This is a genomic window from Streptomyces sp. NPDC046349, from assembly GCF_055587885.1.
This window is the reverse complement of record NZ_JBVJFK010000001.1, coordinates 459571-572631: the sequence shown is the minus strand read 5'-3', so window position 1 is coordinate 572631 and position 113061 is coordinate 459571. Positions and strand designations below refer to the sequence as shown.

The window sequence follows — 113061 nt, the reverse complement described above, 5'->3', positions numbered from 1 at the left end:
CGAGGTCGAAGGACGGGCAGTCCAGCTCGACGATCTCGGCGCCGAGCTCCTTGAGGAGCTCCACCGACTCGTTGAAGCGCTGGACCACGCCTGCCTGGTAGCCCTCCCCTGCGAACTGCTTGACGACACCGACGCGCATCCCGGCGACCGAGCCGTTGCGGGCGGCTTCGACGACCGGCGGGACCGGGGCGTCGATGGAGGTGGAGTCGAGCGGGTCGTGCCCGGCGATCACCTCGTGCAGGAGGGCCGCGTCCAGGACCGTACGGGCGCAGGGACCGCCCTGGTCGAGGGAGGAGGAGAAGGCGACCATGCCGTAGCGCGAGACGCCGCCGTACGTGGGCTTCACGCCGACCGTGCCGGTGACGGCGGCGGGCTGGCGGATGGAGCCGCCGGTGTCCGTGCCGATGGCGAGGGGGGCCTGGAAGGCGGCGAGGGCCGCCGCGGAGCCGCCGCCGGAGCCGCCGGGGATGCGGGTGAGGTCCCAGGGGTTGCCGGTGGGGCCGTAGGCGCTGTTCTCGGTGGACGACCCCATGGCGAACTCGTCCATGTTGGTCTTGCCGAGGATGACGACGTCGGCTTCCTTCAGCTTGCGCGTCAGAGTGGCGTCGTAGGGCGGGATCCAGCCTTCGAGGATCTTCGAGCCGACGGTGGTCGGGACCCCGACGGTGGTGAAGATGTCCTTGAGGGCGAGGGGCACGCCGGCCAGCGGGCCGAGCTTCTCGCCGGCCGCGCGCTTGGCGTCGACGGCGCGGGCCTGGGCGAGGGCGCCCTCGCGGTCCACGTGCAGGAAGGCGTGGACCTTCTCGTCGGTGGCGTCGATGCGGGCAAGGTGGGCCTCGGTCACCTCGACGGCCGTGAGCTCGCCGGAGGCGATCTTCTCGGCGGTCTCGGCGGCCGTGAGCTTGATGATGTCGACCATGGCTGTTAGTCCTCCCCCAGGATCTGCGGCACCTTGAAACGCTGCTGCTCCTGGGCGGGAGCACCGGAGAGCGCCTGCTCGGGGGTGAGCGACGGACGGACCTCGTCCGCGCGCATGACGTTGGTCAGCGGCAGCGGGTGGGAGGTCGGCGGGACGTCTTGGTCGGCGACCTCGGAGACACGGGCGACCGCGCCGATGATGTCGTCGAGCTGTCCGGCGAAGTGATCCAGCTCGTTGCTGGACAGCTCAAGGCGCGCCAGCCGTGCGAGGTGGACGACCTCCTCGCGCGTAATGCCAGGCATGCAGCGATCCTCTGGGGGTGGGTGGATGTGTAGGTTCGGGCTCAATCCTATGGGGCCCGGTGCCCGGCCTGCGAAACGGTTTGGCCGGGGCCGCCGCCGGGCCGCCGCGCAGAGCGGGGGCGGGCGCACCCGGACGGGGCCCCGATCGACGGCGCGGCCGGGAGAACGGGGCTCCGCCCCGGTCCCGCGCCTCGAACGCCGGCGGAACCGGGAGGCGGGCCCGGCGGCCTTCACCGGGCGAGCCCGGGGGTGGATCGCGGCCGGCGTCCGGACGCGGGCCCGGCGGCCTTCACCGGGCGAGCCCGGGGGTGGATCGCGGCCGGCGTCCGGACGGGGTCAGACCGCGTCGGCCTCGGCCGCGGCCAGTTCCGCCGTGATGTCCGCCGGGCGGCGCCAGCCGCGCTCTCCACGGGCCAGCAGCCAGGCGGTGGCCTCCTGCGGCGGCATCGCGGCGGCCACCAGCCATCCCTGTACGGCGTCGCAGCCCAGGTCCCGCAGCCGCTCCCAGGTCTCGTCGTCCTCGACGCCCTCCGCCACGACGAGCAGGCCGAGCGAGTGCGCGAGGTCCACGGTGCAGCGGACGATCTCCGCGTCCTGCGTGTCGACGGCGAGCCGGCCCACGAACGAGCGGTCGATCTTCAGCTCGCTGACCGGCAGACGGCGCAGGTGGACGAGCGAGGAGTAGCCGGTGCCGAAGTCGTCCAGGGACATCTTCACGCCGTGCCCGGTGAGGCCGGCCATGGTGTCCGCGGCCCGCTGCGGGTCCTCCAGCAGGACGTGTTCCGTTATCTCCAGCTGCAGGCCGCTGGCCGGAACCCCGTGGCGGGCCAGCCGCGCGGCCACCGCGCCGGCGAACCCGGGCGTGTGGACGTCGCGCGGTGAGACGTTGACGGCGACCGGGACCTTCAGGCCCTGCGCCCGCCAGCGGGCCACCTGGGCCAGGGCCGTCTCCAGCACGTACTCCGTCAGGTGGGGCATCAGCCCGGAGGTCTCGGCGATCGCGATGAACTCGTCCGGGGGGACCCTGCCGCGTTCCGGGTGGACCCATCGGACCAGTGCTTCGAGCCCGGCGACCTGGCCGTCGAAGCGGACCTTCGGCTGGTAGTGGAGTTCCACCTCACCCGCGTCGAGGGCCCTGCGGAGGTCGCCGAGGAGGCCCAGGCGGTCGGGGGTGTTGCTGTCGCGCTTGGACTCGTACACCTCCACGCCCGTGCGGTCACGCTTGGCCTGGTACATCGCCACGTCCGCGCGCCGCAGCAGCCCCTCCGCGTCGAGGGCGTGGTCGGGGAAGACGGCGAGGCCGGCGCTGGCCTCCAGGACGAGCGTGAGGCCGTCGAGGTCGAGCGGGGAGCTGAGCTCCGCGACCAGGTGGCGGGCGATGCGCTGGGCGCTGGTGGTGGAGTCGGCGACCGGGAGCAGGACGGCGAACTCGTCGCCGCCCAGGCGCGCGGCCTCGGCCTCCTCGGGCAGCGCCTGGCGCAGCCGGTCGGCGATCTGGAGGAGCAGCCGGTCGCCCGCCAGATGGCCCAGGGTGTCGTTGACCGCCCGGAAGCGGTCCAGGTCGATCAGCACCAGGGCCGCCCGGGTGCCCAAACGTTCAGCCTCATCCAGGGCGGACCAGGCCCGCTCCAGCAGCCACTGCCGGTTCGGCAGCCCCGTCAGGGGGTCCCGCAGCTGCTCCTCGGCGCGCGCCCGGGCGATCCAGAGGGTGGAGTCCAACGCGATCAGCGGTACGGCGAACAGCGGCAGCAGGACCGGCTGGCTGACCGCCACCACGCAGATCAGGGGCGCGATGCCGAGCAGCGCGACCGCCACTAACGCCTGTCGGAGCAGGGCCGTCCGGGCGACGGTGGGCAGCCCGCCGCCGCGCGGGGTCAGTGCGATCCAGAGCAGGAGCCGCGTGGCGAGCAGGTAGGCGACGGCGACGAGGACGATCTCGGGTACGGCGTCCAGCCCCCAGGCGGTGGGCAGCCAGGGGGTTTCGACGGTGGGCGTCTCGCCGAAGGCGGCGAGCACGAGGGCGCCGGCCCCGATCCCGAGGATGTCGACGGAGCCGTGGATCAGCCCCTGGCGCCAGCGGTGCCGGCGGGCGGCCCCGACCAGGGAGACCACCGCCAGCGAGACCAGTCCGGCGGGCACCCAGCCGTAGAGGACGAGCACGCCGAGGGTGAGTGCGGCGCCCGATCCGGTGCCGCCCCACCAGCGGTCGCGCCCGAGGGCGACCAGGTGGCCGACGATGATGCCGGTGAGGAGGGCCAGCGCCCAGCCGACCGGGCCCCCGGGGAACAGCGCGTGACGGCCGCTCAGGGCGGACGCGACGCCGGTGGTGAGCACCGCGACCGCGAGGCCCACGACGATGAAGGGCAGCACGCCGCGCCGCCCCTGCCCGCCCTTACCTGTGTCGACCGGTCCGGTCTCCGGCGTCCTGGCACGCAGGACGCCGAGCCTGCCCGCCCGCATGGACGGGATTTCCCCGCCGAATTCAGGTGACGGGTCGGCGCTTTCGGTGGGTTTCATGCCCGTACCTCTCACAGCCGGCGATGCCGATGTCACGCGATGGCCCCGATGTCATGCCACCACGGCCGGAATCGCATCCCGCAGCCGTGCACGACAGGCGCACCCCTCAACAGTAGGACGCGGGAGGCTTCCAGGGGCAGCGGTCGGCAGTGGTTGCCCGAATGCGACCCAGCCATCCTCATCAGTACGGTATCCGCCGAACGGGTGAGTTTGGACCGGGGCCCCCGGTCACCCCTCCGATGATCCGACAGGTCACCGCCCTGCGACCAGCCTTGTACCGGCCGTTTACCACCGTCCGTCGCGCCTGGCGTGCGCCCGTCCGTACGGCCGCACGCCACGCATCCGTTCGCCTTCGCTACTCCCCCTCGGGGATTGCCCGGCCGGACCTACTCCCCTCCGGGTGCGCCGTCCACCGGGAGCGCGGCTTCGCGTGCCGCGTCCGGGCCCTGCTCCAGCAGCACGGCGAAACCGCCGTCGTCGAGGATGGGCAGCTTCAACTGGACGGCCTTGTCGTACTTCGAGCCGGGGTTGTCGCCGACCACGACGAAGGAGGTCTTCTTCGAGACGGATCCGGTCACCTTGGCGCCGCGGCTCTGCAGGGCCTCCTTGGCCCCGTCCCTCGTGTGGTTCTGCAAAGTGCCGGTGACGACCACGGTCAGCCCCTCGAGGGGCCGCGGCCCCTCCTCCTCGGCGGAACCTTCCTCCTCCATCCGCACGCCGGCCTCCCGCCACTTGCGCAGGATCTCCTGGTGCCAGTCGACCGCGAACCATTCCTTGAGGGAGGCCGCGATGATCGCGCCGACGCCGTCGGTGGCGGTCAGCTGCTCCTCGGTCGCCGCCTCGATGGCCGCGATGGACCGGAACTCGCGGGCGAGGGCCTCGGCCGCGACCGGCCCGACGTGGCGGATGGACAGGCCGTTGATGATGCGGGCGAGCGGGCGCTCCTTGGCGGCGGCGATGTTCTCCAGCATCGCCAGGGCGTTCTTCTTCGGCTCGCCCTTCTGGTTGGCGAAGACCCTGACGATCTTCTCCTCGCCGGTCTTCGGGTCCCGCTTGGGCAGGCCGCTGTCCTGGTCCAGGACGTACGCCTTGATGGGCAGCAGCTGCTCGATGGTCAGGTCGAAGAGGTCGCCCTCGTCGAGCAGGGGCGGCTGCGCCGGCTCCAGCGGGCCGGTCAGGGCGGCGGCCGCGACCATGCCGAAGTTCTCGATGTCCAGGGACTGCCGGCCGGCCAGGTAGAAGAGCCGCTCACGCAACTGGGCGGGGCAGGTCTGGGCGTTGGGGCACCGGACATCGATGTCCCCCTCCTTCATGGGCCGCAGCGCCGTCCCGCAGGCGGGGCACTCGGCCGGCATCTCGAACTCCCGCTCGGTGCCGTCGCGCAGATCCACCACCGGTCCGAGGATCTCGGGGATGACGTCACCGGCCTTGCGCAGGACCACGGTGTCCCCGATGAGCACGCCCTTGGCCTTGACGACCTCCTGGTTGTGCAGGGTCGCGAACTCGACCTCGGAGCCCGCCACCGTCACCGGTTCCACCTGCGCGTACGGGGTCACGCGCCCGGTGCGCCCGACGCCGACCTTGATGTCGATCAGCTTCGTGTTGACCTCTTCGGGCGCGTACTTCCAGGCGATGGCCCAGCGCGGGGCGCGGGCGGTGGAGCCGAGGCGGCCCTGGAGTGCGATCTCGTCGAGCTTGACGACCACGCCGTCGATCTCGTGCTCCACCGAGTGGCGGTTCTCGCCGAATTCCGCGATGAACTCCCGGACCTCGGCGAGCGAGGAGACCACCTTGTTGTGCCGGGCGGTGGGCAGGCCCCACTCGCGCAGCAGCTCGTACGCCTGCGACTGGCGCTCGATCTCGAAGCCCTCGCGGGCGCCGATGCCGTGGACGACCATGTGCAGCGGGCGGCTCGCGGTGACCTTGGGGTCCTTCTGCCGCAGCGAACCGGCTGCGGCGTTGCGCGGGTTGGCGAAGGGCTTGCCCTCGGCCGCGACGAGTCTCGCGTTGAGTTCCTCGAACTTCTCCATCGGGAAGTAGACCTCGCCGCGGATCTCGACGAGCGCGGGGATCCGGTCGCCCTTCAGCCGGTCCGGGATCTCGGCGATGGTGCGGACGTTGGGCGTGATGTCCTCACCGGTGCGGCCGTCGCCGCGGGTGGCCGCCCGGGTGAGGCGGCCGTTCTCGTAGGTGAGGTTGACGGCGAGGCCGTCCACTTTCAGCTCGCACAGGTAGTGGTAGGCGGGAGTACCCGTGTCCCGGGCCACCCGCTCGGCCCAGGCGGCCAGTTCCTCGTCGTCGAAGGCGTTGTCGAGGGAGAGCATGCGCTCGCGGTGCTCGACGGAGGCGAAGTCCGTCGCGTACGCACCGGCCACTTTCTGGGTGGGCGAGTCGGGCGTGCGCAGCTCCGGGTACTGCTCCTCCAGCGCCTCCAGCGAACGCAGCAGCGTGTCGAACTCGGCGTCGCTGACGACCGGCTGGTCGTTCACGTAGTACCGGAAGCGGTGCTCCTCGACCTGCTCGGCCAGCAGCTGGTGCTGTTCACGCACCGCTGCCGGTACTGCCGTGTCCTGCTGTTCGGCTGCCATGCCGTGTCCTCCCGTGGCCCGTCTCGACCGTCACTCAGGGTTGTCGGCGAGCGACCTCGCCGCCCTGACGCAATGTGCCTGCACCGCGCGGGCGTAGGCGGGCGACGCACCCGCCAGACCGCACGAGGGGGTGACCACGACGGACTCGGCCAGAGTCCCCGGGGCCAGCCCCAGCCTGCGCCAGAGCTTCCTGACACCCATGACGCTACCGCCCGGGTCCGACAACGGGCCGTCGGTGCCCGGCACCACTCCGGCGAACAGCTTGGTACCGCCCTCGACGGCCTCTCCGACGGCGTCGTCCTCGCGCTCCGTGAGCAGGGAGAAATCGAACGACACGCCCGTGGCGCCGGCCCGCCGCAGCAGGGCGAATGGGACCTCGGGCGCGCAGGAGTGGACGATCACCTCGCCGTCGTGGACGGCGAACAGGTCGCGCAGGGCGCCCTCGACGACCTGCCGGTCGACGGCGCGGTAGGTGCGGTAGCCGCTCGCGGAGCGGACCCGGCCGAGCAGCACGGCCGTCAGGGACGGCTCGTCGAGCTGGAGCACGACGTCGGCGCCGGGGATCCGCCGCCGCACGTCGGCCAGGTGTTCGCGCAGGCCCTCGGCGAGGGATCCGGTCAGGTCCCGGCAGGCGCCGGCGTCCTGCAGCATCGCCTCGCCGCCGTGCAGCTCCAGGGCGGCGGCAAGCGTCCACGGCCCGACCGCCTGGATCTTGAGCTTGCCGGTGTAGCCCTGCGTGAACTCCTCCAGGGCGTCCAGGTCCTCGGCCAGCCAGGACCGCGCCCGGCGCGTGTCGCGCCCGGGCCGGTCGCTGAGCCGCCAGCCGCTGGGCTCCACGTGCGCGTACATGTCGACGAGCAGCCCGGTCGAGCGGCCGATCATGTCGGCGCCGGGGCCGCGGGCCGGCAGTTCGGGCAGGTACGGGAAGTCCTCGAAGGAGCCGGTGGCGGTCTTGGCGGCCTCGCGGGCGTCGCCGCCCGGCAGCGAGCCGACGCCGGTCGCACCCGCGCTCATCGGCCCGGCCTGACGGTCAGGTCGTTGACCTCGGCGTCGCGGGGCAGGTCGACGGCCATGACGATGGTGGTCGCCACCGACTCGGGGTCGATCCAGGCGGCGGGGTCGTACTCCTTGCCCTCCTGCGAGTGCACCTTGGCCTGCATGGGGCTGGCGGTGCGGCCCGGATAGACGGAGGTGACGCGGACGCCGTTGGCCCGCTCCTCGGCGCGCAGGGAGTCGGCGAGGGCCTTCAGGCCGTGCTTGGAGGCGGCGTACGCGCTCCAGTCGGCGTGGGCGTTCAGGCCGGCACCGGAGTTGACGAAGACGACGGTGGCCTTGGAGGCGCGCAGGGTGGGCAGCAGCAGCCGGGTCACCTCGGCGGGGGCGATCAGGTTCACGTTGAGCTGCTGGTGCCAGGTCTTGGGCCGCAGCTCGCCCACCGGCCCGAGGTCGACGATCCCGGCGATGTGCAGGAGCGAGTCGATGCGCTCGGGGATCGCCTGCTTGGAGAACGCCCAGGAGAGCCGGTCGGGATCGGCGAGGTCGCCCACGAGGGCCCGCGAGCCGGGGTAGCGCTCGACGAGCTGCTTGCCGCGGGCGGCGTCGCGGGCCAGGAGGACGAGGTCCTCGCCGCGGGCGTGCAGACGGTTCGCGACGGCGGCGCCGATGCCGGAACCGGCACCGGTGATCAGGTGAGTAGCCATGACGCCCATGCTCGCAGGTCGCGGGCGGCGGGGAGGGGGAAGCCCCGGGGTCCCGGCCCCGGGGCGGGGCCCCGGGGACTCGGCCCGCCTCGGCCGCCCGCCGTACCGGGCGGCCGGCGCGGGGGCGACGGGCCCGGAGACCGGGGTCAGGTGCCGACGGCCGCCGCGTACGCCCGCTCCACGGCCCGGGGGCGGCGGCCGCCCGCCCCGCGGTGACGGAAGGGGCGAATCCGTGGCCGATCGTGGCGTGCGGGGGCGCGGCGACGAGCCGTGCCCGCACGGCGGCCCGCGGCCCGGCCCACCGCCGGAGCGCCTGCGCCCGTACCGTCGGCCGGCGCGGCGGCGCGGTCCGGCGCGGGCGGGGCGAAGCGGCCGCCGGAGGACCGTTCAGGCTCCTCCCGGCGGTCCTCCCAGAACTCCACCGTCCAGCCGGGCCACCGCTGCCCGACGGGGCGGGCGTGGGCCCGGGCCGTGTTCAGCCACCAGCCGACGCGGCGCCGGGCCGGGTCGACGTGGATCCCCGGGATCGGCCCGCAGCCGGTGTCGGCCGTTGTCGGGGGCGTCCCGAAGCCGGTTCCGGCAGGGCGGGGCATCGGCCACGTTCCTCGTCGTCCGGCTCCAGCGCCGGGTCGGGACACACGCCGTCATCCGGCTCCTGCGGGGCGAGGCCCAGGTGGGCGCGCAGCCCGCTCTGGCCCCCGTAGAGCCGGCGCACCTCCCCGTCGGGCCGGCGAACCGCAGCAGCTCCGGGCCGGCGGCCCGGGTGCGCAGGGAGGCGGACGGTCCCTCCCTCGCGAAGACCAGCAGGAGCTGCGGGAGGGGTCGGGGAGGACACCCGCCTCGACCATGTCGTCCGGGCACCAGCTGTCCTCGGGCGTACGGGCGCGCAGGTACGGGATCACCACCTCGGGCCCGGCCGGCAGGGCGAGGTCCAGCGCCACCGCGCCGTAGGAGGAGCGGTGGCGGGTGCACCCGTCGGCGCCCGCGAGGACGTGAGGGGCCCGGTTGCCCGTCAGAGGCCGGATTCGGCCCGCAGGCGGGCGGCCGTTTTCGATGCGTCGTAGTCGGCCGGGACGCCCTCGACCAGGACGGCCTCCCCCGCTATGTGGTTCGTGCGCAGCGGGAGGATGGCCTGGTAGGCGTCGGAGGCGTACCAGGCGCGGGCCCGCTCGACGTCGGGGAAGCCGATGACGACGACGGTGCCGGAGAAGGGGCCCTCGAGGATCTCGACGTCCTTGCCGTGCACGAGGAAGCGGCCGCCGAAGGGGTCCATCGTCGACTGGACGGCCTCGATGTAGGTGAGGATGTCCTCGTTCATCGTCTCGGGGCGGAGGTGGGCGATGGCGTACGCGGTCATGGTCTGCTCTCCTGTCGGTTCCAACCCGGCTGCCCGTGCGGGCCGTTGGTCCGAGCCTGTCAGCGTGCGCCCGCGGTGGCGATTACCTCGGAGGTCATGCCGGGGCGGCGGGCCGGAAGGTGCGGCGGTAGGCGATCGGGGAGACGCCGAGGGACGCGCGCATGTGTTGGCGCAGGGAGCCCGCGGAGCCGAAGCCGGACCGGTGGGCGACGAGGTCGACGGGGAGGTCGCTGGATTCGAGCAGGTGCCGGGCCGTCTCGAGGCGTTGCGCGGTGAGCCACTGCACGGGGGTCATGCCGACCTCGTCGCGGAAGCGCCGGGTGAAGGTGCGCAGGCTCATCCGGGCGTGGGCGGCGAGCTCCGCGAGGCTGACCGGTTCGGCGAGGCGCTCCAGGGCCCAGGCGCGGGTGGCGGTGGTGGTGGCGACGGTGGGCTCGGGGACGGGCCGGTCGATGAACTGGGCCTGCCCGCCGTCGCGCCAGGGCGGTACGACGCACATGCGGGCGGCGCGGTTGGTGACGGCGACGCCGTGGTCGCGGCGGACCAGGTGCAGGCACAGGTCGACTCCGGCGGAGACCCCGGCCGAGGTCAGGACGTCGCCGTCGTCGACGAACAGGACGTCCTCGTCGATGCGGACGCGGGGGTAGGCACGGCGGAATTCGTCGGCGAGGTTCCAGTGCGTGGTCGCGGGGCGGTCGTCGAGGAGGCCGGCGGCCGCGAGCACGTAGGAGCCGGAGCAGATGGACACCAGGCGGGTGCCGGGGCGGATGCCGGCGATGGCCTCGGCCACGGCGGGCGGCAGCGGCCCGCCGTGGGCGAGCTGGGGCATGGCATGGGTGGGCGGGACGATCACCGTGTCGGCGGCGGCGAGGGCTTCCGGGCCGGCGGCGGGCCGGAGGGAGAATCCGCAGTCGCTGGGCACGGGGGCGCCGTCGGCGGTGCAGACGACAACCTCGTAGAGGGCGTCGCCGTCGTCGTCGACGGCACTGCCGAAGACGCGGGAGGGGATGCCCAGCTCGAACGGGGGGAAGCCGGGCAGGGCCAGTACCGCAACCAGGTGCCGGCCGTCCGCGCCGCTCCCGCTGCGGCTGGTGTCCTCGATGTGCTCCTGCGTCTCACCCATGGCCAGATCCTGTCACATAGTGGCCAAACGGCCAACACCATGAGGCCGCGCGATGGCCGAGTCTGGGACACGTCGCCGGGAATCGGCCCGGTATCGGACGCAAACGAACGGAATGAGGCGGACTGAGATGCGCGCGATCGTCGTCAATGAGTGGGGCGGCCCGGAGAACCTGGTCGAGCGCGAGATCGAGCGGCCGGAGCCGGGGCTGGGCGAGGTCCTCGTACGGGTCCACGCGGCGGGCGTCAACCCGGTCGACTGGAAGACCCGCGCCAGCGGCGCCCTGATCACCTGGGGCGAGACGCCGATCGTGGGCTGGGACGTCTCCGGCACCGTCGAGGCGGTCGGACCCGGCGTGACCCTCTACGCCCCCGGCGACGAGGTGTACGGCATGCCGCACTTCCCGCGCCAGGCGGGCGGCTACGCGGAGTACGTGGCGGCCCCGGCGCGGCACTTCGCCCGCAAGCCCGCCTCCCTCGACCACGTTCAGGCGGCGGCGCTGCCGCTGGCCGCGCTGACCGCCTGGCAGGCGCTGGTGGACACGGCCGGTGTCACGGCCGGGCAGCGGGTGCTCGTGCACGCGGCGGCCGGCGGCGTCGGGCACCTGGCGGTGCAGATCGCCAAGGCCCGCGGCGCGTACGTGATCGGCACCGCCAGCGCCGCCAAGCACGACGTGCTGCGCGGACTGGGCGCCGACGAGCTGATCGACTACCGCTCGGTGGACTTCGCCGAGGCCGTCTCGGACGTCGACGTCGTGCTGGACGCCCTGGGCGGCGACACCGCCGAGCGCAGCCTGAAGGTGCTGAGGCCCGGCGGCCACCTGGTCTCGCTGCCCGGCCCGGACTCCGTTCCGGCGGATGCCGGCGGGGTGAACGCGTCCTGGGTGCTGGTCGACCCGGACCTGGCAGGCCTGGTGGCGATCGCGGACCTGGCGGACCGGGGCCTGCTGAAGCCGCTGGTCGAGACGGTGCTGCCGCTGGCGGACGCCGCCCGGGCCCACGAGATCGGCGAGCAGGGCCGGACCACCGGCAAGATCGTGCTGACGGTGGTCTGACCTGGGCCCGTCAGACGGCTGCGGCGGCCCGCGTCGTGGTCGCGATGGTGGCGGAGCCGACCACGCGGGTGCCGTCGTAGAGCACGATCGCCTGGCCGGGGGCCACGCCGCGGACGGGCTCGGTGAAGGACACGCGCAGCTCGCCGTCCACGACCTCGGCGAAGACCTCGGTCTCGCCGCCGTGGGCGCGCAGCTGAGCGGTGTAGGTGCCCGGGGCGGCCGCCTCGCCGCCGCACCAGCGGGGGCGGATCGCGGTGAGGGCGCGGACGTCGAGGGCCTCGACGGGGCCGACGGTGACGGTGTTGTTCACGGGGGAGATGTCGAGGACGTAGCGCGGCTTGCCGTCGGGGGCCGGGTGGCCGATGCGCAGGCCCTTGCGCTGGCCGATGGTGAAGCCGAAGGCGCCCTCGTGGGTGCCGATCTTCTCGCCGGACTCGTCGACGATGTCGCCCTCGGCCTTGCCGAGGCGGTGCGCGAGGAAGCCCTGGGTGTCGCCGTCGGCGATGAAGCAGATGTCGTGGCTGTCGGGCTTCTTCGCGACGGCCAGGCCGCGGGCCTCCGCCTCGGCGCGGATCTCTTCCTTGGTGGTGAGGGTGTCGCCGAGCGGGAAGAGCGCGTGGGCGAGCTGCTTCTCGTCGAGGACGCCGAGGACGTACGACTGGTCCTTGGCCATGTCGGAGGCGCGGTGCAGCTCGCGGGAGCCGTCCTCCTTGAGCACGACGGTGGCGTAGTGGCCGGTGCAGACGGCGTCGAAGCCCAGGGCGAGGGCCTTGTCGAGCAGCGCCGCGAACTTGATCTTCTCGTTGCAGCGCAGGCAGGGGTTCGGGGTGCGCCCGGCCTCGTACTCGGAGATGAAGTCCTCGACGACGTCCTCGCGGAAGCGCTCGGCGAGGTCCCAGACGTAGAAGGGGATCCCGATGACGTCGGCGGCGCGGCGGGCGTCGCGGGAGTCCTCGATGGTGCAGCAGCCGCGGGCGCCGGTCCGGAAGGACTGCGGGTTCGCGGAGAGGGCGAGGTGGACGCCGGTCACGTCGTGCCCGGCTTCGACGGCGCGGGCGGCGGCGACGGCGGAGTCCACTCCGCCGGACATGGCGGCCAGGACGCGAAGGGGGCGGTCGGTGCGCGGCAGGTTCTCAGTCATAGCACCGTCCAGGGTACGGGGGAACCGAACGGGGTCACAGCGCGTTGTCGGGTCAGGGGGGTGGATCACATGACCGAGCAGGGGAACGCCGGACCGAAGCCGAAGAGCCGCACGCGCCGTGCGGTGCTGTTCGGTGGCCTCGGCATCGTCGCAGCGGGGGCGGTCGCCGGGCGGGACGAGATCAGCCGCGCGTGGTGGCTGCTGCCGGGGGTGGCCAAGCCGCGCAAGGAGGGCGAGATCGACCACACGGGTGCGGGATGGACCGCGGCCTCGCCGGCGAACTGGCGGTTGGCGGACCGGCCCGACGACTACCGGGTGGACCGGATCGTCGTGCATGTCACACAGGGCGGCTTCAAGTCCTCGGTGGACGCCTTCAAGAACCCCTGGCACAAGGCCTCGGCGCACTACATAGTCCGCGGTGACGGGCACGTGGAGCAGATGGTGCGCGAGCTGGACGTGGCCTTCCACGCGGGCAACCGCTCGATGAACGAGCGCAGCGTCGGCATCGAGCACGTCGGCTTCGTGGACCGTCCGAAGGACTTCACGGACGCCATGTACGCGGCGTCGGCGCGGCTGGCGGCCGACATCTGCCGCCGCTACGACTTCCCGGCGGACCGCAAGCACATCGTGGGGCATTCCGAGGTGCCGGGCGCCGACCACACGGATCCGGGCGACCACTGGGACTGGGGCCGCTACATACGCATGGTCCGGGAGGCCCTGGCCGCTTCGGCCTGAGCCTCCCGGACGCTCAGCTGAGACCTGCCGTCCGGGCGCGCTCCACCGCGGGGCCGATGGCCGCCGCCAGGGCGGCGACGTCCTCCTTGGTGGAGGTGTGGCCGAGGGAGAAGCGCAGGGTGCCGCGGGCCAGCCTCGGGTCGGTGCCAGCCGCCAGCAGGACGTGGCTCGGCTGGGCGACGCCTGCGGTGCAGGCCGAGCCGGTGGAGCACTCGATGCCCTGGGCGTCGAGCAGAAGCAGCAGGGAGTCGCCCTCGCAGCCGGGGAAGCTGAAGTGGGCGTTGGCCGGAAGCCGCTCCTCGGGATCCCCTCCGAGGACGGCGTCGGGCACGGCCGCGAGCACCGCGGCGATGAGCTCGTCGCGCAGCGCGCCGACCTCGGCGGCGAACTGCTCGCGCCGCTCGGCGGCGAGGACGGCGGCCACCGCGAAGGCGGCGATGGCGGGCACGTCGAGGGTGCCGGAGCGGACGTGCCGTTCCTGCCCGCCGCCGTGCAGGACGGGTACGGGGCTCTGGTCGCGGCCGAGGAGCAGCGCTCCGATGCCGTACGGGCCGCCGACCTTGTGGCCGCTGACGGTCATGGCGGCGAGGCCGCTGTCACCGAAGTGGACGTCGAGCTGTCCGAACGCCTGGACGGCGTCGGAGTGCAGCGGGATCCCGGCCTCGCGGGCGGTGTCGGCCAGTTCACCGACCGGCATGACGGTGCCGATCTCGTTGTTCGCCCACATGACGGTGGCCAAAGCGACGTCGTCGGGGTTGCGCTCGACGGCTTCGCGGAAGGCATCGGGGTGCACGCGTCCGTAGCGGTCCACGGGCAGGTAGTCGACCTGGGCGCCCTCGTGCTCGGCGAGCCAGTGCACGGCGTCGAGCACGGCGTGGTGCTCGACGGGGCTGGCGATGACCCGGGTCCGGGCGGGGTCGGCGTCGCGCCGGGCCCAGTAGAGGCCCTTGACGGCGAGGTTGTCGGCCTCCGTGCCGCCGGCGGTGAAGACCACCTCGCTGGGGCGGGCGCCGATCGCCTCGGCGAAGGCCTCGCGGGCCTCCTCGACGGTACGGCGGGCCCGGCGGCCGGCGGCGTGCAGGGAGGAGGCGTTCCCCGTGGCGGCGAACTGCGCGGTCATCGCCGCGGCGGCCTCCGGCAGCATGGGGGTGGTGGCGGCGTGGTCGAGGTAGGCCATGATCCCCCGATTCTAGGGGCCCACCCGTGCCCGTCCGCCCGGCGGGACCCGATCCGGCCGGGCCGCGGGGGGCTCGTACCCGCCCCGCCGCCTCCCGGCCGGGTGCCGCGCCGCGCGCGCGGGGGGTCACATGCGCAGGGCGCGCGCGAGCTGGCGGGACTGTGCGACCAGGTGGTCGGTGGAGTCCCAGACCTCGGCGTCCTCCTCCAGGAAGCCGCCGGCCAGGTTCCGGGTGGTAATGGAGATCCGCAGCGGGCCCGGGGCCGGGCGGCGCCGGATGTGCGTGGTGAGCTCCACGGTCGGGGTCCAGGCCACCAGGCCGAGGTCGAAGGCGGTCGGCGGCAGCGCGTCCACCGCGAGGAGCAGGGAGAGCGGGTCGGCGTCGCGGCCGTCGGCCAGCTCGAACCAGGCCCGCATCTCGCCCTTGCCGGAGGGCGCGCCGACGGCCCAGCCCGCGGTCGCCGGGTCCAGTCGGAGCCGGAGCCGGTCCACGATGGCGGAGCTGCCGGGGATCGGCGCGGGGCCCGCCTCGGGGCCGACGCAGTTCTCGTAGGAGGGCATGAGCGGCGGCTCGGCGGCCGTCCGTACGTCGTCCGGCAGGGAGGCGAGGTCGCCGTAGGAGGCGAGGACGCGGATGCGCTCGACCTCGTTGCCGTGCTCGTCGTACTGGAAGAGCGAGGCCTGGCCGGTGGAGAGGGTGCGGCCGACCCGGACGATCTCGGTGCGGATCACGGCGGGGCCGGGCACGGAGGAGGTCAGGTAGTGCGCGGACACCGTGAAGGGGTCCGGGTGCGGGAGGGTCGCCGACAGGGCCCGGCCGACCAGGGCCAGCAGGTAGCCGCCGTTGACAGCGGCGATGATCGTCCAGCCGGCGGAGAGCTCCGCGTCGTACACGCCGGGCTCACCCGCGCGTTCGGTGATGGCGGTGTCGCGGTCGAACTCGCTGTCGCCGATGGATGCCTGGGCAGCTGCAAATGACATGGAACGACGGTACACCCGCTTGCTACTAAGCGGTAGCTTTCTCTGGTTACGGCTCTTCGGCCACCGAGGAGCGCCGGTTCCAGGCCAGCGGTGCCCGCCAGTGGTACCGCATGGCGAGGAGCCTCAGGACGAAGGTCGTCACGATCGCCAGGCCGGTGGTGACGGCGTTGAGGGAGTCCAGGGCGATGGAGACGGCGACCATCGCGGCCCCGACGGTGGCGGGCACGGCGTACATCTCGCGGTCGCGCAGCAGCGAGGGCACCTCGTTGACCAGGACGTCGCGCAGTACGCCGCCGCCGACGGCCGTGGCCAGGCCCAGTGCGGCGGACGCGGTCAGGCCGAGGCCGTACTCGTAGGCCTTGGTCGTGCCGGTCACGCAGAACAGCGCGAGGCCGGCGGCGTCGAAGACGTTGATGGCCCGGTTGATCCGCTGGACCTCGGGGTGCAGGAAGAAGACGATCGCGGCGGCCACCAGCGGGGTGACGAAGAAGCTGAGTTCGCCGAAGGCGGCCGGCGGGACGGCCCCGATGACCAGATCGCGGAAGAGGCCGCCGCCGAGGGCGGTGACGAGGGCGAGCACGGCGATGCCGAAGACGTCGAAGTTCTTGCGGACGGCGAGCAGGGCGCCCGCGGTGGCGAAGACGAAGATGCCGGCGAGGTCCAGGGCATGTTGGACCCCCGGCGGGAAGAGATCGTGGAGCACGGGGCCATTGTCGCCTGCCGCGCCGCCTGCGGCGGGCTCTGCGGAATGCGAGGCTCCGCCGCCGTGGCCGGGTGCGGGTCAAGGACTCGGGGCTCCGCCCCGGACCCCGCGGCCCGCCGCCGCGGCCGGGCGCGGGTCAAGGACTCGGGGCTCCGCCCCGGACCCCGCGGCCCGCCGCCGCGGCCGGGTGCGGGTCAAGGACTCGGGGCTCCGCCCCGGACCCCGCGGCCCGCCGCCGCGGCCCGGACGCGGGTCAACGATCCGGGCTCCGCTCCGGACCCCCGCGCCTCAATCGCCGGCGGGGCTGGATTGGCGCCGGGCGGGCCGGTACGGCCCACCCGGCGCCCGGCCTCACTCCGTCGCCGTGGCCACCGCGTCCGACGCGCCAGGCAGGGGTTTGTCGCCCGGGGCCTGGTCGGGGGCGTTCTCCGGGTGGTGGCAGGCCACCTGGTGGCCCGTCTTCAGCGCGAGCAGCGGCGGCTCCTGCGTCGCGCAGATCTGCGTCGCCTTCCAGCACCGCGTGTGGAAGCGGCAGCCGCTCGGCGGCGAGATCGGGGAGGGGACGTCGCCCTTGAGCAGGATGCGGCCGCTCTTGACGCCCCGGCGCCTCGGGTCCGGCACCGGCACGGCCGACATCAGGGCCGCGGTGTAGGGGTGCATCGGCTCCCCGTACAGGGACTTGTTGTCGGCGAGCTCGACGATCTTGCCGAGGTACATCACCGCGATCCGGTCCGACACGTGACGGATGACCGACAGGTCGTGCGCGATGATCACGTAGGTGAGGCCGAGTTCCTCCTGGAGGTCGTCCAGCAGGTTCACCACCTGGGCCTGGATCGAGACGTCCAGCGCCGAGACGGGCTCGTCCGCGACGACCAGCTTCGGCTTCAGCGCCAGGGCCCGCGCGATGCCGATCCGCTGGCGCTGGCCGCCCGAGAACTCGTGCGGATAGCGGTTGTAGTGCTCGGGGTTGAGGCCGACGAGCGACAGCAGCCGCTGGACCTCCGCCTTGAGCCCGCCCTCCGGGGTCACGTTCTGGAGCTTGAACGGGGCGCTGACGATGGTGCCCACCGTGTGGCGGGGGTTCAGCGAGCCATAGGGATCCTGGAAGATCATCTGCACGTCGCGGCGCAGCGGCCGCATGCCCGCCACCCCCAGGTGCGTGATGTCCTTGCCCTCGAACTCGATGGTGCCGCCGGTCGGTTCGAGCAGCCGCGTGATCAGCCGGCCCATGGTCGACTTGCCGCAGCCGGACTCGCCGACGATGCCGAGGGTCTCACCGCGCCGGACGTCGAAGTCGAGGCCGTCGACGGCCTTGACCGCGCCGGACTGCCTGCGCAGCAGCCCCTTGGTGATGGGGAAGTGCTTGGTCAGGCCGGTGACCTTGAGCAGCGGCTCGGGAGAGTCCGTGGCCTGCGCCGGAAGGGTGACGGCCGGATCCGTCTTCTTGGTGTCGGTCACAGCTTCGGCGCAATCTCTTCGGTCCAGATCCGGGTCCGCTCCTCCTGCGACATGTGGCAGGCGGACCAGTGGCGGGTGCCGTCCTGCCCGGTGTCGTCCTGCGCCGTGAGCTCGGGGCGCACGGTGCGGGTGACGTTGCCCTTGGGCACGTCGGCGTAGGGGCAGCGCGGGTTGAAGGCACAGCCGCTCGGGATGTTGATGAGGCTGGGCGGCGAGCCCTTGACCGGGATGAGGCGCTCGGTCTGCTCGCGGTCGATGCGCGGCATCGAGCCCAGCAGGCCCCAGGTGTAGGGGTGCCGGGGCTCGTAGAAGACCTTCTCGGCGGTGCCCCGCTCGACGCAGCGGCCGCCGTACATCACGAGGAGTTCGTCGGCCATCTCGGCGACCACGCCGAGGTCGTGCGTGATCATGATGACCGCTGAGCCGAACTCCTTCTGCAGGTCCCGGATCAGGTCGAGGATCTGGGCCTGGACGGTGACGTCCAGGGCGGTCGTCGGCTCGTCCGCGATGAGCAGTTCGGGATTGTTGACGAGGGCCATCGCGATCATCGCGCGCTGGCGCATGCCGCCGGAGAACTCGTGCGGGTAGCTGTCGAACCGCTTGTGCGGCTCGGGAATGCCGACGCGGTCGAGGAGCTCGACGGCCCGCTTGCGGGCGGCCTTCTTGTCGACCTTGTGGTGGACCCGGTACGCCTCGGAGATCTGCTTGCCGACCGTGAAGTACGGGTGCATCGCGGACAGCGGGTCCTGGAAGATCATCGCGATCTCCCGGCCGCGCAGCCTGCGCACCTCGTCCTCGTCGGCGGAGAGCAGTTCCTTCCCGTCGAGCCAGATCTCGCCGGAGATCCGGGCCCGCTGGCGGCCGTACTGGCCCACCCGGTGCAGGCCCATGATGCCCAGCGAGGTGACCGACTTGCCGGATCCGGACTCGCCCACGATACCGAGGGTCTTGCCCTTCTCCAGGGTGAAGGAGAGACCGTCGACCGACTTGACCAGCCCGTCCTCGGTGGGGAAGTGCACCTTGAGGTCGCGGACCTCGAGGAAGGCGGTGGACGGCGAAGCGCCGTCGTAGGGCTGGTTGAGCGCTCCGGTCTCTCCGGTCTTGGTCGTCGGGTCGGTCATGACAGCCTCACTCGGGGGTCGATCACCGCGTACAGGAGGTCAACGATGAGGTTCGCGGCGACGACGAAGAACGCGGAGATCAGGGTGATGCCCAGGATGACCGGGAGGTCGTGCTCGCTGATGGCGCGCACCGCGCTGTAGCCCAGGCCGTGCAGCGAGAACGTGTACTCGGTCAGGACCGCGCCGCCCATCAGGGCGCCGAGGTCGAGGCCCAGGACGGTCAGGATCGGCGTCATCGTGGAGCGCATGGCGTGCTTGCCGATGACGACGGGTTCCGTCAGGCCCTTGGCGCGGGCGGTGCGGATGTAGTCCTCGTTCAGGACTTCGAGCATCGTCGCGCGGGTGAGCCGCGCGTACATCGCCGCGTAGAGGAAGGCGAGGGAGACCCACGGCAGGACCATGCCGTTGAACCACTTGCCCGGATCCTCGGCGAAGCTCGCCTCCGGTCGTCCGAACCAGCCGAGCTGGTCGGAGAAGAGGGCGATGACGAGCATGCCCGTGAAGTAGATGGGGAGGGACACGCCGGCGAGGGCGACGCCCATGGCCGAGCGGTCCAGGACGCTGCCGCGCTTGAGGGCGGAGATGACGCCGGTGGCGACACCGCCTGCGACCCAGAGCACGACGGCGCCCATGGCGAGGGAGAGGGTGACCGGCAGCCAGTCCAGCAGCAGCGGCCAGACCTCCTGCTCGGTCTTGAAGGAGTATCCGAAGCAGGGCGCGGCGCATTGCGTGACGTCGGAGCCGTTGGCGTACGTGCGACCCGCCACCAGCCCGACGACGAACTTGCCGAACTGGACGAGGATCGGGTCGTCGAGACCCATCTTCTGCCGGATGCCCTCGATGGCGGCGGGGTCGGACTGCTTGCCCACGAAGTACAGGGCAGGGTCCGTCCCGATCAGCTTCGGGAAGAGGAAGAAGATTCCGAAGGTCACCAGCGTGATGACCAGCAGCATGACGAGGACGGCGAAGATCCGTCGGATGAGGTATGCAAGCACTGCGCTCGGCCTGGCCGCGGCCCGGGGGCGCCCTCTTCTGGAGAGCGCCCCCAGGCCGCAACCGCGGCCATCACCTGCCCTTCGTGCCTAGCGGGTGTGGCACTGGAACACTGGAACTGGACTGATGGACCGTTACTTCACGACACCGAGGGACGCGTAGTCGTAGCGGCCGTTGTAGGCGTCGGTGGTGTAGGCGTTCGTCAGCCGGGTGCTGCGCCAGGTGATCGTCTTGTCGTAGACGAAGGGCAGGTAGACCGCGGCCTCGGAGACCTTCTGGTTCATCTGCTTGTAGATGTCGCCGGCCTTGGCCGGGTCGGTCTCCGCGATGGCCTGGTCGAAGAGGCTGTTGATCGCCGGGTCGTTCAGCTCGGAGAAGTTGTTGTTGCCGCTCTGCAGGATGAAGCGACCGTCGACCAGCGGCTGCGAGAAGCCCTGTCCGGTCGGGAAGTCGGCGCCCCAGCCCATGATGATGATGCCGTAGCCCTTCTCCTTGACGACCTTCGGCGAACCGATGATGCCGGAGGTCTGGGCGCCGTCGAACTGGTCGACGTCGGCCTCGATGCCGACCTGCTTGAGGGCGTTCTGGAGCGAGACGGCCGTGGCGACCTCGACCGGCTTGTTGTTGCGGACGGCGATGGTGGTCTTGAAGCCGGTCTCCTTGCCGCAGGCCTTGAGGGCCTCCTTGGCCTTCTCGAGGTTCGGCTTGCCGTCGTTCTTCAGGACCTCGTACGGGTCGTACTTGGCGTCCGAGCCCTTGATGCCCAGGGGGAGCATGTTGGGGGCGATGTCGCCGCCGGCCTGCGGGCCGCCGCGGGCGGTCTGCAGGGACTTCTTGTCGGCCGCGTAGATGACGGCCTTGCGGCACTCGATGTTGTCGAACGGCGCGACGGTCTGCGGCATGACCGCGTACCGGATGAAGCCGGTCTGGCCGTTGTCGAGGTTGCCCTTGTGGTCCTTCAGCGCGGTGGCGCGGGCCGCCTGGCCGATGCCGGTCGCGTTGATGTCGAGGTCGAACTCGCCGTTCATCAGGCGCTTGTCCATGTCGTCCGCGTTCGCCATGAACGTGACCGAGATGGTGTCCGGGAGCGCCTTGCGGATGGTGTCCGACTCGGGCTTGTAGTTCTCGTTGCGCGAGAGCTTCATGCTCTTGTTCGGCTCGTAAGAGTCGATCTTGTACGGGCCGTTCGAGAAGGGCTTGAGGCCGTACTTGGCGGCCGTGTCCTTGTCCTGCTTGACCGGGCTCGCCGCGGGCATCGCCAGCATCTGCTCGAAGTCGCCGTTGGGCACCGGGAGCCTGAAGATGATGGTCTTCGCGTCCGGGGTCTCGATCGCCTTCAGGCCGAGCTTGTCCGGAGCGGTGTCCTTGTACGGGCCGGGGTACTCGGCCTTCGGGTCGAGGACCTGCTGGAGGTAGACCGGACCGCCGGAGATGACGTCCTGCGCCCAGGTGCGCTGGATGCCGTACTTGATGTCCTGGGCGGTGACAGGCGAACCGTCCTCCCAGGTCACGTTGTCCTTGAGGGTGTACTTGTAGGTCTTGCCGCCGTCGCTGATCTCGGCCTTGGCGGTGGCGAGGTCCGGGACGAGCTCGGTGCTCTCCTTGCCGGGTCCGGGCTTGAAGCTGATCAGCTGTCGCGTGTAGTAGCGGGAGAAGTCCCACATGAAGCCGTAGTAGCCGCGCTGCGGGTCCCACGAGTCGGCGTCCTGGGTGCCGACGAACTTCAGCTCGCCGCCCTTCTTGTCCGACGGGTTGGCGACCTTCTCGATGCCCGCGTTGAAGCCGCTGCCGGAGGCGGCGGCCTTGTCGTCCTTCTTGTCGGCCCCGCCACAGGCGGTCGCGGTGAGCATGGCCGCGAGCACGACGGCCGTGCCGGCGGCAAGTCTGCGCTTCGACGTGCGATGGGTAGTCACGATGCTCGCAACCCTCCGTTGTAGTTCCGGTGTACGTACGGCACGAGGCCGGTTCCTGGTTTGCCCTGCGGTGGCTAGCGGGAGCCCTTCGGGTCGAGGGCGTCGCGGACGCCGTCGCCGAAGAGGTTGAAGGCCAGCACGGTGATGAAGATCGCTACGCCGGGGAAGATCATGAAGAGCGGATCGTCCTCGTAGGTCCGCACGGCCGTGGCGAGGGTCTCCCCCCAGGACGGCGTGGGCGGCTTGACGCCGACTCCGAGGAAGCTCAGCGCCGCCTCGGTCAGCACGTTGGTGGGGATCATCAGCGTCGCGTAGACGGTGATGGGCGCCACCAGGTTCGGGAGCAGTTCGCGGAAGAGGATGTAGAAGCGGCCGGCCCCGAGGCTGCGGGCGGCCTCGACGTACTCCCGCTCACGCAGCGAGAGGGTCTGGCCGCGGACGATGCGGCCGATGTACGGCCAGCCGAAGAAGCCGATCACCAGCACCAGTACGGCGATGCGCAGGCCCGAACCCTCGAAGCCCCAGAGCTTGTTCGGGATGACCGAGATCAGCGCGATGATGAAGAGCAGCTGCGGGAAGGCCAGCAGCAGGTCCATGACCCGGCTGATGGTTGCGTCGACCCAGCCGCCGAAGTAGCCGGCGACGATGCCGAAGAAGGTGCCCAGCGAGACCGCCACGAAGGCGGACAGGAAGGCCACCAGCAGCGAGATCCGGGCGCCGTAGACGATGCGGCTGAAGACGTCGCGGCCGTTGACCGGCTCGACGCCGAGCAGGAAGTCGCTGCTCATGCCGCCCCAGTCGCCGAGCGGGAGGCCCAGCAGCGGGTCGAGCAGGTCCTCGTGCAGTTCCTCCGGCGGATGTCCGAAGGCCTTGACGATCAGCGGCGCGAAGATCGCGACGAGGATCAGCAGGATCACGATGATGCCGCCGGCCAGCGCGACCTTGTCCCGCTTCAGGCGCAGCCAGGCGATCTGCCACGGCGAGCGCCCCTCGATCGCCTTCTGCGGGACGTCGGGGGCGGCCACGGCCGCGGGCTCGGCCGCGCTGGTGTCGTGCAGTGGTGCCGTCATCGTGGTGGGGACCCCTCTCGGCCGACGGTGGCCGGCCCATGCCCGCCGCTGTGGCGGCTTGGTTCAATCGGCGTCGCTGGTGGTGCGATTGGCGAGAAATGTGCCGGAAGTGCACGTGAAGAGCCGGCGCTTGTGAGATGGACCGGCCTTCGGTGGGGGGAGTCTTCAACGCGCTCTCAACCGCCCGCCAGACCCCCCGGGGATGTGATGCGCAACCGTGATCTGCGCCTACACCTTCCGCTATCCGAACCGCCAGACCTGTTGAGCGGTGAAACACCGCCCGTTCGGCGCGGAACGGACATCCGACCCAACTTCCCTTTCGAGCGCGGATTTTGGGTCCATTCACCGGATATGCCGAAGGCCGCACCGATGGGACCGGTGCGGCCTTCGAGACGGATGTCTCAATATGCGGATGTGGAGCCGGACGTCGCCGCAGGTCTGCGGGGACGTCCCTGCGCGCCGGATCAGTACGCCGGCGCCTGGCCCTCCCGGTCGTAGAAGGGGCGTGTCTGCGCCCGCAGCCACATCGCCACGGGATCGTGCTCGTCCGCCAGGGCGACGGTGCACACCGGGACGCCCTCGGGGACCGCCCCGACCGACTGGCGCATCATCTCCCGTACGGACTCCAGCGCGGGCGCGGAGGCGTCGTACAGGTCGAGCCCGACCGCGAGGTACGGCGACCCGAGCGCCGGCTGCACCCAGGCGCGGCGCAGCGACCGCACGGCCGGGGTGCGGTGCGCGTGCTGGGTCAGCAGCCCGTAGAACTGCGGGAGCTCGATGCTGGGCTCGGACAGCCGCAGCGGGCCCGCCGGCATCCGTTCCAGGCCGGTCGCGATGCGCCGCAGGTCCGCCCACGGGACGCCGAGGCCGCCGCCCTGGGCGTGCGGGTTGAGCCACAGGCCCCAGCGGTCCGGGTAGAGGGCCCGGGCGATGTCCCGTCCGGTGACCACCTCGTAGCCGCGGTTCCAGCCGCTCGCGGCCAGCTCCTGGGGGGAGGTGACGCAGGGCGCGTAGCCGAGCCCTTCGACCTCCATCCCGCCGTACTGGGCGTCCGGGGACCCCGGCTGCCCCTGCCACAGCAGCATCCACAGCCGGCCCTCGGACAGGGCGTGCAGCAGTGCCTCGTAGCTCTCGTAGCGCCCGGGGGTCACCTGGCGCATCATGTGCTCGACCTGCCCGGCCGCGGCCGTGCCTGACGCACTCACCCGGTACCCCTCTTCGTCCGCCCGTCGCTCCACGCGTGCCTCACCCGGGCCAGCGCTCATGCGTGCGGCCAGGAGATGTAACCAGCTTAAGCGGCCCTACGGGAGGTAGAAGGGGCGTACGCGCTCACGAATCCAGTCCGTGACCGGGTCCTGGGCCGCGTCCAGGAGGATCAACTGCACCGGCCACGGCGCCGGAACGCGCGCCAGGGCCCGTCCGAGCGCCTCCATCGGGGCCTCCCGCATCTGCGGCTCCCATCCCACCAGGCGGACACCGATGAACAGTTCCGGGGCCCCTCCCTCGACGCTGGCGAGGCAGCGGTGCGCCGCGGCGACCACGCCGGTGGCGCGGAACTCCTCGCCGGCGGCGGCCAGGAAGTCCACCGGGTCCTCCTGCCAGTCGGGCTCGAAGAGCCGTACGCGGCCGCCGGCGGCGGGTCCGTCGAGCGGGCTGCGGCCGAGGCGGCAGAGCTCCGCGACGGCGGGCGGGGGCAGCGGTACGCCGACGGCGCCCTCCGGATTGACCGCGATGCCGAGCTGCGGGGGCAGCCCCCGGGCGAACTCGACCGCCGGGGCCACCGCGAAGTCCATGCCGGGGCCGACACAGGCGAGGAACTGTGCCTCGGAGCTGTAGACGGGGACGTACGCCGCCCCGCCGATGTCCATGGTGGGCAGGTCCAGACCGGCCGTGTCGGGGCCGCCGCCGCCCGGCAGGGGCACCCACACCTGGCTGCGCCCGAGCACCTCCAGGATCCGCCCGCCGGCGTCCGCCTGCCCGAGCGCCGCCCCGAGCACCTGCTCCAGCTCATTCCCCGGCCAGCCGCTGCCCTGCATCTACCCCTGCCCCTGTCTGGTCCCGCCCGTGTGGTCCCGCGCGTGTCGCCCCGCAGGGTACCGGCCCCCGGGCCGGCGCCGCCCCGGGGGACCGGGGTGCGGGTCCTGCGGTCAGCCGTGGAAGCCGATTCCCGTCACGGCGGCGGCCGAGCGGCGGTCCAGAAGGGTCGCGGAGGCGCACCCGGCGGGCGGACGGCCCTCCTCGGCGTCGCGCAGCAGGCGGCCCACGGCGCCCCGGTGGCGGGCGAAGGCGTAGGCGGACACCCCGCGGCCCCGTGCGGCCTGGCCGGAGAGGGCCTCCTCGGGGCTGCTGTCCAGGAGGACGAGGTGCAGCGCCCGGCCCCGGCGGCGCGCGGCCGCGGCGAGCAGCCCGCGCACCCAGCTCTGGGTACCGCAGTCGTGGACGACGACGGAGGCTCCGGAGCGCAGGATCCGCAACAGCCCCCAGTAGTGCGCCGCGCGCACCAGCGGGCGGTAGACCGCGTACGGCAGCCGGGCGGGCATCCGGCTCTCCCAGCGCTCGCGGGTGTCCTGGGAGTCGACGGCCCCGCCCTCGGGCGCGGCCCGCTTGATCAGCGTGCTCTTGCCGCCGCCGGGCAGGCCGGAGACCACGACGATGTCGCCCTCGGCGAAGCCGAGCCGCCGGGGTCCGAGCAGCGCCGGGCCGCGCAGGTCGTGGACGAGGCCGAGGCCGCCGTCGGCCGCCCTCCGGCGCTCGCGCGCAGCGCGCCGCTGCGCCGGCACCGCCTCCACGGTTCCCGTCGTCGTCACCACTCCGAATCTCCGCACAGTGTTCGCCTCCCCCGAATCGGGTCACCGGGACCCTTGCCCACTGAGTGTAAAGAGACGGTAATCGGCATGTCCGGTTCCGCTCCGCCCGCTCGGAGGGGCGTACGAACTTTCGGACCCCGACCCCCGATCTCGGTCATGGCGTGCAATGATGTGCGCCATCTGGACCAACTGCATACCGGCCGCTTGAATCCGCGCGGGAGAGTCCCGGCACGCCGCAAGGCCGTGCGCGGGCGCCGAAGGAGCAAGAACCTCCCTTGAATCTCTCAGGCCCCGTACCGCGTGGATGAGGCAGATCTGAAAAGCGAGCTGCGCGGCAGCTCCACCCAAGGTGCAAGTCGGGGAGACCGGCGATCGGACGATCGGCGGAACTCTCGGCGAACCTCTCAGGTTCCGATGACAGATGGGGAGGAACCTCCTCGTCATGTCATGTCGATGCCCTGGGACCCGGGAGCCACACCCATGAGCACTGCCCCCCGCCTGACCGCCCTCGATGCGCTGCACCGCTCGCTCGGTGCGACCATGACCGACTTCGCGGGCTGGGACATGCCGCTGCGGTACGCCAGTGAGCGCGACGAGCACAACGCCGTGCGCACCAAGGCCGGCCTCTTCGACCTTTCGCACATGGGCGAGATCACGCTGACCGGCCCGGAGGCCGTCAAGGCCCTGGACTACGCGCTGGTCGGCAACATCTCGACCGTGGGTGTCGGCCGCGCCCGCTACACGCACATCTGCCAGGAGGACGGCGGGATCGTCGACGACCTGATCGTCTACCGCCTCGGCGAGACCGAGTACATGGTCGTCGCCAACGCCTCCAACGCCCAGGTCGTCCTGGACGCCCTGACCGAGCGCGCCGCCGGCTTCGACGCCGAGGTCCGCGACGACCGCGACGCCTACGCGCTGATCGCGGTGCAGGGCCCGGAGTCCCCCGGCATCCTTGCGTCGCTCACCGACGCCGACCTGGACGGCCTCAAGTACTACGCGGGCCTGCCGGGCACCGTCGCCGGCGTGCCCGCGCTGATCGCGCGTACGGGCTACACCGGCGAGGACGGCTTCGAGCTGTTCGTCGCCCCCGAGCACGCCGTGGAGCTGTGGCAGGCGCTGACCAAGGCCGGCAAGGGCGTCGGCCTGGTCCCGGCCGGCCTGTCCTGCCGCGACACCCTGCGCCTGGAAGCGGGCATGCCGCTGTACGGGCACGAGCTGACCACCTCCCTGACCCCGTTCGACGCGGGTCTGGGCCGGGTCGTGAAGTTCGAGAAGGAGGGGGACTTCGTCGGCCGCGCCGCCCTGGAGGCCGCCGCCGAGAAGGCCGCGAGCCAGGCGCCGCGCAAGCTGGTCGGCCTGGTCGCCGAGGGCCGCCGGGTCCCCCGCGCCGGCTTCCCCGTCGTCGCCGGCGGCAAGGTCGTCGGCGAGGTCACCTCGGGCGCCCCGTCCCCGACGCTGGGCAAGCCGATCGCGATGGCGTACGTGGACGCGGAGCACGCCGCGCCCGGCACCTCCGGCGTCGGCGTCGACATTCGCGGTACGCATGAGCCGTACGAGGTCGTCGCGCTGCCGTTCTACAAGCGGCAGAAGTAACCCTCCGCGCACGACGTCCGCCGTCCGGGTACCCGTACGGCGCCGTCTCAGTACCCAAGACCGCAGTTCGTATCCACTCCCCCGCATCCAGGAGAATCAGGCCATGAGCAACCCCGAGAAGCTGCGTTACACCAAGGAGCACGAGTGGCTGTCGGACGTCGTGGACGGCGTCGCGACGGTCGGCATCACGGAGTTCGCGGCCAACGCGCTCGGTGACGTCGTCTACGCCCAGCTCCCCGAGGTCGGCGACACCGTGACCGAGGGCGAGACCTGTGGCGAGCTGGAGTCGACCAAGTCGGTCAGCGACCTGTACTCCCCGGTCTCCGGCGAGATCGTCGAGGCCAACCAGGACGTCGTCGACGACCCGGCGCTCGTGAACACCGCCCCGTTCGAGGGCGGCTGGCTGTTCAAGGTCCGCCTCTCCGAGGAGCCCAAGGACGCGCTCTCCTTCGAGGAGTACACCAAGCTCACCGCCGGTAACTGACCCCAGGGGACCCTGATGTCTGTACTGAACACCCCTCTCCACGAGCTCGACCCCGACGTCGCCGCCGCCGTCGACGCGGAGCTCGCGCGCCAGCAGTCCACCCTGGAGATGATCGCGTCGGAGAACTTCGCTCCGGTCGCCGTCATGGAGGCCCAGGGCTCGGTCCTCACCAACAAGTACGCCGAGGGCTACCCGGGCCGCCGCTACTACGGCGGCTGCGAGCACGTCGACGTGGTGGAGCAGATCGCGATCGACCGCATCAAGGCGCTGTTCGGCGCCGAGGCCGCGAACGTCCAGCCGCACTCCGGTGCGCAGGCCAACGCCGCCGCGATGTTCGCGCTGCTCAAGCCGGGCGACACGATCATGGGCCTGAACCTGGCCCACGGCGGTCACCTGACCCACGGCATGAAGATCAACTTCTCCGGCAAGCTCTACAACGTGGTCCCGTACCACGTGGACGAGTCCGGCCAGGTGGACATGGCCGAGGTCGAGCGCCTCGCCAAGGAGTCCAAGCCGCAGCTGATCGTCGCGGGCTGGTCCGCCTATTCGCGCCAGCTGGACTTCGCCGCCTTCCGCCGCATCGCGGACGAGGTCGGCGCGTACCTGATGGTCGACATGGCGCACTTCGCCGGCCTGGTCGCCGCGGGCCTGCACCCGAACCCGGTGCCGCACGCCCACGTCGTGACCACCACCACGCACAAGACCCTCGGCGGTCCGCGCGGCGGTGTCATCCTGTCGACGCAGGAACTGGCCAAGAAGATCAACTCCGCGGTCTTCCCCGGTCAGCAGGGTGGCCCGCTGGAGCATGTGATCGCGGCCAAGGCCGTCTCCTTCAAGGTCGCGGCCTCGCCCGAGTTCAAGGAGCGCCAGGAGCGCACCCTGGAGGGCGCGAAGATCCTCGCCGCCCGCCTGGTCCAGGACGACGTCAAGGCCGTGGGTGTGGACGTCCTCACCGGCGGCACCGACGTGCACCTGGTCCTGGTCGACCTGCGCAACTCCGAGCTCGACGGCCAGCAGGCCGAGGACCGCCTCCACGAGGTCGGCATCACGGTCAACCGCAACGCCATCCCGAACGACCCGCGTCCCCCGATGGTCACCTCGGGTCTGCGGATCGGCACGCCGGCGCTCGCCACCCGCGGTTTCGACGCCGAGGCCTTCACCGAGGTCGCCGAGATCATCGCGCAGGCGCTGAAGCCGGCGTACGACGCCGAGGGCCTCAAGGCGCGCGTCTCGGCGCTCGCGGCGAAGTTCCCGCTGTACCCGTCGCTCTAGCGGCGGCGTGGAAGGGCCCGGCCCCGTCTGTGCACGGGCCGGGCCCTTCCCGTGCCCGCCGACGTCCGCCCCGGCGCCGGCGGCCCGAAGGGCCCGGCTGCGCTGCCCCGCGGCACGGGTGGACACCTGTCCGACCTGTCCACGTAATCCTTCCCACCTCGTCCGGCAGCCTGGACGTTCACCGCGCCGCGTTAAGCTCGTCTGTCGGACAAAAACCGAACAATCCGCCTCTCTGCCCCCTCCCACCCCACGAGCAGACAAGGGAGTCCGCCACCGTGGCCATCTCCGTCTTCGATCTCTTCTCCATCGGCATCGGTCCCTCCTCCTCCCACACGGTCGGTCCGATGCGCGCCGCCCGCATGTTCGTGACGCGGCTGAAGAAGGACGGCGTGCTCGCCCAGACGGCCTCCGTGCGGGCAGAGCTCTTCGGCTCCCTCGGCGCGACCGGCCACGGCCACGGCACGCCCAAGGCGGTGCTGCTGGGCCTGGAAGGCCACTCCCCCCGCACCGTGGACGTGGAGACGGCGGACGACGAGGTGGAGCGCATCCGCAAGAGCGGCCGCCTGCGGCTGCTGGGCGCGGAGATAGGCGATGGCCACGAGATCGCCTTCGACGAGCCGAACCAGCTGATCCTGCACCGCCGGCGCTCCCTGCCCTACCACGCGAACGGCATGACGCTCTTCGCGTACGACGAGGCCGGTACCCCGCTTCTGGAGAAGACCTACTACTCGGTCGGCGGCGGTTTCGTCGTGGACGAGGACGCGGTCGGCGAGGACCGGATCAAGCTCGACGACACGGTGCTGAGGTACCCCTTCCGCTCCGGTGACGAGATGCTGCGCCTGGCGAACGAGACGGGCCTGTCGATCTCCTCCCTGATGCTGGAGAACGAGAAGGCCTGGCGCACGGAGGAGGAGATCCGCGAGGGCCTCCTGGAGATCTGGCGGGTCATGCAGTCCTGCGTCTCGCGCGGCATGTCCCGCGAGGGCATCCTGCCGGGCGGCCTGCGGGTCAAGCGCCGTGCCGCGTCCACGGCGCGCCAGCTGCGCACCGAGGGCGACCCGATGATGCACCGCAGCGAGTGGACGACGATCTACGCGATGGCGGTCAACGAGGAGAACGCGGCGGGCGGCCGGGTCGTCACCGCGCCCACCAACGGCGCGGCGGGCGTCCTCCCGGCCGTCCTGCACTACTACATGAACTTCGTCCCGGGCGCGGACGAGGACGGCGTGGTCCGCTTCCTCCTGGCGGCGGGCGCGATCGGCATGCTGTTCAAGGAGAACGCGTCGATCTCCGGCGCCGAGGTCGGCTGCCAGGGCGAGGTGGGATCGGCCTGCTCGATGGCGGCCGGCGCCCTCGCCGAGGTCCTGGGCGGCACCCCGGAGCAGGTCGAGAACGCCGCCGAGATCGGCATGGAGCACAACCTGGGCCTGACCTGCGACCCGGTCGGCGGACTGGTCCAGATCCCGTGCATCGAACGCAACGGCATGGCAGCGGTCAAGGCCGTCACCGCCGCCAAGATGGCGATGCGCGGCGACGGCTCCCACAAGGTCTCCCTGGACAAGGTCATCAAGACCATGAAGGAGACCGGCGCCGACATGAAGGTCAAGTACAAGGAGACCGCACGCGGCGGCCTCGCGGTCAACGTCATCGAGTGCTGACACCCTCCCGCCGACTTCGGGGGCCCGGCGCGTGCGCCGGGCCCCCGCGTCGTCCGGTGCCCGGTCCGAGGGGGCGGAACCGCCGGGTCCGGCGCGGCGTCTTCAGCTGTGCCACCAGTCCCCGTCTCTCGAGAATCGGGGGGACGTCATGATCCACGTCCGTCTCCGGCAGTTCACGGCCCTGGCGGTCGGCGCCGTGCTCGCCGCCTGCCTGTCCTTCGCCGCGCCTGCCTCGGCCTCCACCCTCTCCTCGGCCGCCGCCGACACCCAGGTCCCGACCCCGCTCGTCGTGAACGCCCGCTGGGGCGGGCACGCCACGTTCGACCGGATCGTCATCGACCTGCAGGGGTACGCCCCCACGGTGACCGTCACACCCGTCGCACAGCTCAGGTACGACGGGTCCGGGAACCCCGTGCCACTGGCCGGGAAGTACTTCCTGGAGATCCGCCTCAACCCCGCCGCCGCGCACGACGACGCGGGCGAGAGCGTCTACCGCGGCCCCAAGCTCCAGAAGATCTACCTCAACAAGCTCAAGGGCCTCGCCATGACTGGCGACTACGAGGGGTACGTGACCTTCGGTGCCGCCTTCGACACCCTTCCCTACTACCGTGCCTACAGCCTGCACTCGCCCGAGCGGTTCGTCGTGGACATCGCGCACTGAACCGTCACACGGAATCCGGAAGGCCGGCCCGGGGCGTCGCACACCCCGGGCCGGCCCGTGTCACCGCCGCCAGAACAGGTGGTGCGTCACCCCGCTCGGGCTGGGCACGACCTCCAGGTGGAAGCGGTCGAGCAGTTCCTCGGGCGACTCCCACAGCCGCACCCCGGAGCCGATCTCGACGGGCGCGACCGCTACGTGCAGGGTGTCGACGAGACCGGCGTCGAGGAACTCCCGGATGGTGGTCGCACCGCCGCCGAGCCGGACGTCCTTGCCCCGTGCGGCTTCCCTGGCCGATGCGAGGACCGCCGCCGGGTCGCCGTCGACGAAGTGGAAGGTGGTGTCGGAGAGGGTGAACGAGGGACGCGGGTAGTGGGTCATGACGAAGACCGGCGTGTGGAACGGGGGCTCGTCGCCCCACCAGCCCTTCCACTCGTGGTCGGCCCACGGACCGCGCTGGGGCCCGAACTTGTTGCGGCCCATGATCTCGGCGCCGATGTTGTGCCCGAAGTCGCGGGTGAAGTAGTCGTCCAGGCCCCGGCTGCCCCCGGGGTCCGTGCGGTTGGGCCAGCTCGCGGTGGCCCCGGCCCACGCGAACATGGCCGCGGGGTCCGCGTGGCCGAACGGCCGCTCCAGGCTCTGGGGCTCGCCGGCGCCGAATCCGTCGCGCGAGACGGTGAAGTTCTGGACTCTCAGCAGCTGCTCCACGGGCTTCCTCCAGTCTTGTGGTCCCCCATGAGACCGTCGGGGCGCGCAGAACTCATCGGTGCTCGGGGTTGGGGAAGTCGAAGCGGCAGCCCGCGTCCCACTGCGAGCGCTGGTTGCCGTGCGCCGGGATGCCGCCGGAGCGCTTGAGCAGGGCGGCCAGGTGCATGAGGTTCCAGGACATGAAGGCGGTGTTGCGGTTGGTGAAGTCGTTCTCGGGGCCGCCCGAGCCGGGGTCCAGGTAGGACGGACCGGGGCCGGCCTCGCCGATCCAGCCCGCGTCGGCCTGCGGCGGGATCGCGTAGCCGAGGTGCTGGAGGCTGTAGAGGACGTTCATGGCGCAGTGCTTGACGCCGTCCTCGTTGCCGGTGATCAGTGCGCCGCCGACCCGGCCGTAGTAGGCGTACTGGCCGTGCTCGTTGAGCAGCGAGGAGCAGGCGTAGAGCCGCTCGATCACCTTCTTCATCACGGAGCTGTTGTCGCCGAGCCAGATGGGGCCGCACAGGACGAGGATGTCGGCGTCCATGATCTGGCTGTAGAGGACCGGCCACTGGTCGCTCTGCCAGCCGTGGTCGGTCATGTCCGGCCAGACGCCCGTCGCGATGTCGTGGTCGACGGCGCGGATGAGCGAGGTGCGGGCGCCCGCGGACTCCATGACCGCCCGGCTCTTGTCGATCAGGCCCTCGGTGTTGCTGGTCTCGGGCGAGCGCTTGAGCGTGCAGTTCACGTACAGGGCGGTGAGGTCGGCGTAGTTCGCACGGTTCGCGGTGTTGTCGTCGGCTGCCACGCACCCCAGCGTGCGCAGCGCGTGGTTCGGCCGCCACCGGGCCTGGCCCGTACGGGGGCGGCCGGGAGGAGGTGATCGCGCTGCCCGGCCCGCCGCGTACCTAGGATGGCCGTATGTCCCTGCCGCACGCCATCCTCACCGCCCTGCTCGAGAAGCCCTCGTCCGGGCTGGAGCTGACCCGGCGGTTCGACAAGTCGATCGGGTACTTCTGGTCGGCGACTCACCAGCAGATCTACCGCGAGCTCGGGCGGCTGGAGGAGGCCGGGCTGATCCGCGCGCTGCCCAGCGAGGTGCCCGTGCGGGGCCAGAAGAAGGAGTACGAGGTGCTGCCCGCGGGCGGCACGGAGCTGGCCCGGTGGGTCGCGGAGAGCCAGGACCCGAAGCCGATGCGCGATCCGCTGCTGTTGCGGATCCGGGCGGCGGGCGTCGTGGGGCCACAGGGTCTCGGTCCCGAGCTGCGGCGCCATCTGGAACTGCACCGGCGCCAGCTGGCGCAGTACGAGGCCATCGAGGAGAAGGACTTCCCGCCGGGGCGCGACGCCGTGGAGGACCGGCTGCGCCGGCTCGTCCTGCACGGCGGGATCGCTCTGGAGACGTTCTGGCTGACCTGGCTGGAGGAGGCACTCGCCGAGGTCGGCGCCATGGAGGGCCCGGCCGGGCCGTCGGCCTGACGCGCACTCCCGCCCGGGCCCGGGGGGCCGGGCGGGAGTCCGGGGGACTACTTGTCCAGGGCGGCCCAGAACTCGTCGAAGCTCAGCAGCTTGTCGCCGTTCGCGTCCTTGGAGGCGACGACGGAGTCCGCGACGGCCGGGGTCACGTAGGCGTCGCCCATGGCGCGCATCGCGGCGCTGTACTCGTCGGCCGTGATGAAGCCGTCACCGTTCACGTCGAACCTGTCGAACGTAGCCCGTGCGCTCTCGATGTCCGCCACTGGTCCACCCCTTCTTGGTGCTTGTTGACCGGCCCAGGGTAGCGGCACCCGGGGCCCGCGGACCCACCGGGTCCCGGGCCCGCCCCGGGCCGCCCGGGCGGCGGCCGGGGGTCCCGCCGGGGGTCCCGCCGGGGCGCGGCCTACCGGAAGATGCCGGTGTGCCCGAGCGAGTAGCGGCCGGGCTGCGGGTAGACGGCGAGGCCGTGGGGGCCGCCACCCACCGGGATGCGGGCGAGCTGCTTGCCGGTCGTGGTGTCGACCGCGTAGACCTCTGAGTTGTAGCGGCCCGACAGCCACAGCACCTTGCCGTCGGCGGAGACGCCGCCCATGTCGGGGCTGCCCCCGTCCGGCAGTGTCCACTTCTTGGTGAGCTTCTTCTGCGGGAAGTCGTAGACGGAGATGGTGCCCTCACCGCGGTTGGAGACGTACATCTCCTTGGAGTCGCGGCTCACGTAGAGACCGTGGCAGCCCTTGCCGGTGGGGAGCAGCTTGGGGGTCTCGAAGGTGTCGCCGCTGAGCACCCACATGCCGTGCGCCATCATGTCCGCGACGTAGAAGGTCTTGCCGTCCGGGGAGACCTTGACGTCCTGCGGCATGGCGCCCTCGAACGGCAGCTTCTGCTGGCCGACGACCTCCATCCTCTCGGTGTCGACCTTGAGGAGTTCGCCGGAGAACTCGCAGCTCACGATGAAGTAGCGGCCGTCGGCGGAGAAGTCGGCGTGGTTGACGCCGTAGCACGACACCGGGACGGTCTTCACACGGTCCATCGTGTGCGGGTCGCGGAAGACCAGTTCCTTGTCCATGGAGGCCATGACGACGGCGTACTTGCCGTTGGGCGTGAAGTACAGGTTGTACGGGTCGTGCACCTCGACGGGCGTTCCGGCCTCGCCGGTCGCGGGGTTGATGGGGGTGAGCGTGTGGCCCCGGTTGTTGTTGACCCACAGGGTCTTCAGGTCCCAGGAGGGGACGACGTGCTGGGGCTGGACCCCGACCGGGATGGTGTCGATGACCCGGTAGGTCTCCGGGTCGATGACGGACACCGTGTTGGAGTTGGTGTTGGGCACGTAGACGCGGGACGGGAAGTCCTTGACCACCGGGGAGAGTTTGCCCGGCCGGTCCGCCGCGTAGACGTCGTTCGGATCCAGCAGTGGCGGCATACCGGGCAAGCCGGGCGGGGCGGCCGGTACGGCCTTGGCCGGCTTGGCCGGGCCCTTGGTGCCGAGCGCCTCGGCGGACTCCTTTCCGGCTGTTCCGCAGCCGGAAAGGGCGGCGAGGACCAGACCGGCCAGCAGCACGCCGGCATTCCGGGGAAGGCGGGTGGTCTTCATGGCGTCAGCAGCTCCGTGGTGGTCACCGCGCGCAGCTTGCGGCGCGCGAGTTCTTCGAGGAGGGGAGGCATCGCGTCGACCGTGTCCGCGTAGCCGAAGTGCAGGCTCACCACGGATCCGGGCCGGATCGTCCCGGTGACGTTGCGGATGACGGCCGCGGCGCCGGGCGAGGTGAAGTCGAGGGAGTCGACGTCGTACGAGAGGACGTGCGGGTAGCCGGCCCGCTGGGCCAGCTGCCGGACGAGCGGGGTGGCGTACTGCGTCCGGGAGGGCCGGAACCAGGTGCCGATGGAGCCGGTGAGCCGCTTGAGGCGCTGGGCGCAGCCGGTGATCTCGGCGTAGGCCTCCGCCTCGGCCATGCCGTTGATCGCGAGGTGTCGCTGGGTGTGGTTGCCGAGTTCGTGTCCGCCGTCGAGGATGCGGCGGGCCAGGTCCGGATGGGCGTCGAGCCAGGTGCCGACCGCCAGTACGGTGACCCGCGCGCCCCCCTTCTCCGCCGCGGCCAGCGCCGCGCGGGCGAGGGCGGGCTCCCCGTTGCCGTGGAAGGTGAGTGCGACCCGGTCACGGTCGCGGGGACCGTGGCCGATCTCCACGGGCCGCCCGGCGAACCGGCGGGGGGCGGCCGGGGCCGCGGCCTGCGCGGGCCCCGCCGGACGGGCCGGGCCGGGTGGCGGGGAGGAGGGCCGGGCGGCCGGACGGCCGGGGCCGCAGCCGGCGGAGAGACCGGCCGTCGCGGCGCCGGCCGCGCCGAGACCGGCCGCACGCAGGACTGCGCGCAGGGCCGCGCGGCGGTCTGGAGGTGAGAGCACCTGCCCATTTAAGGGGCGGATAGCCCGGAAGGTAATGATTGACCCATTTCGGGGCGTTCGCCGAGGGGGTGGATCAGGCGCCCCATCCGCCACGTGATCAACGATTTACGCAGAGCAGTCGACAGTTGTTCATCGAAAGCGAGGCGCGTGGCCCACCTCACCTAGGATTTAGCTAGAAAGTCTTGCTATTTGCACACTTATGTCCAAGTAGGGACTTTTGGCGTTCGAGCCCTCGTCTGCCATAGTCGAAACCACGACTTCCCCATTGACCCGAGCGAAGTCGCCACGCCGAGGATCACACCCCCTTCGATCCTCGGCGCACCCATGAAGCCCCCACAGCGCCCCACACGGCGAGCCGGGGGCTTCAGGCGTTCTGGCGGTCGGCGACCCGCATCTCGAACCAGGTGATCTTGCCGCGGGGCAGCAGGTCGGCGCCCCAGCGGTCGGACAGCTTGTCGACGAGGAAGAGCCCGCGGCCGGTGGTGTCCAGTTCGTGGACCGGCATCAGGCAGGGCAGTCCGCGCGAGGGATCGCGCACCTCCATGCGGATCCAGCCCCGCCGCCGCAGCATGCGTAAGCCGAAGGAGCGGGCTCCTGTGTGGCGCACCGCGTTGCCGACGAGTTCCGAGACCAGCAGGACGGCGTGCTCGGAGATCTGCGGCGAGAGGCCCCAGAGGCGGATCACCACGCACTGGGTGAGCCGGCGCGCGGTACCGGCCGACTCCGGCATGGACGGCAGCGTCACTTCCGCCTCGGCCGGGTTCCCGAACAACTCCAGCGCCTTGAGGCCCTGTTCCTCCTCGACAGCCGCCGTGAGCCGTACCGCCGAAGCACCGCCGCGCTGCCGCGGCTGTTCCACACCCTCCAGGCCCGCCATGGACCCATCATGGACGGCCGACCTGCCGCTCCGGGCCGTTCCACGGGAAACACCCCCCGGATTCAACAAATCCAAGGGGGTGTTCCGTCACGTCCGGAGGGCGGGCAGCTGACCCGAAGGACCGCCCTGACGTGCCGTGACGCACTGCACGGAAGCGATCACAGCGAGTTGATCACCAATTCGGCTTAAGGCTGCCTTAAGGCCTGGCTAATGCACCCCCACGAAGGACCGCCCGGCCGAGGCTCAGACGAACTTCGCCTTGCCCGGGCCCTCTTCGACAAAGCTGCGCATGCCGCGCTCGCGGTCCTCGGTGGCGAACAGGCCCGCGAACCAGTTGCGTTCGATGGTGAGACCGGTGTCGATGTCGGCCTCCAGGCCCGCGTCCACGCACTCCTTCGCAGCGCGCAGCGCGATCGCCGGCCCCTGCGCGAGTTTGGCCGCCCAGGCGTGCGCCTGCTCGTACACCTCGCCGGGGGGCACCACCCGGTCGACCAGGCCCAGGGTGAAGGCCTCGTCGGCCTTGACCATGCGGCCCGTGAAGATCAGGTCCTTGGCGCGTGAGGGGCCGACCAGCCGGGACAGCCGCTGGGTGCCGCCCGCGCCCGGGATGAGGCCGAGCAGGATCTCGGGCTGGCCGAGCTTCGCGTTGTCGGCGGCGATCCGGTAGTCGGCGCAGAGGGCGAGCTCGCAACCGCCGCCCAGCGCATAGCCGGTGATCGCCGCGACGACGGGCTTGGGGATGCGGGCGACGGCGGTGAAGGCGTCCTGCAGCGCACGGGACCGGACGACCATCGCCGCGTGGTCCATCGTCTGCATCTCCTTGATGTCCGCGCCCGCCGCGAACACCTTCTCGCCGCCGTAGATGACGACCGCGCGGACATCGGCCCGGTCGGTCGCCTCCACCGCGAGCTCGCGCAGCCGGTCCTGGGTGGCGATGTCCAGGGCGTTCATGGGCGGCCGGTCCAGGCGGATGGTGCCGACGCCTTCGGAGACTTCGAGAGAGATGGTCATACGGGCCAGGTTAGGGCCCGGGGGTCCGGGGATCTCCCCCGGAGGGGCGCGGCACGTGAAGTGGCCCGGTGCTGTGGGTCACAGCACCGGGCCACCGGATCACCTGCCCGGCGTGCGCGGAGCGGTTACTTGATCCACTCCGCCCAGGGCATGTTCCATCCGTTGAGGCCGTTGTCGGGAGCGATCTGCTTGTCCTTCGAGTTCTTCACGACGACCACGTCACCGATCAGCGACTCGTCGAAGAACCAGGCCGCGGGCTGCTTGGAGTCACCCGCGCCGCGGACGTCCTTGAGGCCGATGCAGCCGTGGCTGACGTTCGCCGAGCCGAAGGTGCCCGCGGAGGCCCAGTAGTTGCCGTGCACGAAGGTGCCCGACTGCGACAGGCGCATGGCGTGCGGGACGTCGGAGATGTCGTACTCGCCGCCGAAGCCGACGGTCGCGCCGTTCATCCGCGTGACCTTGTACTTCTCGCTGATGACCATCTGACCGTTGTAGGTCGTGGTCGAGGGGGCGCCCGCGGTGATCGGGACGTCCTTGAGGACCTGGCCGTCACGGACGACCTGCATCGTGTGCGCGGCCGCGTCGACCGTCGAGACCTGGGAACGGCCGATGGTGAAGGTCACCGTGCGGGTCTGCTTGCCGTAGACCCCCGGGCGGCCCTCCACTCCGTCGAGGGCGAGCTTGACGGTGACCTTGGTGCCCGCGGCCCAGTAGTTCTCGGGGCGGAAGTCGAGGCGGTCGTTGCCGAACCAGTGGCCCTCGATCGGCACGGCCGGCTCGGCCGTCACGGTGATGGCCTTCTCGACGGCCTCGGGGTTGGTGATCCCACGGGTGAAGTTGATCGAGACCGGCATGCCCACGCCGACCGTCGAGCCGTCCTCGGGCGTGTAGTGGCCCACGAAGGTGTTGGTCGGGGTCAGGGTCGTGAAGGTGGTGTCCTTGGCGGACTCCCGGCCGGCCTCGTCCTTGGCGACCGCGTGCACCTTGTACTCGGTCGCCGAAGCCAGGTGGCGGACCGGCTCCCAGCTCGCGCCGTCGTCGGAGAGCTTGCCCTCGACCGCGTTGCCCTTGGTGTCGGCGACGGTCACCGTGCTGAGCTTGCCGCCGGTGCTCGTGATCTTCAGGACGCCGCTCGTGGCGACCTCCTTGGCCCCGTCGTCGGGCTTGACGCTGACGACGGCCTTCGAAGCCTCGGTACCGGTCTTGCCGCCACCCCCGGCGTTGTCGCCGCCGCTGCCGCTGCTGTTGCCGCCGCCACCGCCGCTGCAGGCGGTGGTGAACAGCAGGGCCGCTCCCAGCAGCAGGGCCGGCAGGCCCGTCCGGGCGCGGCCGCGTATCGGCTGCAGGTTCACTCGTGCTCTCCCCATGTCCCCCGCGCGCGGACTGTCGCGCGCATGTCGAAAGGAAATCACACGGGAGGATCACGATGAGCCACGGTCTTGTCACTGTTCCGTCCCAAGTGCCGCGACACGGGGGGAATGGCTTGCGGTCAGTCCTCTGTGCCCGGCTTGGTGCCCCAGACGTAGACGGCGTCGCCCACGGTGAGAAGTCCCCACAGGCGCGCCGCGTCCGGTTCGGTGAGGTTGACGCAGCCGGCGGAACCACCGGTTCCGTAGAGGGAGCCGGGGGACCCGTGCACGGCCTGGCCCCCGTCGAAGAACTGGGCGTGCGGCATGGGCGTGCCGTAGAGCGTGGAAACGTGGTTCTTGTTGCGCCAGTACACCTCGTGCCAGCCGGTACGGGTCTCCTGGTAGTCGCGCCCGGTCCGGATGGGCACGGGCGGGAAGACGACCTTGGACCCCCTCTGCACCCACAGCAGCTGGCGCTCCAGGTCCACGCACGTGACCCGGTGGTCTCGTACGGGGCAGTCTCCCGCGGCGTTGGGGTCGGGACGGGCCGTCACGACGAGCATCGTGCGGTAGGTGGCGACACCCGGGTAGCCGTCGGCCGGGCTGACGCCGTTCGTGCGCTGGAAGGCGCGGATCGCGTGGCAGTCCGCGGTGGACTGCACCCCGTCGACCGGTCGGCCCAGGTGGTCCTCCAGCTCGCGCTGGTAGGGGCCGGTGCCCGCCGCGCACGCGTTCTCAGGTTCCGCCGGGGCGGCCGCCGCCGGGGACGGGAGCGGGGCCGCCAGTGCGAGCAGGGCGCCGAGTACGGCCACCCGCGCCATGGGTCCGGTCCCCTGGCGTACGGCCATCCGGGCCTCCTTCGGTCTGTGAACGCGTGGTCACGGACCAGCCAACCCGTGGGCCGGGGGTACGGCTCGCGCTGCTGAGCCGCCGGAGTGAGGAGGTCACTCCGGCGGCGCACCGGCGCGTGCGGGCCGGGCCCGGCGACCGTCGTCCGCGCCGGTGGTGGGGATCGGCTCGGCACGCTTGTTGTAGACCGTGAGGACGAGCCGGCGGCCGGACGCGCCGTCCAGCCGCCAGGGGCCGGCCACGGGGTTCTTCGGCATCACGTATCCCTCGGGGACGTCCTTCTCGACCAGGAAGTACGCCCCGTCCGCGAGCCCCTCGAAGTCGCACGTGCCGTCGCCGTCGGTGGCACAGCCGCGCCTCGGGCGCTGGTCGGCGTCGACCCCCGCGGTCTGCAGGCCGGTGCTGCCGTTGGTCTCCTTCCAGATCTCGAACACCGCGCCGTGCAACGGCGCACCGGTCTTCCCGTCCCTCTTGCGGACCCGGATCCCGCCGCTGTACGCCGCGTCCCGGCTGCGGTTGGGGACGTTGACGACGAGCCCGTCCCGGGCGGCGGCACCGCCCAGGTCGAAGCCGGTGAACGGCTCGTCGGGCCGCTCGTAGCCGGCGGGGACGGCGACCTGCACCGCGTAGTACGTCTCGCCGGTCGTCAGCTCCACCGTGCAGACCCCCTCCGCGGCGGTCGCACAGCCGGCGGTCTGCCTTTCGTCGGCGGCCCGGCCGGTGCTCTGGAGCCCGGCCAGGTCGTTGGTCTCGCGCCACAGCTCGAACCGGGCCCCGGGCAGGCGCGCGCCGGTGTCCACGTCCGTGCTGCGCAGCACCACCCGGGCGGTGCCGGGCGGTGCCGCGGGGGGAGCGGCAAGGGCCGGGCCCGCCGCGGCGAGCACCACCGCCGCGGCGAGGCCGAGGGGCCATACCGTCGTCGTGCTGGCTGTCATGTCGCTCCGTCCGTCGTACGGGGCCGCGGGTCAGGCCCGCGGACCCTTGGCGTCCTTCGGGTGCTTCGGGTGCTCGTGGTGTTTCGGGGGCTCGCGGTGCCCGACCTCGCCCTTGCCGTGGTCCCCCTTGCCCTTGCCGTGGCCGTCGCGCTTGTTCTGGAGCGTGACGACGAGCCGGCGGTCCGGGGTGGCGGCGTCCAGACTCAGCGGCCCGGTCACCCGGTCCGCGGGCAGCGCGTAGCCCTCGGGCACGGCCGTCTCGACGAGGTAGTACCGGCCCTCGGGCAGCGGGCCGAAGTCGCAGGCCCCTTCCCGGTCCGTGGCGCAGCCGTCCGCCGCCCGGCGGTCGGCGTTGATGCCGCGGGTCTGCAGGCCGGCGGTGCCGTTGGTCTCCTGCCACACCTCGAACACGGCGCCGCGCAGCGGCCGCCCGGTCTTGGCGTCCTGCTTCAGGACCCGGATGGAGCCCTCGTACCGCTCGCTCCTCGTGTTCGGGACGGTGACGACGATGCCGTCCGTCACGTCGCCCGCGGTCAGGTCGAAGCGCGTCACCGGGTCCGCCGGCGGTTCGTAGCCGGCGGGGACCGCGGTCTCCCGCCAGTAGTACGTCCGGCCGACCGGCAGCTCCACCGTGCAGGTGCCCTGGGTGTCGGTCACGCAGGCGCCGTCCAGCCGGGTGTCGCCGCCCGGGGTGAGGGGTTGGAGCCCGGAGGTGCCGTTGCTCTCCTGCCACAGCTCGAACTGGGCGCCGGGCAGCGGCAGGCCCGTCGCCCGGTCCGTCTTGCGCAGTACCACCCGGGCGCCGTCCGGCGGCTGGGGGCTGCGCCGGTTGTCCGCCTCGTACCGGACGCCGGCCTGCGCGTTCTCGGCGGTCAGGGTCACCTCGCGGACCGGCTGGGCGGGCGGCTCGTAGCCGGGGGGCGCCTGGGTCTCGCGCCAGTAGTACGTGCCGGGCGCCGTGGTCTCCTCGCACAGGCCGCTCGCCGGCGTGGTGCACCCCGTGACGAGGGTGTCTGCGCCCGGGCCGGCGGGCTGGAGGCCCGCCGTGCCGTTGGTCTCCCGCCACAGTTCGAACTGTGCGCCGGCCAGCGCCGCGCCCGTCGCCGCGTCCCGCTTGAGGACGGAGAGCGAACCGGTCACCGGGGCCGGGCCGCCGCAGTCGGGCAGGTCCCCGTCGAACGGGTAGGCGTGGAACTCCTGGCCTCCTCCCCCGACGGTGTCGCTGCCGTGGGTGACGGAGCCGGTGGTGAAGAAGCGGCCGTTGATGCCGGGCAGGGTGACCGTGGTCTCGGAGCGCTGCTGCCCCATCAGGAAGCTGCCCTGGAACTGGCCGCCGCCGGTCAGGTTCACGGTCGTGGCGTCCGGGAAGTTCCACAGCAGCCGGTCGCGGTAGGCGTTCAGCGGGTCGGTGTCCGCGATGCCGCCGCTGTAGGTGTTGATCGTGCGGGTGGCACCCAGCACGTTCACCAGGACGGTGGCCGTGGCCGGAATGCGGGCGAACCGGATGCCCTGCTGGCCGCCCCCGGTGCCGGCGAGGTCCGCGTCGACGTTGAAGACCTGGAGGGCGGAGGTGCCGTCGCCGGTGAACACGGTCTCGAAGCCGCTGTTGACGACGGTTCCGGTGGCCGGGCGGGGCTGCCCGTCGACCCGGGCGTAACACTGGCTGGCGGCGCTGAGCCGGTCGCGCAGTCCGGCGTACGGGGTGACCGCGGCCGGGTCGGGGGCCAGGCGGCCGGTCACCACGCCGGTGAGGGCGCCCGCGTACCGGACCGTACCGCCGTCCGCCAGGAGGCGTTCGCCCTCGGCGACGGTGACGTCCGCGCCGGTGGTGAGGAAGTCGGCCCCGTCGGGCGGCGGGACGAGCGATCCGGCGCCGACGATCCCGACGTTGTAGCGGCTGTCGCCGCCCGCCTGCTTGTCCTGGTCGAAGTCGCCGAGGACGACGAGGCGGCCCTCGGCCTCGGAGGCCCGTCCGCGGACCCGGAAGTCGCCGCCGGCGAAGATGTTGATGCCGTTGTCCCGGCCGCGCAGGACGCCGTCGCTGTTGATCGGCGGGTACGGGTCCGGGCAGCGGCCCGGGACGCAGGGACCCAGCCCACCGGGCAACGGCGCCCGGGCCGCCGCCACGGGCCGGCCGGCGTCCGCGCCGGGTCCGGCGGCGGCCGCGGGGGCGGCCGCGGCCAGCACGGCGCCGATCGCGAGCCCGAGGGTCCACTTCCTTGCTTGCATGGCGCTCCGTCCGTCCCGGCTGCCTGCCCTGATGTGCCCTGACAGGCTGGAGGCAGGCGGCGGCGGTCCGGGGCGCGGACACTCTGCGCTACGGCATTCCGATCACACGAGTCACTCTTGCGGGGGGCCGTGCGCCGTTCAGGCGAGGGCGGAGCCGGCCACCCAGTCCGCCCAGGACATGTTCCAGCCGCCCAGCCCGTTGTCGGCGGCGACCGTCTTGTCCTGCGAGTTGACGACCTCCACCACGTCGCCGATCAGGGTCCGGTCGAAGAACCAGCCCGCCGGGGTGTCGGAGCCGCCGCCCTTGTCGTCGCGCAGGCCCACGCAGCCGTGGCTGACGTTGGTGGTGCCGAAGGTGTCGGGGCTGGACCAGTAGTTCCCGTGCAGGAACGTCCCGGAGTTGGTCAGCCGCATGGCGTGCGGGACGTCGGGGATGTCGTACTCGCCGCCGAACCCGACGGTCTGGCCGTTCATCCGGGTGACGTCGAAGAGCTCCATCACCACCATCTTCCCGTTGTAGGTGGTGGTCTTGGGTGCTCCGGCGCTGATCGGCACGGTGGACAGCAGCTCCCCGTCCCGGCGGACCTCCATGGTGTGGGCGGCGGCGTCCACGGTGGAGATCTGCGAGCGCCCGACGGTGAAGGTGACGGTTTTGGACTGGATCCCGTACGAGCCGGGGGCGCCCTCGACGTCGCGCAGAGCCATCCGGACGGTGACCTTGGTCCCGGGTTTCCAGTACTGCTTGGGCCGGAAGTCGAGGCGCTCCTTGCCGAACCAGTGGGCGGCGATCTCGACGGCCGGCTCCGCGGTGATCCGGATGGCGCGCTCCACGTCCGCGCGCCGTTCGATGGCGCGGCTGAACTTGAAGGAGACGATCATGCCGGTGCCGACGGTGGAGCGGTTCTCCGGCTTGAAGTAGCCGATGAACCGTTCCTCGGGGACGTAGGTGGTGAACGTGGTGTGGCGGGCCTGGCGTCGGTTGTGCCCGTCGAGGGCGACGGCGTCGACGGTGTACTTGGCGGCGAGGGCGAGCCGGCCCGCCTGCGGGGTGGGGCTCCAGCTGAGCCCGTCGGCGGCGATGGCGCCGGGGACCTCCTCCGCCTGCGCGTCCTCCACCTTGGTCACCTTGACCCGCTCCAGCCTGCCCTCGGGCACGGTGACCGTCAGCCGCCCGTCGGCCGGCACGTCCTTGGCGTTGTCGTCGGGGGTGATGCGGATGGCCTCGGCCGGCGAGCGGACTCTGCCGGGGAGCTGGATCTCGACGGGCGACCTGCCGTCCTGGGTGCAGCCGGCCAACCCGCCCAGCAGGCCCGCCCACACCGCCACGGCGGCCAAGCCCGCCCCTGCCCGCCTCGTCAGAAGTGTCACGTTCCCTCCAACGACCGGGCCCTCCGGGGGAAACGTGAGCGCGGGCCACGTTCCGGGCAGAACAGTCCGGGCAGAACAGTGGGAAGGACCAGACGGGGGCGGGCCCGGGCCGGGACGCCGGGGCCACATACTCCCCTGCCCCCGCCGGTACCGAAGAGCCGTGGAGGCGGGCAGTGTCGAGCGCAGCCGAGCAGGAGGCGGTGGAAGCCGTCAGCAACGCCGTCGGAGCGGTACGGAGCGGACAGGCCGCGCCCGCACCGCACATCGACGGCCAATCGGGCGGCCCACTGGGCCAGCAGTCGAACGGACGGTCGGACAGTCGGACGAACGGCCAGGTCAAGGGGCAGGTTCCACGGGCACAGGCGCGCCCGGCCCCGGTCGTGTGGCCGGGGTCCTCGCATCCCCTGGGGGCGCGCTTCCGCCACGGTCCCGACGGGACCGCGGGCACCAACTTCGCCGTGTGGGCACAGGGCGCGGAGGCGGTGGAGGTGTGCCTCTTCGACGAGGGCGGGGCCGAGACCGCATGCGTCCTGACGGAGCTCACGCACGAGATCTGGCACGGTTTCGTGCCGGGCGTGCGCCCGGGGCAGCGGTACGGCTTCCGGGTGCACGGCCGCTGGGATCCCTGGACGGGGGTCCGGCACAATCCGGCGAAGCTGCTCCTGGACCCGTACGCCCGGGCCGTGGACGGAGACTTCACGCTGCCGCCGGAGGTGTACGGGCACGTCCGGGACTGGCCGCAGCAGTACATCGCCGACACGGTGCGCGACGACCGGGACTCCGCTCCGTTCGTCCCCAAGGGCGTGGTCGTGCACGATGACGACGACTGGGCGGACGACGTCCGGCCGAAGACGCCCTGGGCCGATTCGGTGATCTACGAGCTGCACGTGCGCGGCTTCACGATGCGCCATCCGGGTGTTCCCGAGGAGCTGCGCGGCACCTACGCGGGCCTCGCGCATCCGGCGGCGATCGAGCACCTGGTGAAGCTGGGCGTGACGGCGGTCGAGCTGCTGCCGGTGCACCAGTTCGCGCACGAGGACCACCTGCTGCGCCGGGGGCTGCGCAACTACTGGGGCTACAACTCGGTGGGCTACTTCGCCCCGCACGCGGCGTACTCCTCGAGCGGCACGACCGGGCAGCAGGTCGGGGAGTTCAAGCGGATGGTCCGGGCGCTGCACGCGGCCGGGATCGAGGTCATCCTCGACGTGGTCTACAACCACACGGCGGAGGCCGGCGAGCTGGGTCCCACGCTGTCCCTGCGCGGGTTCGACAACCGGGGCTACTACCGGCTCCAGTCCGACCAGCGCCGGTACGCGGACTACACCGGCTGCGGGAACACCCTGCACGCAGGGCGCCCGCACGTGCTGCGGCTGATCACGGACTCCCTGCGCTACTGGGTCACGGAGATGGGGGTGGACGGCTTCCGCTTCGACCTGGCGGCGGCGCTGGCCCGGTCGATGCACGACGTGGACATGCTGTCCCCGTTCCTGGCGGTGATCGCCCAGGACCCTGTGCTGCGGCGGGTGAAGCTGATCGCCGAGCCGTGGGACGTGGGGTCGGGCGGCTACCAGGTGGGGGCGTTCCCGCCGCTGTGGACGGAGTGGAACGACCGCTACCGGGATGCAGTGCGGGACTTCTGGCGGGGCGCGCTGCCCGACGTGCGGGACCTCGGATACCGGCTGTCGGGGTCGAGCGACCTGTACGCGTGGGGCGGGCGGCGCCCGTACGCCTCGGTCAACTTCGTGACCGCGCACGACGGTTTCACGCTGCGGGACCTGGTGTCCTACGAGCGCAAGCACAACGACGCGAACGGGGAGGCGGGCCGGGACGGGACCAACGACAACCGGTCGTGGAACTGCGGGGCGGAGGGCGAGACGGACGACGCCCGCGTCGGTCTGCTGCGCCGCCGCCAGCTGCGCAACCTGCTGACCACCCTGCTGCTGTCGACCGGGGTGCCGATGCTGGTGGCGGGCGACGAGTTCGGGCGCACCCAGGGCGGCAACAACAACGCGTACTGCCAGGACAACGAGACGGGGTGGGTGGACTGGTCGCTGCTGGAGGATCCGGCGTGGCAGTCGCTGTTCGCCCTGACGGCCCGGCTGGTCTCGCTGCGGCACGCCCATCCGGTGCTGCGGCGGCGCGCGTTCTTCTCGGGCCGGCCGCAGGGGGCGGACGGGCTGCGGGACCTGGCGTGGTTCACGCCGGGGGGCGTGGAGATGACGGAGCGGGACTGGTACGCGCCGGCGGCCGCGCTGGGGATGTACCTGTCGGGCCGGGACATCCCGGGCCGTGACGAGCGGGGCCGTCAGGTGACGGACGACAGCTTCCTCGTCCTGCTCCACACCGGTGACCGGCCGGTGGCGTGGGTGCTGCCGGGGGCGCCGTGGGCCGAGGAGTACGAGCTGGTCCTGGACACCTCCCTGGAGGAGCAGGCCGCCGCCCCCGGCACTCTGCACCGCGCCGGGGAGAGCCTGACCGTGCCGGCCCGGTCGGTGCTCCTGCTGAAGGTCAGCGGGTCTCGACCGACAGGAGCATCCGCTTGAGGAGGACGGCGAGCGCGGCGCGTTCGGCGTCGTCGAGGGGCTCGATCATCTCGGCCTCGGCGATGCCGCGCCAGCGCATGGCCTCGGTCCACCGCCGGTGCCCCTCCTCGGTGAGCTCGACGTCGACCCGGCGGCGGTCGGCGGCCGCACGCAGCCGGCGGACCAGGCCGGACTTCTCCAGGGTGTCGAGGCGGCCGGTCATCCCGGCCGGGGAGAGGAGCAGTTCGGCGGCGAGTTCGGCGGAGGGGGCCCGCCAGGGTGCGCCGCGGGAGGCGAGCCGGTGCATCGTCTCGAACTCGAAGGCCTGCAGCCCGGTCTCGGCGAGCGCCCGCTCCTTGCCGTGCGAGACGTGTTTGGCGAGGAGCTGGATGCGGGTGATGACGGCTTCGGTGGGCACGTCGAAGGGCACTTTGCCGGTCCACCGGGCGATGTGCCGGTCGACGGAGTCCTCGACGGGGTCCTCGGCGGCGTCCTCGGCGGGCTCCGTTTCCGACGGCCGGGTGTCCTCGGGCTCGACCGCCGGTCCGTGCGGGCCGTCCGGGCCCATGGGTGAGGCCGCTCCCGCCCGGTGGGCCGGTACGCCCCCCGGTCCCGCCTCCGCTGCGGCGGCCCGTACCGCCGCGCGCCGCGCGCGGCCCTCGGCCGCCTCTCTGCCCATGCCCGCATTATGTCCCGTTCCCCGCCCGACACCGGGCCCATATTTCGTTGACGAATGATTCGCTGGCGAAATACTGTCCGCGCATGATCACGCCGATACGGCGGCTGCTCGTCGGCCGCACCTTCGCCGCCTTCGCCTCCGCGCTCGTCCCCACCACCCTCACGCTGGCCCTCCTGCGGGCGGGCTCCTCCGGAGATCTGGGCCTGGTACTCGCCAGTGAGCTGCTGCCCATGCTGCTCCTGCTGCCCGTCGCCGGAGTCGCCGCGGACCGGTTCCCCGCCCGGCGGGTGGTGCTCGTCGCCGACATCGTCCGGGCGGGCGCCCAAGCGGCGACCGGCGTCCTGCTCCTGACCGGACTCGAAGGCCGGGTCCCCGAGCTGGCCGCACTCGCCGCCGTGACCGGAGCGGCGGTGGCCTTCGGCACGCCCGCCGTACGCACGCTCGTCGCGGCCGCGGTTCCCGAGGACGGGCGGCTGCGCGTGAACACGCGGCTCGGGGTGGCGACCGGGCTCGCGAACGTGGCGGCCCCGGCGGCCGCCGGCTCGCTGGCGCTGACGGTCGGCGGCGGATGGGCCTCGCTGCTCACCGCGGCGCTCTTCGCCCTCTCCGCGCTCACCCTCGGCGGACTGCGCACCGGCCCGGTCCCGCGGACCGCGCCGCGCGCCGCCTTCGGCGCCGAACTGCGCGCGGGCTGGGCCGAGACCCGGCGCCACCCGTGGTTCCTCACCAGCGTGCTCGCCCACGGGGTCTGGCACCTGGCGGCCGGGCTGCTCCTGACCCTCGGCCCGGTGATCGCCATGGAGAGCATGGGCGGCGAGGGCTCCTGGGTGGTGATCGCCCAGGCCGGCACGGTCGGCATGCTCGCCGGCGTGTGGACGGCCGGGCGACTGCCGCTGCGCCGGCCGCTGTTCGGGGTGGCTTTCGGGGCCGCGGCCCAGGCGCTGCCGCTCACCGCCTTCGCGCTGCGCCTGCCGCTGCCGGCGACCGCGGCCGCGTTCTGCGGCGCCATGTTCGGCCTCGGGGTGCTGAGCCCGCTGTGGGAGACGGAGATGCAGCGCCGCATCCCGTTGGAGACCCTGGGCCGGGTCGGCTCCTTCGACACCCTCATCTCGTTCGCCGCGCGTCCCCTAGGGCTGGCGGTGGCCGCCCCGCTGGCCGCCGCCGTGGGGACCACGGCTCCGCTGCTGGTCGCGGCCGCCCTCAGCGCCGCCGCGAACCTGTCCGTACTGCTCCTTCCGGACGTCCGCAGACATCCGGAACCGACCCGATCATCTGTGCTGCGATGATGTGTTCGACATCGTCGCTGAGGGGAGCCCCTGCATGGGCAGAGTCGGGACCGCGCTGCGGGAACTGCGCGGGGCGCAGAAGTCTGCGAAGGGGGTGTCGCTCTATTCGCGGTACGTCAACCGGCCCACCGGGCGCTATCTGGCAGCCGGTTCGTACGCGCTCGGGCTCACCCCGAACCAGGTGACGCTGATCAGCGCCGCCTTCAGCTTCGCGGCGGTGGCCGCGGTCGCGCTGACCGGCCCCTCCTGGGCGCTGGGGATCGCCGTATGGGCCGCGCTCGCGGTCGGCTTCGCCTTCGACTCGGCCGACGGACAGCTGGCCCGGCTGCGCGGCGGCGGCAGCGCGGCCGGCGAGTGGCTGGACCACGTCGTCGACGCCGCGAAGCTCACGGCGCTGCACTCGTGCGTGCTGATCGCCTTCTACCGGTTCCCCGAGCAGTACGGAACCACGGCCGACGGCTGGCTGCTGGTGCCGCTCGGCTTCCAGTTCGCCGCCGTCGTCACCTTCTTCGGCGGGCTGCTGACCGAGAAGCTCAAGCCCAGGCCGGCGCCCGGAAGCCCCGCCGCCGCACCGTCGCCCCTGCGCGCCGTGGCGCTGCTTCCCGTGGACTACGGCGTGTTCTGCCTGGTGTTCCTGCTGCTCGGCGGCGGAGAGCTGTTCGCCTGGGCGTACGCCGGACTGGGCGCGGTCGCCGCGCTGTTCCTGCTGGCCTTCCTCGCCAAGTGGTTCCGGGAGCTCAGCGCCGTTCGCCGGTGACCTGTCCCGGCGCGGCGGCCGGCTCCGCGAGCGCGTCCAGCGCCCGGCGCAGCTGGGTGCTGGAGGTGTGGACGGTGTAGGGGAAGTAGACGACGTCGACGCCGTGGGCGGCGAAGTCCTTCTCCAGCTTGTCGCCCTTGGGGGTGCCCCGCCAGTCGTCGCCCTTGAAGATCACGTCGAAGCGGACCTGCTTCCAGGTCTCGACCTTGTCCGGGACCGTCTCGACGAAGGCGGCGTCGACGTACTTGACGCTGCGCACGATCTCCAGGCGCTCGACGAGCGGGATCATCGGGCGGCGGCCCTTGGCGAGTTCGGCCATCTCGTCGGAGACGACTCCGGCGACCAGGTAGTCGCACTGACTCCGGGCGTGCCGAAGGATGTTCAGGTGCCCGATATGGAACAGATCGTAGGCGCCCGGCGCGTAACCGACTCGATACGGTCGGCGCGCAGGCGCTCCAATGTCGGACATGTGCCGCTCCGTCATCTCTTCATCCCCAGCGGCCACACCCCCCGGTGCAGCGGATTAGCAGACAATAGCGTGCACGTTCCGCAGCACGCGGGTGAACGAATAGGGTGACGTGCGCATCATCCAGGGGAAGAGGGGACGCACGGTGTCCAGATCCGGTCAGCGGCGCATGCTGCTGGTTTCCACCAATTACGCGCCGGAGCACGCGGGCATCGGCCCGTATGCGACGCAGATCGCGGAGCACTGGGCGGATCTCGGGCACGAGACGCACGTCCTCGCCGGCATGCCGCACTACCCAGCGTGGTCGCTCGAGCCGGAGTACAAGGGGGCACTTCGGCGCACGGAACAGCGGGCGGGAGTCACCGTGCACCGGCGTGCGCACACCGTGCCGCCCCGCCAGACCGCCGTGAAGCGGGCCCTGTTCGAAGGATCGATTTTGCTCCACGGCGCCGTGGCCCCGCCGCGAATGCCCAGGCCCGACGCGGTACTCGCCCAGATGCCCAGTCTGGCCGGCGGGGTGCTCGCCGCCCGGCTCGCGGCGCGCTGGAAGGTCCCCTACGTCCCGGTCGTCCAGGACCTGATGGGCGCCGCCGCGGCGCAGAGCGGGATCAGCGGCGGCGACAAGGCGGCCGCCATCGCCGGCCGCGCCGAGGCGTACGCCCTCAAGCGGGCCACCCTCGTCGGCGTCATCCACGAGACCTTCGTGGAGCGGGTCGTCGGCATGGGCGTGGACCCCGGCCGGATCCGCCTCGTCCCCAACTGGTCCCATGTGCCCAAGCCCTCCAAGCCGCGCGGGGCGACTCGCCGCCACCTGGGCTGGGGCCCCGGCGAGACCGTCGTCCTGCACTCCGGGAACATGGGCCTCAAGCAGGGGCTCGAAGTCCTGGTGGGTGCCGCCCGGCTGGACCCGGAGGTCCGTTTCGTCCTGATGGGGGACGGCAGTCAGCGCGCCGCCCTGGCGGACCTCTCCGCGGACGTGCCGAATCTGGACATCATCCCCCCTGCCGCTGACGGCGAGTTCCCGGATATCCTCGCGGCGGCGGACGTTCTCGCGGTGACACAGCACGCCGCCGTGCTGGACATGAGCGTCCCGTCGAAGCTCACCTCCTACTTCCAGACCGGCCGGCCCGTCGTCGCCTCCGTGGCGGCGGGGGGCGGGACCGCCCAGGAGGTGGAGCGCTCGGGCGCAGGGGTGCTCGTACCGCCGGAGGACCCCGAGGCCCTGCTGAAGGCCGTACGGGCCCTGGCGGAGGACCCCGAGGGCGCGGACGCACTGGGAGCGGCCGGACCCCGCCACGTGGCGGCGCACCTGAGCCGTGAAGCGGGCCTGGCCCGCATCGACGCACTGATGGACGAAGCACTTGGGGGAACCCGGCCGTGATCGAGACGAACCGCCCGGCAGCGGCACCGGCCGACGACGAACCCGACCTCCTCAGGGACCAGTTCCGCCAGCTCCTGCGCTACCGCAGGCTGATCGGCGCGGGCATCGCCGTCGGCCTGCTGGGCGGCGTCTACCTCGGCATATCCACCGCCGACACCTACGTCGCCACCGCCGACGTCGTGCTGCGCGCGCCCACCGACGACCCGTTCAACCCGAGCCTCGCCCCCGACAAGGCGATCAACATCGGCTCCGAGCGCCAGGTCGCGCTCAGCTCCTCCATCGCCAACGAGGCGGCGAAGAAGCTCGGGGTGTCGGCCAAGGACTTCGCCGCCCTGCGCTCCGGCCTCCAGGTGACCAACCCGCCGCAGACCATGGTGCTGCGCTTCACCTACACCGCGGACTCCCCCAAGGAGGCCGCCAAGCGCGCCAACGCGATGACCGAGGCCTACCTGCTCAAGCGGCAGGAGTCCCTCGACGCGACCCGCGACAAGATGGTCAAGGGCTACAAGGAGCAGCGCGACCCGATCGCCAAGCAGCTCGACGAGCTCTCCAAGGAGATCGCACGGATGCCCGCCGGCGCCGGGCGGGACGCGGCCAGCTCCTCCAAGACCGACCTGCAGAGCGAGGTCGGCGGCTACAACACCAAGATCACCAAGCTTGAGGCCCTCGACATGACCCCGGGCCGGGTCACCAGTGCCGCGACCGCGCCCACCGCGACCGACGGCCCCGGCATCCTCATGTCCCTCGCGCTCGGCGCTGCCGTGGGCCTCGCGCTCGGCCTGCTGGCCGCGTGGGTCCGGCTGGTCTTCGACCCTGCGCCGCGCTCCGAGGGCGACGTGGCCCGGGCCCTGCGCGCGCCCGTGCTGGGCTACCTGCCGCGGGACCGGACGGGCGGCGGACCGCTGCTCGCCGCCGGCGAGGCCGACCCACGGCTCGCCGAGGAGTACCGCTCGGTGGCCTTCCGCCTCGCCTACGACTCCCGCTTCGCCGACCGGCGCCGGCTCCTCGTGGTCGCGCCCCGCGGCAGCAGCGAGACCGCGGCCGCGGTGGCCGTGAACCTCGCGGCATCCTTCGCCGAGACCGGCAAGGACGTACTGCTCATCGAGGCCGACCTGCGCACCCCGGTGCTGGCCAGCCAGTTGCCGACCGACGCCGGCGGCCGGCCCCGCTGGAGCCAGGGCAAGGGCGGGGCGCCCACGCCCGGGCGCCACTCCGACTCCGAGTGGCCCGACGGGCGCCAGCTCGTCGTGGACGCCGGGGAGTCCGGCTCCTTCGACCTCATCCCCGGTGACCGGGCGCGCAACGTCCCGCGCGCGCTGACCTCCGCCCGCGCCACCCGGCTGATCTCCGAGGCCGACGCCCCCAACTCCACCGTCGTCGTGCTGGCACCGCCGGTGCTGTCGTACGCCGACGCCCTCGCCCTCGTCGACCGCGTCGACGGCGTTCTGGTCGTCACCGACCCGCGCGCCATCCACCGCACCGACCTCATCCGGATCCGCGAACTCATCAGCGGCGCCGGCGGCACGGTCCTCGGCGCGGTGCTGCACGCCCCGCTGCCCGGCGAGAAGCGCGGCAAGGGCAAGGGCAAGGGCGGGACGGCCGCCGCCGGCCCGGCGGCGGCCGCGAAGCCGGGGAAGAGCGCGCCCGAGCCCCAGCCGATCCCGTACGAGGTGGCGGAGGCCGAGCAGCACATCCCCGGTGACGGCACGGACACCGTCGCGCTGCGCACCGTGCGCATGGGCCGCAGGTGAGCCGACGCGGCTTCGCCGCCGTCGCCTCGGTCCTGGACCAGGCGGCCTCCAGCGCCACGAACATCCTGGTGGTGGTGCTGGCCGCCCGCCTGTCGTCGGCCTCCGCCTTCGCCGACTTCTCGATGGTCTACGTGGCCTTCAGCGTGCTCCTCGGGCTGAACATGGCCTACGTCGGGCAGAGCCTGGTCCTGGAGAAGGGCGACGGGCTCGGCACGGCCTGCCGGTCGGCCGCCGGCTTCACCGGGGCCGCGTCGGCCGCCGTGGGCGTCCTGCTCGCGGTGGTGGGCCTGGCGCTGCCCGGGGCGACCGGGCGGGCCTTCCTCGCGCTGGGCCTCGTCCTGCCGCTGGTGCTCCTCCAGGACGGGCTGCGCTACTGCTTCTCCGCGCTGCGCGCCCCGCAGCGGGCACTGGCCGCGGACGCGCTGCGGCTGGTGTGCGTGGTCGCCGCGCTGGCCGTGCAGCCCGAAGGGGCCTCGGCGGGGCGGCTGGTGCTGGTGTGGGGCCTCTCGGCGCTGCCCGCGCTGGCGGTGGGCCTGTGGCTGCTGCGGCCGTACGTGCGCGGCTCCCGCGCGGATCTGCGGCCGTACCTGCGGCGGGGTCACCTGGGGCAGCGGTTCGTGGTCGAGTTCGCCGTGGGCAACGGCTCCAGCCAGCTCGCCGTACTGGGCCTGGGCGTCTTCGCGACGCCGCTGGCCGTCGGCGCGCTGCGGGGTGCGACCACCCTCTTCGGGCCGCTGAACGTGCTGTTCAACTCGGCGAACGCCTTCGGGCCGCCGGTGCTCGGCCGCCTCGGCGGCAAGCGCGCCACCGTACGGGCCACGGCCGCGCTGGGCATGGTGCTGGCCGCGGTCGGCGCGGGCTGGGCGTGCGCCCTGTACCTGCTGCCGGACCGGCTGGGCCGGGAAATCCTGGGCGACACCTGGGCGTCGGCGTCCGCGCTGCTGCCGGCCACCGGGGCGCAGTACGCCGTGATGGGCCTGGGCATGTGCGCCCTGCTGACGCTGCGAGTCCTCGCCCCCAGGGCCACCCTCTCCCTCCAGGTGGTCTTCTCGCTGCTGTCCGTGGGGCTGCTGCTGGGCGGGTACGCGCTGTGGGGCGTGGCGGGTGCCGCCTGGGGCCTGGCGGCCGGCTCCGCGCTGAAGGCCGTGGCCGCCTGGTGGCGGGTCGCCCGCCTGCGGGTCCCTGCCGCGCAGGACCGCGAGCCCCTGACGGCCTCCCCGGCCTGACCGCTGCACGGGCCTCTCTCCCCGCCACGCCTTTCCCGGGGCCCTGCCCGGCCCGCACCCCGGCCGCCGGCGGAACTCGGGTGCCGGCTCCGCCCGATGACATACCGGCCCCGCCGACGGGCCGACGGGTATCGCCCGTCCCGCACCGCGCCGTCAGGCGCGGGGCCCGACACCCGGCCCCGCCGCCGATTGAGGCGCGGGATCCGGGGCGGAGCCCCCGCACTCCCGGCCCCCGCCCGCGACGGCGGAGCCCCGGTGCATCCGGGCCCGCCGCCGGTCGGGGCGTCGGGGTCCGGGGCGGAGTCCCGGTCGGGTGGGGCGCGTCAGCGGAGGGTGGTGGACTTGTCCGTGCGGTAGGTCGCGACCAGCGCGAGGCAGAGGGCCGCGATCGCGACGCGTCCGGACGCCTGGAGCAGCGGTCCGCGCAACAGGATGAAGGAGTAGCCCGCCACCAGCGGGACGACCACCGAGATCAGGCTGCCCGGCGGCGCCCGCCGCGTGGCCCGCTTGGCGTAGCGCCGGTCGACGCGGGCGGAGGCGTAGCCCATGCCCAGCAGCCCCGCCCCCATCCCCAGCGGCCCGAAGTCGAGCCACAGCTCCGCCCAGATCGGGGAGGAGAGGTTGGTGTTGACCGTGCCCATCCACTGGCCGACCATCACGCCCGTGTCCCGCGGCTTGCCCTCCCAGACCGAGCGGGGCACCGCGAAGAAGATCGACCCGGCCAGCTGGCGGCCGTAGAAGTGCCCGGGTCCCGACTCCGAGAAGGTGATGGTGTTCGCGAACATGCCGATCTGGTCGTAGTCCTTGAGGGCCATCGGCTCCAGGAAGGACGTGGTTTCGACCGGCCGGTAGTTCTTCTCGTCGTAACGGAAGCGGTCCGCGAACGGGAAGATCAGGAGGGCGACGACCACCGCCATCGACAGCGCCACCCGGTACATCGCCGCGCTCACCGGGAAGACCGTGAACAGCAGCGCGAACATGACCGTCAGGAACCAGTACCGCGGGTTGGAGATCGGGTTGTTGACGACCAGGTTGAGGCCGGCGAGCGCCCCCCACGTGACGATGACCGACACCTTGCGGCGGGCGAACTTCGAGGTGATCAGCCAGCGCGTGTAGAGCAGCAGCGCGAGCAGGGCCGGCACGGTGCCGAAGCCGCGGAGCAGGGCCTGGCCGGCCTGGCCGTCACCGTTGGAGACGCCCGCTTCCTGGATGCCGGCGATGATCTCCTGGCGGCTGGAGAAGAAGACCGCGGGGCCGCCCAGCTTCATGATGAAGGCGGCGCTGCACAGGAACGACAGGACCGTCAGGAGCTGGAGCCGGCGCCGGTGCGCCATCACGGGCTTCGACTCCTTCTGGGAGCCGCCCGCGCGCCCGGCCGGCCGGTGACGGGCCAGCAGCACGCCGACGTCGAAGGCCGTGCAGCCGAGCAGCACCAGCCCGATGGCGACGGTCAGGTCCGAGCGCGGGCCGACGACCGGCGTCGGGACCTGGCCGAGGACGGCCTGCGCGAGCGGGGCCACCCCCATGGCCATGTAGACGAAGAGCCAGAACGAGCCCTGGAGCAGTTTGCGGCGGCTGGTGAGCACCATCGCGGAGAGCCGTGCGCCCGCGTACATGGTGAGCAGCAGCTGGAGCCAGAAGGCCGCGTCGCGGACGCCGGCGCCCGTCTGGACGGCGACGAACAGCGGCAGGAAAACGGTGAATCCGAGTGCGAGCGGTACGGACAGCGCCCGGGAGAGCAGGGTGCGCGGGAGGGTCTCGCGGCCCCACACGCTCTCGTCTTCGAAGGGGGAGCGGACGGCCGGCTCGACGGGCGCTGCGGAGGGCTTGCGTATGTCCGTCGTCACTGCCGCCCCCACCCGATGTGCCTGGTCCGCGCGCAGTCTAGTCTGAGCGGGCCGCGCCCGGGGAGGCCGTGGCCGAGAGCACGATGGGGGCTTCTGTTGCGTGATCTTCCTTCCTTCACGCTGGCCGGGTACGACAAGGGGCGCGGGCTGCTGACGCAGGCGCTCTGGTTCGCCGTGATGAACACGGTCTTCATGGCCTGGTTCTGTCCGGCCCGGCTGAGGGTCGCGCTGCTGCGCGCCTTCGGGGCGAAGATTGGCGAGGGCGTGCTGATCCGGCACAGGGTCCGCGTGCTGTGGCCGTGGAAGCTCACCGTCGGGGACCACGCCTGGATCGGCGAGGGCGTCTGGGTGCTCAACCTGGAGCCGGTGACCATCGGTTCGCACGTGTGCCTCTCGCAGGAGGCGATGCTGTGCGCCGGCTCGCACGACCACCGGGCCGCCGACTTTCGCTACCGCAACGCCCCGATCACCGTCGAGGACGGCGCCTGGGTGGCGGTACGGGCGACCGTGCTGGCCGGGGTGACCGTCGGCCGGTGCGCCGTCGCCGGCGCCGGGGCCGTCGTGCACAAGGACCTGCCGGAACTGACCCTGCAGACCCAGGACGGGCGGCGCCGCCCGGTGGAGGAGCCCAAGTGAGTGCCCCGATGAGAGTCCTGCACGCCGTCACGCTGCACTCCCCCTCGCACGCCTTCGGCGGGCCGGTGCGGGTCGCGTTGAACCTGGCGAAGGGGCTGCGGGCCCGCGGCTACGAGGCGCGGCTGCTCGCGCTGGGCGAGGGCTTCGACGAGTGGCCCACCTCCGTGGAGGGCGTGCCGGCGAAGCTGTTCCCCGCCCGTCGGCTGCTCCCTCTCGGCTTCAGCGGGATGACCTCGCCGGCGCTGCTGGCCTCGGCGGGGCGCCTGGTGCGGGACGCCGACGTGGTGCACGTCCACCTCGCTCGCGACCTGGTGACCCTGCCGGTGGCGCTGGCGGCGCTGCGCGCCGGGAAGCCGCTGGTGCTCCAGACCCACGGCATGGTGGACCCGAGCGGGAAGCTCCTGGCGAAGGTGCTGGACGCGGTGGCGGTACGCCGGCTGCTGCGCGGCGCGGACGCGGTGCTGTACCTGACCCCGCACGAGCGGGAGAGCCTGGACGCCGTGGTCGGCACGCCCCTGGCGAACACGGTCCGGCTGATCAACGGAACCCCGGCGCAGGAGGAGCGGCCCGCGCCGCAGGGGGCGCCGCGCGTCCTGTACTCCGCGCGCCTGCAGGCCCGTAAGCGGCCGGTGGACTTCGTGGACGCTGCCCCGGCGGTCCTCGCCGAACACCCCGGCGCGCACTTCGTGGTCGCGGGTCCGGACGAGGGCGAGCTGGCAGCCGTACGCGCCCGGATCGGGGCGCTCGGGCTGACGGACCGGTTCACGGTGCCCGGGGCGCTGTCGGGCGAGCAGGTGCTGGCGGAACTGCGCCGGGCCCACGTCTACGTGCTGCCCTCGGTGGACGAGCCGTTTCCGATGTCCGTCCTGGAGGCCCTCGCGGTGGGCGTCCCCTCGGTGGTGACGCACTCCAACGGCCTGGCGCGGGACATCGCGAGGGCCGGTGCGGGCCGCGCGGTCGAGCCGGGGCCGGCCGGGGTGGCCGCGGCGGTCCTGGAACTGCTGGACCCGCGGGCGGGCCGTGAGGCCTCACGCGCCGCGCGCGAGCTGGCCGACGAATCCTTCTCCATGGACGCGGTCGTCGACACGCTGCTGCCGGTGTACGAAGCCGCCCGGCGCCGTTGACGTGTTGCCGCCCGTGCGGCGTCCGCCGGGTCAGATGACGTCCCGGCGGTGTTCCTCGACCACCGGTATCGCGCCCGCGGTCCGGCGCCGCTTGTAGATGCTGGTGTAGACGGCGAGGCCGATCCCGCCCACCGCCATCATGATCAGACCGACCAGGTCGAGGTTGACGCTCTCCATCTCCCAGTCGCTGGCGAAGGTGAGGATGGCGCCCACCACGATCAGGCCTATGCATCCGCCGATGCCCATGGGTCCGCCTTCCGGTGTGGTGACTGTGACCGCGCGGGTACCCGGGTATCGGTCGTGAAAACGCCCTCGGGCGCCGGTACTTCCGGCGCCCGAGGGCGTTTTCGCGACCGAGGTGGTGTTACGCGGGGATCCAGGCGTAGCAACCGGAGGAGTTGAACTCCGCGGTGCCCGCCGGGATGGTGGCCGTGATCCTGTCACCGGCCTTCGGCGGGGTCTCGGGGCCCGAGGCGAGGACGGAGCCGTCCTTGCCCTTGGCCTCCCAGGTGCAGGCCGTGGCCTGGGTCAGCGCCCGGTAGGTGCCCGCGACGGGCGACTTGCGGGGACCCTCGGGGAAGCCCTTCTCCGCCGCGGCGAGGATCGGCTTCTGGTCCGGGCACAGGTGCGTGATCGCGTCCTTGGCGCCCGGGATCTCCCCGGTGATGACCGCGCCGGTCGCCGCGTCCTTGTCGCGCTTGGCCGTGCGCGCCACCCGCTGACAGGCCTCCTGGCCGGTCTGCAGGACCGCCGCCGGGTCCATCTTCTCCGGGACGCGCCCGCTCAGGTACTTCTTCTCCTCCGCCGTGAAGCTGCCCGTCTTCGGGGTGAGCTTGGCGTCGGGGAGGACCGGGCCGGTCGGCTTCGCGTCGGCGGCGGGCGCCGCCGTGTCCGGGGTGTCCGCCGGGTCGGGGGCCGCCGACGAGGCCGGGGGCTTCGCCTTCGCCTGGGCGTCGGAGTCGTCCCCGCCCGAACTGCAGGCGGTCAGCGTCAGTGCGGCGGCGAGCAGGACAGCGGCCGCTGCGGAGCGTCGGTACATCGGGTGGCTCCCGTACTCAAGGGGGTGTGCGGTGGATCAGGGCCGGCCGTGATCCTGCGTGCACCCCCGAGGGGGTGTACGCAGGAATGCGGGGCCCGGCCACGCAGCCGGGCCCCGCATTCCGTCAGGCGTTGCTTCGGTGCTGTTACTTCGCGCCGAAGGTGAGGACCAGCTGCGGAGTGCCCTCCGCGGCCGTGGACTCCGAGGCCCAGAGCCACAGCGGGTCGCTGCCGTTGCTCGTCAGGCCCAGGCTGTAGCTGCTGCCCAGCACCGCCGTGACCGCGGCGGTGTCCAGCTCGACGTTGTGCACGGCCGAGCCGTCCGGCACGCCCGCGATGCTGCCGAGCGGAGTGGCGCCGAGGGCGGGCTTGGTGTTGAACGTCGTGGTCGCGCCGCTCCAGGTGCCGGTGACCGGAACCACGGAGACGGTGTCGGCGGTGCCGGCGCTCGCCTGGGTGCTGGTCTTGAACTGCAGCGAGGCCGACTTCAGGACCTGTCCGGCCGGGGCGGCCGGCACGTCGAAGCGCATGTACGCCTGGTACAGCGAGCCGCTGCCGCGCACGGCGAGCGAGGTGGCGGTGCCGTAAGCGGTGCTCGGGGCGCCCTGGTTGATGTAGGTGTCCTCGGTCGTCTTGACCGTGGAGACCGTGTCGGTGGGGGCCTTGGCCAGGTCGAAGTGGTTCTTGACCTGGGCCTGGGTGAGCGTCGTCGGGTAGACGGCGGTCTCGTCGAGCTGACCGGCGAAGAAGTTGCTCGTCGGACGGGTCGGCCAGCCGGAGAGGTTGTCGCCGCCGACGTGCCAGTAGCCCGCGTAGGTGGTGTTGCTGGTGGCGTTCAGCGTGCCCTTGTTCTGTCCGTCGACGTACAGCGTGATGCCGCCGGGGCCCTGGGTGCCGACCACGTGGTGCCACTTGTTGTCGTTGTACGTCTCGAACAGGCCGGTGGAGACCGTCCGGACCGAGCCGTTGTAGACGCCGAAGACCAGGCGGCCGGTGTTGGTCATGTAGATGTGGCGGTCGTGCGAGCCGCTGTTGCGCGTGGTGTTGTTGCCGAAGCCGATCAGCTTGCCGCCGCGCGTGGTGTTGGTCTTGAACCAGGTCTCGATGGTGAAGGTGTTGCCGACCGACTGGCGGCGGTCGCTGTGCACCTTCTGGCTCGTGCCGTTGAAGCCCATCGCCGTGCTGCCGGGGACGGCGCCGGGCGACTGCTTCAGGGCGGGGGTGTTGATCTGGATGCCGCTGCGGTTGCCGGACACCGAGGTGTCGGCGACGTAGGGGCTGACCGTGTCGTCGTAGCGCCAGTACAGCTCCGCGCCGTCGGTGCGGACCTGGTTCGGGTAGGACTGGACCGAGGTCGGCACGGTCACCGGGGCGGTGGCCGACAGGGCGCTGGTGTTGCCGGCGGCGTCGGTCGCGGTCACCCGGTAGGTGTACGACTGGCCGGCCTTGACCGTGGTGTCGTTCCAGGAGGCCTGCGGGCGCTGCCACTCCAGCGAGTCGGCGGTGACGGTGGCGGCCGGGGTGGCCGAGCCGTTGCGGTAGATGCGGTACGTCAGCTTGCTGTCGTCCGCGTCGTAGCTGGTGCGCCAGCGGACCTGGGCCTCGCCCGGCTTGACGCTGGAGGCGCTGACCACCGGGGTGGTCGGGGCGCCGACGTCGCCGGTGGAGGCGAAGCGGGTCAGACCCTGCTGCGCCTTGCCGTTGATGAGGGTGAACTCACCGCCGACCCACATGTACTTCACGTCGTTCTTCTCGGCCACGGCCATCACGCGCGGGCCAATGCCCTCGCCGAGACCGTCGTTGGCCGTGGGGTGCCAGCCGAGCTTGGCCGGGCCGCGCACGAAGCCGTCCACGGGCGCGGGGGCGGCGCCTTCGTGGTCGGTCGGCTGGGCCAGCAGGAAGTGCCGCTTGCCGTCGGGGAACTCCTGCTCGGTGGAGCAGTCGTGTGCGTGCGAGGAGCTGTAGAGGACGCCCTCGTACGGCAGGACGAACTGCGTTGCACCGAGGCAGCGGTCGCGCCACTTCTCGGTGAAGTCGCTCAGGCGCAGGCCGATGCGGCCGTCGAAGACACCGCCGCCGGAGCCCTCGTTGCCCGTGTAGAAGCCGGTGGCGTCGGTGGAGATGTCCTTGACGACCGAGTTCGACGGGATGTTGGTGTAGGTCTTCTTCACGGCGCCGGACGTGGCGTCGACGACGGCCAGCGCGTGGCTGCTGGCGTTGTTGACCGTGAAGAAGTCGCCGCCGAGCAGCACGTTCTTGCCGTCGGGGGTGACCTCGACCGCCCGGCCGGGCTCGTCGACGTTGGCGACGAAGGGCTTGAGCGCGCCGGAGGAGGCGTCCACGGCGGCGAACCGCTCGCGGGTCTGTCCCTCGACGGTGGTGAAGTCGCCTGCCGCGTAGAGGGTGTCGTCCGTGACGGCCAGTCCGCGCACGGTCGCGGGGAAGCCGGGGTGGAACGCCGCCTTGGGGGTGCAGCTCGCGATGTCGATGGCCGCGACGCTGGAGACCGGGGTGCCGTTGACGGCGCCGAAGTAGCCGCCCGCGTAGAGGGTCTTCTGGTCCTTCGAGACGACCAGCGTGCGCACCGTCGCGGTACCGTCGCCGATGGTGAAGGCGAGCTTGCAGGAGGTCGGCTTGCCCGTCGCGGCGTCCAGCGCGACGAAGTTCACGGCTTCCTGCTCGGCGCCCGCCACGCCCTCGGGCGGGCGGACGGCGGAGAAGGTACCGGCGGCGAAGACGGTGCCCTCGGCCTGGGCCATCGCCCAGACGATGCCGTCCGGCTGCCACGTCGGCAGCTCGTCGGCGGTGAATGCCACTGGCGCCGTGATGGCGGACGCCTGGGGCATCAGCACCAGGCCTATCCCGGTGCCCGCACCGGCCAGTGACAGGACGAGGGCGGCAGTCAGCCCTCTGGATCTACGCATGAGCCCCCCAGGGCAATCGCCCGGTTTGATGGCTGGAACTATCCGAACAGCCATATGTATCTGGCGCAGACTAGGGCTCACGCGAGGGCCTGGTCACCTCCCTTGACCCATTGCATACCAACTTGGAATCAAAGGTTCAGCATGGAGGGCGCACTAGGGACATACGGCACGTTTGCCCCGGCCACGCCGGCGTGGAACCGCCTGCATGACCGGAACACGGCAAATCGTAGGGGAAATATAAGCCCTCAGCGATCGATACGGACCGTCACGCCCGCCAGTTGGTCCTCGACCTGGCGAATGTCCGCGTCGACCATGATCTGCGCCAATTCGGCCACCAGGACCGACGGCTTCCAGCCGAGCAGGTCATGGGCCTTGGAGGCGTCGCCGATGAGGGCGTCGACCTCGCTGGGGCGCTCGTACTTGGCGTCGTAGCGCACGTGCTCGGTCCAGTCGAGACCGGCGTGCGAGAAGGACGACTCGACGAACTCGCGGACGGTCGCGGCCACTCCGGTGGCGACGACGTAGTCGGTGGGCTCGTCCTGCTGGAGCATCCGCCACATGGCGTCCACGTACTCGGGGGCGTAGCCCCAGTCGCGCACCGCGTCGAGGTTGCCGAGGTAGAGGTGGTCCTGCAGCCCGGCCTTGATACGGGCGACCGCGCGGGTGATCTTGCGGGTCACGAAGGTCTCGCCGCGGCGCGGGGACTCGTGGTTGAAGAGGATCCCGTTCACGGCGAACATGTCGTACGCCTCGCGGTAGTTCACCGTCGTCCAGTACGCGAAGACCTTCGCGGCTCCGTACGGGCTGCGCGGGTGGAACGGCGTCTGCTCGTTCTGCGGCGGCGGGGTGGACCCGAACATCTCGGAGGACGAGGCCTGGTAGATGCGGGTGTCGACGCCGCTGGCCCGGATGGCCTCCAGCAGCCGCAGCGCGCCGAGGCCGGTCACGTCGCCCGTGTAGAGCGGGGCGTCGAAGGAGACGCGGACGTGGGACTGCGCGCCGAGGTTGTAGACCTCGTCGGGGCGTATGTCGCGGAGCAGGTTCACCAGGGCGACGCCGTCGGAGAGGTCGGCGTGGTGCAGGACGAAGGACCGGTTGGCCGTCTGCGGGTCCTGGTAGATGTGGTCGACCCGCTCCGTGTTGAAGCTGGAGGACCGCCGCACGAGACCGTGCACCGTGTAGCCCTTGGAGAGCAGGAGCTCGGCGAGGTACGAGCCGTCCTGTCCGGTGACTCCGGTGATCAGTGCGGTCTTGCCCATGGGGTCCCCTTGTCGGTGGTTGCCGTGTGTCGTGGTGAGGCGTTGCCTCGGTGCGGGTGTGGAGCGCGCCCTGCGGGGCGGGGCACCGAGCGGTCGGGCCGCGGCCGGACGGCTGGATGCGTACCGTACACGCCGGTCGGCGAGCGTCCCCTGCGGGGCGTCCGCCGTCCCGTGGTGCTGACGTCGGCCGGTACGTTCCCGGTTCCGGAGCCCGTGGCACCGGCCGCGTCCGGAACGGCGGCCGAAGGCGCGGCGAAGGCGCGGGCCCGTGCCGTGGACCACTGCGCCCCCCGCGGGAGCGGACTGGCATCATCGGCGGTATGACAAGTTCGCTGCCGCTCCTGCCCCCGAACGCCCGCGTCTTCGTCGCGGGCCACCGCGGCCTCGTGGGGTCCGCGGTCGCCCGCCGACTCACCGCGGACGGCCACGAGGTGCTCACCCGGGGCCGTGCCGACCTCGACCTGCGCGACGCCGCCGCCACCGGCGCGTACCTGAAGGACGTCCGTCCGGACGCCGTCGTGCTGGCGGCCGCCAAGGTCGGCGGGATCATGGCCAACAGCACCTACCCGGTGCAGTTCCTCGAGGAGAACCTGCAGATCCAGCTCAGCGTGATCGGCGGCGCCCACGCCGCCGGCGTGGGCCGGCTGCTGTTCCTCGGGTCCTCCTGCATCTACCCGAAGCTGGCGCCGCAGCCGATCCACGAGGACGCCCTGCTGACCGGCCCGTTGGAGCCGACCAACGAGGCCTACGCCCTGGCGAAGATCGCCGGCATCGTCCAGGTCCAGTCGTACCGCAAGCAGTACGGGGCCTCGTACATCTCGGCCATGCCGACGAACCTCTACGGTCCCGGCGACAACTTCGACCTGGAGACCTCGCACGTCCTGCCCGCCCTCATCCGGCGCTTCCACGAGGCCGCCGCGGAGGGCCGCGAGGAGGTCACCCTGTGGGGCTCCGGCACCCCGCGGCGGGAGTTCCTGCACGTGGACGACCTGGCCGCGGCGTGTGCCGTACTGCTGGAGAGCTACGACGGCGACGAACCCGTGAACATCGGCTGCGGCGAGGACCTGACCATCCGCGAGCTGGCCGAGACGGTCGCCGAAGTGACCGGATTCCGGGGCCGGCTCGCCTGGGACACCTCCAAGCCGGACGGGACGCCGCGCAAGCTGCTGGACGTCGGCCGCCTGACCGCGCTCGGCTGGAAGCCCGGCATCCCGCTGCGGGACGGCATCGCCTCCACGTACAAGTGGTGGCGCGAGCAGAGCTGATCGCACAGGCGGCCTCGGCCCCTCAGTAGGCTCCGCGACCGTCGACGACGGCGCGGAGCGTACGGCCCATCACGTCGACGTCACTGGTGAAGGACCAGTTGTCGACGTACTGCAGGTCCAGCTGGATCGTCTCGTCCCAGGACAGGTCCGACCTGCCGCTGATCTGCCACAGCCCCGTCATCCCGGGCCGCACGGTGAGCCTGCGCAGCTCGACCTCGTCGTACTGGGCCACCTCCTCCGGCAGCGGCGGACGCGGGCCGACCAGGGACATGTCGCCGATGAGCACGTTGATGAGCTGCGGCAGCTCGTCCAGGGAGGTGCGGCGCAGGAGTCGGCCCACCCGGGTGACCCGGGGGTCGCGGCGCATCTTGAACATCAGGCCGTCGTTCTCGTTGGCTCCGGCCAGCTCTGCCTTGCGCGCTTCGGCGTCCACCACCATCGTGCGGAACTTCCACATGACGAAGGGGACTCCGTCGCGGCCGATGCGGCGCTGGCGGTAGAAGGCCGGGCCGCGCGAGCCGAGGCGGATCGCGAGGACGATCCCGAGGAGGAACGGGGAGAGCAGCAGCAGGCCGGCCGCGGCACCCACCCGGTCGAGGACCGACTTGAGCAGGGTCTGCACACCGCGGCTGACGGGCGGTGCGACGCGCAGCACGGCGAGTCCGCCCGCGGAGAGCGTCTCCAGCCGCTTGACCGAGACCTCCACCAGCCCCGGGAAGACGGCGAGTTCGAGGCCCGCGTCGTGCAGGGCCCAGGCGACGCGGCGCAGCCGCTCCCCGGTGATGCGCACGCCGGGAGCCACCAGGACGAGGTCGGCGTGGTGGCTGAGGACCGCGCCGAGCACGGCCGCGGAGTCGACGCCGGGGGCCTCGGGGGCGTCGGCGTCGAGCCGTGCCGCCACGGGGACGCCGCTGGCGAGCCGGCCGGTGCCGACCGGGACGACCCCGACGACGACATACGGGTGGTCGGTGCGGGCGGCGAGATGCGCGATGACGTCCTCGGCCGCGTCGGGCTCCCCTATCACCAGCACGCGGCTCACGGCCTGGGCCTCGCGGCGGGCGGCCGAGAGGTGACGGTAGGTCAGCTTGTGGCAGGCCACGGTGATCAGCAGGGCGGGCAGCAGGGCCCCGAGGGCGGACAGCCGGGGCGTGTCCTCCTCGGTCACCACACGCGCCACGGCCAGAACGCCGATCAGAATCAGCCAGTCATGGAGGACCGGAAGCACACCGCGGGATTCTCCGAGCGCCCGGGTGGCGTAGCGGCGGCGCAGCGCCTGGATGCCGGTCCACGCCACGGCGGCGACCAGGGCGCAGTGGACGGGCCGGACCTGCTGGGCGGCGTCGAAGACGAGCCCCACGGGGACGGCTGCGCCGAAGAAGTCGGCGGCTATCGCGGCCGGACGGTACCAACGGGCCTTGTCCCCGAGGCGCCGCACGGGCGCCAGGGACTCATGGGCCGTCCTGGCCACTCTTTGCGCAGGAAAATGGACATGCCTCATGGGCCCCCCTGGCACGTGGTCTATGACAGTGGCAAGTGTCCATGGCTTCCCCTGGCGATGAACATCTGCCGCACCGGCAAACAGTACGACAAACACCCGTACGGTAAATGCCGTTTCGGTCAACCCAGCCCCTTGTTGCGCAAGTGTTAGCAACCGGTAGCTGACGTTCCGAATCCTGGACGCCGCCAGGCGCACACGAAGGTGAATGGTCCGGATACCGGATACGTATCTTCGAACAACGAACCGTTTCCGGCCAACCTTTTGACGCGACCCTGACATCCGACGCGCCAAGTGGCACTCTTCGACCGTTCATCGCACCGCACCTGCTCTGCCCGGAGGCCCACCCAGCCGTCCGGAACCCCCCTTGCAGAAGGAGTCTGCGTTGAGGTCCACCCCCCAGAGGCGTGCCACCGCGGCGGGCGCGCTCGTTGCCGCGGCAGCCCTGCTCGCCGTAGGTATACAGACCGGAACCGCCACCGCCGACGCCACCGCGTCACAGGCACCCAAGGCCGCCCAGTCCAACCCGGGCGCGGCCAACCGCGTACTCAGCGCATCGGAGCGTGCGACGCTCCTCGCCGAAGCCAACTCGACCACCGCGCAGGCCGCCAAGGCGCTCGGCCTGGGCAGTGGCGAGAAGCTCATCGTCCGTGACGTCGTCCAGGATGCGGACGGCACCACGCACACCACGTACGAGCGGACCTACGACGGCCTGCCCGTGCTCGGCGGCGACCTCACCGTCCACGCCAGGAACGGCGTCACCAAGAGTGTGACGAAGGCGACCCACCACGAGATCAAGGTCGCGACCACCGAGGCCTCGGTCACCCCGGCCGCCGCCGAGAGCCAGGCGGTCTCCGCCGCCAACGCCGAGGGCTCGAAGGAGGCCAAGCCCGCCAAGAACGCCCGCAAGGTGATCTGGGCGGCCGAGGGCGCCCCGGTGCTCGCGTTCGAGACGGTCGTCGGCGGTCTCCAGCACGACGGCACGCCCAACGAGCTGCACGTGGTGACCGACGCCAGGACCGGCGCCAAGATCACCGAGTGGCAGGCCGTCGAGACCGGCACCGGCAACACGATGTACAGCGGCCAGGTGACCCTCGGCACCACGCAGTCGGGCAGCACCTGGAACCTGACCGACGCCGCGCGCGGCAGCCACAAGACGTACAACCTCAACCGCGGCACGTCGGGAACCGGCACGCTCTTCTCCGGCCCGGACGACACCTGGGGCAACGGTCTGCCGTCGAACCTGGAGACGGCCGGCGCCGACGCGCACTACGGCGCCGCGGTCACGTGGGACTACTTCAAGAACGTGCACGGCCGCAACGGCCTGCGCAACGACGGCGTCGCCCCGTACAGCCGGGTCCACTACGGCAACAACTACGTGAACGCGTTCTGGCAGGACTCCTGCTTCTGCATGACCTACGGCGACGGTGACGGCAACGCCAAGCCGCTCACCTCCACCGACGTGGCCGCGCACGAGATGTCCCACGGCCTGACCTCGGTCACGGGCAACATGACCTACAGCGGTGAGCCCGGCGGCCTGAACGAGGCGACGTCCGACATCTTCGCGGCGGCGGTCGAGTTCTACGCCAACAACCCGCAGGACGTCGGCGACTACCTGGTCGGCGAGAAGATCGACATCCGCGGCAACGGCACCCCGCTGCGCTACATGGACAAGCCGAGCAAGGACGGCTCGTCCAAGGACGCCTGGTACTCGGGCATCGGCTCGATCGACGTCCACTACTCGTCGGGCCCGGCCAACCACTGGTACTACCTGGCCTCCGAGGGCTCCGGTGCCAAGGTCGTCAACGGCGTGAGCTACGACTCGCCGACCTCCGACGGCCTGCCCGTCACCGCGATCGGCCGCGACGCCGCCTCGAAGATCTGGTTCCGCGCGCTGACCACCGGTCTGTTCAAGTCGAACACCAACTACGCGGCCGCCCGTACGGCGACCCTGCAGGCGGCGGCCGACCTGTACGGCGCCGGCTCGACCACCTACAACAACGCGGCGAACGCCTGGGCGGCCATCAACGTCGGCCCGCGCATCGTGAGCGGCGTCTCGGTCACCCCGATCGCCAACCAGACCACCCAGATCAACACCGCTGTGAGCCTGCAGGTCCAGGCCACCAGCACCAACCCGGGTGCGCTGAGCTACGCGGCCACCGGCCTGCCGGCCGGCCTGTCGATCAACTCCTCCACCGGCCTGATCTCCGGTACGGCCACCACCGCGGGCACGTCCAACGTGACCGTCACCGTGACCGACTCGCAGGCCAAGACCGGCACGACGTCCTTCACCTGGACCGTCGGCACCGGCCAGCAGAACGTCTTCGAGAACACGAACGACTACCAGATCGCGGACAACGCCACGGTCGAGTCGCCGATCGCGGTGACCCGCACGGGCAACGCCCCGAGCACGCTGAAGGTGGACGTGAACATCGTCCACACCTACGTCGGTGACCTGGTGGTCGACCTGGTCGCTCCCGACGGCAGCGTCTACAACCTCCGCAACCGCAGCGGCGGCAGCGCGGACAACATCGTCCAGAGCTTCACCGTGAACGCCTCCTCCGAGGTCGCCAACGGCACCTGGAAGCTCCGCGTCAGGGACGCTGCCAGCCTGGACACCGGTTACATCAACAGCTGGAAGCTCACCTTCTGACCCTTCGGGGCGGCGTGAGCCACGGCTGGACGAATAGATAGACACGGGGCCGCCCGGGAGTAGACCTCCCCGGGCGGCCCTGTCCCATTCCCCGGGCCGCCCGCCCTCGGCGGCGGGCGGCGGGCGGCGGATGGACCCCGCCGCCCGCCCCTCGCAGGCACCCCGAACACCCCTATCGCAGCAGCAGCCCGCCGCCGGAGTCCGTGGCCGCCGGAGCCGCGACCAGGCCGAGTTCGGCCGGGGTCGCCAGCAGCGGGTGCGTCGGCAGGATGCGGACCGTGTAGCCGAAGGGCCCCGTGCGGTCGAGGGCGAGCGGCCCCTCGTACACCCAGCGGCCGTCCATGTCGGGACCGGCGGCCGGCTTGAGCGGGAAGGTCCGCCCGTCCCGGATGACGTCCTGCGGGTCCACCCGGCCCGCGACCGCCTGCACGTCCACGTCCTCGGGCGCGAGCGTGTCCAGCGACACCTGCACCCGCAGCGTGAGGGTGGCCCCCAGCTCGGCGGTGCCGTTCACGGGAGCCGCGGCCAGCGCCTCCACGTGCTCGACGCCGACGCGCGGCCACGCCGCCCGGACCCGGCCCTTCCACCAGGCGAGGTCCCGTGCGGCGTCCGCGGTCAGGGAGCGGTGGGCGAGCGCGGCCGGCGTGTACAGCCGCTCCACGTACTCGCGCACCATCCGCCCGGCGAGGACCTTCGGTCCCAGCGACACGAGCGTGCGCCGCACCATCTCGATCCACCGCACCGGCAGCCCGGTGCGCCCGGCCCGGTCGTAGAACCGCGGCGCGACCCGGCCCTCGATCAGCTCGTAGAGGGCGCTCGCCTCCAGGTGGTCCCGGCGGTCCTCGTCCGCGCCGAGCCCGTCGGCCGTCGGGATGGCCCAGCCGAAGTCCGGCTCGAACCATTCGTCCCACCACCCGTCCAGCACGGACAGGTTGAGACAGCCGTTCAGCGCGGCCTTCATGCCGCTCGTACCGCAGGCCTCCAGCGGGCGCAGCGGGTTGTTCAGCCAGACGTCGCAGCCCGGGTAGAGCTTCTGCGCCATGGCCATGCCGTAGTCGGGCAGGAAGACGATCCGGTGCCGCACCCGCGGGTCGTCCGCGAAGCGCACGAGTTCCTGCACGAGCCGCTTCCCGCCGTCGTCGGCCGGGTGGGCCTTGCCCGCGACGACGATCTGCACCGGCCGCTCCGGGTCCAGCAACAGCCTGCGCAGCCGGTCCGGGTCGCGCAGCATCAGCGTCAGCCGCTTGTACGAGGGCACGCGCCGGGCGAAGCCGATGGTCAGCACGTCGGGGTCGAGGACGGTGTCGACCCAGCCCAGTTCGGCGGCTGCGGCCCCGCGCTGGAGCCACGAGGCCCGCAGCCGGTCCCGAACCTCCTGCACCAGCCGCTCGCGCAGCACCCGGCGCAGGTCCCACACGTCCTGGTCGGGGATGTCGGCGACCGCGTCCCAGCGCCGGGAGCCGCCGACCGACAGGGCGTCCTCGGTGCGGCCGGCACCGATCTGGCGGGCGCCGAGCCGGACCACCTCGGGAGCCACCCAGGTCGGCGCGTGGACGCCGTTGGTCACGGAGGTGATGGGCACGTCGGCCGGGTCGAAGCCGGGCCACAGGCCGGCGAACATCTCCCGGCTGACCGCGCCGTGCAGGGTGGACACCCCGTTGGCCCGCTGGGCCAGCCGCAGCCCCATGACCGCCATGTTGAACACGCCGGGGTCGCCCCCGGGGAAGGACTCGGCGCCCAGTTCCAGGATCCGGTCGACCGGTACGCCGGCCAGCTCGCCCCCGTCGCCGAAGTGCCGGGCGACGAGGCTTCGCTCGAAGCGGTCGATCCCCGCCGGGACGGGGGTGTGCGTGGTGAACACGGTCCCGGCGCGCACCGCCTCGACGGCGGCGTCGAAGCCGAGGCCCTGCTCCCGCTCCAGTTCCCTTATGCGTTCGAGCCCCAGGAAGCCGGCGTGGCCCTCGTTGGTGTGGAAGACCTCGGGCTCGGGGTGGCCGCTGATCCCGCAGTACGCGCGCACCGCGCGCACCCCGCCGATGCCGAGCAGCATCTCCTGGAGCAGCCGGTGGTCGCTGCCGCCGCCGTAGAGCCGGTCGGTCACCTCGCGGGCCGCGGCGTCGTTGTCCTCGACGTCGGAGTCCAGCAGCAGCAGCGGTACGCGCCCGACGCGCGCCTGCCAGATGTGTGCGTGCAGGGCGCGTCCGCCGGGCAGGGTCAGCGAGACGCGGGCGGGTGTGCCGTCGTCCTGGCGGAGCAGGCCGAGCGGGAGTTCGTTGGGGTCGAGGACGGGATAGTGCTCCTGCTGCCAGCCGTCCCGGGAGAGCGACTGGCGGAAGTAGCCGTGCCGGTAGAGGAGTCCCACGCCGATGAGCGGGACTCCGAGGTCGCTGGCGGCCTTCAGGTGGTCCCCGGCGAGGATGCCGAGTCCGCCCGAGTACTGGGGCAGGGCGGCGGTGATCCCGAATTCGGGCGAGAAGTAGGCGATGGCGGCGGGCAGTTCCGCGCCGTTCTCCTGGCTCTGGTACCACCTCCCGCCGTTCACGTAGTCATCGAGGTCGGCGGCGGCGACGGCCAGGCGCCGCAGGAACCGGCGGTCTGCGGCCAGTTCCTCGAGCCTTGCGGCGGAGACGGTGCCGAGCAGCCGGACGGGATCTCCGCCCGCGGCCTGCCAGCCCTCGGGGTCGACGGATTGGAAGAGTTCGCGGGTCTCGGCATGCCACGACCAGCGCAGATTGCGCGCGAGATCGGTGAGCGGCAGCAGGGACTCCGGGAGGACGGGGCGCACGGTGAATCGACGGATAGCCTTCACACGTTCCACCTTCGCAGGGGATTGCGGATCGGAGCGGCCGCACCACGCTGTGCACCCGCGCATCACCCCGGGAAGGCTAGCGAGGCCCCCGCGTTCCGGCCATGCCGCCTGGGGGCGGGCAACACGATCGAGGGGGCGCGCGGCGGTGGACGCGGGCTTCGGTGAGGTGCTGCGGCGGACCGCGCTCCCCGGGGCTCGTCGGGTTCGGTGGGCCGAGGTGGCGTCGGTCCTGCACGGCGGAACACCGGTCGGCATCCCGGCCGGCACGCCGGCCGCGCTCGTGGGCGTCGAGCCGCCCCCGGCCGCCGCGGGCCGGAGCGCTGCCTCCGAGCCGCCGGACTCCTGCGGGACGCACGCCGCCTCACCACCGGTCAGCTCCGGCGGATCCTCGACCTCGCGGAGGCCATGAGGGGCTGGGGGCCATCTTCGGCCAGATGTCCAAGCCCTTCTGCAACAGCGGTCACACCCACCCCGCAACGGGGTGAGCCGCCGTCTCCCGTACCCCCGCGCGGGTGGTTCCTGAGAGGCTCCGGAGGCGGCTGGGACCGGTGTTCCGGCCCCCTACGTCAGCTGGTCCCGACCGACTTGACGGAGCCTCCGCGGATGTCGAGCCGGGCCTTGGTATTGCCGGTTCCACTACGTACGAGTAGTTAACCAACTGCGCGGATTGGGCTGGGTGAGAGTGGGAAGGGCTCCCCGGGTACACGTCGTACACGCACGGCGCACCCGCCCACAAACCCTCTCCCCGCCACCCGAGTGAACGCGGACAGGAGCGGCCATGCCCGCAGCCCAGCCGTCTCTTGAGCGGCTAGAAACAGAGCGAACAGAGCGTGCACTACCAGTCGTGATACCGGCTGGCCTGTTGTCACCGAGCCCTGCGAACTGCCCCCAGGTGATCCCATCATGATCGGTCGCATTCCCGTGCTGGACGTCCGCCCCGCCGTCGACTGCGGCGCCAGACCCGCCAAGGCGGTCGTGGACGAGGTCTTCGAGATCTCCGCCACCGTGTTCCGCGAAGGACACGACGCCGTAGCCGCCCACCTCGTCCTGCGTGATCCGAAGGGGCGGCTGCGGCCCCCCGTGCCGCTGAGCGAACTCGCCCCCGGCACCGACCGGTGGGGCGCCCGGGTCTCCGCCGAGGTCGAGGGGAGGTGGACGTACACCGTCGAGGCGTGGAGCGACCCGGTGGGCACCTGGCGGGCCCATGCCGCTATCAAGATCCCCGCCGGGATCGACACCGGGCTCGTGCTGCTGGAGGGCGCGGAGCTCTACGAGCGGGCCGCGGCCCGGATCCCCAAGCGCGACGGCCGCGACGCCGTCCTGGCCGCCGCCGAGATCATGCGGGACGAGGACCTCCCGGCCGCCGAGCGGTACGAGGCCGCACTGGCCCCCGCCGTGGGCGCCGCGCTCGCCAGGCGCCCCTACCGGGAGCTGGTCACCGCCTCCAAGCCGCTGCCGCTGCTCGTCGAGCGCAAGCGAGCCCTGTTCGGTTCCTGGTACGAGATGTTCCCGCGCTCCGAGGGAGCGGTGCTGGAGCCCGGTGAGGCTCCGGTCAGCGGCACCTTCCGGACCGCAGCGGAGCGGCTGCCCGCCATCGCCGCCATGGGCTTCGACGTGGTCTACCTTCCGCCCATCCACCCGATCGGCAGCACCTACCGCAAGGGCCCGAACAACACGCTCTCGGCGGGTAGTTGGGACCCGGGCGTGCCGTGGGCGATCGGCTCCACCGAGGGTGGGCACGAGGCGGTCCACCCCGAGCTGGGCACCATCGAGGACTTCGACGCCTTCGTCGCGCGCGCCCGCGAGCTGGGCATGGAGATCGCGCTGGACTTCGCCCTCCAGTGCTCCCCCGACCACCCGTGGGTGGAGAAGCACCCGGAGTGGTTCCGCCACCGGGCCGACGGGACGATCGCGTACGCCGAGAACCCGCCGAAGAAGTACCAGGACATCTACCCCATCCACTTCGACACCGACATGGCCGGCATCGTCGAGGAGACCTGCCGGATCCTGCGGCACTGGATGGACCACGGGGTCCGCATCTTCCGGGTCGACAACCCGCACACCAAGCCGGTCGTCTTCTGGCAGAAGGTGATCGCGGACATCAACAAGTCCGACCCCGACGTGATCTTCCTGGCGGAGGCCTTCACCCGGCCCGCGATGATGCGCGCGCTCGCCGCCGTCGGCTTCCAGCAGTCGTACACCTACTTCACCTGGCGCAACACCAAGGCGGAGCTGACCGAGTACCTGACCGAGCTGTCCGCCACTGCCTCCGCCTCGGTGATGCGGCCGAACTTCTTCGTCAACACGCCCGACATCCTGCACGAGTACCTCCAGAAGGGCGGCCGCCCCGCCTTCGAGGTGCGCGCGGTCCTCGCCGCCACCCTGTCCCCCGCCTGGGGGATCTACTCCGGCTACGAGCTCTGCGAGAACACCCCGGTGCGCGAGGGCAGTGAGGAGTACCTGAACTCCGAGAAGTACGAGTTCCGGCCACGCGACTGGGCGGCCGCAGAGCGCGAGGGCCGCACCATCGCCCCGCTGATCACCGCCCTGAACCGGCTGCGCCGGCGCAACCCCGCCCTCCAGCAGCTGCGCGACATCCACTTCCACTCGACCGACAACGAACAGGTGATCGCCTATTCGAAGCACGCGGGCGCCAATTCCGTACTGGTGGTCGTCAACCTCGATCCGCACCACACCCAGGAGGCGACGGTGTCGTTGGACATGCCGGTACTCGGCCTCGACTGGCACGGGTCCCTCGCGGTGCGCGACGAGCTCACCGGCGAGACCTATCACTGGGGCAGGGCGAACTACGTGCGCCTAGAGCCGGGCCGCACGCCCGCGCACGTACTGGCCGCTCTGCGACCGTCCCCGCCCACCGGAGGGTCACCCACCACATGATGATCAACGATCCCGTCCACGACACCTTCGAGGACACCCCCGCCAAGGACCGCGATCCCGACTGGTTCAAGCGGGCCGTCTTCTACGAGGTCCTCGTCCGCTCCTTCCACGACAGCAACGGCGACGGCGTGGGGGACCTCAAGGGCCTCACCGCCAAACTGGACTACCTCCAGTGGCTCGGCGTCGACTGCCTGTGGCTGCCGCCGTTCTTCGCCTCGCCCCTGCGCGACGGGGGCTACGACGTCTCCGACTACACCTCCGTGCTGCCCGAGTTCGGCGACCTCGCCGACTTCGTGGAGTTCGTCGACGCCGCGCACACCCGCGGCATGCGGGTGATCATCGACTTCGTCATGAACCACACCAGCGACCAGCACGAGTGGTTCCAGCAGTCGCGCAAGGACCCGGACGGCCCCTACGGCGACTACTACATGTGGGCCGACAACGACAAGCAGTACCAGGACGCCCGGATCATCTTCATCGACACCGAGACCTCGAACTGGACGTACGACCCGGTCCGCAAGCAGTACTACTGGCACCGCTTCTTCTCCCACCAGCCGGACCTGAACTTCGAGAACCCGGCCGTCCAGGAAGAGATCATCTCGGCCCTCCGCTTCTGGCTGGACCTCGGCATCGACGGCTTCCGCCTCGACGCCGTGCCCTACCTGTACGCCGAGGAGGGCACCAACTGCGAGAACCTCCCGCGCACCCACCAGCTCCTCAAGAGAGTCCGGGCGGAGATCGACGCGCACTACCCGGACACGGTGCTGCTCGCCGAGGCCAACCAGTGGCCCGAGGACGTCGTCGACTACTTCGGGGACTTCGCCAAGGGCGGGGACGAGTGCCACATGGCCTTCCACTTCCCCGTCATGCCGCGCATCTTCATGGCCGTACGAAGAGAGTCCCGCTACCCCGTCTCCGAGATCCTGGCCAAGACCCCGGCCATCCCGAAGAACTGCCAGTGGGGCATCTTCCTGCGCAACCACGACGAGCTCACGCTCGAAATGGTCACGGACGAGGAACGCGACTACATGTACGCCGAGTACGCCAAGGACCCGCGGATGCGGGCCAACATCGGCATCCGGCGCCGCCTCGCCCCGCTCCTGGACAACGACCGCAACCAGATGGAGCTGTTCACCGCCCTGCTGCTGTCGCTGCCCGGCTCGCCGGTGCTCTACTACGGCGACGAGATCGGCATGGGCGACAACATCTGGCTGGGCGACCGCGACGGCGTCCGCACCCCCATGCAGTGGACCCCGGACCGCAACGCCGGTTTCTCCTCGTGCGATCCGGGCAGGCTGAACCTGCCGGTCATCATGGACCCGGTCTACGGGTACCAGGTCACCAGTGTCGAGGCGGCCATGGCGTCGCCCTCCTCACTGCTGCACTGGACCCGCCGGCTCATCGAGATCCGCAAGGCGAACCCGGCCTTCGGCCTCGGCTCGTACACCGAACTGCAGTCGTCCAACCCGGCGGTGCTCGCGTTCCTGCGCGAGTACGGGGACGACCTGGTGCTGTGCGTGCACAACTTCTCGCGCTTCGCGCAGCCCACCGAGCTGGACCTGCAGTCGTTCAACGGGCGGGTACCGGTGGAGCTCACGGGAGACGTGCGCTTCCCGCCGATCGGTGAGTGGCCCTACCTGCTGACCCTGGCGGGACACGGCTTCTACTGGTTCCGGCTGCGTGCCGAACAGCGCGCTGTCCGCCGCGCCGAATAGCCGGCACGGCCACAGGCGGACCACGCCTCGACCAGGGGGCGGGCAGCTCGAATGGGTCAATCGCCCGCCCCTGTACGGATCATCCTGACCCGACACTCGCACATGCCGGAGAAGCAACTGCCGCGCATCCGGGACACTCTGCGCATTCTGTGACGGCCCGGGGAAAGGACGCGACGCCATGTCGGAGGCTGCATCCGCCCGGAGCCGGCTGACTGCCGACCGGGCCGCCGGGATCGCCCCGTTGGAACCGATGCTGCGGGCCTGGCTGCCCGCTCAGCGCTGGTTCGCGGGCAAGGGCCGGGCCATCAGCAGGCTCACGACCGTCTCGGCGGCCGACCTGCTGCCCCCCGGCTCCACCCCCGGGCTGCTGCACGTGCTCCTCGACGTGGACGGGGACTGCTACCAGCTGCTGCTGGGCATCCGCCCGTCCCTGCCCCCCGCCCTCGCGCCCGCGCTGATCGGCCACGCCGAGGACGGGCCGTACGCGGGCCGTGCGGTCTACGAGGCACTGGGCGACCCCCGGCTCGCGGCGATGCTGCTGGAGCGGCTGCGCTCGCCCGGGGTGCTCGGCCCGCTGCGCTTCGACCGGGATCCCGCCACGCCGGTCCCGGCCGGGCTCACGCCCCGGCCGCTGTCCGGGGAGCAGACGAACTCCTCGCTCATCTACGGAGATTCGTTCATCCTGAAGGTGTTCCGCCGGGTCGGCCCCGGCGTCAACCCCGACCTGGAGCTGCCCAGGGCGCTGGCCGCCGCCGGCTGCACGCGGGTGCCGGCGCCCGTCGCCTGGTACGAGGCCGAGCCGCCCGGCGGGGAACCACTGACCCTGGGCGTGCTCCAGCCGTACCTGCGGGGCTCGGACGACGGCTGGCAGCTGGCACTGCGCCGGCTCGGTGCCGGGGAGGACTTCACCGCCGAGGCGCACGCGCTCGGCAGGGCCACCGCCGAGGTGCACAGCGCGCTCGCCGCGGCCCTGCCCACCGTCGCGCTCGGCCCGGAGCAGACCGCCCGGCTGGCCGCCGGGATGACGGCGCGGCTGGCCGCCACCGCCCGGGAGGTGCCCGCGCTGCGCCCCTACGAGGCAGGGCTGCGGGGGGCGTTCGACGCGCTGGCCGCGTCCCGCGGGACGGGGGTGGCGGCCCAGCGGATCCACGGGGACCTCCATCTGGGTCAGACCCTGCGCACCCTCGACGGCAGCTGGTCGTTGATCGACTTCGAGGGCGAGCCGGCCCGGCCCCTGGCCGACCGGCGCCGTCCCGAACCGGCGGTGCGCGACATCGCCGGGATACTGCGTTCCTTCGACTACGCCGCCCGCTCACACCGGCCGTTCGCCCCTGCCTGGGCCGACGACTGCCGGGCCGCGTTCTGCGAGGGCTACGCCCGCACCACCGGCCGGGACCCGCGCGAGGATCCCGTACTGCTGCGTGCGTACGAGACCGACAAGGCGGTGTACGAGGCCCGTTACGAGTCCCGGCACCGTCCCGACTGGCTGCACGTCCCGATGGCCGCGATCCGGCGGCTCTCGGAGCCCGCGCGGCCCGCCCACCGCGTGCCGCCGACCCCGCCCACCCCGGGCGCCCTCTCCCCGCACCCGCAACCCCACCCGAAGCCCCCGAGGAGGCCGCTCGCGTGAGCGCCGCACGACAGCCGTCACCGACCGTCCGCGACGAAGCCGCAACCGCCCCGGCGGCGGCGAAGAAGCCACGCACTCCCCGGGCCCGCCGTGCCGCCCCTCCGCACGGGGTCCGGCCTGCGCCGGCGCTCGGCCCCGAGGAACGGGCCCGGCTGCTGCAGGGCCGTCACCACGACCCGCACGCCGTGCTGGGCGCCCACACCCAGCGCGGCGGGGTGGCCTTCCGGGTGCTGCGCCCCTACGCCAAGGCGGTCACGGTCCTCGCCAAGGGGCTGCGGGCCGAGCTCCACGACGACGGCGACGGACTGTTCTCCGGACTGCTGCCGCTGACGACGGTGCCGGACTACCGGCTGCTGGTGGCGTACGACGGCACCGAGATCGAGGTCCACGACCCCTACCGGTTCCTGCCCGCCCTGGGTGAGCTGGACCTGCACCTGATCGGCGAGGGCCGCCACGAGCAGTTGTGGACGGCGCTGGGCGCCCAGCCGATGGAGCACCAGGGTGTGGCGGGGACCCGGTTCACGGTGTGGGCGCCGAACGCGCAGGGGGTGCGGGTCACCGGGGACTTCTCGTACTGGGACTCCGTGGCCCAGCCGATGCGCTCGCTCGGCGCGAGCGGCGTCTGGGAGCTGTTCCTGCCCGGGGTGGGCGCCGGGACGCTCTACAAGTTCGACATCACGCGTCCGGACGGCAGCCACACGCTGCGCGCCGACCCGATGGCCCGGTCCGCGGAGGTCCCGCCGGCGACCGCCTCGGTGGTCACGGCGACGCAGTACGAGTGGCAGGACGCGGAGTGGATGGCGCGGCGCGGGTCCCGCCCCCTGCACCAGGCCCCCTTCTCGGTGTACGAGCTGCACCTGGCGTCCTGGCGGCCGGGGCTCTCCTACCGGCAGCTCGCCGAACAGCTCCCCTCGTACGTCAAGGAGCTGGGCTTCACCCACGTGGAGATGATGCCGGTCTCCGAGCACCCCTTCGGCGGCTCGTGGGGTTACCAGGTCACCGGTTTCTACGCGCCGACCTCGAGGATGGGCACCCCGGACGACTTCCGCTTCCTCGTGGACTCGCTGCACCGGGCCGGGATCGGCGTGATCGTCGACTGGGTGCCGGCGCACTTCCCGCGGGACGACTGGGCGCTGGCGGAGTTCGACGGGCGGCCGCTGTACGAACACCAGGACCCTCGGCGGGCAGCCCACCCGGACTGGGGGACGCTGGAGTTCGACTACGGGCGCAAGGAGGTCCGCAACTTCCTCGTCGCCAACGCCGTCTACTGGTGCGAGGAGTTCCACGTGGACGGGCTGCGCGTGGACGCGGTGGCCTCGATGCTCTACCTGGACTACTCGCGCAGCGAGGGCGAGTGGGCGCCCAACGAGCACGGCGGGCGGGAGAACCTGGACGCGGTGGCCTTCCTCCAGGAGATGAACGCCACGGTGTACCGGCGCTGCCCGGGGGTGGTCACCATCGCGGAGGAGTCCACGGCCTGGAACGGCGTGACCCGGCCTACGGACGGCGGCGGGCTGGGCTTCGGCCTGAAGTGGAACATGGGCTGGATGCACGACACCCTGCGCTACATGTCGAAGGAGTCGGTGCACCGCAAGTACCACCACCACGACATGACCTTCGGGATGATCTACGCCTTCAGCGAGAACTACGTGCTGCCGATCTCCCACGACGAGGTGGTGCACGGCAAGCGCTCGCTGGTGTCCAAGATGCCCGGGGGCGACTGGTGGCAGCAGCGGGCGGCGCACCGGGCGTACCTGGGCTTCATGTGGGCCCACCCCGGCAAGCAACTGCTTTTCATGGGGCAGGAGTTCGCCCAGGGGTCGGAGTGGTCGGAGTCCCACGGGCCGGACTGGTGGCTGCTGGACTCCTCCTACGCGGCGGCCGGCGACCACCGCGGCGTGCGCGATCTCGTGCGGGACCTGAACCGGACGTACACGGCGACGCCGGCACTGTGGGAGCGCGACGCCGTGCCGGAGGGCTTCGCCTGGGTGGAGGCGGACGCGGCGGACGACAACGTCTTCGCCTTCCTGCGCTACGCCCAGGACGGCTCGCAGCTGCTGGCGGTGTCCAACTTCTCGCCCGTGGTCCGGCACGGCTACCGGGTCGGGGTGCCGGAGGAGGTGCCGCTGTGGCGCGAGGTCCTCAACACCGACCTGGAGGTCTACGGCGGCAGCGGGGTGCACCACGGGCAGCCGTTGCGGCCCGAGCCGGTGCAGGCCCAGGGCCGCCCGGCGAGCCTGCGGATGACGCTGCCGCCGCTGGCGACGATCTGGCTCAGGCCGTAGCGAGCTCGTCCTCCAGCTCCTGGAGGAGGCGGCGCTTGGGCCGGGCGCCGACCATCTGGCGGACTGGTTCGCCGTCGCGGAAGACGAGCAGGGTCGGCGTGGACAGCACCCCGTACCGGGTCAGGGTCCCGGGGTTGCGGTCCGCGTCGATCTGCACGACCTTCAGGCGGCCGGCCTCCTCGGCGGCGATCGCGGACAGCACCGGGGCGAGCTGGCGGCAGGGGCCGCACCAGTCCGCCGTGAACTGGACGAGTACGGCCCTGCCGCGCTCGCCCAGTACCTCGGCCTCGAAGTCGGCGTCGGTCACCTCGGCCACACCCTGTGCGTGCACCATGTCGATCCCTCTCTCGTGTGGGTCAGCGCGTCATCTCGCAGCGCGGGGCGGCGGCCTCGCCGGCCGCCTCCTCCGCGCCGGCGAGCTGCCGCGCGACCTGGTCCCGTACGTCTGCGAGCCGGCCGATCAGGTCGTCCAGCTCGGCGAGCTTGCGCCGGTAGACGGCGAGCGAGGCGGGGCAGGAGTCCCCGGCCGGGTGCCCCGCCCGCAGGCACTCCACAAAGGGCCGGGTCTCCTCGAGTTCGAAGCCGAAGTCCCGGAGCGTGCGGATCTCCCGCAGCAGCCGCAGGTCGTCCTCGTCGTAGGTCCGGTGGCCGTTGTCGGCCCGCCGCGCGGGCAGCAGCCCGCGCGCCTCGTAGTACCGGAGCGTCCGGGTGCTGGTCCCGGCCCGTTTCGCCAGTTCGCCGATGCGCATGGGGCGACCGTATGTGTTGACGCCGACGTCAAGGCAAGGGATGTGTGGGCGGGGCCCTCGCCACCCCCGTATGCGAGGGCCCCACAGGAACCACGTACGGGGAGGGCTTCCGGTTCACATTCCGTGGAGGCCGTGTGAGGGGTATTGCGTCCCGGGGGGTTGGCTGGAAGCGTACGCAGTACTGGATCTTCGAAGATCGCCGAGCGCACCGATTACCGGACAGTCGCCGGAAAACTCGCCAAAAGCCCCCTACTTCATAGGACGTTCCTACGAGGTATTGGCTTGTTTGTTTGGTCTGTAGGCGGCGAAGCCCGGCCACTTCTACGGTGTGCGGTGTGCACTCCAGCCCACCCTTCAATGCCCCCGCCGCGCGGCGCCTGCGCGCGGCCCTGGGCATGGCTCCCGGACATGTCGCCTACGGCCTGCGTGCCCAGTACGGACTCGTCGTCGCGCCCGAGACGGTGATGGCCTGGGAGCGCGGCGAGATATCACCGTCGTCCGCCGAGCTGACGGCGCTCGCGGGCGTCCTGTGGTGTTCGCCGGGGGAACTGCTCGCCGAGCCGGTCACTTTGCGGGAGCACCGGATGGCCCGGGGGCTGGCCGCGGACGAACTGGCCCGGCGGATCGGCCTGGAGACGGGCTCCTACCAGAAGATGGAGGACACCGGGCGCTGGAGGGGCAACGAGCGGCAGTCCGCCGCCCTCGCCACCGTGCTCGGTCTCACCCTGGCCCAGTTCGTGACGGCGACCGGCAAGCACGAGGAGCTGGCAGAGCTGCTGCGCAGCGCGGTCACCACGCGCTGGCAGGCGTACGTGAAACCGCTCGGCAAGCTGCTGCCGATCCCCAAGCAGCACCTGGAGCGGGTGCTGGACCAGTTGCACGGGGAGTACCAGTCACGGATGGTGGCGACGCTCAGCTGGGGCGGCGGCCAGGGGGAGGCCGGCAGCGGGGACGCCGGCCGGGAGTTCCTCACCGGGATCGTGGACCGTTTCTGGCAGATCGCGGGCGGTACGGCGTAGCTCCCGGAGCACCTACGGCAGCGGGGCGTGGACGACGGCGGCCACGGGACCGGCGGCGGCCAGGTCCTGCCTGAGCCGGTCGGCGGTCTTCCGGTCGCCCACGAGGACGGTCGGCGGGGCGGAGCACGAGGCGATCGCGGTCTTCAGGTGGCCCAGCGAGGCCCGGTACTCCTTCTCCTCGACCGCGGCCGCTCCGCCGACCTTGACGTGGAACACCTCGTACAGCCCGACCATGCTCCCGCCCTGCTTGGTGAGGATCTGGGCGAGGAAGGTCGACCTGAGGTTGAGGTAGGCGTCGTTGCTGTAGAGGGCGATCACCGGCGAGGTGGCGCCCTGCAGGTCGCGCCCGGTGAGGGCGGCGGCCGGCTTTCCGATGTCGCTGCTCCTGGCCTCGCCCCGGGTCCACTTGAGCATGGGGCTGTCGTACCAGGCCGAGGGATGGCCCCAGCCGGAGGGAACACCCCACTGGACACCGCCGAAGAGCGCCAGCGCCGCCGCCGCCGCGAGGCCGGAGCGCAGCAGGAGGTCCGCCCGGCGGCGCAGCGCGGTGCCGGTCGTCCTGGCGGCGGGCGGCAGCATCAGCCCGATCAGGCCGAGCGAGAGCAGGGCGATCACCAGGCCGGCGGCGGTCAGCTTCTCGAAGTAGTACGAGTAGTAGCCGATGGTGTACTTCTGCCAGACGCCGAAGGCGCCGATCATCGCCGTCGCGCCGAGGACGAGGGCGAGCACCATCTGTCCGGTGGCCGTGCGGCGGTTCACCGGGAGGGTGGCCGCCACCAGGGCGAGCAGACCGAGCCCGATGAACACCGGGCGGTCGGGGACGACCATCGGGCCGGCCAGGTTCGAGGTCTTGGCGACGTCCAGCTTCGTGAGGACGGAGAAGGCGCTGGGCAGTCCGGCCACGAGGGTGACGCCGGCCAGTGCCGCGAGCACCGGTCCCCGGCGGCCGGCGAACCGGCGCCGGTGGACCAGCAGCACCGCGGCCAGGGCGATGCCGACGAGGGCGCCGTAGAGGTTGTAGACGTAGGTGACGGCGATCAGCCCGGCGGCCGCGACGAGGACGAACTCGGTCCGGCCCGCCGCGGGCCGCACCAGCAGGGCCAGGGCGACGGCCAGGAACAGCAGGCCGATGGTCTCGGAGTCGAAGCCCCGCTCGATCAGTTGCGCCATCGACCCGGACATCATCACCGCGGCGACGGTGGCGCAGACCGCGGCGGCGCGCCAGCCGCGCAGGCGCGGGCCGCCGATCCAGCGGGCGGCCCAGACCAGCGCCCCGCAGAACAGTGCGTAGGAGGCCAGGACGTAGAGGAAGTAACGATTCGTCATGGCGAGGGCGGAGCCCGCCTGCGCCGAGGACGTCACCAGGGCGTCGATCCAGGCCAGCAGGAAGTGGGAGCCCTGCGGGTAGACGGCCTCGGACGGCGTCATCATGTACGTCCGGGCGGCGTCCTGGTGCAGGAAGGCGTAACCGCCGACCTGCCGGATCCCGGTGAAGTACGAGAAGTGGCCCATCCGGTCCTCGGACGTGACGAAGTAGGCCAGCCGGTCGGCGGCCGGCCTGCCCGCCACCGGGTGGTGGACGTAGTGCCAGACCACGGCCACCGTGCCGGCGATCAGCGCGTCCGAGCCGCGCAGCCGCAGCGGTATGCGGGGTCTGCGACGGGCCAGCCAGCCGGATACGGAGGCGATCGTGAGCAGCAGGCCGGCGCCGGGTACGGGGGCCAGGCCCCACGGCCAGACGGAGAAGAGCAGGCCGAGGCCCATCACGGCGCCGCAGAGCAGGAAGGCCGCGATGACGAGGCGGTCGAGCAGTCCGCCGCCCACCCGGATCAGGGCCGCGATGGTCAGGACCAGGACGGGGAGGAGCAGCACGTCGAGGGCGACCGCGTGGAGCAGCAGCGGCACCGCCCAGGACGCGGCGAGGGCCGCGGCGAGGACGGACGGGCTGCGCCGTGCGGTGGGGCCGGTGATGCCGGGTCCCGGCCGGTGGGCGACCGGTTCGCGTGTCAGGACGGCAGAGCTGGTCGCCACGGGAGTGGGGCACCTTTCCATCGAGTGCGTGCGTGCGGACGAGGAGACGCGGACATGCTGCCGCGATCCGCCCATACACGACTCGGCCGACCCAATCCCCCCACGGAAATGATAACCAGCGTGACTCGAGCGGGCGGGGCGGCGGGGGCGGTCTGCGCGGCCGCGGCGCGCAGCGGCGCCGGAGCGGCGCACTCCGGTCCGTTCGGCGCAGAACGGGAACCGAAGGACCCGGTTCGCCCGGGGCGCAGGTCCGGCCGAGCGGGTCAGAAGACGGACTCCGCCTCGTACATGCGCTCGTCGGGGACGGTCTTCAGCTCGGTGACCGCGTGGGCGAGCGGGGCCATCACGATGTCGGTGCCGCGCAGGGCGGTCATGTTGCCGTACTCGCCGCGGTGCACCGCCTCCACGGCGTGCCAGCCGAAGCGGGTCGCGAGGACGCGGTCGTAGGCGGTGGGGGTGCCGCCGCGCTGGACGTGGCCGAGGATGACCGGGCGGGCCTCCTTTCCCAGGCGGTGCTCCAGCTCGATGGCGAGGCGGTTGCCGATGCCGGCGAATCGCTCGTGGCCGTAGGCGTCGATCGCGCCCTTCTCGTACGGCATGGAGCCCTCGGCCGGGTGTGCGCCCTCGGCGACGCAGACGACGGCGAACTTCTTCCCGCGGGCGAAGCGTTCCTCGACCATCTTGACCAGTGCGTCCACCTCGAACGGGCGCTCCGGCAGGCAGATCCCGTGGGCGCCGCCGGCCATGCCGGACTCCAGGGCGATCCAGCCCGCGTGACGGCCCATGACCTCGACGACCATCACGCGCTGGTGCGACTCGGCGGTGGTCTTGAGGCGGTCGATGGCCTCGGTGGCGACCATGACGGCGGTGTCGAAGCCGAAGGTGCGGTCGGTGGAGGAGATGTCGTTGTCGATGGTCTTCGGCACGCCGACGACCGGCATCCCGGCGTCGGACAGCATCCGGGCCGCGGTGAGGGTGCCTTCGCCGCCGATGGGGATCAGGGCGTCGATGCCGTAGCGGGTGGCCAGCTCCCGCGCGTTCTCGGCCGCCTCGTGGAGGCGGGCCCGCTCCATGCGCGCCGACCCGAGGATCGTGCCGCCGCGGGCGAGGATGCCGCTGACGGCGTTGATGTCGAGGGGGCGGAAGTGACCGTCGAGGAGGCCCTTGAAGCCGTCCTCGAAGCCGATGACCTCGTCCCCGTGCCCGACCACGGCACGGTGTACGACCGACCGGATGACAGCGTTGAGGCCCGGGCAGTCTCCGCCTGCGGTGAGAACTCCGATACGCATCGTGCTGTGTCTCCTGCTCCTGGTCGTACCGGGCCGTGCGGGTGGGTTGCGCGCGGCCCGCCGGCCGTACATATGAGGGGCGTATTGGTACCGCCTGTCCGATTGTTCCATGCTCTCGGGGTGGGGCGCGCTCCACGGCACCCGCCCGGGAGGCCCTTCGGACCCCCGGACCGGCCCTGAGTTCCGGCGGGCGCCCTATCCATTGGCAGAGGTACTGTCAAGAGGGCAACCCATCCCCACCGGGTCAAGCGACCACACGAAGAGACGGAGAGCACGCGTGACGCGCAGCGTGTACGTGACCGGCATCGAGCGGGGGGACGGCCGGCAGGTCGTCGAACTCGGGATCATGGAGCTCCTGACCCGGCAGACCGGCCGGGTCGGCGTCTACCGGCCGTTGCTCCACGACGCACCCGACCGCCTCTTCGACCTGCTCAAGGCCCGCTACCGGATCGACCAGGACGCCTCGACGGCCTATGGGATGGAGTACCGCGAGGCCTCGGCGATCCTGGCCGAGAAGGGCACCGACGAGCTGGTCTCGCAGCTCGTCGACCGCTACCACCGGCTGGCCCGCGACTACGAGGTCGTGCTCGTCCTCGGCACCGACTACGCGGAGACCAACCTCCCCGACGAGCTGGCGCTCAACGCCCGCCTCGCCAATGAGCTGGGGGCGGTCGTCGTCCCCGTCGTGGGCGGCACCAAGCAGCCCGCCGAGGCCGTGCGCGCCGAGGCCCGCAATGCCTACCGTGCGTACGAGAGCCTGGGCTGCCACGTCGTCGCGATGGTCGTCAACCGGGTGGCCGCGGAGGACCGCGACCTCATAGCCGAGCGGCTGGCGGCCCGCCTCCCCGTGCCCTGCTACGTCCTGCCGGACGACAAGTCGCTGTCCGCCCCGACCGTCGCCCAGATCACCCGGGCGCTCGGCGGCGAGGTGCTCCTCGGTGATGACGCGGGCCTGGCCCGCGACGCCCTGGACTTCGTCTTCGGCGGTGCGATGCTGCCGAACTTCCTGAACGCCCTGACCCCCGGCTGCCTGGTCGTGACCCCCGGCGACCGCTCGGACCTCGTCGTCGGCGCACTCGCCGCGCACACCTCCGGCACCCCGCCGATCGCAGGCGTTCTGCTCACCCTGAACGAGCGGCCGAGCAAGGAGGTCCTGACGCTGGCCTCGAAGCTGGCGCCGGGCACGCCGGTGGTGTCGGTGGCGGGCAACAGCTTCCCGACGGCCGCCGAACTCTTCTCGCTGCAGAGCCGGTTGAACTCCGCGACCCCGCGCAAGCTGGAGACCGCGCTCGGCCTCTTCGAACGCCACGTGGACACCGGCGAGCTGCGCGGCCTGCTCTCGGTGGCCCGATCGGAGCGCGTCACTCCGATGATGTTCGAGCACGAGCTGCTGGAGCGGGCCCGCTCCGACCGGCGCCGCGTCGTGCTGCCCGAGGGCACCGAGGAGCGCGTACTGCGCGCCGCGGACGTGGTGCTGCGCCGGGGTGTCTGCGACCTGACCCTGCTGGGCGAGGAGCAGGCGATCCTGAAGAAGGCCGGTGACCTCGGGGTGGACATCTCGGGCGCGCAGCTCATCGACCCTGCGACCTCCCCGCTGCGGGAGGGTTTCGCCGAGTACTACGCCGAGGTCCGCGCGCACAAGGGCATGACCGTCGAGCTGGCCCACGACGTCGTCACCGACGTCAACTACTTCGGCACCCTGATGGTCCAGCGCGGCCTGGCCGACGGCATGGTCTCCGGCTCGGTGCACTCCACCGCGGCGACCATCCGCCCGGCCTTCGAGATCATCAAGACCGAGGCAGCCGCGCGGAGCGCGTCGGACGGGGTGGCGGCTGGCCATGGGAGGGCCGAGCCGGAGGCGTCCATCGTCTCCTCGGTCTTCTTCATGTGCCTGGCCGACCGGGTCCTGGTGTACGGCGACTGCGCGGTCAACCCGGACCCGAACGCCGAGCAACTCGCGGACATCGCGGTCCAGTCGGCCGCCACCGCCGCCGCCTTCGGCGTCGAGCCGCGGATCGCGATGCTCTCGTACTCGACCGGCACCTCCGGTTCGGGCGCGGACGTCGACAAGGTCCGCAGGGCCACGGAGATCGTCCGCGAGCAGCGCCCCGACCTCGCCGTCGAGGGCCCGATCCAGTACGACGCGGCCGTGGAGCCCTCGGTCGCCGCGACGAAGCTGCCCGGGTCCGAGGTGGCCGGCCGCGCGACGGTGCTGATCTTCCCCGACCTCAACACGGGCAACAACACGTACAAGGCCGTGCAGCGTTCGGCGGGCGCGGTCGCGGTGGGCCCGGTGCTCCAGGGCCTGCGCAAGCCCGTCAACGACCTCTCGCGCGGCGCCCTGGTCCAGGACATCGTCACCACCGTGGCGATCACGGCGATCCAGGCGCAGGGCGCACCGGGGCCCGCCGCCGGCGCCTGACGCCCTCCCCCGCTCCCGCCCCGCCGCCTCACTCCCCTCATCGCCCGCGACAAGGAAAGACCCCACCGTGACCGCATCGCGCGTACTCGTCCTCAACTCCGGCTCCTCGTCGGTCAAGTACCAGCTCCTCGACATGGCGGACCGGTCGCGCCTGGCCGTCGGCCTGGTGGAGCGGATCGGCGAGCAGACCTCCCGGCTGGTGCACGAGCCGCTCACGGGTCCGGGCGCGGCCGGCGGCAAGCGCGAGCAGGTCGGCCCGATCGCCGACCACGAGGCAGCGCTGAAGGCCGTGGCCCGCGAGCTGGCCTCCGACGGGACGGGCCTGGACTCCCCCGAGCTGGCCGCGGTGGGGCACCGGGTGGTGCACGGCGGGACGCGGTTCACCCGGCCGACGGTGATCGACGACGAGGTACTGGCGGAGATCAGGAACCTGATCCCCCTGGCGCCGCTGCACAACCCGGCGAACGTCACGGGCATCGAGGTGGCGCGCTCGCTGCGCGCGGACATCCCCCAGGTCGCCGTCTTCGACACCGCCTTCCACGCGACGATGCCGGAGTACGCGGCCCGGTACGCGATCGACGCCGCGACCGCCGACGCGTACTCCATCCGGCGGTACGGCTTCCACGGCACCTCCCACGCCTACGTCTCGCGAGCGACGGCCGCCCTGCTCGGCAAGCCGGTGCAGGACGTGAACGTGATCGTGCTGCACCTGGGCAACGGGGCCTCCGCCTCGGCCGTGCGGGGCGGGGTCTGCGTGGAGACGTCCATGGGCATGACCCCGCTGGAGGGGCTGGTGATGGGCACCCGCTCGGGCGACCTCGACCCGGCGGTCGTCTTCCACCTGGCGCGGGTGGGCGGCCTCTCGGTGGACGAGATCGATTCGCTCCTGAACAAGAAGAGCGGTCTGCTGGGCATGTGCGGCGACAACGACATGCGCGAGGTGCTGCGGCGCGCGGGCGAGGGCGACGAGGCGGCGCGCCTGGCCTTCGGCGCGTACGTCCACCGGTTGAAGAAGTACATCGGGGCGTACTCGGCGGTGCTCGGGCGGGTGGACGCGGTGGCTTTCACGGCCGGGGTCGGCGAGAACGCCCCCCAGGTGCGGGAGGCCGCGCTGGACGGCCTGGCCGAGCTGGGGCTGGTGCTGGATCTCGAGGCCAACGCGGCGCGTTCCCCGCAGCCGCGGCTGATTTCGGCGGATTATGCCCGTGTGGCCGTGGCGGTGGTCCCGACGGACGAGGAACTCGAGATCGCCACCCAGGCGTATGCGCTGGTTACCGAGTAGTCACTTGGACTTTCCACCAGCCGGAATATTCCGCTACGAAACAAACCGATAGGATCCAGTCATGCGCCGTTCCAAAATCGTCTGCACGCTGGGCCCCGCCGTCGACTCGTATGAGCAGCTGAAAGCGCTCATCGAGGCTGGTATGAACGTGGCCCGATTCAACTTCAGCCACGGGTCCCAGGCAGAACACCAGGAGCGGTACGACCGCGTCCGGCAGGTCTCCGAGGACACCGGGCGCGCCGTCGGCGTCCTCGCCGACCTCCAGGGTCCGAAGATCCGTCTGGAGACCTTCGCCGAGGGTCCCGTCGAGCTGGTGCGCGGTGACGAGTTCACCATCACCACCGAGGACGTCCCGGGCGACAAGTCCATCTGCGGCACCACCTACAAGGGTCTCCCGGGCGACGTCGCCAAGGGCGACCAGGTCCTGATCAACGACGGAAACGTCGAGCTCCGGGTGACGGAGGTCTCAGGCCCCCGGGTCAAGACCATCGTCATCGAGGGCGGTGTCATCTCGGACCACAAGGGCATCAACCTGCCGGGTGCCGCCGTGAACGTCCCCGCGCTGTCGGAGAAGGACGTCGACGACCTCCGCTTCGCCCTGCGGATGGGCTGCGACATGGTCGCCCTGTCCTTCGTCCGCGACGCCAACGACGTCAAGGACGTCCACCGGGTCATGGACGAGGAGGGCCGCCGGGTCCCCGTCATCGCCAAGGTGGAGAAGCCACAGGCCGTCGAGAACATGGAGGCCGTGGTCGCCGCCTTCGACGCGGTCATGGTGGCCCGCGGCGACCTCGCCGTCGAGTACCCGCTCGAGAAGGTCCCGATGGTCCAGAAGCGGCTCATCGAGATGTGCCGCCGCAACGCCAAGCCGGTGATCGTCGCGACCCAGATGATGGAGTCGATGATCACCAACTCTCGCCCGACGCGCGCGGAGGCGTCCGACGTCGCCAACGCGATCCTCGACGGCGCGGACGCGGTCATGCTGTCGGCCGAGTCCTCGGTCGGCGCCTACCCGATCGAGACCGTCAAGACGATGTCGAAGATCGTCGCGGCGGCCGAGGAGGAGCTCCTCTCCAAGGGCCTCCAGCCGCTGGTTCCGGGCAAGAAGCCGCGCACCCAGGGCGGCTCCGTGGCCCGCGCGGCGTGCGAGATCGCGGACTTCCTGGACGGCCAGGCGCTCATCGCCTTCACCCAGTCCGGGGACACCGCCCGCCGCCTGTCGCGCTACCGCGCCACGCAGCAGATCCTGGCCTTCACCACGGACGTCAACACCCGCAACCAGCTCACGCTGAGCTGGGGCGTCGAGTCGTACATCGTCCCGCACGTGGACACCACCGACGCGATGGTCGACCTGGTGGACGGCGAGCTGCTCAAGCTGGGCCGCTACAACGAGGGCGACACCATGATCATCACGGCCGGCTCGCCCCCCGGCGTCCCCGGCACCACCAACATGGTCCGGGTGCACCACCTGGGCGGCGTCGACCGCGCCTGACGCCGCCGCACCCCGACGGACTCTGCCGCACAGAGACCGAGGGCGGCACCCCGCAGTGATGCGGGGTGCCGCCCTCGGTGTGTCCGTACCGGCCGCGGCCTACTCGGGCGGGCCGATGTAGTTCTTCAGGCCCGGGACCGTCAGGGTGCCGCCGAACTGCGCCGCCTGGACGACCTGGACGTCCGTGAAGAACGCGAACGGGACGTTCAGGGGCGGCGGGCTGTTCGGGGTGAACTCGATCGGGATCAGACCGAACAGCTTCCCCTTGAGGCTCTCGGTGTACATCGTCACCGTGCCGCCGCGGATCTTGGACGTGGAGCCCGGACGCGACTTCAGGTGTGCGACGTTCCCGCCCTTGCCGACCGTCTGGTACAGGTCCTTGATGTCCAGCGAGTCCGCCGTGAACTTCAGGACCTTCTTGACCTTGCCGCTGGCGGTCTTCACCTCGACGATGCCGTGGTAGTCGAGGCCGTAGAGGGTCAGCAGGGAGCTGTCGAGGTACCAGGGCTCGTCCGGGAGGAGCGGGATCCCCTGCTCCAGCTCGGCGTTGGCCAGGGCTTCGGCGTCGTAGGTCGGGCAGGGGAAGGGTTCCTTCCCGTCCGGGTCCTTCGTCGCCTCGGGCTTCGCCCCGTCCTTGTCGCCCTTGTCCTCCTCGCCCTTTTCGCCGGGCGTCTCGTCCTTGGGCTTGTTGACGGTGTCCTTGACCTCGTCGGGCAGCTCCTCGACCGTGGCACCCGCTTGCTTGGCGGCGTCCCGGATCGCGTCCGCGGCCGGGTCCGGGGTCGGCTCGGCGGTCGCGGAGGGCGTGGGCGCGGGCGTCGGGGTCGCCTGCGTGTCCTTGAGCGGCCGGCCCAGTCCGTCGATGAGGTCCTTGATCTTGTCGCCGACGCCGAGGGGGTCCATCGGGTTGGTGGACTCGGCCGGCGACGGCGTGGTGGCCGGGGCCGGGGCGTCGGCAGACGGGGACCGGGTCGCCGACGGGGTGGCGCTGGGCTTCGGCTTCGCGGCCGTGGACGGTGCGGGCGACGCGCTGGGCGAGGCGCTCGGCGAGGCCGTCTTCGAGGGCGTCGGGGACGGGGACTTGGACTCGGTCTCCGCCGGCTCGTCGGACCGCGTCACACACGGCCCGGGCGCGAAGGGGATCTCCTTGTCGTCGGCCACGGCCAGTTTGGGCGCCATGCCCATCCCGACGAACACGGCCGTCGGCATCGCCGCCAGCGCCATCGTCTTGCCGACGGGTATCTGGATCTTGTTCAGCAGGGACTTCCTGGGCGCCGCGTGCCGCGGGCCCTTCCTCTCACGGGACTCTGCGCCTGGGGCCACGCCCCGCTGCGTCTCGTCACCCCGCACTGTTCCTCCCGCCATCGGCGTGGGCAGTCGTCTCGCTCGCGTGTGCCGTCTCCGTCTCGCGGGGACCGGGAACGGCCAGGCCGCCCGGCGTCGCATCCGTCTTGCCCAGGGCGACCGCGGCCGGCTGCTGGACCGCCGGCTGCCGGTCCGCGGCCTCCTCCTCGTCCGCCGGCTGTCCCGGCGCCCACGACAGCGCCAGGGCGCCGCCGACGAGGGAGAGGATGAAGCCCATCCCGAACCCGCCGAGGTTGGACACCGGCAGGGACACCAGGGCCAGCAGGATCGAGGCGACTCCGGCGAAGACGCGGATGGTCTGCTGGAACCAGAGGGCCAGGCCCAGCGTGATCAGCAGTACACCGATGATCAGTGCGCCGGCGCCGCCAGTGGTGGCCATGGCGAGGCTGACGTTGCCCAACCGGAGGTCCGCATACGGGAAGTACGCGATCGGGAAGCCACCGAGGAGCGTGAACAGTCCGGCCCAGAAGGGGCGGCGACCGCGCCAGGCGTGGAATCGGTAGTACACCACGGTGAGCCAGGCGTCGTCTTCTGCGCGAACGTAAACCGGGGCCTGGGGGTTCATGGACAACAGCTCCCTGGAAACGGTGGTACGGAGAACTCTGTGGAGCCCGGACGGGCGGGCGGGGACGGCCGTCGCCGCCCGCCCGTCCGGTCATTCACCGGGACGGACTCAGTCCTTGCTGTCCTGGTAGCACGGCTGGTCGCCGCCGAGCAGACGCAGCTTCAGGTCGGGCAGCTTGAACGTGCCCGCCGTGGTCGCCCACGCCTTCTGGCGCACGTTCGTCAGGATCGCCTTGTCGGCGCGCTGCGAGAACGCGTACGGGCTGGCGACCGTACCGGCCTGCGGCTTCGTCTTGTGGTTCGGGTCGCCGACCGCGACACCGATGTCCAGGTTCTTGAACTCGGCGTCGGTGTCGAGCTCCGCAACATCCAGGTAGATGTTGTCGGCGACGGCCGGCTTGCCCTTGTGGCCGGTGCGCAGCTGCAGCGTGATGTTGCCGAGCGGCGTCGGGGTCACCAGCGACTGGCACATGTTGGTGATCTCGGCGTGGCTGAACCCGGAGATGGTCACCGGGTGGTGCTGCGCCTTGCCCTTGAGGTCGTGCCCCTCGGCGATGCCGCCGTACTGGATGAGGTTGTCACCGTCGAGCTTGTCGGCCGTGACCTTGAAGTCCTGGCCGGAGACGCTGAAGGACGCCGCGAGGGCACCCTGCGCCAGACCCACACCGACCGCGGCCGTGGCCGCGATGCTCGGCACCATGACGAGCGCGAAGCGCTTCCATCTGGTCCCGCCACGAACCTGAGAACTCATTTCGTTCCTCCTTCTCGGACGTACATCTCCGGTCCGGGCCGTGCCCGTCCTGGGATGGGAGAAGTGCTACGTCCTCGGGAAGGAGCGCAGGAGGCCGGACCGCGGCCGTGCCACGTCCGATACACCGGCGTTCACCCCCGAGCGACAACCACTGGGCCACGCGTTCGCGCAACCTGGAGGACAGGCCCCGCCCGGTGGCAGAGACCCCCCTGTCCCACGGTCGGTGCCACTGCCACCGGCCGACTCGGTGGGGACCCTCCACCGCGGCTCCGAGTGAGCGGCTCTGCGGGAAGGACCGAGCGTCGCCGATCGTGGTCCATTACCGGCCGGGGCACAAGGGGGTTCGTTACTGGCGGGTAACGGCCAGATAACCTGGATGCCGCCCGTCACCGTCCGTCGGCAACGCAGGGTGCCACCCAGGGCCATGACAGAACGGCGAAAGGGTGAACACACCGGACAGTTCACGGGGTTCGATTTACTGCGAGTAACAGCGGCCGCGATTACCAAGTTTTGGCAAAGCGCGGCCGCTGTTTATCTACGTGTCAACAAATCGGCGGCCGCCCGACGACGTCCGGGACCCCTTCCCGGGACCGGCGCGGAGCGGCTGCGGAGCCGGACCGGAGCCGTGCTAGAAGAGCACGCGCGCCAGCGCCGTCCGCGCCGCCGTCACCCTCGGGTCGTCGGCACCGATGACCTCGAACAGTTCCAGCAGACGCAGCCTCACCGCATCGCGATCGTCACCGAACGTGACCTTCACGGTGTCCACGAGACGCCCGAAGGCGTCCTCCACGTGGCCGCCGACCAGGTCGAGGTCGGCCGCGGCGATCTGCGCCGCCGGGTCGCGCGGGTTCTCGGCCGCGGCCGCGCGCACCGCTTGCGGGTCCATGTGCTGGACCCGGGCGAGCAGCTCGGCCTGGGCGAGGCCCAGCTTGGCCTCGGTGTTGCCGGGGTCGTCCGCGAGGACGTTCTTGTACGCCTGCACCGCGCCGCCGAGGTCGCCGGCGTCCAGTGCGACGACGGCCGCCTCCAGCAGTGCGTCGTGCGGACCGGCCGGGGCCTCGGCCGCGGCGGCCCCGGAGGCTCCCTCGGCGTTCGGGTCCACATCGAGGCCGATGATCCCGAAGCGCTCTTCGGCCACCTGGACCAGCTGGGCGAGGGTGTCGCGGATCTGCTGCTCGGGGGCGACGCCCTGGAAGAGCGGCAGCACCTGACCGGCGACCACGGCGAAGACGGCCGGGATGCCCTGGATCTGGAACTGCTGCATCAGCATCTGGTTGGCGTCGACGTCCACCTTGGCCAGCACGAAGCGGCCGTTCGCCTCGACGGTCAGGCGCTCCAGGAGCGGGCTGAGCTGCTTGCACGGCTGGCACCACTCGGCCCAGAAGTCGAGGACGACCGGGACCTCGGCGGAAAGCTGGAGCACGTCGCGTTCAAAGCCGGCCTCGTCGGCGTCGAAGACGAGAGCGGAGGGCGGGACGGCGCCGGGGGCCGGACCGGCCCCGCCACCCTGAGCGGCCTGTCGCGCCGCTTCGGCGCGGGCCTGCTCGGCCTTGGCCTTGGCCTCGCCGGCCGCCTTCACCGCGGCGAGGTCGACGACGCCGCTCATGGACATGTTTCTGGGCTGCATGCGTACATCCTCCCCCGTGTGCGCGCGCCGACGAAAAAGATCGCGTGAATTGGCCGTGCCGTCGCATCCGCCGCGATCGTGTTGCTGGGCGGCGCCGGGTCCCCACCTGGCGCCTGTAGCTCTTCGCGTGGTTGTCGCTCTTACGCTACGAGCCGTAGCGTAACTCGCCAGCGGGCCCTGCGCGCCCCCGCGACGCCAGTGATCTGAACCACAGCGGCCCGTTCGGCTACCGGCGGGTATGGTCTCGGCCATGCGCAACCCCAGCCCCGGCCGCACCGGTCGCCCCCGCAGCGCGGCCGCGGACGCCGCCATCCTCGCCGCCACCCGGGACGCGCTGGTCGAGCTGGGCTGGTCGAAGCTGACGATGGGTGACGTCTCGGCCCGCGCGGGCGTGGCCAAGACCACCCTCTACAGGCGCTGGGCGGGCAAGAGCGAGCTGGTCGTGGATGCGGTCGCGGAGCTCTTCGACTCGCTCGAACTGCCGGACCGGGGCTCCCTGGAAGCCGACATCGAGTACGTGGTCCTGCGCTTCGCGGAGCTGCTGCGGCGCCCGGAGGCCCGTACGGCCCTGATGGCCGTCGTCTCCGAGTCCACCCGGGACGAGGCCCTGCGCGACCGGATCCGGTCGGCGATCGTGGACCGGCAGAAACGTCTCGTCGTACTGGGTCGCGAACGGGCCCAGGCCCGGGGCGAACTCCCCTATGAGGAGGACGAGTTCCTCGCGGGCCGCACCACCGACCTGATCTTCGACGTGATCGCGGGCACCGTGGTGCACCGCGCCCTGGTGAGTTCCGAGCCGGTGGACGAGCTCTGGGTGGCCACTTTCACCGCTCTCCTGATGCACGGCCTGCGCGGCCCGGCCGCCGCCTGAGGCCACCCGGCCGCACCCGGGGGGCACCGGTCACGACCCGGCTCCCGGCTTCACCCGGGGCTTGCCGGGCCAGTCCACCCGGATCTGCCGGCCCCTGTCGGCCGGCGGCTCCCCCAGGCCGGCGGCCGCGAGCGCTGCCGTACCGGCGTAGCGCCCGGCGAGCCGGTAGCCCTGGTCGCGGGAGTCGACCTCGTGGAAGCCCCCGTCGGTGAGGACCGCCACGGCCGCCACCGTGCCCAGCCCCTCCCGGATCCCGTCCCACACCGCGGGCAGGAACTCGTGCGGCAGCCGGTCGTCGGACACGGTGTGCAGGAACTTCGAGCCGCCGTCGGGGCCCGGAGGTTCGAAGTCCACGACGATGTACGCGTACGGCCCGCAGCCGGTCTGCATCACCACGCGGACGCTGACACCGGGCACGGGGACGGGAAGGCCGGTCATGGCGCCACCGTACGGGCGCCGCGAGCGGCCTTCCACGCAGTTCCCCCGGGCCGGGACCGGCCTCAGAAGCCCGGAGGCTCCGTGTAGACGCCCCATTCGTCGCGCAGGGTGTTGCAGATCTCCCCCAGCGTGGCCTCGGCGCGCACCGCGTCCAGCATGGCGGGGATCATGTTCGACCCGTCGCGTGCGGCGTCCAGCATGGCCCTGAGGGACTCGGCGACCTTGGCGTCGTCGCGGCGGGCCCGGCGATCGGCGAGCACGCGGACCTGCTCGCGCTCCACCTCGTGGCTGACCCGCAGGATCTCCAGGTCGCCGGTGACCGATCCGTGGTGGACGTTGACGCCGACGACCCGCTTGTCGCCCTTCTCCAGGGAGCGCTGGTACTGGAAGGCCGACTCGGCGATCTCGCCGGTGAACCAGCCGTCCTCGATGCCGCGCAGGATGCCCGAGGTGATCGGCCCGATGGGGTGCCGGCCGTCGGGGTGGGCGCGCAGGCCGCGTTCCCTGATCTGCTCGAAGATCCGCTCGGCATCGGCCTCGATGCGGTCGGTGAGCTGTTCGACGTACCAGGAGCCGCCCAGCGGGTCCGCCACGTTGGCGACGCCGGTCTCCTCCATCAGCACCTGCTGGGTGCGCAGGGCGATCTCGGCCGCCTGCTCGCTCGGCAGCGCGAGGGTCTCGTCGAGGGCGTTGGTGTGCAGCGAGTTGGTGCCGCCGAGGACGGCCGCGAGGGCCTCCACCGCGGTGCGCACGACGTTGTTGTACGGCTGCTGCGCGGTGAGGGAGACGCCGGCGGTCTGCGTGTGGAAGCGCAGCCACATCGACTTCTCGTTCTTGGCGCCGTAGACCTCCTTCATCCAGCGCGCCCAGATACGGCGGGCGGCGCGGAACTTGGCGATCTCCTCGAAGAAGTCGAGGTGCGCGTCGAAGAAGAAGGAGAGCCCGGAGGCGAAGTGGTCGACGTCCAGGCCGCGGGAGAGGCCCAGCTCCACATAGCCGAAGCCGTCGGCGAGGGTGTACGCGAGCTCCTGCGCGGCCGTGGCGCCGGCTTCCCGGATGTGGTAGCCGGAGACGGACAGCGGCTTGTAGGCCGGAATGCCCTTCGCGCAGTACTCCATGAGGTCGCCGATGAGGCGCAGGTGCGGCTCCGGTTCGAAGAGCCACTCCTTCTGGGCGATGTACTCCTTGAAGATGTCCGTCTGCAGCGTGCCGTTCAGCACGGCGGGGTCCACGCCCTGGCGCTCGGCGGCGACGAGGTACATGCAGAAGGCGGGCACGGCGGGGCCCGAGATCGTCATGGAGGTGGTGACGTCGCCGAGGGGGATGTCCTTGAAGAGGACCTCCATGTCGGCGGCGGAGTCGATGGCGACGCCGCAGTGGCCGACCTCACCGAGGGAGCGGGGGTCGTCGGAGTCGCGGCCCATGAGGGTCGGCATGTCGAAGGCGACGGACAGGCCGCCGCCGCCGGCGGCCAGGATCATCTTGTAGCGCTCGTTCGTCTGCTCGGCGTTGCCGAAGCCGGCGAACTGGCGGATGGTCCAGGTCCGGCCGCGGTAGCCGGTGGCGTGCAGGCCGCGGGTGTACGGGTACTCCCCCGGCCAGCCGATCCGCTCGAAGCCCTCGTAGGCGTCGCCGGGCCGGGGCCCGTATACGGGTTCGACCTCATCCCCGGAGAGCGTGGTGAAGTCCGCCTCGCGCTTGCGGGCCTTGTCATAACGGGCCTGCCAGCGACGGCGGCCTTCCTCGATGGCGTCAGCGTCCATACCCACGAATTTACTAGGACGTCCTAGTAAATGTCGATGGGAAACCCCCGGGAGTCGTCCCGGGGGTGGGTGACGCTCGCCTCGTCCTCAGGCCTTCGCGGTCGCCGGCGAGTCGTAGACCAGCGGCTCCACCTCGGCGCGGATCCCCCGCTCGACGAAGAAGGCTGCCAGCGGGATCGTGCCCGACACGAGCACCCACAGCAGCTTGCCGAAGGGCCACTTCGCCTTGGACCCCAGGTCGAAGGCGAAGACGAGGTAGATCATGAAGAGCACACCGTGGGTCTGCGACACCACGAACGTGAGATCGGCACCGGTGTCGAAGCCGTACTTCGCCACCATGCAGGCGCAGAGGATCAGGAGCATGACCGCGGTCACGTAGGCCATGACGCGGTAGCGGGTCAGCACGCTTCGTTTCATGCCGACGAGCCTAACCGTCCATTTTGCTCGATCTTGACGCGGCCCCGGGATCGCCGGACGGGTGGGTACGGCCCTCAGGACTCCTCGAAGTCCGCGGCGGCCACCCGTAGCGGGCGGAGCAGGGCGAAGATCTCCCCGCACTCCTCGGCGTCGTACACGCCGAGGCCGAAGTCGATCGCCATCAGGTCCTTCGTGGCGGCCTCGACCACCTCCCGGCCCTTCTCCGTGATGGAGGCGAGTGTGCCGCGGCCGTCGTTCGGGTTGGGCCGCTTGGCCACCAGCCCGGACCGCACCAGCCGGTCCACGGTGTTGGTCACCGAGGTCGGGTGGACCATGAGCCTCTCGCCGATCTTCGACATCGGCAGCTCGCCGGCCTTGGAGAAGGTGAGCAGCACCAGCGCCTCGTAGCGTGCGAAGGTCAGCCCGTACGGCTTGACGACCGCGTCGACCTCGCCGAGCAGGATCTGGTGCGCGCGCATGATCGAGGTGATCGCGGCCATCGAGGGCGCGGGCCCCCAGCGCTGCTGCCAGAGCTCGTCGGCGCGGGCGATGGGGTCGAAGGGAAGGCTGAGCGGCTTGGGCACGCCTCCGACCCTACCGGGAGGTCACTTGACGGCGGGGGCCGTCTCATCCCTCAGTCGCTCCTCCTGCCGGACGGCGGACCGGAGTTCGGCCAGGAGCGCCAGGACGACGGCGGTCCCGAGCACCCCGGACCCGGTGACGACCACGTGCACCGGGAAGAACTCGGCGGCGAGCCCCGCCAGTGCCATGCCGGCTCCCTGGAGGGTCATCAGGCCCGTGCTGAGCAGGGTCATCGCCCGGCCGCGCAGTTCGTCGGGGACGGCGTCCACGTACCACTGGTCCAGCCCCAGCGTGTAGGCGTGGGCCAGCCCGGCGAGCAGCAGCGCGAGCAGGGCGAGGGGCACGCCCGGCCGGCCGGCGTAGAGGAGGAGCGGGAGCAGACCGGCGGCGGCGAGCGGGGCGACGATCCGCGAGCGCGTCCGCGCGCTGAGCGCGGAGCCCGCCCAGAGCTCTCCGGCGAGTGTGCCGACGGGCATGGCGCACATCATCAGGCCGAGGACGGCGGTCCCGGCGCCGATGCCGTCGGCGTACGCGGCGAGCAGCGCCTCCGGTACGACGAGGAAGACGGGCGGCAGCCAGAACAGGAGGGTGAGCACCCGCAGCCGGCGGCGGCCCAGGACGGCTCGCATCCCGAGCGGCGAGGTGCGGACGGCGGTCCGGGCGGGCCGCGCGCGGGTGCCGAGCCGCAGCAGGAGGGCCGAACCGAGGAATCCGGCGGCGGTCAGCGCGATTGCGGCGCGCGGGGCGAGCACGGTGAGCAGCAGCCCGCCGAGGCCGAAGCCGATGAGCTGGGCGCTCTGGGCGACCATGCGCAGCAGCGAGCGGCCCAGGACGTAGGGGTCGCCGGAGCCGAGGATGTCGGGGAGGGAGGCGTTGCGCGTGCCCTGGAAGAGGGGTGCCACGAAGGCCATGGCGCAGCGCAGGACGAGGAGCGCGGCGACGGGGGTGGCGGGCAGCACCATGGCCGCCGCGCAGGCCGCGCAGACGAGGTCGCAGGTGACGAGCACCCGGCGGGCGGGGCGGCGGTCGGCGAACCCGGCGAGCAGGGTGCCGCCGAGGGCGTACGGGAGGAAGCCGAGCGCGAAGGTGAGCGCGCTCATCAGGGGCGAGCCGGTGAGGCGGTAGACGAGGACGGAGAGGGAGATCTCGGCGACGACCAGGCCGAGGACGGACATCAGGTGCGCGGCGAAGACGGCGGGGAACTCGCGGGTCCGGAAGACGGTGAGGTAGCCGGCGGAGCCCGCTTCGGCCCGGGCCGGGGTGACGGTTGCCATGACGGCAGCGTCGGGGGCCTAGGCTGGCCGGCGTAGAGATTCGGCCTGGGACGAATGTCAAAGACGGAGCGTTCGGCGCGAGCGGGGGGTGCGGCATGGGTCTGCACCACCGTTTCGGGCACGCGGACCTGCTGCGGTGCCGGTTCGCGCTGTCGCCGGCCTGGGAGACGCAGGAGGCGATCCGCACCCTGAGCCGCCCGGACCGGCAGGGGTACCACCTGCCGTGGCTCCGGCGGATCCGGGCCGCCGCCGACGGGCTGGACCTGCGCCCGCTGTGGCTGCTGATGCCGCGCCGGGGGCACAGCACCGACTTCATCAGCCCGCCGCCGAGCGGGCCGGGTGTCTCCTTCGAGGAGGAGCTCGCGGTGATCCGCGCGGCCGACCCGGCGGCGGCCCGCGAGGACATGCGCAGGTCGCTGGCCTGCACGCCGGGCGCGCTCGACAGCGACCTGGGCCGGGCCCTGCTCGCGGACCCGGCGCGGTCGGTGCGGGAGCTGGCCGATCTGCTGGAGCGGGCCTGGGGCGCGCTGGTGGAGCCGCACTGGCCGCGGCTGCGGGCGCTGCTGGAGGCGGACATCCTCTTCCACACCCGCCGTCTGGCCGCCGGGGGGCTGGAGTCCCTCTTCGACGGCCTGCACCCCGATCTCTCCTGGGACGCGGCGACGCTCACCCTCACCATCGAGCGGCCCAGCCACCACGACCGCGTCCTGGGCGGCCAGGGGCTGCTGCTCATGCCGAGCGCCTTCGTATGGCCGCAGATCGCGGGCGGCTTCGACCCTCCCTGGCAGCCGACCGTCGTCTATCCGGCCCGCGGCATCGGCGCCCTGTGGACCCGGGCGGGCGAGGACACCCCGATCGCGCTGGCCCGGCTGCTGGGCCGGGCGCGGGCGGACGTGCTGTGCGCGCTGGACGAACCGGCGTCCACCACGGCCCTGGCCCACCGCCTCGGCCTGGCCCCCTCCACCGTCTCGGCGCACCTGGGGGTCCTGCACGCGGCGGGCCTGCTCATCTCCGCCCGCCGGGGTCACCAGGTGCTCTACGAACGCACCCCTCTGGCCATCGCCCTCACCACGGGGGACGCCGCCGGCCGACCGGCGCGGACGGTGTCGCACGGCTGAGCCGACTGTCCGTCATGTCACCATATTCCGGTCCTACATGCGCACTGCCCACCGCCTCACGGTCTGCCGCCCGACCCTTCTTCGCGAGGAATCCGGATGCCACCCGCCGCTCCCAGGCCGCGCCGCCCCAGGCCCGCCGCCGTCCTCGGCCTCCTCCTGCTGCTCGCGGCGGCCCCCGCCTGCTCCACCGCGCCGGAGACAGGGCCGCGCGGTCCCGCCGCCGGTCCCGCCGCCGGTCCGGGGGCCGCCGTCCCGGCCGCCGCCGAGGGCGAGTCCCCGTTCTGGGTGGACCCGGACAGCCAGGCCGCCCGGCAGGTCGCGGCATGGGAGGCGACGGGCCGCTACGCCGACGCCCAGGTGCTCCGCCGGATCGCGGACCGGCCGGTCGCGCTGTGGGGACGTCCGGGCGATCCCGGGCCCGGGATCCGCCGGGCCCGCGCGGCCGCCAAGGCCTCCGGTCGGACCCTGGTGCTCGCCGCGCACAACATCCCGCACCGCGACTGCGGGCAGCGGCCCGCCGGGGGCGCCGCCGACGCCCGCGCCTATCGCGGCTGGATCGGCGCCTTCGCCGATGCCATCGGCGACGCCCGGGCCCTCGTCGTGCTGGAGCCGCATGCCGTCGCGCACGCCGTCGACGGCTGCGTGCGCGCCGAGCACCGCGCCGAGCGCTACCGGCTGCTCTCCGAGGCCGTCGACCGGCTCAAGAGGAACCGCAATACGAAGGTCTATCTGGACGCCGGCGATCCGGCATGGATCCACGACCCGGCGGACCTCGCCGGCCCCCTTCGCGAAGCGGGCCTCGACCGCGCCGACGGCTTCGCCCTCAACGTCTCCGGCTTCCAGCCGGACGAGGCCGTATTGGCCTACGGCGCGAAGCTCTCCCGGGCGGTCGAGGGCCGGCACTTCGTCGTCGACACCGGCCGCAACGGCGCGGGGCCCCTGCCGGGCGACCGCGAGCGGGCCTCCTGCAACCCCCCGGGCCGCGCCCTCGGCACGCCGCCGACCGACCGGACCGGCGACCCGCTCGTCGACGCGTACCTGTGGGTCAAGATGCCGGGCGAGTCCGACGGCACCTGCCGCGGCGGCCCCGCGGCCGGCACCTGGTGGCCCGAACAGGCCCTGGGCCTGGCCCGACGCGCGCGGGAAGTCCCGTAGGGGGCGTCAACCCCGGGCGCCGCGGCGCAGGCCGTGGCGTACCGCGCGCTGACTCAGGGGGCCCAGGCCCTCCAGCACCGCGGCCAGTCCGGCGAGCTGCTCGAGGGCGTCGAACGCCCGGCCGGCGCCCTGCGGGTCCACCGCCTCGTACAGCTCGATGCCGACGAACGAGGCTGCGGTGGCCCGGGCGAGCCCCGCGGGGTCGGCGAACCCGTCCAGCGGAGTCGCCGCCAGCAGCCGGGTGAGCACACCCTCCAGCTCCTCGATCCACAGGCCGAGCCCGGCGGCGGTGGCGGCTGCGAGGGCGGGCGAGTTCTGCCCGGCGGCCAGCAGCTGGCCGAGCACGGCGACGTGCCCGGCCTCCCGCTCCTCGGCGTGCACGGCCCGGGCGAACTCCAGCAGTTCGGTGAGGCTGCCCAGCCCCGCCAGCCGGTCGCGGTAGCGGGCCACCCGCTGCTCGGCTCCGTACCGGCAGGCGGCGGCGAGCAGTTCGTCTACCGAGCCGAAGTGGTAGAAGATCAGTCCCTGGCCGACCCCGGCCGTGGCCGCGATGGTGCGGGCCGAGGCCTTGGCGATGCCCTGCTCGACGAGCGTGCGCAGGGCTCCTTCGAGGAGCTTGTCCTTGGTGGCCGCGCTCACGCCCGGACCTCCTCGCGGACCGGCCGCAGGTCGCCGCAGAGCCCGCTCGGCCACCGTTCACGGGCGTCCACGTACTGCACGGTGAAGGAGCCCTCGTACCCGAAGAGCGGCCCGAAGCGGCGGTTCACCACCCGCACACGGATCCGAAACCGGCCGCTGGCGTCGTCGAAGGACTCGCGCACCTCGGCGTCGCCGCCGATGAGACCGGGGACGCGGACGTCGACGGGTCCCTCGCGGAAGCGGTGCTCACCGGAGCGGATGAGCAGCGAACCGTCGGGCTCGGCGCTCATGTGCAGGTCGCTGGCGAGGTGCTGGTGCGTGCCCAGGTAGTCGAGGACGCAGTCGCGCTCGGGGCTGTGGACCATCGTGGCGTCGAACCGGTGCGGCCCGCGGGGCAGCCGGAAGGTGCGCACGAAGGTGACGGTCTCCCGGCCGAAGGAGTCGAGGTAGGGGAGGTTCTCTATGACGAAGGGGACGTCGCGGCCCTCGCGCGGCACCAGGATGTTGCGCATCCCGCCGAGCCTGAGGAAGGGCTTCACGAAGCTGCCGCCGTGCCATATCCGCTCCATCGTCCCGCGGCCGACGCAGCCCTCCCCGGTCGCCAGGCCGACCGAGAACCGGCGCTGGATCTGCGGGTGCAGGCGGTCGAAGTCGGCGCCCATGTGGGTCCGGAAGATGGAGGTCATGACGGCTCCAGGGTGCTGAGCAGACGGGGTGCGGCGACGGGGGTGCGGCCGGGCGGGGTCCGCAGGCAGCGGCGGGCGGCCGGGGTGCCGGGCAGCGGCGGCAGCAGCAGTGCGGCGGCCAGGACGAGCAGGGCCGCGGCCGCGGGGGCGTACAGCAGGGCGGCCGCGGACAGCAGGACACGCAGGGCGCTCTCGCCGACGGCCCGGGCGAGGGCGCGGCCCGGCGGGATTCCGCGTTCGCACCACAGCCGCAGCCTGTCGAAGGACCAGGCGGTGGCCCAGCCCATGAGCGGCCGGAGGACGAGCCGGTCGGCCAGGGTCCCGAAACAGCCCCAGCGGGGCCGGTAGTCGTAGCCGGTGAGGAAGCGGATCCCGTCGCCGTCGGGGACGTAGCGCCAGTACCCGCTGCCCTCCGCGAGCAGGGACAGCGGATGGTCCGAGGCGAACCGCAGGGCCGACACCCTGGTCCCGTCCGGCCGGCGGCGCTCCCCCGCGCAGACGCCGGTCCCGTCGACGGAGACGAAGGGCAGTACGCGGGTCGCGTACCGGAACCGCTGCGGCTCGCCCGCGGACCGCGGGAGGTAGCCGATGGAGGTGAACCTCAGGTCCCACCGCTGGTGCTGCACCGGATCCTGGCTGCGTTCCCACAGCTCGTCCATCCCGGCCCGGACGAACGTCTCGACGTACAGGCCCATGCCCACCCCGCTCCCCCGTTTTGAGCGATCGCTCAAAACGGGACCCTAGGGCAGTCTGAGCGATCGCTCAACCGTGAGGCCGGTCACACGGTTTGGGGCCGGGCGCACGAAAGCGCCCCCGGCCGGCTGGGCCAGGGGCGCTTCGGACGTACGGTGCGGGCGGTTCAGCCCTGCGCGAGGTGGCGTTCCACCGTCTCGACCTTGGAGGTGATGCCGTCGGTGACGCCGGGGCGGATGTCGGCCTTGATGACGACGGACACCCGCGGCGCCCGCTCCTCGACCGCCGCCACCGCGCGCCGGACGACGTCCATGACCTCGTCCCAGGACTCACCCTCGATGGTGGTGAACATCGCGTCGGTGCGGTTCGGCAGCCCGGACTCGCGGACCACGCGGACCGCGTCGGCGACGTACTCCCCGACCTCTTCACCGACGCCGAGCGGGGTCACCGAGAACGCGACGATCACGCCTGGGCCGCCTCACGGGCACGGGCCGCGACCACGCTGTCGGCCTCTTCACGCTTGAGCAGCTTGTCGCCGTAGAGCCCGCCCAGGGGCACCACCGAGAGGACGAAGAAGAACAGGACCTTCTTGAACGGCCACTTCGCCTTGTACCACACGTCCAGCAGCAGCACCGAGTAGACCATGAACAGGATCGCGTGCAGGAGACCCAGCGGCAGCAGAAGGTAGTCGATGTCCGAGACCCGGCTCAGCAGCGAGCCGAAGATCAGCAGGGCCGGGAACGACAGCGCCTCCGGCACGGAGACGAGGCGCAGGCGGTGCAGGGCGGAGGCGGTCTTGATGTCCACGTGGAACCTTCGGGGGTGGAGGCCAGGGTCGCCTCCAGTGTCTCAGCCGCTTTGCGGGATCTTGACCCGGCCCCTTCCCTCCCGGCCGCCGCCGGACCGTACCGGGATCGCTCCCAAACGCCCGGGTGTGTCATATATCCGGCCACGGGACTCTGTTCGGGTCCGCCCGCTGCCGATAACGTCTCCCCGTGGCTCAGTTCCGACTCCAAGGCAGCAAGGTGCTGGCCGTCGACCTGACCGGGGACGCCGTGAAAGCGAAGAACGGCTCCATGGTCGCGTACGACGGGCAGATGGCCTTCAAGAAGATGACCGGCGGCGGCGAAGGCCTCCGCGGCATGGTGACCCGCCGGCTGACCGGCGAACAGATGACGGTGATGGAGGTGCAGGGGCACGGCACCTGCTTCTTCGCCGACCGCGCAAGTGAGATCAATCTGGTCAATCTGCACGGTGAAAAGCTCTACGTCGAGTCCAGCAACCTGCTGTGCACCGACGCCGGCCTGCGCACCGGCACCACCTTCACCGGCCTGCGCGGCGCCTCGACGGGCAACGGTCTGTTCACCACGACGGTCGAGGGATCGGGCCAGGCGGCGATCGTCTCGGACGGTCCGGCCGTGGTGCTGCGCGTGAGCGCGCAGTACCCGCTGTCCGTCGACCCGGGGGCGTACATCGCGCACACCGGCAACCTCCAGCAGTCCTTCCAGTCCGGTGTGACCTTCCGCACGCTGATCGGAGAGGGCTCCGGCGAGGCGTTCCAGATCCGCTTCGAGGGCGAGGGCCTGGTCTACGTGCAGCCGAGCGAGCGCAACACCATCGGGGGCGACGTCTGATGCCGTTCCGCGAGGTCAACTCGAAGATGGTCGAGGCCCAGGTCGCCCCCGGCCAGAAGATGTTCAGCCAACGCGGCGCGATGCTCGCGTACCGCGGCGACGTCTCCTTCACCCCGAGCCTGACGGGTGGTCAGGGCGGGGTCATGGGCATGATCGGGCGCCGCGTGGCGAACGAGCAGACGCCGCTCATGGCGGTCGAGGGCAGCGGCACTGTGATGTTCGGCCACGGCGGCCACCACATCCAGGTGATCAACCTGACCGGCGAGACCCTGTACGTCGAGGCAGACCGGCTGCTCGCCTTCGACGGCACCCTCCAGCAGGGGACCATGTTCATGGGCTCGCAGGGCGGGGTCATGGGCATGGTCCGCGGCCAGGTGACCGGCCAGGGCCTGTTCACCACCACCCTCAAGGGCCACGGCTCGGTCGCCGTGATGGCCCACGGCGGGGTCATCGAACTCCCCATCACCCCGAACCGGCCCATCCACGTGGACCCCCAGGCCTATGTGGCCCACCACGGGGACGTCAGGAACAAGCTCTCCACCGCCCTCGGCTGGCGGGACATGGTGGGGCGCGGCTCGGGCGAGGCGTTCCAGCTGGAACTGTCCGGCCAGGGCGCGGTGTACGTACAGGCCTCCGAGGAGAAGCTGTGAACTTTGGCCCCGTGATGGGCGGGCCCGGCGGCCCGACGGTCTTCGACCCGTACACGCTGCCCTCCGACGACAACGTGAACGCGTACACCTTCTGCGTGGAGCTCAAGGGGAACCAGTGGTTCCTGCAGAAGGGCAAGATGATCTCGTACTACGGGCGCATCGAGTTCAACGGCGTCGGGAACGGGCGCTTCGACCGTCTGATGCGCACCAGCTTCCACTCCCCGCTGCACGCCGGCGACTGGGTGGTCGCCGAGGGCCAGGGCAAGATGCTGCTGGCCGACCGGGCCTTCGACGTGAACTCGTACGACCTGGACAACGGCAACCTGACGATCCGCTCGGGCAACCTGCTCGCGTACCAGCCCTCGCTCGCCCTGAAGCAGTCGATCGTCCCGGGCTTCCTGACGCTGATCGGGACCGGGAAGTTCGTGGCGGCCTCGAACGGACCGGTGGTGTTCATGGAGCCGCCGCTGCGCGTGGACCCCCAGGCGCTCGTCGGTTGGGCGGACTGCCCGTCTCCCTGTCACCATTACGATCACGGCTACATGTCCGGCGTGATGGGCGGACTGCGCTCCCTGACCGGCATCGGCGGAGCCTCGGGCGAGGAACACCAGTTCGAGTTCGTCGGAGCGGGGACGGTACTGCTGCAGTCCTCGGAGATGTTGATGGCCGAGCAGTCGATCGGCACGGTGGGCGCGGGGGCGGCCACGGGCAACGCACAGGGCGTGCCGGGTGCCGGCCAGGGGCCCCTCGGGCAGATGGGAGTGCCTCGGATGCCGGGGCAGCTGGGCGACCTCCAGCGCCGCCTGGGACTGTGACAGCCGGGGCTTTCGACCTTTGTACGCAATTCAACTTTTTAGGTAGAGTTCATTCATGGAGACCATGGAGACCGAGACGGCCACGCGCTGGCTCACCGACGCGGAGCAGTGCGCCTGGCGCACCCACCTGGACGTCAGCAGGCTGCTCATGCACCAGCTGGAAAAGGATCTCCAGCCCTTCGGACTCACCAACAACGACTACGAGATCCTCGTGAACCTCTCGGAGTCGCAGGACCACCGGATGCGCATGAGCGATCTCGCGACCGCCACCCTGCAGTCCAAGAGCAGGCTGTCGCACCAGATCACGCGCATGGAGACGGCGGGCCTGGTCCGCCGGGTCAACTGCGAGTCCGACCGCCGCGGCCTGTACGCGGTGCTCACGGACGAGGGCATGGAGACGATGCGGAAGGTCGCCCCGCACCACGTGGCGTCCGTCCGCCAGCACTTCATCGACCTGCTGCCGCCCGAGGCCCTGGCGGCACTGCGCGCCTCGCTGACCCCGGTGGCGGAGCACCTGCGCGGCACCCGCGGCAAGGTCTGAGCGCAGCGCGAGCGACGGCCCCGCGGGGCCGTCGGCCGGACAATGGGCGGTGTCCGCCCGCCGGCCGCCGCCGGGCAACCGCAGGCGCCGTGGCCGGCCTGAGGAGGTCCAGCCATGCAACGCACCCGGTACGTCTCCGCGGCCGCGGCCGTCGTCCTGATGACCGCAGGTCCGGTGGCGGGGGCGGCAGCTGCCGCCACCGGCCCGGCGAGAGCCGTCACCGCGGCCCCCGCCCTGCGCGCCGACGTCACGGCGGAGGGCGCCGCCGCGGCTGCCCTGAAGCACTGTCCGGGCGTGATCGAGTCCCTCGACCAGGACGGCTCCGTCTGGCACGTCGACGTCATCGGCAAGGACGGCAGGGGCCACGCCGAGCTGGAGGTGTCCGCGAGCGGCGCGGTCACCGAGCAGAACCGGGACACCGACGGGAACCCAGCCGAGAACAAGGCCCTGGTCTCCGCCCAGGTCACCGCCCAGCAGGCGATGACGGCGGCCCTGGCCGCCCACCCCGGACAGGTCACGACCCTCGAATGGGACGGCGACGACGGCGCCGCCTCCTGGCATGTCGAGGTCAAGGGCAAGGACGGCACGACCCACGACGCCCGGGTCGACCCCGCCACGGGCAAGGTGACCGCGTCCACCTCGGACTCCGACTCGGATGGCGGCAGCTGACCCGGCACCCTTGCCGGCGTTCCGCAGCACCGCCGAGCCGTACCCGCCCACGAGCGGCACCGCGCCCCCCGCCACGTGCGGTCGCCCCGGCTCGACCGGCCGCAACGCGGCAGGCGCTCGGAAGCCGGGGCCCGCGGCACCGGTCCCTGCTCCCTTCGGCCGCGCGCGCGGCCGAAGGGCTCCCGGCCCCCGCCGGCTCCGCGGAGGGCGCCCGGAGCCGGGCACGCCGCCCGCAGGCGGCGGGGGCGCGGCGCACACCCGCAGCACCGGCCCCGCCCCGACTCCGCCCCTGCACCGGCGCCCCCAGGCCGACCTCGCCGGAGGCGGCAGGGTCAGGCCTCCGTGAGCGTCGCCAGGAGGGCGTCGGCCGCCGCGTACGGGTCCAGCTCGCCCTCGGCGACCCGGGCGGCCAGCGCGCCCAGGTGCGCGTCCCCGTGGACGTCCGCCATCCGCGCCCGCAGCGCCGTGACGGCGATCGTCTCGACCTCCCGGGCGGCCCGCGCCGCCCGCCGCTCGGCGAGCACGCCCCGCTCGTCCATCCACGCCCGGTGCTTCTCCAGCGCCTCGACGACCTCGTCGATGCCCTGCCCGCGGGCGGCGACCGTCTTCACGATCGGCGGCCGCCAGTCGTTCCGGCCGCGCGCCTCGCCCAGCCCCAGCATGTGGTTCAGCTCCCGGGCGGTCGCGTCCGCACCGTCCCGGTCGGCCTTGTTGACCACGTAGACGTCGCCGATCTCCAGGATCCCCGCCTTCGCGGCCTGGATCCCGTCGCCCATCCCGGGAGCCAGCAGCACCACCGAGGTGTCCGCCTGCGAGGCGATCTCCACCTCCGACTGCCCCACCCCGACCGTCTCGACCAGGATCACGTCGCAGCCGGCGGCGTCCAGCACCCGGATCGCCTGCGGGGCGGCCCAGGCGAGCCCGCCGAGGTGGCCGCGGGTGGCCATGGAGCGGATGTAGACCCCCGGGTCCGAGGCGTGGTCCGACATCCGCACCCGGTCACCCAGCAGCGCCCCGCCCGAGAAGGGCGAGGACGGGTCGACGGCGAGGACGCCCACGCGCCTGCCGGCCCGCCGGTACGCGGACACCAGCGCCGAGGTCGACGTCGACTTGCCCACGCCCGGCGAGCCCGTCAGACCCACCACGTACGCCCCGCCCGTCAGCGGGGCCAGCGCGGCCATCACCTCGCGCAGCTGCGGGGACGCCCCCTCGACCAGCGAGATCAGCCGGGCCACCGCTCTCGGTCGGCCCTCCCGCGCCTGGGCCACCAGCTGGGGGACGTCCACCGCCGTCATACGTGCTGCGCTCCTCGGTTCTCGTACGGGATACGTGCGGGCCGCCGGGCCCGCGGACCAGCGGCCGCCGGGCCGGTTGCGGGCCCGGCGGCCGGGCCGCCTACTTGGCGACGCGGACGATCAGCGCGTCGCCCTGGCCGCCGCCACCGCACAGCGCGGCCGCGCCGACCCCGCCGCCGCGGCGCTTCAGCTCCAGCGCCAGGTGCAGCACCACGCGGGCGCCGGACATGCCGATCGGGTGGCCCAGGGCGATGGCGCCACCGTTGACGTTCACCTTTTCCGGGGTCACGCCCAGGTCCTTCATTGACTGCACGGCGACCGCGGCGAAGGCCTCGTTGATCTCGATGAGGTCCAGGTCGGAGACCTCCAGGCCCTCCTTCTTCAGGGCGTGCAGGATCGCGTTCGACGGCTGGGACTGGAGCGAGTTGTCCGGGCCGGCCACGTTGCCGTGAGCGCCGATCTCCGCGATCCACTCCAGGCCGAGCTCCTCGGCCTTCGCCCTGCTCATCACGACCACCGCCGCCGCACCGTCGCTGATCTGCGAGGACGTGCCCGCGGTGATCGTGCCGTCCTTGGCGAAGGCGGGACGCAGCCTGCCGAGCGACTCCACCGTCGTCTCGGGGCGGATGCCCTCGTCGGTGGAGAAGATCACGGGGTCGCCCTTGCGCTGCGGGATCTCGACCGGTGTGATCTCGGCCTCGAAGACCCCGTTCTTCCGGGCGGCGGCCGCGCGCTGGTGGGAGGCCGCGGCGAACTCGTCCTGCGGGGCGCGCTCGATACCCAGGCGGGTGTTGTGCTTCTCGGTGGACTCGCCCATCGCGATGTTCTCGAAGGCGTCGGTGAGGCCGTCGTAGGCCATCGCGTCCAGCATCTCGATCGCGCCGTACTTGTAGCCCTCGCGGGACTTCGGCAGCAGGTGCGGGGCGTTCGTCATCGACTCCTGCCCGCCCGCGACCACGATGTCGAACTCGCCGGCGCGGATCAGCTGGTCGGCCAGCGCGATCGCGTCCAGGCCCGAGAGGCACACCTTGTTGATGGTCAGGGCGGGCACGTTCATCGGGATGCCGGCCTTGACCGCCGCCTGGCGGGCGGGGATCTGGCCCGCGCCGGCCTGGAGCACCTGGCCCATGATCACGTACTGGACCTGGTCGCCGGAGATCCCGGCCCGCTCCAGCGCGGACTTGATGGCGAAGCCGCCGAGGTCGGCGCCCGAGAAGGACTTCAGCGAGCCGAGCAGCCGCCCCATGGGCGTGCGGGCCCCGGCGACGATCACGGAAGTGGTGTTGTTCGATCCGGACATGAGGCACAGCCCCTTGGATGAGGAGTGAACGAGGGTTTACGTGAATGTACTGGGCGGTACCGCAGCGGTCACCGGGCTGCCGGTGTGATCGCGCGCACGTTGCGTGACGACCCCCTTCGGGAGTGCACTGTCCCCATGCTGACAAGAATCGACCACATCGGGATCGCCTGCTTCGACCTGGACAGGACTGTCGAGTTCTACCGTGCCACGTACGGCTTCGAGGTGTTCCACACCGAGGTCAACGAGGAGCAGGGCGTCCGCGAGGCCATGTTGAAGATCAACGAAACCTCCGACGGCGGCGCCTCCTACATCCAGCTCCTCGAGCCCACCCGCGAGGACTCCGCCGTCGGCAAGTGGCTCGCCAAGAACGGCGAGGGCGTGCACCACATCGCCTTCGGCACCGAGGACGTCCTCGGCGACTCGGAGGCCATCCGCGGCAAGGGCGTCCGCGTGCTCTACGACCAGCCCCGCACCGGTTCGATGGGCTCCTCGATCACCTTCCTGCACCCCAAGGACTGCCACGGAGTCCTCACCGAACTGGTCACGTCGAACCCCGACCATTGATGGACCACTGATGGCCCGATTCCCCGGCCGGTAGAGTGGCCATGGCTCGGCCGGGGTTCGGTGCGGAGAGGGTCGGGGCCTGTGACCCCTGCCCCGGTATCTGACACCATTCCCCCGGGGGCGTCGTTCAGCGGGCGAGCGATGCTCATTGGGAGTGAGCTTGCGACCAGGGGACGGATGGGACCGCGCTGTGCGGGGCTACGAAAGCCAGGAGAGCCATCAGGCCGAGGCCGACCATCTCTCGCGCTTCGAGGCCGAGATGGAGCGGCTGAAGAAGGAGCGCGGGAAGGCCGTCCAGCACGCTGAGGACCTGGGATACCAGGTCGAGGTGCTGCGCGCCAAGCTCCACGAGGTACGCCGGGCCCTCGCGTCCCGTCCTGCCTACGACGGCGCGGACATGGGGTACCAGGCGGAGCAGTTGCTCCGCAACGCCCAGATCCAGGCCGACCAGATGCGCTCCGACGCCGAGCGCGAGCTGCGCGACGCGCGGGCGCAGACCCAGCGCATCCTCCAGGAGCACGCCGAGCACCAGGCCCGCCTGCAGGCCGAGCTGCACAGCGAGGCCGTCAACCGCCGCCAGCGGCTGGACCAGGAGCTCAACGAGCGCCGCCAGACCGTCGAGGCGCACGTCAACGAAAACGTGGCGTGGGCGGAGCAGCTGCGCGCCCGCACGGAGGCCCAGGCGCGCCGCCTCATGGAGGAGTCCCGCGCCGAGGCCGAGCAGGCCCTGAACGCGGCACGCGCCGAGGCGGCCCGGGTCGCCGAGGAGACCCGGCGCCGGATGGCCGCCGACGCCGAGGCCGCCCGCGCGGAGGCCGAATCCACGCTGCTGCGCGCCCGCAAGGAGGCCGAGCGACTGCTGACGGCCGCCTCCGCCCAGGCGCAGGAGGCCACCCAGCACGCCGAGCGGCTGCGTTCCACCACCTCCGCCGAGGCCGAGCAGACCCGGCAGCAGACCCTCGACCTCGGCCGGATCGCCGAATCCCGCATGCAGGAGGCCGAGTCCGCGCTCCGCGAGGCCCGCGCCGAGGCCGAGAAGGTCCTCGCGGAGGCCAAGGAGAGCGCCTCGCGCCAGCTCGCCTCGGCGGAGTCCGTCAACGAGCAGCGCACCCGCACCGCCAAGGAGCAGGTCGCCCGGCTGGTCGGCGAGGCCACCAAGGAGGCCGAACTCCTCAAGGCCGAGGCCGAGCAGGCCTTGGCCGACGCCCGCGCCGACGC

98 protein-coding genes and 1 riboswitch (2 of these 99 cut by a window edge) are annotated in these 113061 nt (G+C 72.0%); of the genes, 36 read left to right on the top strand and 62 right to left on the bottom strand.

Annotation, left to right across the window (positions count from 1 at the left end):
* From gatA to ACZ6JS_RS02635, 9 genes are all read right to left on the bottom strand, one after another.
* Positions 1-919: the 5' portion of an Asp-tRNA(Asn)/Glu-tRNA(Gln) amidotransferase subunit GatA gene (gene gatA / locus ACZ6JS_RS02675; RefSeq protein ID WP_405449792.1), read on the bottom strand. 575 nt of this gene lie to the left of the window's left edge; 919 of the gene's 1494 nt are visible here — the first part of the coding sequence; its start codon is at positions 917-919; the stop codon falls past the left edge of the window.
* A gap of 5 nt (positions 920-924) precedes the next feature.
* Positions 925-1221 (bottom strand): Asp-tRNA(Asn)/Glu-tRNA(Gln) amidotransferase subunit GatC, encoded by a 297-nt coding sequence (gatC, locus tag ACZ6JS_RS02670; RefSeq protein WP_030030671.1) that lies wholly within the window; start codon positions 1219-1221, stop codon positions 925-927.
* A gap of 336 nt (positions 1222-1557) precedes the next feature.
* Positions 1558-3738, bottom strand: coding sequence for a putative bifunctional diguanylate cyclase/phosphodiesterase (locus tag ACZ6JS_RS02665; RefSeq protein WP_469295281.1), 2181 nt, complete (start codon positions 3736-3738; stop codon positions 1558-1560).
* Between the two features lie 386 nt (positions 3739-4124).
* On the bottom strand, positions 4125-6326 hold the full coding sequence (gene ligA, locus ACZ6JS_RS02660; RefSeq protein ID WP_469295280.1) for an NAD-dependent DNA ligase LigA: 2202 nt from the start codon (positions 6324-6326) through the stop codon (positions 4125-4127).
* Positions 6327-6356: 30 nt separating this feature from the next.
* On the bottom strand, positions 6357-7340 hold the full coding sequence (locus tag ACZ6JS_RS02655; RefSeq protein ID WP_469295278.1) for a methionine synthase: 984 nt from the start codon (positions 7338-7340) through the stop codon (positions 6357-6359).
* Positions 7337-8026 (bottom strand): SDR family oxidoreductase, encoded by a 690-nt coding sequence (locus ACZ6JS_RS02650; protein ID WP_469295277.1) that lies wholly within the window; start codon positions 8024-8026, stop codon positions 7337-7339. Before ACZ6JS_RS02650 ends, ACZ6JS_RS02655 begins: the two co-directional genes overlap by 4 nt.
* A 146-nt stretch (positions 8027-8172) precedes the next feature.
* Positions 8173-8619, bottom strand: coding sequence for a hypothetical protein (locus ACZ6JS_RS02645; RefSeq protein ID WP_469295276.1), 447 nt, complete (start codon positions 8617-8619; stop codon positions 8173-8175).
* A 419-nt stretch (positions 8620-9038) separates the two neighbouring features.
* A complete protein-coding gene (locus tag ACZ6JS_RS02640) occupies positions 9039-9383 on the bottom strand; it encodes a DUF1330 domain-containing protein (RefSeq protein WP_469295275.1) in 345 nt (114 codons plus the stop codon).
* A 94-nt stretch (positions 9384-9477) separates the two neighbouring features.
* Positions 9478-10506, bottom strand: coding sequence for a GlxA family transcriptional regulator (locus ACZ6JS_RS02635; RefSeq protein ID WP_469295274.1), 1029 nt, complete (start codon positions 10504-10506; stop codon positions 9478-9480).
* A 127-nt stretch (positions 10507-10633) separates the two neighbouring features.
* Between ACZ6JS_RS02635 and ACZ6JS_RS02630 the strand changes: the two genes are divergently transcribed.
* On the top strand, positions 10634-11557 hold the full coding sequence (locus tag ACZ6JS_RS02630; protein WP_469295273.1) for an NADP-dependent oxidoreductase: 924 nt from the start codon (positions 10634-10636) through the stop codon (positions 11555-11557).
* A gap of 10 nt (positions 11558-11567) precedes the next feature.
* Here ACZ6JS_RS02630 and mnmA read toward each other — a convergent pair whose 3' ends face one another.
* The gene (gene mnmA, locus ACZ6JS_RS02625) at positions 11568-12698 is read right to left on the bottom strand and encodes a tRNA 2-thiouridine(34) synthase MnmA (protein WP_469295272.1); all 1131 of its coding nucleotides are present in this window, start codon (positions 12696-12698) and stop codon (positions 11568-11570) included.
* A 69-nt stretch (positions 12699-12767) separates the two neighbouring features.
* On the opposite strand from mnmA, the gene ACZ6JS_RS02620 reads away from it, so the two are divergent.
* Complete coding sequence (locus tag ACZ6JS_RS02620; protein ID WP_469295271.1) at positions 12768-13433, top strand: N-acetylmuramoyl-L-alanine amidase; 666 nt, start codon at positions 12768-12770, stop codon at positions 13431-13433.
* A 13-nt stretch (positions 13434-13446) separates the two neighbouring features.
* Here ACZ6JS_RS02620 and ACZ6JS_RS02615 read toward each other — a convergent pair whose 3' ends face one another.
* The 11 genes from ACZ6JS_RS02615 to ACZ6JS_RS02565 all read right to left on the bottom strand — a co-directional run bounded on the left by ACZ6JS_RS02615 (position 13447) and on the right by ACZ6JS_RS02565 (position 25656).
* A complete protein-coding gene (locus ACZ6JS_RS02615; protein ID WP_469295269.1) occupies positions 13447-14610 on the bottom strand; it encodes a cysteine desulfurase family protein in 1164 nt (387 codons plus the stop codon).
* Between the two features lie 126 nt (positions 14611-14736).
* The gene (locus tag ACZ6JS_RS02610; protein ID WP_469295268.1) at positions 14737-15591 is read right to left on the bottom strand and encodes a thioesterase family protein; all 855 of its coding nucleotides are present in this window, start codon (positions 15589-15591) and stop codon (positions 14737-14739) included.
* 46 nt (positions 15592-15637) lie between these two features.
* Positions 15638-16294, bottom strand: a complete 657-nt coding sequence (locus ACZ6JS_RS02605) for a trimeric intracellular cation channel family protein (protein ID WP_469295266.1) — start codon at positions 16292-16294, stop codon at positions 15638-15640.
* Positions 16295-16645: 351 nt separating this feature from the next.
* Complete coding sequence (locus ACZ6JS_RS02600; RefSeq protein WP_469295264.1) at positions 16646-17752, bottom strand: ABC transporter ATP-binding protein; 1107 nt, start codon at positions 17750-17752, stop codon at positions 16646-16648.
* A complete protein-coding gene (locus ACZ6JS_RS02595) occupies positions 17749-18873 on the bottom strand; it encodes an ABC transporter ATP-binding protein (RefSeq protein WP_469295262.1) in 1125 nt (374 codons plus the stop codon). Before ACZ6JS_RS02595 ends, ACZ6JS_RS02600 begins: the two co-directional genes overlap by 4 nt.
* On the bottom strand, positions 18870-19868 hold the full coding sequence (locus tag ACZ6JS_RS02590) for an ABC transporter permease (protein ID WP_469295260.1): 999 nt from the start codon (positions 19866-19868) through the stop codon (positions 18870-18872). Before ACZ6JS_RS02590 ends, ACZ6JS_RS02595 begins: the two co-directional genes overlap by 4 nt.
* A 132-nt stretch (positions 19869-20000) precedes the next feature.
* Entirely contained in the window at positions 20001-21779 is a 1779-nt protein-coding gene (locus ACZ6JS_RS02585) for an ABC transporter substrate-binding protein (protein ID WP_469295259.1), read from the bottom strand.
* A 74-nt stretch (positions 21780-21853) separates the two neighbouring features.
* Positions 21854-22849, bottom strand: a complete 996-nt coding sequence (locus ACZ6JS_RS02580; protein WP_469295258.1) for an ABC transporter permease — start codon at positions 22847-22849, stop codon at positions 21854-21856.
* 464 nt (positions 22850-23313) lie between these two features.
* The gene (locus ACZ6JS_RS02575; protein WP_469295257.1) at positions 23314-24054 is read right to left on the bottom strand and encodes an enhanced serine sensitivity protein SseB C-terminal domain-containing protein; all 741 of its coding nucleotides are present in this window, start codon (positions 24052-24054) and stop codon (positions 23314-23316) included.
* A 96-nt stretch (positions 24055-24150) separates the two neighbouring features.
* Positions 24151-24885, bottom strand: a complete 735-nt coding sequence (locus ACZ6JS_RS02570; RefSeq protein WP_469295256.1) for an enhanced serine sensitivity protein SseB — start codon at positions 24883-24885, stop codon at positions 24151-24153.
* A 111-nt stretch (positions 24886-24996) separates the two neighbouring features.
* Positions 24997-25656 carry an AAA family ATPase gene (locus ACZ6JS_RS02565; protein WP_469295255.1) on the bottom strand — a complete coding sequence of 220 codons (660 nt, stop codon included), beginning with the start codon at positions 25654-25656 and terminating at the stop codon, positions 24997-24999.
* A 205-nt stretch (positions 25657-25861) separates the two neighbouring features.
* Positions 25862-25965, top strand: a riboswitch (glycine riboswitch).
* Between the two features lie 171 nt (positions 25966-26136).
* Between ACZ6JS_RS02565 and gcvT the strand changes: the two genes are divergently transcribed.
* The 5 genes from gcvT (at position 26137) to ACZ6JS_RS02540 (ending at position 31327) form a co-directional block, all read left to right on the top strand.
* Positions 26137-27252, top strand: coding sequence for a glycine cleavage system aminomethyltransferase GcvT (gene gcvT / locus ACZ6JS_RS02560; protein WP_469295254.1), 1116 nt, complete (start codon positions 26137-26139; stop codon positions 27250-27252).
* Between the two features lie 103 nt (positions 27253-27355).
* Positions 27356-27736, top strand: a complete 381-nt coding sequence (gene gcvH, locus ACZ6JS_RS02555) for a glycine cleavage system protein GcvH (RefSeq protein WP_030846773.1) — start codon at positions 27356-27358, stop codon at positions 27734-27736.
* Between the two features lie 15 nt (positions 27737-27751).
* Positions 27752-29008: a serine hydroxymethyltransferase gene (gene glyA / locus ACZ6JS_RS02550; protein WP_469295252.1), complete on the top strand. Its 1257-nt coding sequence runs from the start codon at positions 27752-27754 to the stop codon at positions 29006-29008.
* Positions 29009-29283: 275 nt separating this feature from the next.
* Positions 29284-30666: an L-serine ammonia-lyase gene (locus ACZ6JS_RS02545; RefSeq protein WP_469295251.1), complete on the top strand. Its 1383-nt coding sequence runs from the start codon at positions 29284-29286 to the stop codon at positions 30664-30666.
* A gap of 148 nt (positions 30667-30814) precedes the next feature.
* The gene (locus tag ACZ6JS_RS02540; RefSeq protein ID WP_469295250.1) at positions 30815-31327 is read left to right on the top strand and encodes an AMIN-like domain-containing (lipo)protein; all 513 of its coding nucleotides are present in this window, start codon (positions 30815-30817) and stop codon (positions 31325-31327) included.
* Positions 31328-31387: 60 nt separating this feature from the next.
* On the opposite strand, the gene ACZ6JS_RS02535 is transcribed toward ACZ6JS_RS02540, so the two are convergent.
* Positions 31388-32032, bottom strand: coding sequence for a dihydrofolate reductase family protein (locus ACZ6JS_RS02535; protein WP_469295249.1), 645 nt, complete (start codon positions 32030-32032; stop codon positions 31388-31390).
* Between the two features lie 52 nt (positions 32033-32084).
* Positions 32085-32825, bottom strand: coding sequence for a flavodoxin family protein (locus ACZ6JS_RS02530; RefSeq protein ID WP_469295550.1), 741 nt, complete (start codon positions 32823-32825; stop codon positions 32085-32087).
* A gap of 104 nt (positions 32826-32929) precedes the next feature.
* Here ACZ6JS_RS02530 and ACZ6JS_RS02525 point away from each other — a divergent pair, with 104 nt between their 5' ends.
* Positions 32930-33487: a PadR family transcriptional regulator gene (locus ACZ6JS_RS02525; protein WP_469295248.1), complete on the top strand. Its 558-nt coding sequence runs from the start codon at positions 32930-32932 to the stop codon at positions 33485-33487.
* A gap of 47 nt (positions 33488-33534) precedes the next feature.
* Here the strand turns inward: ACZ6JS_RS02525 and ACZ6JS_RS02520 are convergent, their stop codons facing one another.
* The 10 genes from ACZ6JS_RS02520 to ACZ6JS_RS02475 form a co-directional block, all read right to left on the bottom strand.
* On the bottom strand, positions 33535-33747 hold the full coding sequence (locus ACZ6JS_RS02520; protein WP_387116726.1) for an EF-hand domain-containing protein: 213 nt from the start codon (positions 33745-33747) through the stop codon (positions 33535-33537).
* 140 nt (positions 33748-33887) lie between these two features.
* Positions 33888-35075, bottom strand: a complete 1188-nt coding sequence (locus ACZ6JS_RS02515; RefSeq protein ID WP_469295247.1) for a YncE family protein — start codon at positions 35073-35075, stop codon at positions 33888-33890.
* Positions 35072-35884 carry a polysaccharide deacetylase family protein gene (locus ACZ6JS_RS02510; protein ID WP_469295246.1) on the bottom strand — a complete coding sequence of 271 codons (813 nt, stop codon included), beginning with the start codon at positions 35882-35884 and terminating at the stop codon, positions 35072-35074. Before ACZ6JS_RS02510 ends, ACZ6JS_RS02515 begins: the two co-directional genes overlap by 4 nt.
* Before the next feature lie 364 nt (positions 35885-36248).
* Positions 36249-36761, bottom strand: coding sequence for an ATP-binding protein (locus tag ACZ6JS_RS02505; RefSeq protein WP_469295245.1), 513 nt, complete (start codon positions 36759-36761; stop codon positions 36249-36251).
* A gap of 243 nt (positions 36762-37004) precedes the next feature.
* Positions 37005-37772, bottom strand: coding sequence for an enoyl-CoA hydratase/isomerase family protein (locus tag ACZ6JS_RS02500; protein ID WP_469295244.1), 768 nt, complete (start codon positions 37770-37772; stop codon positions 37005-37007).
* Between the two features lie 125 nt (positions 37773-37897).
* Entirely contained in the window at positions 37898-39139 is a 1242-nt protein-coding gene (locus ACZ6JS_RS02495) for a L,D-transpeptidase (protein WP_469295242.1), read from the bottom strand.
* Between the two features lie 122 nt (positions 39140-39261).
* A complete protein-coding gene (locus ACZ6JS_RS02490) occupies positions 39262-39969 on the bottom strand; it encodes a L,D-transpeptidase family protein (protein WP_469295241.1) in 708 nt (235 codons plus the stop codon).
* 96 nt (positions 39970-40065) lie between these two features.
* Positions 40066-40905, bottom strand: a complete 840-nt coding sequence (locus tag ACZ6JS_RS02485) for an MSCRAMM family protein (protein WP_469295240.1) — start codon at positions 40903-40905, stop codon at positions 40066-40068.
* 30 nt (positions 40906-40935) lie between these two features.
* A complete protein-coding gene (locus tag ACZ6JS_RS02480) occupies positions 40936-43134 on the bottom strand; it encodes a choice-of-anchor A family protein (RefSeq protein ID WP_469295239.1) in 2199 nt (732 codons plus the stop codon).
* 138 nt (positions 43135-43272) lie between these two features.
* Positions 43273-44493, bottom strand: a complete 1221-nt coding sequence (locus ACZ6JS_RS02475) for a L,D-transpeptidase (RefSeq protein ID WP_469295549.1) — start codon at positions 44491-44493, stop codon at positions 43273-43275.
* 389 nt (positions 44494-44882) lie between these two features.
* On the opposite strand from ACZ6JS_RS02475, the gene glgX reads away from it, so the two are divergent.
* Positions 44883-47045, top strand: coding sequence for a glycogen debranching protein GlgX (gene glgX, locus ACZ6JS_RS02470; protein ID WP_469295548.1), 2163 nt, complete (start codon positions 44883-44885; stop codon positions 47043-47045).
* On the opposite strand, the gene ACZ6JS_RS02465 is transcribed toward glgX, so the two are convergent.
* A complete protein-coding gene (locus tag ACZ6JS_RS02465; RefSeq protein ID WP_469295238.1) occupies positions 47011-47703 on the bottom strand; it encodes a MarR family winged helix-turn-helix transcriptional regulator in 693 nt (230 codons plus the stop codon). The two genes, glgX and ACZ6JS_RS02465, sit on opposite strands and share 35 nt — an antisense overlap.
* Positions 47704-47786: 83 nt before the next feature.
* Here ACZ6JS_RS02465 and ACZ6JS_RS02460 point away from each other — a divergent pair, with 83 nt between their 5' ends.
* Together ACZ6JS_RS02460 and ACZ6JS_RS02455 are read left to right on the top strand one after the other, a co-directional pair.
* Complete coding sequence (locus tag ACZ6JS_RS02460) at positions 47787-48989, top strand: MFS transporter (protein ID WP_469295236.1); 1203 nt, start codon at positions 47787-47789, stop codon at positions 48987-48989.
* Positions 48990-49023: 34 nt separating this feature from the next.
* Complete coding sequence (locus ACZ6JS_RS02455) at positions 49024-49746, top strand: CDP-alcohol phosphatidyltransferase family protein (RefSeq protein ID WP_469295235.1); 723 nt, start codon at positions 49024-49026, stop codon at positions 49744-49746.
* Here the strand turns inward: ACZ6JS_RS02455 and ACZ6JS_RS02450 are convergent.
* On the bottom strand, positions 49727-50215 hold the full coding sequence (locus ACZ6JS_RS02450; protein ID WP_030846717.1) for an FAD synthase family protein: 489 nt from the start codon (positions 50213-50215) through the stop codon (positions 49727-49729). The two genes, ACZ6JS_RS02455 and ACZ6JS_RS02450, sit on opposite strands and share 20 nt — an antisense overlap.
* A gap of 166 nt (positions 50216-50381) precedes the next feature.
* On the opposite strand from ACZ6JS_RS02450, the gene ACZ6JS_RS02445 reads away from it, so the two are divergent.
* From ACZ6JS_RS02445 to ACZ6JS_RS02435, 3 genes are read left to right on the top strand one after another with little or no spacing between them, the layout of a single operon-like run.
* The gene (locus ACZ6JS_RS02445; protein WP_469295546.1) at positions 50382-51593 is read left to right on the top strand and encodes a glycosyltransferase family 4 protein; all 1212 of its coding nucleotides are present in this window, start codon (positions 50382-50384) and stop codon (positions 51591-51593) included.
* Positions 51590-53344 (top strand): lipopolysaccharide biosynthesis protein, encoded by a 1755-nt coding sequence (locus tag ACZ6JS_RS02440; protein WP_469295234.1) that lies wholly within the window; start codon positions 51590-51592, stop codon positions 53342-53344. The genes ACZ6JS_RS02445 and ACZ6JS_RS02440 overlap by 4 nt, the downstream gene beginning before the upstream one ends.
* Complete coding sequence (locus ACZ6JS_RS02435; protein WP_469295232.1) at positions 53341-54570, top strand: MATE family efflux transporter; 1230 nt, start codon at positions 53341-53343, stop codon at positions 54568-54570. The genes ACZ6JS_RS02440 and ACZ6JS_RS02435 overlap by 4 nt, the downstream gene beginning before the upstream one ends.
* 323 nt (positions 54571-54893) lie before the next feature.
* Here the strand turns inward: ACZ6JS_RS02435 and ACZ6JS_RS02430 are convergent, their stop codons facing one another.
* Positions 54894-56417: a hypothetical protein gene (locus tag ACZ6JS_RS02430; protein ID WP_469295231.1), complete on the bottom strand. Its 1524-nt coding sequence runs from the start codon at positions 56415-56417 to the stop codon at positions 54894-54896.
* Between the two features lie 96 nt (positions 56418-56513).
* On the opposite strand from ACZ6JS_RS02430, the gene ACZ6JS_RS02425 reads away from it, so the two are divergent.
* Complete coding sequence (locus ACZ6JS_RS02425; RefSeq protein ID WP_469295230.1) at positions 56514-57053, top strand: WcaF family extracellular polysaccharide biosynthesis acetyltransferase; 540 nt, start codon at positions 56514-56516, stop codon at positions 57051-57053.
* A gap of 8 nt (positions 57054-57061) precedes the next feature.
* Positions 57062-58177, top strand: a complete 1116-nt coding sequence (locus ACZ6JS_RS02420; protein WP_469295544.1) for a glycosyltransferase — start codon at positions 57062-57064, stop codon at positions 58175-58177.
* A gap of 30 nt (positions 58178-58207) precedes the next feature.
* On the opposite strand, the gene ACZ6JS_RS02415 is transcribed toward ACZ6JS_RS02420, so the two are convergent.
* The 4 genes from ACZ6JS_RS02415 to gmd all read right to left on the bottom strand — a co-directional run bounded on the left by ACZ6JS_RS02415 (position 58208) and on the right by gmd (position 63398).
* Positions 58208-58423, bottom strand: coding sequence for a DUF6458 family protein (locus tag ACZ6JS_RS02415; RefSeq protein WP_031148400.1), 216 nt, complete (start codon positions 58421-58423; stop codon positions 58208-58210).
* A 118-nt stretch (positions 58424-58541) separates the two neighbouring features.
* Positions 58542-59216: a hypothetical protein gene (locus ACZ6JS_RS02410; RefSeq protein ID WP_469295229.1), complete on the bottom strand. Its 675-nt coding sequence runs from the start codon at positions 59214-59216 to the stop codon at positions 58542-58544.
* 145 nt (positions 59217-59361) lie between these two features.
* Positions 59362-62139, bottom strand: coding sequence for a CBM96 family carbohydrate-binding protein (locus tag ACZ6JS_RS02405; protein WP_469295228.1), 2778 nt, complete (start codon positions 62137-62139; stop codon positions 59362-59364).
* A gap of 245 nt (positions 62140-62384) precedes the next feature.
* Positions 62385-63398, bottom strand: coding sequence for a GDP-mannose 4,6-dehydratase (gene gmd, locus ACZ6JS_RS02400; protein WP_030846680.1), 1014 nt, complete (start codon positions 63396-63398; stop codon positions 62385-62387).
* Positions 63399-63718: 320 nt separating this feature from the next.
* Here gmd and ACZ6JS_RS02395 point away from each other — a divergent pair, with 320 nt between their 5' ends.
* On the top strand, positions 63719-64663 hold the full coding sequence (locus ACZ6JS_RS02395; RefSeq protein WP_469295227.1) for a GDP-L-fucose synthase family protein: 945 nt from the start codon (positions 63719-63721) through the stop codon (positions 64661-64663).
* 22 nt (positions 64664-64685) lie between these two features.
* Here the strand turns inward: ACZ6JS_RS02395 and ACZ6JS_RS02390 are convergent, their stop codons facing one another.
* Positions 64686-66161 (bottom strand): sugar transferase, encoded by a 1476-nt coding sequence (locus ACZ6JS_RS02390; RefSeq protein ID WP_469295226.1) that lies wholly within the window; start codon positions 66159-66161, stop codon positions 64686-64688.
* A gap of 382 nt (positions 66162-66543) precedes the next feature.
* On the opposite strand from ACZ6JS_RS02390, the gene ACZ6JS_RS02385 reads away from it, so the two are divergent.
* A complete protein-coding gene (locus tag ACZ6JS_RS02385) occupies positions 66544-68811 on the top strand; it encodes a M4 family metallopeptidase (RefSeq protein ID WP_469295225.1) in 2268 nt (755 codons plus the stop codon).
* A 172-nt stretch (positions 68812-68983) separates the two neighbouring features.
* On the opposite strand, the gene glgP is transcribed toward ACZ6JS_RS02385, so the two are convergent.
* Entirely contained in the window at positions 68984-71620 is a 2637-nt protein-coding gene (gene glgP, locus ACZ6JS_RS02380; RefSeq protein ID WP_469295224.1) for an alpha-glucan family phosphorylase, read from the bottom strand.
* Positions 71621-72523: 903 nt separating this feature from the next.
* Here glgP and ACZ6JS_RS02375 point away from each other — a divergent pair.
* The 4 genes from ACZ6JS_RS02375 (at position 72524) to glgB (ending at position 80148) form a co-directional block, all read left to right on the top strand.
* Positions 72524-74518, top strand: coding sequence for an alpha-1,4-glucan--maltose-1-phosphate maltosyltransferase (locus tag ACZ6JS_RS02375; RefSeq protein ID WP_469295223.1), 1995 nt, complete (start codon positions 72524-72526; stop codon positions 74516-74518).
* The gene (treS, locus tag ACZ6JS_RS02370; RefSeq protein ID WP_469295221.1) at positions 74515-76233 is read left to right on the top strand and encodes a maltose alpha-D-glucosyltransferase; all 1719 of its coding nucleotides are present in this window, start codon (positions 74515-74517) and stop codon (positions 76231-76233) included. The genes ACZ6JS_RS02375 and treS overlap by 4 nt, the downstream gene beginning before the upstream one ends.
* A gap of 178 nt (positions 76234-76411) precedes the next feature.
* Positions 76412-77863: a maltokinase N-terminal cap-like domain-containing protein gene (locus ACZ6JS_RS02365; RefSeq protein ID WP_469295219.1), complete on the top strand. Its 1452-nt coding sequence runs from the start codon at positions 76412-76414 to the stop codon at positions 77861-77863.
* Positions 77860-80148 (top strand): 1,4-alpha-glucan branching enzyme, encoded by a 2289-nt coding sequence (glgB, locus tag ACZ6JS_RS02360; RefSeq protein WP_469295218.1) that lies wholly within the window; start codon positions 77860-77862, stop codon positions 80146-80148. Before ACZ6JS_RS02365 ends, glgB begins: the two co-directional genes overlap by 4 nt.
* Here the strand turns inward: glgB and ACZ6JS_RS02355 are convergent.
* Positions 80138-80482, bottom strand: coding sequence for a thioredoxin family protein (locus tag ACZ6JS_RS02355; RefSeq protein WP_469295217.1), 345 nt, complete (start codon positions 80480-80482; stop codon positions 80138-80140). The genes glgB and ACZ6JS_RS02355 overlap by 11 nt on opposite strands.
* 22 nt (positions 80483-80504) lie before the next feature.
* Entirely contained in the window at positions 80505-80897 is a 393-nt protein-coding gene (locus ACZ6JS_RS02350) for a MerR family transcriptional regulator (RefSeq protein ID WP_469295215.1), read from the bottom strand.
* A gap of 395 nt (positions 80898-81292) precedes the next feature.
* On the opposite strand from ACZ6JS_RS02350, the gene ACZ6JS_RS02345 reads away from it, so the two are divergent.
* On the top strand, positions 81293-81916 hold the full coding sequence (locus ACZ6JS_RS02345; protein ID WP_469295543.1) for an XRE family transcriptional regulator: 624 nt from the start codon (positions 81293-81295) through the stop codon (positions 81914-81916).
* A gap of 12 nt (positions 81917-81928) precedes the next feature.
* Here the strand turns inward: ACZ6JS_RS02345 and ACZ6JS_RS02340 are convergent, their stop codons facing one another.
* Both ACZ6JS_RS02340 and ACZ6JS_RS02335 read right to left on the bottom strand, forming a co-directional pair.
* Entirely contained in the window at positions 81929-83947 is a 2019-nt protein-coding gene (locus tag ACZ6JS_RS02340; protein ID WP_469295214.1) for a hypothetical protein, read from the bottom strand.
* Between the two features lie 263 nt (positions 83948-84210).
* Positions 84211-85236 carry an ATP-dependent 6-phosphofructokinase gene (locus ACZ6JS_RS02335; protein ID WP_469295213.1) on the bottom strand — a complete coding sequence of 342 codons (1026 nt, stop codon included), beginning with the start codon at positions 85234-85236 and terminating at the stop codon, positions 84211-84213.
* A gap of 277 nt (positions 85237-85513) precedes the next feature.
* Here ACZ6JS_RS02335 and pta point away from each other — a divergent pair, with 277 nt between their 5' ends.
* The 3 genes from pta to pyk all read left to right on the top strand — a co-directional run bounded on the left by pta (position 85514) and on the right by pyk (position 90432).
* On the top strand, positions 85514-87658 hold the full coding sequence (pta, locus tag ACZ6JS_RS02330; protein ID WP_469295212.1) for a phosphate acetyltransferase: 2145 nt from the start codon (positions 85514-85516) through the stop codon (positions 87656-87658).
* A gap of 67 nt (positions 87659-87725) precedes the next feature.
* Complete coding sequence (locus ACZ6JS_RS02325) at positions 87726-88940, top strand: acetate kinase (protein ID WP_469295210.1); 1215 nt, start codon at positions 87726-87728, stop codon at positions 88938-88940.
* A 61-nt stretch (positions 88941-89001) separates the two neighbouring features.
* Positions 89002-90432: a pyruvate kinase gene (gene pyk / locus ACZ6JS_RS02320; protein WP_469295209.1), complete on the top strand. Its 1431-nt coding sequence runs from the start codon at positions 89002-89004 to the stop codon at positions 90430-90432.
* A gap of 99 nt (positions 90433-90531) precedes the next feature.
* Here pyk and ACZ6JS_RS02315 read toward each other — a convergent pair whose 3' ends face one another.
* From ACZ6JS_RS02315 to ACZ6JS_RS02300, 4 genes are all read right to left on the bottom strand, one after another.
* Positions 90532-91782 carry a hypothetical protein gene (locus ACZ6JS_RS02315; RefSeq protein ID WP_469295208.1) on the bottom strand — a complete coding sequence of 417 codons (1251 nt, stop codon included), beginning with the start codon at positions 91780-91782 and terminating at the stop codon, positions 90532-90534.
* Positions 91772-92362 carry a DUF6114 domain-containing protein gene (locus ACZ6JS_RS02310; protein ID WP_469295207.1) on the bottom strand — a complete coding sequence of 197 codons (591 nt, stop codon included), beginning with the start codon at positions 92360-92362 and terminating at the stop codon, positions 91772-91774. Before ACZ6JS_RS02310 ends, ACZ6JS_RS02315 begins: the two co-directional genes overlap by 11 nt.
* A 108-nt stretch (positions 92363-92470) precedes the next feature.
* Positions 92471-93112, bottom strand: coding sequence for a DUF6230 family protein (locus ACZ6JS_RS02305; RefSeq protein WP_469295206.1), 642 nt, complete (start codon positions 93110-93112; stop codon positions 92471-92473).
* A 628-nt stretch (positions 93113-93740) separates the two neighbouring features.
* Entirely contained in the window at positions 93741-94739 is a 999-nt protein-coding gene (locus ACZ6JS_RS02300; RefSeq protein WP_469295205.1) for a tetratricopeptide repeat protein, read from the bottom strand.
* 250 nt (positions 94740-94989) lie between these two features.
* On the opposite strand from ACZ6JS_RS02300, the gene ACZ6JS_RS02295 reads away from it, so the two are divergent.
* Positions 94990-95610 carry a TetR/AcrR family transcriptional regulator gene (locus ACZ6JS_RS02295; RefSeq protein ID WP_136234730.1) on the top strand — a complete coding sequence of 207 codons (621 nt, stop codon included), beginning with the start codon at positions 94990-94992 and terminating at the stop codon, positions 95608-95610.
* A 30-nt stretch (positions 95611-95640) separates the two neighbouring features.
* Here the strand turns inward: ACZ6JS_RS02295 and ACZ6JS_RS02290 are convergent, their stop codons facing one another.
* The 5 genes from ACZ6JS_RS02290 to ACZ6JS_RS02270 all read right to left on the bottom strand — a co-directional run bounded on the left by ACZ6JS_RS02290 (position 95641) and on the right by ACZ6JS_RS02270 (position 100084).
* The gene (locus tag ACZ6JS_RS02290; RefSeq protein ID WP_469295204.1) at positions 95641-96048 is read right to left on the bottom strand and encodes a hypothetical protein; all 408 of its coding nucleotides are present in this window, start codon (positions 96046-96048) and stop codon (positions 95641-95643) included.
* 62 nt (positions 96049-96110) lie between these two features.
* Positions 96111-97811, bottom strand: a complete 1701-nt coding sequence (locus tag ACZ6JS_RS02285) for an acyl-CoA mutase large subunit family protein (RefSeq protein ID WP_469295203.1) — start codon at positions 97809-97811, stop codon at positions 96111-96113.
* Between the two features lie 87 nt (positions 97812-97898).
* Positions 97899-98228, bottom strand: coding sequence for a DUF3817 domain-containing protein (locus ACZ6JS_RS02280; protein ID WP_469295202.1), 330 nt, complete (start codon positions 98226-98228; stop codon positions 97899-97901).
* A 74-nt stretch (positions 98229-98302) separates the two neighbouring features.
* The gene (locus ACZ6JS_RS02275; protein ID WP_469295201.1) at positions 98303-98812 is read right to left on the bottom strand and encodes a MarR family winged helix-turn-helix transcriptional regulator; all 510 of its coding nucleotides are present in this window, start codon (positions 98810-98812) and stop codon (positions 98303-98305) included.
* A 21-nt stretch (positions 98813-98833) separates the two neighbouring features.
* Positions 98834-100084 (bottom strand): MFS transporter, encoded by a 1251-nt coding sequence (locus ACZ6JS_RS02270; protein ID WP_469295199.1) that lies wholly within the window; start codon positions 100082-100084, stop codon positions 98834-98836.
* 95 nt (positions 100085-100179) lie between these two features.
* Here ACZ6JS_RS02270 and ACZ6JS_RS02265 point away from each other — a divergent pair, with 95 nt between their 5' ends.
* A complete protein-coding gene (locus tag ACZ6JS_RS02265) occupies positions 100180-101202 on the top strand; it encodes an ArsR/SmtB family transcription factor (RefSeq protein WP_469295198.1) in 1023 nt (340 codons plus the stop codon).
* A 96-nt stretch (positions 101203-101298) separates the two neighbouring features.
* Positions 101299-102357: a glycoside hydrolase family 6 protein gene (locus ACZ6JS_RS02260; RefSeq protein WP_469295197.1), complete on the top strand. Its 1059-nt coding sequence runs from the start codon at positions 101299-101301 to the stop codon at positions 102355-102357.
* 6 nt (positions 102358-102363) lie between these two features.
* On the opposite strand, the gene ACZ6JS_RS02255 is transcribed toward ACZ6JS_RS02260, so the two are convergent.
* From ACZ6JS_RS02255 to ACZ6JS_RS02235, 5 genes are all read right to left on the bottom strand, one after another.
* Positions 102364-102996 (bottom strand): TetR/AcrR family transcriptional regulator, encoded by a 633-nt coding sequence (locus ACZ6JS_RS02255; RefSeq protein WP_469295196.1) that lies wholly within the window; start codon positions 102994-102996, stop codon positions 102364-102366.
* Positions 102993-103682 carry a DUF4166 domain-containing protein gene (locus ACZ6JS_RS02250; protein WP_469295195.1) on the bottom strand — a complete coding sequence of 230 codons (690 nt, stop codon included), beginning with the start codon at positions 103680-103682 and terminating at the stop codon, positions 102993-102995. The genes ACZ6JS_RS02255 and ACZ6JS_RS02250 overlap by 4 nt, the downstream gene beginning before the upstream one ends.
* Positions 103679-104377 carry a hypothetical protein gene (locus tag ACZ6JS_RS02245; RefSeq protein WP_469295542.1) on the bottom strand — a complete coding sequence of 233 codons (699 nt, stop codon included), beginning with the start codon at positions 104375-104377 and terminating at the stop codon, positions 103679-103681. The genes ACZ6JS_RS02250 and ACZ6JS_RS02245 overlap by 4 nt, the downstream gene beginning before the upstream one ends.
* 164 nt (positions 104378-104541) lie before the next feature.
* Positions 104542-104841 (bottom strand): MTH1187 family thiamine-binding protein, encoded by a 300-nt coding sequence (locus tag ACZ6JS_RS02240; protein ID WP_469295194.1) that lies wholly within the window; start codon positions 104839-104841, stop codon positions 104542-104544.
* Positions 104838-105182, bottom strand: coding sequence for a DUF3817 domain-containing protein (locus tag ACZ6JS_RS02235; protein ID WP_469295193.1), 345 nt, complete (start codon positions 105180-105182; stop codon positions 104838-104840). The genes ACZ6JS_RS02240 and ACZ6JS_RS02235 overlap by 4 nt, the downstream gene beginning before the upstream one ends.
* A gap of 188 nt (positions 105183-105370) precedes the next feature.
* On the opposite strand from ACZ6JS_RS02235, the gene ACZ6JS_RS02230 reads away from it, so the two are divergent.
* The 5 genes from ACZ6JS_RS02230 to ACZ6JS_RS02210 all read left to right on the top strand — a co-directional run bounded on the left by ACZ6JS_RS02230 (position 105371) and on the right by ACZ6JS_RS02210 (position 108684).
* On the top strand, positions 105371-106009 hold the full coding sequence (locus ACZ6JS_RS02230) for an AIM24 family protein (RefSeq protein ID WP_469295192.1): 639 nt from the start codon (positions 105371-105373) through the stop codon (positions 106007-106009).
* Complete coding sequence (locus tag ACZ6JS_RS02225) at positions 106009-106659, top strand: AIM24 family protein (protein WP_469295190.1); 651 nt, start codon at positions 106009-106011, stop codon at positions 106657-106659. The genes ACZ6JS_RS02230 and ACZ6JS_RS02225 overlap by 1 nt, the downstream gene beginning before the upstream one ends.
* A 14-nt stretch (positions 106660-106673) precedes the next feature.
* Complete coding sequence (locus tag ACZ6JS_RS02220; RefSeq protein ID WP_469295540.1) at positions 106674-107474, top strand: AIM24 family protein; 801 nt, start codon at positions 106674-106676, stop codon at positions 107472-107474.
* Between the two features lie 64 nt (positions 107475-107538).
* A complete protein-coding gene (locus ACZ6JS_RS02215) occupies positions 107539-108015 on the top strand; it encodes a MarR family winged helix-turn-helix transcriptional regulator (RefSeq protein ID WP_030660375.1) in 477 nt (158 codons plus the stop codon).
* A gap of 114 nt (positions 108016-108129) precedes the next feature.
* Positions 108130-108684, top strand: coding sequence for a PepSY domain-containing protein (locus ACZ6JS_RS02210; RefSeq protein WP_469295189.1), 555 nt, complete (start codon positions 108130-108132; stop codon positions 108682-108684).
* 332 nt (positions 108685-109016) lie between these two features.
* Here the strand turns inward: ACZ6JS_RS02210 and meaB are convergent, their stop codons facing one another.
* Both meaB and ACZ6JS_RS02200 read right to left on the bottom strand, forming a co-directional pair.
* Positions 109017-109979, bottom strand: a complete 963-nt coding sequence (meaB, locus tag ACZ6JS_RS02205) for a methylmalonyl Co-A mutase-associated GTPase MeaB (RefSeq protein ID WP_469295188.1) — start codon at positions 109977-109979, stop codon at positions 109017-109019.
* Positions 109980-110079: 100 nt separating this feature from the next.
* Positions 110080-111279, bottom strand: a complete 1200-nt coding sequence (locus ACZ6JS_RS02200) for an acetyl-CoA C-acetyltransferase (RefSeq protein ID WP_469295187.1) — start codon at positions 111277-111279, stop codon at positions 110080-110082.
* A 135-nt stretch (positions 111280-111414) separates the two neighbouring features.
* Here ACZ6JS_RS02200 and mce point away from each other — a divergent pair, with 135 nt between their 5' ends.
* On the top strand, positions 111415-111843 hold the full coding sequence (gene mce / locus ACZ6JS_RS02195) for a methylmalonyl-CoA epimerase (RefSeq protein WP_469295186.1): 429 nt from the start codon (positions 111415-111417) through the stop codon (positions 111841-111843).
* 190 nt (positions 111844-112033) lie between these two features.
* On the top strand, positions 112034-113061 hold the beginning of the coding sequence (gene scy, locus ACZ6JS_RS02190; protein ID WP_469295185.1) for a polarized growth protein Scy. It continues 3529 nt past the right edge of the window; only the first 1028 of its 4557 coding nucleotides appear in the window; its start codon is at positions 112034-112036; the stop codon falls past the right edge of the window.

Bases quoted from the DNA above. Each gene is read 5' to 3' on its own strand.
- gatC (WP_030030671.1), bottom strand. From the start codon at position 1,221: ATGCCTGGCATTACGCGCGAGGAGGTCGTCCACCTCGCACGGCTGGCG.
- ACZ6JS_RS02450 (WP_030846717.1), bottom strand. From the start codon at position 50,215: ATGTCCGACATTGGAGCGCCTGCGCGCCGACCGTATCGAGTCGGTTAC.
- mce (WP_469295186.1), top strand. From the start codon at position 111,415: ATGCTGACAAGAATCGACCACATCGGGATCGCCTGCTTCGACCTGGAC.
- ACZ6JS_RS02300 (WP_469295205.1), bottom strand. From the start codon at position 94,739: ATGCAGCCCAGAAACATGTCCATGAGCGGCGTCGTCGACCTCGCCGCG.
- mnmA (WP_469295272.1), bottom strand. From the start codon at position 12,698: ATGACTGAGAACCTGCCGCGCACCGACCGCCCCCTTCGCGTCCTGGCC.
- ACZ6JS_RS02215 (WP_030660375.1), top strand. From the start codon at position 107,539: ATGGAGACCGAGACGGCCACGCGCTGGCTCACCGACGCGGAGCAGTGC.
- ACZ6JS_RS02540 (WP_469295250.1), top strand. From the start codon at position 30,815: ATGATCCACGTCCGTCTCCGGCAGTTCACGGCCCTGGCGGTCGGCGCC.
- gcvH (WP_030846773.1), top strand. From the start codon at position 27,356: ATGAGCAACCCCGAGAAGCTGCGTTACACCAAGGAGCACGAGTGGCTG.
- ACZ6JS_RS02225 (WP_469295190.1), top strand. From the start codon at position 106,009: ATGCCGTTCCGCGAGGTCAACTCGAAGATGGTCGAGGCCCAGGTCGCC.
- ACZ6JS_RS02395 (WP_469295227.1), top strand. From the start codon at position 63,719: ATGACAAGTTCGCTGCCGCTCCTGCCCCCGAACGCCCGCGTCTTCGTC.
- ligA (WP_469295280.1), bottom strand. From the start codon at position 6,326: ATGGCAGCCGAACAGCAGGACACGGCAGTACCGGCAGCGGTGCGTGAA.
- ACZ6JS_RS02220 (WP_469295540.1), top strand. From the start codon at position 106,674: ATGGGCGGGCCCGGCGGCCCGACGGTCTTCGACCCGTACACGCTGCCC.
- ACZ6JS_RS02635 (WP_469295274.1), bottom strand. From the start codon at position 10,506: ATGGGTGAGACGCAGGAGCACATCGAGGACACCAGCCGCAGCGGGAGC.
- gmd (WP_030846680.1), bottom strand. From the start codon at position 63,398: ATGGGCAAGACCGCACTGATCACCGGAGTCACCGGACAGGACGGCTCG.
- ACZ6JS_RS02640 (WP_469295275.1), bottom strand. From the start codon at position 9,383: ATGACCGCGTACGCCATCGCCCACCTCCGCCCCGAGACGATGAACGAG.
- ACZ6JS_RS02515 (WP_469295247.1), bottom strand. From the start codon at position 35,075: ATGAAGACCACCCGCCTTCCCCGGAATGCCGGCGTGCTGCTGGCCGGT.
- ACZ6JS_RS02610 (WP_469295268.1), bottom strand. From the start codon at position 15,591: ATGTCATTTGCAGCTGCCCAGGCATCCATCGGCGACAGCGAGTTCGAC.
- ACZ6JS_RS02490 (WP_469295241.1), bottom strand. From the start codon at position 39,969: ATGGCCGTACGCCAGGGGACCGGACCCATGGCGCGGGTGGCCGTACTC.
- ACZ6JS_RS02375 (WP_469295223.1), top strand. From the start codon at position 72,524: ATGATCGGTCGCATTCCCGTGCTGGACGTCCGCCCCGCCGTCGACTGC.
- ACZ6JS_RS02305 (WP_469295206.1), bottom strand. From the start codon at position 93,112: ATGAGTTCTCAGGTTCGTGGCGGGACCAGATGGAAGCGCTTCGCGCTC.
- meaB (WP_469295188.1), bottom strand. From the start codon at position 109,979: ATGACGGCGGTGGACGTCCCCCAGCTGGTGGCCCAGGCGCGGGAGGGC.
- glyA (WP_469295252.1), top strand. From the start codon at position 27,752: ATGTCTGTACTGAACACCCCTCTCCACGAGCTCGACCCCGACGTCGCC.
- ACZ6JS_RS02480 (WP_469295239.1), bottom strand. From the start codon at position 43,134: ATGCAAGCAAGGAAGTGGACCCTCGGGCTCGCGATCGGCGCCGTGCTG.
- ACZ6JS_RS02345 (WP_469295543.1), top strand. From the start codon at position 81,293: ATGGCTCCCGGACATGTCGCCTACGGCCTGCGTGCCCAGTACGGACTC.
- ACZ6JS_RS02455 (WP_469295235.1), top strand. From the start codon at position 49,024: ATGGGCAGAGTCGGGACCGCGCTGCGGGAACTGCGCGGGGCGCAGAAG.
- ACZ6JS_RS02355 (WP_469295217.1), bottom strand. From the start codon at position 80,482: ATGGTGCACGCACAGGGTGTGGCCGAGGTGACCGACGCCGACTTCGAG.
- ACZ6JS_RS02445 (WP_469295546.1), top strand. From the start codon at position 50,382: ATGCTGCTGGTTTCCACCAATTACGCGCCGGAGCACGCGGGCATCGGC.
- ACZ6JS_RS02350 (WP_469295215.1), bottom strand. From the start codon at position 80,897: ATGCGCATCGGCGAACTGGCGAAACGGGCCGGGACCAGCACCCGGACG.
- ACZ6JS_RS02645 (WP_469295276.1), bottom strand. From the start codon at position 8,619: ATGCCCCGCCCTGCCGGAACCGGCTTCGGGACGCCCCCGACAACGGCC.
- ACZ6JS_RS02615 (WP_469295269.1), bottom strand. From the start codon at position 14,610: ATGGCCTACCTCGACCACGCCGCCACCACCCCCATGCTGCCGGAGGCC.
- ACZ6JS_RS02620 (WP_469295271.1), top strand. From the start codon at position 12,768: ATGACCGAGCAGGGGAACGCCGGACCGAAGCCGAAGAGCCGCACGCGC.
- ACZ6JS_RS02580 (WP_469295258.1), bottom strand. From the start codon at position 22,849: ATGACGGCACCACTGCACGACACCAGCGCGGCCGAGCCCGCGGCCGTG.
- ACZ6JS_RS02485 (WP_469295240.1), bottom strand. From the start codon at position 40,905: ATGACAGCCAGCACGACGACGGTATGGCCCCTCGGCCTCGCCGCGGCG.
- ACZ6JS_RS02280 (WP_469295202.1), bottom strand. From the start codon at position 98,228: ATGAAACGAAGCGTGCTGACCCGCTACCGCGTCATGGCCTACGTGACC.
- ACZ6JS_RS02245 (WP_469295542.1), bottom strand. From the start codon at position 104,377: ATGGGCCTGTACGTCGAGACGTTCGTCCGGGCCGGGATGGACGAGCTG.
- gcvT (WP_469295254.1), top strand. From the start codon at position 26,137: ATGAGCACTGCCCCCCGCCTGACCGCCCTCGATGCGCTGCACCGCTCG.
- ACZ6JS_RS02630 (WP_469295273.1), top strand. From the start codon at position 10,634: ATGCGCGCGATCGTCGTCAATGAGTGGGGCGGCCCGGAGAACCTGGTC.
- ACZ6JS_RS02655 (WP_469295278.1), bottom strand. From the start codon at position 7,340: ATGAGCGCGGGTGCGACCGGCGTCGGCTCGCTGCCGGGCGGCGACGCC.
- ACZ6JS_RS02335 (WP_469295213.1), bottom strand. From the start codon at position 85,236: ATGCGTATCGGAGTTCTCACCGCAGGCGGAGACTGCCCGGGCCTCAAC.
- ACZ6JS_RS02595 (WP_469295262.1), bottom strand. From the start codon at position 18,873: ATGACCGACCCGACGACCAAGACCGGAGAGACCGGAGCGCTCAACCAG.
- ACZ6JS_RS02210 (WP_469295189.1), top strand. From the start codon at position 108,130: ATGCAACGCACCCGGTACGTCTCCGCGGCCGCGGCCGTCGTCCTGATG.
- ACZ6JS_RS02260 (WP_469295197.1), top strand. From the start codon at position 101,299: ATGCCACCCGCCGCTCCCAGGCCGCGCCGCCCCAGGCCCGCCGCCGTC.
- ACZ6JS_RS02250 (WP_469295195.1), bottom strand. From the start codon at position 103,682: ATGACCTCCATCTTCCGGACCCACATGGGCGCCGACTTCGACCGCCTG.
- ACZ6JS_RS02525 (WP_469295248.1), top strand. From the start codon at position 32,930: ATGTCCCTGCCGCACGCCATCCTCACCGCCCTGCTCGAGAAGCCCTCG.
- ACZ6JS_RS02570 (WP_469295256.1), bottom strand. From the start codon at position 24,885: ATGCAGGGCAGCGGCTGGCCGGGGAATGAGCTGGAGCAGGTGCTCGGG.
- ACZ6JS_RS02500 (WP_469295244.1), bottom strand. From the start codon at position 37,772: ATGACCATCTCTCTCGAAGTCTCCGAAGGCGTCGGCACCATCCGCCTG.
- ACZ6JS_RS02650 (WP_469295277.1), bottom strand. From the start codon at position 8,026: ATGGCTACTCACCTGATCACCGGTGCCGGTTCCGGCATCGGCGCCGCC.
- ACZ6JS_RS02505 (WP_469295245.1), bottom strand. From the start codon at position 36,761: ATGGCGGGCCTGGAGGGTGTGGAACAGCCGCGGCAGCGCGGCGGTGCT.
- ACZ6JS_RS02460 (WP_469295236.1), top strand. From the start codon at position 47,787: ATGATCACGCCGATACGGCGGCTGCTCGTCGGCCGCACCTTCGCCGCC.
- ACZ6JS_RS02665 (WP_469295281.1), bottom strand. From the start codon at position 3,738: ATGAAACCCACCGAAAGCGCCGACCCGTCACCTGAATTCGGCGGGGAA.
- ACZ6JS_RS02365 (WP_469295219.1), top strand. From the start codon at position 76,412: ATGTCGGAGGCTGCATCCGCCCGGAGCCGGCTGACTGCCGACCGGGCC.
- ACZ6JS_RS02200 (WP_469295187.1), bottom strand. From the start codon at position 111,279: ATGTCCGGATCGAACAACACCACTTCCGTGATCGTCGCCGGGGCCCGC.
- pyk (WP_469295209.1), top strand. From the start codon at position 89,002: ATGCGCCGTTCCAAAATCGTCTGCACGCTGGGCCCCGCCGTCGACTCG.
- ACZ6JS_RS02405 (WP_469295228.1), bottom strand. From the start codon at position 62,139: ATGCGTAGATCCAGAGGGCTGACTGCCGCCCTCGTCCTGTCACTGGCC.
- ACZ6JS_RS02310 (WP_469295207.1), bottom strand. From the start codon at position 92,362: ATGAACCCCCAGGCCCCGGTTTACGTTCGCGCAGAAGACGACGCCTGG.
- ACZ6JS_RS02465 (WP_469295238.1), bottom strand. From the start codon at position 47,703: ATGGGCAGAGAGGCGGCCGAGGGCCGCGCGCGGCGCGCGGCGGTACGG.
- ACZ6JS_RS02420 (WP_469295544.1), top strand. From the start codon at position 57,062: ATGAGAGTCCTGCACGCCGTCACGCTGCACTCCCCCTCGCACGCCTTC.
- ACZ6JS_RS02295 (WP_136234730.1), top strand. From the start codon at position 94,990: ATGCGCAACCCCAGCCCCGGCCGCACCGGTCGCCCCCGCAGCGCGGCC.
- ACZ6JS_RS02495 (WP_469295242.1), bottom strand. From the start codon at position 39,139: ATGGGGAGAGCACGAGTGAACCTGCAGCCGATACGCGGCCGCGCCCGG.
- ACZ6JS_RS02390 (WP_469295226.1), bottom strand. From the start codon at position 66,161: ATGAGGCATGTCCATTTTCCTGCGCAAAGAGTGGCCAGGACGGCCCAT.
- ACZ6JS_RS02415 (WP_031148400.1), bottom strand. From the start codon at position 58,423: ATGGGCATCGGCGGATGCATAGGCCTGATCGTGGTGGGCGCCATCCTC.
- ACZ6JS_RS02285 (WP_469295203.1), bottom strand. From the start codon at position 97,811: ATGGACGCTGACGCCATCGAGGAAGGCCGCCGTCGCTGGCAGGCCCGT.
- treS (WP_469295221.1), top strand. From the start codon at position 74,515: ATGATGATCAACGATCCCGTCCACGACACCTTCGAGGACACCCCCGCC.
- ACZ6JS_RS02265 (WP_469295198.1), top strand. From the start codon at position 100,180: ATGGGTCTGCACCACCGTTTCGGGCACGCGGACCTGCTGCGGTGCCGG.
- ACZ6JS_RS02290 (WP_469295204.1), bottom strand. From the start codon at position 96,048: ATGACCGGCCTTCCCGTCCCCGTGCCCGGTGTCAGCGTCCGCGTGGTG.
- ACZ6JS_RS02270 (WP_469295199.1), bottom strand. From the start codon at position 100,084: ATGGCAACCGTCACCCCGGCCCGGGCCGAAGCGGGCTCCGCCGGCTAC.
- ACZ6JS_RS02410 (WP_469295229.1), bottom strand. From the start codon at position 59,216: ATGTACCGACGCTCCGCAGCGGCCGCTGTCCTGCTCGCCGCCGCACTG.